This is a genomic window from Microvirga sp. 2MCAF35, from assembly GCF_052115545.1.
In the GTDB taxonomy this organism is placed as follows: Bacteria; Pseudomonadota; Alphaproteobacteria; order Rhizobiales; family Beijerinckiaceae; genus Microvirga.
Genome location: NZ_JBFRGW010000002.1, coordinates 1 through 112,130, shown reverse-complemented (window position 1 = coordinate 112,130; position 112,130 = coordinate 1). Strand labels below are relative to the sequence as shown.

The following is a 112,130-nucleotide window of genomic DNA, read 5'->3' as shown; positions in this document are numbered from 1 at the left end:
TCCGCCGCCACAGGTGCCGCCAGCCCCGATGCCCTTCTCTTTAGGGAAGGCATGAGCCGGGTGGCCGCGGCCGTCCACGTGGTCACGACCGACGGCGCGGCCGGACGCGCGGGGTTCACGGCCACGGCCGTCACGACCGTGACGGACAGTCCGCCGTCGCTCCTGGTCTGCGTCAACACCGCCTCGCGCTCGGCTCAGGCGTTGCTGGCCAACAAAGTTTTCTGCGTGAATACCCTGAGCGCCGAGGATCAGGCCCTTGCGGATCTCTTCGCGGGACGCACCGGCCTCCAGGGGCAGGAACGGTTCACCGTCGGGGAATGGGAACAGCTCGACACAGGCTCGCCTGCGCTGACGACGAGCCTCGTCTCCTTCGATTGCCGGATCGCCGAAGCCCGGATCGTCGCGACCCATCACGTCATCATCGGCGAGGTCGTCCGCATCCGGCTGGGCGAACGCAAGTCCACTCTGATCTATCAGGGACGGCACTACCATAAGCGCTGAAACCTGTGGACAAACGGAAAGGCCTCCTCACCCGCCGTCGCCGGCACATGAGGAGGCCTCCCGGTCCTGAAGGCCAACAGGATAGCCTTCGACAGGGCAATGTTCGAAGCGCCCGAGGGTTTCAGCTTGGCCGTGCGATGTCCGGGCAAAGAAAAAGCCCTTCACGGGGGCAGTGAAGGGCTTTGAGGGTCTCGAAGACCTGGGGGCACATGGCCTTCGTAGGAGAGTAATGCCTTGCCGATGGCTTGGTTCCGCGCCCGGCGGAGGAAATCCGTCCCGGCCGGGCTTGGAACCTTCCCTCACAGCCATCCCTTGAAGCCCAGGAAGAATTTCAAGGAGATCCGATGTTCAAGCTGATCAGAAACATTTTCATCCTCCGTCAGGCCTGGAAGATGGTGAAGCGCCGGCGCTGACGCGGGAGGGGCGTTACTTGCCTCTCGCCGGTCCCGGGGCGTAGGGGCTCCAGCCCGTGACCTGCACGAAGCCGTCGCGCGCGGCCACGACCATGTGCCTGCGGTGCTTGTGGACGAGGGTGCCGGGCCGGTAGCGGTGCGGTTCCTCCCATCCGGTGGCCTCCCACACGTAGACGTAGCGGGACTCGATCTGGGCGAAAGCCTCGATGGACCCGAAGGCGCGGACGGTGCGCATGACGTCCCGGACGGTTCCCGCCCAATGGATCGTCCGCTGCGCCTGCGTGATCCGCGGCCAATAGGTCCCGGGCCCCTGCGGACGCGCCGCTTCCCAGAGCCGCGGGAGGTCGTCGGCGAGCTGCAGGGAAATCTCCTTGGCGGCGATCTGGCACTTGGCGAGGAGCGTATCGTGCGTCTCCGTCTGGCTTAAGGAGAACCGCGTCTGGGCCACGATGGCACCCGTGTCGAAGGAGGGCTCCAGCCGATGGGCCGTCATGCCCCAATCCGGATGGCCGTCCAGGATCGCCTGGAAGAGCGGGTAGGGGCCGCGTCCCATCGGGAGCGGGGACGGATGGAAATTGACCGCGAAGGGCAGGTGCCGCTCCCAGCCGGTGACCAGCCAGGGATAGCCCGCCACCACCAGGGCCTCGCAGCCCATGGCCTTCAGCCCGGCCAGATCCGCCGGAAGGATCCGCGACAGCTGGATCGGCAGCCTTAAGGCGCGGGCGCGGGCGACCGTTACGTCGTTGAAGTCGTAGATGCCGTCGCAGGGCCGGCTGAAGAGTTTGACCGGCTCCCAGCCGCGGGCGAGCAGCGTCTCGAAAACATCTCCGAGAAAATCGATTCCGGCGAAGGCAAAGCGCATTCCCGGTGATCTCCCTGTCCGGTGTCCCGCTCACACGTGATTTCAGGCAATCAACGCAACATCGCATGAATGTGCAACCCCATCGGCTTGCGGGAACCCGGAGTTACACTCAAGATTTAGCCTTGAGCATAAGGCAGGGAACCGCCTGTGCCATCGGGCGGATACCTGTCGGACGGGCTCGCTGGAGCTTGAGAGAAGGAGTTCGCATGGTCTCCAAGGACTTCATCCGCCAGATGGAAGGCTACGGGCTGACGACCGCCAAGATCCTCTACCGTATGCCGGATCACCCGACCTTCCTGCAGACCTACATCTGGCAGGAATACGATCTGGCTCCCCGTTTCCCCGTCCTCATCGACTTTCTCGATTTCTGGAAGCGCGAACTCGCGGGTCCCCTGCATTCGGTCACGGTCAGCCATGCCCGTCTGATCAGGCCGGCGGAATTCCGGGCGGTCCAGGGCGAGATCAACATTCATTGAGCCCTCAAACCCTTGGCCCCGGACCTTAAGTCAGGTAGAGAGGCGCCCTGAGCATCCCCGAACCTGTCAGGGCTCCTTGTTTTCCAACGCGCGCACTTCCCAAATCCTGCTCGCCCTTGCCTCACAGCCCGGCGAGCGTCTCACCGTGCGCCAGATCATGACGGTGCTTCAGGACAGGGCCTTCGCTCTTCTCATCGTCCTCCTCGGCCTGCCGAATTGCCTGCCCATGCCGCCGCCGATCCCGCTGGTCTGCGGCCTGCTCCTGGCCCTCGTCGCCATCCAGATCACCTTCGGCCGGGAGGCGCCCTGGCTGCCGCGCCAGCTCATGAACCGGTCCGTGGCCCGGACCGACGTGGAACGGGCCGTCAACCGGGCGATCCCGGTCTTCCGCCGGCTGGAGCGCATCTCGCGTCCACGCATGACGGTCCTCGACACGCCCCTCTCCATGCGGCTGATGGGCGCGGTCATCCTGATACTGGCCCTGGGACTTCTCTTCGCGCCCCCGTTCGTCGGGCAGATCCCCCTGGGGCTCGCCGTGTGCCTCGTAGGGCTGGGCCTCGTCGAGCGCGACGGCCTGGTGATCATCGGCGGCATGATCATCGGCTCCATCGGCATGACCTTGAGCCTCGGCTTCATCTACGCGATTTTCGCCGGGATCGAGACGCTGTTCTAAATCTCCGTGCGGTGGTCCGTTCGGGCGCTCAAATCAGCTTCAGGCCTTTCAGGCTGGCATGTCCCTCGCGGCCGACGATGATGTGGTCGTGGACGGTGATTCCCAAAGGCTTGGCGACATCGATGATCTCGCGGGTCATCTTGATGTCGGCCGAGGAAGGGGTCGGATCGCCGGAAGGGTGGTTGTGGACGAGAATGAGGGCGGAGGCCGAGAGTTCGAGCGCCCGCTTGACCACCTCACGGGGATAGACCGGCGTATGGTCGATGGTGCCCGATTGCTGCACCTCGTCGGCGATGAGGGCGTTGCGCTTGTCGAGGAAGAGAAGCCGGAACTGCTCCTTGTCCATGAAGGCCATCGCAGTGCGGCAATAATCGATCACGGAGGTCCAGGAGGACAGGACCGGCCGCTTCGCCACCTCGCCCTTGGCGAGGCGCCGTGCGGAGGCCTCGACGATCTTGAGATCGGTCACCACGCTCTCGCCGATCCCGTCCACCTCCATGAGCCGGGCCGGGGAGGCCGCCAGCACCTCGGCGAAGGTGCCGAAGCGCTTCATGAGTTCCTTGGCGATGGGCTTCACGTCCCGGCGCGGGATCGAGCGAAACAGCACGAGTTCCAGCAATTCGTAATCCGGCAGCGGGTCGCCGCCCGTTTCCATGAAGCGGGCGCGCAGCCGATCGCGATGGCCGTGATAATGGGGAGTCTCGTCGCCGCTCATGGCCGCCCGTCGCTGTTGCCTCGCGGCGCTCCGTCAAAAGGGGCGGAGCGCCGATGTTACTTTGTAGGCTTGAAGCGGCGGGTAAAGCTAGAGTCAAGCAGTGGTATAAGGCGGCTTGTCCAGGCCCTTCGGCGAGAAGGTGAAGACCTCGACGCCGGTTTCGGTCACGCCGACCGTATGCTCGAACTGGGCCGACAGGGAGCGGTCGCGGGTCACGGCGGTCCAGCCGTCGGAGAGAACTTTCACCTGCGGCCTGCCGAGATTGATCATGGGCTCGATGGTGAAGAGCATGCCGGGTTTCAGCTCCACGTTGTAGGCCGGCTCCACGTAATGGAGGATCGTCGGCGAGTCGTGGAACACGCGGCCGAGACCGTGGCCGCAGAAATCCCGCACCACCGAGCAGCGCTCGGCTTCGGCATAGGACTGGATGGCCGCCCCGATGTCGTTGGTTGTAGCCCCAGGCTTGACCGCCGCGATGCCGCGCATCAGGCATTCGTAGGTGATCTCGCAGAGGCGCTGGGCCCGGCGCGGCACCTCGCCCACATAATACATCCGGCTCGAATCGCCGTGCCACCCGTCGAGGATCAGGGTCACGTCGATGTTCATGATGTCCCCGTCTCGCAGGGGCTTGTCGTTCGGGATGCCGTGGCAGACCACGTGGTTGATCGAGGTGCAGATCGTCTTGGTGTAGCCGCGATAGTTCAGGCAGGCCGGATAGGCGCCATGGTCGCGGATGAACTCGAAGGCGAGCTTGTCCAGATATTCGGTCGTGACGCCGGGCTGCACATGGTCGGTCAGCATGTCGAGGCATTCGGCCGTCATGCGGCAAACCCGCCGCATGGCCTCGAAGTCCTCCGGCCCGTGGAGCGGGATCTCGGCGGAGCGCTTGCGCTCGACAACGTCGGTTTCGGTCATTTTCGTTCCTTGAATTCTTGTCCGGAATGTAAGGATCGCCGCGCGTGACGCAAGTTAAAGCATCGGATGGATCCACCCGATGCTTCCTTTATGAATAAGAGCATCGTGCGGAAAACCGGGACCCACTTTTCCGCACGATGCTCTAAAGACCTGCGGTCGCGCTTGCGATTGGCGCGCGAGGGTGTCATGAGCAACCCTGTTCATTTCCATTCGACGGCCGTGGATTCCCGCTTAATGAATGATTCTCGCCCCTTCGGCGATTTTGCGCCTTCAGGACTCGCCCGCTGGGTGATCGACCGCACGCGCGGGCTGCCCGAGGGATGGGCCGGCCGCCGGGTGGCCCTGATGCTGCGCCGCCTGGCGATGAAGACCCTGAAGGGGCTGCCGCTCGACCTGGAGACCTTCGGCCTGCGCATGCGTCTCTATCCGTACAAGAACGTGTGCGAGCGGCGCATCCTGTTCACGCCGCAATACTTCGATCTGGACGAGATCAAGATCTTGACGTCCCGAATCGTGGACGGCTTCACCTTCATCGACATCGGCTCGAATGTCGGCTGGTACGCCCTCTGCGTCGCCCAGGAAGCGAGCGCCGTTCCGGTGCGGATCCTGGCCGTGGAGCCGCAGCCGGAGATCTTCGACCGCCTGATCTACAACATCCGCCAGAACCCCTCCTGCACCATCAAGGCCGTGGACTGCGCGGTGGCGGACAAGACCGGCGAGCTGACCCTCTTCCTCGATCCCCTCAACCGGGGCGAGGCGAGCCTGAAGATCGTCAATTCCAGCCAGACCGATGCGATCCGCGTCCCGGCGGTGACGATGCTGGACCTCCTGAACCGCGAGGGGCTGACCCACGTCGATGCGATCAAGCTCGACGTGGAAGGGGCCGAGGATCTGGTGCTCGATCCCTTCTTTCGGGACGCGCCCGCCTCCCTCTACCCCTCGCTGCTCATCGTCGCCAACGTGCCGGATCGCTGGCAGATCGACGTGGTGAAGCTCCTGAAGAGCAAGGGTTACCGCCAGATCCTCACGAACAAGATGAATCTGGCCTTCGAGCGGGGTTGAGATACCTGACGCAATGTCAGCATCCACCTCAGCCCTCATCCTGAGGGCCGCCGGAGGCGGCGTCTCAAAGTCCCGGACGATGTCCGGGCACGAGGGCGTCTCCCGTGCTCTCTGGATGATCCTTCGAGACGCCCGCTGCGCAGGCTCCTTAGGATGAGGTGGGAGATCTGCAAACCAGCATCTGACGCTCACCGCGGCGTCACGATCTCCACGGGCCGGTCGATGGTCACTTCCTCGGGCGTGATGCGGCAGACATAGGCATAGGATTCCACACCTGCCGCAAGGGCGTGGCGGAAGGCCTTGTCGTAGGCCGGGTCGATGTCGCGGGCCACGTCGAAACGCTCGGCATCCATCTGGATGACATAGACGAGGGCGGCTCTCGCGCCCGTGGCCACCATGTCGGCAAGCTCGTAGAGGTGCTTGGCGCTGCGGGCCGCGACGCAGTCCGGGAACTCGGCGAAGCCCGCCTCCCGCATCATGTGGCAGTTCTTGACTTCGAGATAGCAGGGTGGCTCCCCGGTCTTCTCCAGTAGGAAGTCGACCCGGCTGTTCCGCCCGTATTTCACCTCCGGCCTGACCCGCTCGTAGCCCGCGAAGGGGGCCAGGCGCTCCTCCGTCAGGGCTTCCGCGACCAGGAGATTGGGCCGGGAGGTGTTGATGCCGATGAGCTGGAGGGGACCGCCGCCGGCCGCAATCTCCACGAACTCCCAGTTGTACTTGAGCTTGCGGTTCGGGTTCGTCGCTCGGGAGAGATAGACCCGGCTGCCGGGCTCCTTGAGGCCCATCATCGCGCCGGGATTGGCGCAATGGGCCGTGACCACCTCGCCACTGTCGAGCTCGATATCCGCCAGAAATCGCTTGTATCGCTCGATGAGACGGCCCTCGAGCAGGGCTTCCTGAAAACGCATCAAAATCCAACACTTGAACGAAGGCTTCCTGGTAGCAGGGGAGGTGGCCGGGGTTCAACCATTGCCGACGTCGCGTCGATGATCGGGTTCTCAAACTCCACTCGCCTCATCCTGAGGAGGTCGCGAAGCGGCCGTCTCGAAGGAGGTTCCAGAGCCCACTGAATTCTCCTTCGAGACTCAGACTGCGTCTGCTCCTCAGGATGAGGATGAAGGGATGGGATTGAAGACGTGGATGGCCCGTACAGGCCCGGCCATGACGTCGGACGGTGACATCCCCGGTGAGCGAAGCGAGGGGATGACAGCGAGTGAACTCTTGCTTCTGCTTGAGAATTGCCGCTTCTGACGCTAAACGCCCCCAAAAGGATCGCTGCGCATGGCCGTTTCCGTTACAGCCGCCCTTCTCGTCATCGGTGATGAGATCCTCACGGGGCGCACCAAGGACAAGAATATCGGCTACATCGCCGAGTATCTGACCGGGATCGGTATCGACCTGCGCGAGGTGCGCGTCGTACCCGACGTGGAGGAGGAGATCGTCGCGGCGGTCAATGCCCTGCGCGGCCGCTACACCTATCTTTTCACCACCGGGGGCATCGGCCCGACCCATGACGACATCACGGCGGATTCCGTCGCCAAGGCCTTCGATGTCGGGGTCGGGCAGGATCCTCGGGCCGTCGCCATGCTGCAGGAGCGCTACCAGCCGCACGAACTGAACGAAGCCCGCCTGCGCATGGCCCGGATCCCCGAGGGCGCCGATCTCATCGAGAACCCGATCTCCAAGGCGCCCGGCTTCCGGATCGGCAATGTCTTCGTCATGGCGGGCGTGCCCTCCATCATGCAGGCCATGCTCGACATCATCGCTCCGTCGCTCCAGACCGGCGCCCGCATGATCATCGAGACCATCGAGGCCGAGGGGCTGGCCGAGGGCATCTACGCCGAGGGCCTCGGCCAGATCGCCTCGTCGAACGCGACCGTGTCCATCGGGTCCTATCCGTCGTTCTCGACCAGCGGCTTCCGCAACCAGATCGTCGTGCGGGGCAAGGACCCGGATGCGGTTGCCAAGGCCGCCGCCGCCGTGCGCGAGCTTCTCGGACGCCTCAGGGGCGACCGGGCGCCCTTGTGAGAGTTATTCATTCCACCCGAAAGCCCTAGAAGAGCAGAGCCATGTCCCCGACCTCTCCCAAAGCCTTCCCCGTCTCCTGGGATCAGTTCCACCGCGATTGCCGGGCTCTCGCCTGGCGTCTGGCTGCGGCCGGTCCTTTCGAGGCGATCGTCTGCATCACGCGTGGCGGCCTCGTGCCGGCCGCCATCGTGGCGCGCGAACTCGATGTCCGGCTCATCGAGAGCGTCTGCATCGCGAGCTACCACGACTACAAGAATCAGGGCGACCTGCAGGTGCTGAAGGATATCGCCCCTGCGATCAAGGCCTTAGGCGACGGGACAGGCAAGGGCGTCCTCGTGATCGACGATCTGACCGACACCGGCAAGACCGCCAAAATCGTGCGCGACATGCTTCCCAACGCGCATTTCGCCGCCGTCTACGCCAAGCCCGCCGGGCGTCCCCTAATCGACACCTTCGTGACGGAAGTGAGCCAGGACACCTGGATCTACTTCCCCTGGGACATGGGCTTGGCCTATCAGGCTCCCATCCGCGAAGGCTCGGCCGGTTAACAGGAGCGAGGGGCGCCCGTGGCGGAGTTCGACATCGCGCGGACGCGCAAGAGCCTGTTCGGCGCCCTTCTCGATGCGAGGGACCGGTTCGGCCGGAACAAGGTCGCCCTCGAGGACCTCGAGCGCCAGCCGATCACCTTCGGTCGCCTCGTCCTGGGCTCGCTCGTCCTCGGGCGCAAGCTGGCGGGCCTGACGGGTGAGCGCGAGACGATCGGCGTGCTGCTCCCGAACGTCCAGGCCATCGCCGTCACCCTGTTCGGGCTCAATGCCTTCGGGCGGGTGCCCGCCTTCCTGAACTTCACGGCGGGATCCAAGAACCTGAAGGCTGCCTGCGAGCTGGCCGGGATAAAGACCATTGTCACCTCCCGCCGCTTCGTCGAGCAGGGCAAGCTCGACGACCTCGTCGCGACCTTGGGAGAGGGGCGGCGGATCCTGTGGCTCGAGGATGTTCGCGCCAAGCTGACGAGTTTCGACAAGCTGCGCGGGATGGTCGATTCCTGGATGGCGCGGCGCGTTCACGGCGGAGCCAAGGTCGAGCCCGACGACCCGGCCGTCGTGCTGTTCACGTCCGGTTCGGAAGGGGTGCCGAAGGGCGTGGTGCTGTCGAACGCCAACCTGGTCGCCAATGCCTATCAGGTCAAAGCGCTCGCGGGCGACGTGCTGCGCCCGGACGACGTGTTCTTCAATCCCCTGCCTATCTTCCATTCCTTCGGACTGACCGCGGGGCTGCTGACGGCGGTTCTCAACGGCATGAAGTCGGTGCTTTATCCGAGCCCGCTCCACTACCGGCAGATCCCGAAGCTCGTGGCCGGCACGCGCGCCACGATCATGCTCGCGACCGACACCTTTCTGCAGGGCTATGCCCGCGCGGCGGGGGAGAACGACTTGGCAAGCGTCCGCTACGTCATCGCCGGTGCCGAGCGGGTGAAGGACGAGACGCGCAGGCTCTGGGGCAAGTATGGGACGGTGATCCTGGAAGGCTATGGCGCGACCGAATGCTCGCCGGTCATCGCCGTGAGCCTGCCCGATCGCAACAGGCCCGGATCGGTCGGGCCGATCCTGCCGGCGATCGAATGGCGCCTCGATCCGGTCGAGGGAATCCACGAGGGCGGGCGCCTGAATGTGCGCGGCCCGAACGTGATGAAGGGCTATCTCGATCCCGCGGCTCCGGGCGGCATCCGTCCTCCCGTCGACGGCTGGCACGATACCGGCGATATCGTCACGGTCGATGACGGGATCGTCACCATCCGGGGACGGGCCAAGCGTTTCGCCAAGATCGGCGGCGAGATGATCTCGCTGGCCGCCATCGAGGCCACCGTTCAGGGTCTCTGGCCCGACAACAGCCATGTGGTCGTGGCCATTCCGGATCCGCGCAAGGGCGAACAGATCGTCCTCATCACCGACAAGCCGGATGCGGACCGGGATGTGTTGCTGGCCCACGCCAAAGCCCAAGGCTTTCCGGAGCTCTGGATGCCCCGCTCCATTCTCGTCTCGGGCATTCCGGTGCTGGGTTCGGGCAAGACCGATTACGCGGCCGCTGTCGAGCTGGCGCGGCGTCTACAGCCGATGCTCTAAGATTTTGCTTTTCGCATCTTTGCACGCAAAACCGGTTCCCACTTTTGCGTTCGATGCTGTAGGTCGGCACGATTTGCCCGCATAAAAAATCCTCGAACCATGCCCGTAACCGGGCCCCGCCTTTCCACGTTGTCATGCGGGAAATGTGCTCCCGCCGGGTGCGTCCGCATGAAGGGTTCGAGTATGAGACGAGTGGCTCTTGTTCTGATTGCGTTGTCCTTCGCTTCGAGCGCCCTGGCTCAAAATCGGCCCTTCACGCCCAGCATGACGTGCGATCAGGCCCGCGGGCTCGTGTATTCTCGCGGCGCCGTCGTTCTCGGCACGGGCACCTATACTTACGACCGTTACGTGCGCGACCGCAGCTTCTGCGAAATCAACGAGACGACCGATCCGCGTTACGTCCCGACGCGGGATACGCCGCAATGCTTTGTCGGGTATGTCTGCCGCGACTCCGATTATTTCCGCGATGATTGAGGCGAAACGGCCTGCCGAACGGGCAGGGGGAGAACCCGCCATATCTGCTTCCGGATCGGGCGTTCTGATGAATGCGTCGGAATGCTGAACGACCTTTGGTAACGTGCCCTTTGGGCAACGTTTGTCCGCTGTTGAAATAATGGCACACTGACGGACATAATTATTGGCTCTGTCCAAATTTGCTTATCTTTTCAGCAGATTGCGCCATGTATGTGCGAACTGCGCGGCTGCCCCCGTTGCGCCAAGCCGACGCTTGATTATGGTCACGGTTGTATATGAGTCCTGGACTCAGGAATTTTTGGAGACAACCATGAAGCTCGCTAAGAGCCTCTTCCTCGGATCGGTCGCGGGTCTCGCGGCTGCCGCAGGGGCACAGGCCGCCGACCTTCCCGCGAAGAAGGCCGCTGCTGTCGAATACGTTCGCGTCTGCTCCACCTACGGTGCAGGCTTCTTCTACATCCCCGGCACCGAAACCTGCCTCCGCGTCGGCGGCCGTGTTCGCGGCGAGTTCCTGTACCTGGAACCGAACAACCGCGCCGACGATGCCATCGGCTTCCGCGCTCGCGGCCGTATCCAGCTCGATGCCCGCACCGCCACCGCCTACGGTCTGCTCCGCAGCTTCGTACGCTTCGAGATGACCCGCGACACCGGCGCCTACGGCTTCAGCTCGACCTCGCCCAACGTCGACCAGGCCTTCATCCAGTTCGGCGGCCTCACCGCCGGTCGTACGATCTCGTTCTTCATGAACAGCGACCTGCCGAACGAGAACTGGGGCACGCTCCGCTTCTATGACGCTCCGACGGTCAACGCATTCGCCTACACCTTCTCCTTCGGCAACGGCTTCTCGGCCACGCTGGCGATCGAAGAGGGCAGCTTCGTCGGGACGACGTTTGGCAACCGCCTCAATGCTGCCGGTGAGGTTGTGCCGAACACCGTATTCACCGAAGCCGGGCAGACGATGCCCGACGTTATCGGTAACCTGAAATATGCCGGCACCTGGGGCTCGGTCCAGCTCGGCGGCGCTCTGCACCAGCTGCGCAGCGACAACGTGGTCACCTCTCTCGGTGGCTTCAACGACTACCCGGACACAAAGCTCGGCTGGGCCGTCACGGGTCAGGGCTACGTCAACCTGCCCGCACTCGCCGAAGGCGATGCCCTGTGGCTCGCCGCAACCTATGCGGACGGCGCTCTCGGCTACCTGGGCTTCGATCCGAACGTCACGTCCGGAGCGAGCACCCGCGATGTCGTCGACGCTTATGTCGGCGCTAACGGCGACATCAACACCGGCCGTGGCTGGTCGATCGCCGGTGGTCTGAACCACTACTGGACTCCGACCGTCCGCCAGAGCGTGTTCGGCTCGTATGCGCGTGTCGACTACAGCAACGATCTGGTTCCAGGCTTCCTTCCGGGCACCCTCGTCAACGCATCGACGTTCGACTTCACCGAATGGCGCGCCGGTACGAACCTCATCTGGTCGCCGGTTTCGGGTCTCGATATCGGTGTCGAGGTTCTCTATTCCAACCTCGATCCGCGTGGTCCGAATGCTGGCCAAGACAGCGATACCTGGGAAGGCCGCCTGCGCGTTCAGCGCGATTTCTAAGCGGCTTGTCCTGATCGGATGAAAGAACCCCGGTGGCGACACCGGGGTTTTTCTTTTGATATGCCGCGCATCGGAGGTGGAGCTGACACGCTTTCCCTTGAGCCCTCCAAGCAACGTTGCCGTATCGGCAATGCCGCCTATAAGGTTCCGTGTCATCGGCAAGAACGAGGATCGGGGTTAGCGATGTCGAAATCCTTCAGAAACCTGGCGTTTGTTGCGTTTGTTGCGGTGGGCGTGTCCGGATGTGTAGGCACGGCCGGCGTTTCCACGTGGCAGTATCAATCGGGACCGGGTTATGAAACGGAGCGCGTGTACGACGGCAGCATTCAGGCGGACACAAGCCGGGGTTTGACGCGTGAGGCGTGCACGACCGTATCGAGACGGCAGATCGGCCCGGCCGGAAACGTGGCCGGAAGGGATGTGACAGACTGCAATTCCGATTAGCCGAACGATCCTCTCTCGACGGAACGAAGGCCCACCTTGACCGTTGGCATGGGGTCTAGCTAACGTCAGGAGAGCATCATCATGAACAACATCATCTGGCTCATCGGCGCGATCGTGGTCGTTCTCGCGATCTTGTCGTTCCTCGGATTGCGATAAGGCACTGTACCCAGGAGCGCCTTGGCTCTTGGGTCCAAACGATGTTCGTTACCAGCCCGCGCATCGTCTGATACGGATCGTCCGTCTCGCGCGATGCACTGGCCGAAATCCATGAACCTGCAAGGCCGCTTCTCTCTCGAAGCGCCTTGCAGTTCTTGCTATCGCTCGGGCCAATTCTCTTGGAATGAATCGCGAAAGTGAAAGCCACTTTGGGTCCGGTGCTTTAGCGCAGCGAGCTATTCCATCAGCACCATGATGACCGATGCGACATTCACGACCGCCAATGCGCCGAGCAATGCCGGAAGCAGAGGAATCCCAAGCCGCCGAGGGGCTCGATCTCTGGCAATATCAGTGCGGGAAGTGAGATGATAGCCGTTGAAGGCCATGGCTCATCCTCTTCGTAATATGACCTAAGGTAAATCGCAGGGCACTTTGCTCCTGAAGCGCGCCACGCGAGGTGTGCTGCCGCACGATGCGCTACAGCATCGAATGAATCCCCAAAGTGCAAATCCCTATAGGGTCCGATGATCGAGGCCCTAATGCCGCGTGGCGGTCTTCTGGATCTGGAGAAGCTGGCCTTCGACGGCGCGCATCCGGGTCATCAGGCGGTCGAGCTCGGAAAGAAGGAATTTCTCGTCCTCTTTGGCCTTCTGGACGAGATCGGGGGAGGAGCCGTGACGGACGCGCTGGATGGCATCTGCAAGCTGCCGATCCAGAAGTCGCATGTGTTGCTCCAGATCCAAGAACTCTTGATGAAGCTTGGTCTCCTTGAGCACAATCGGGATCTCACGTGCAGACGGTCGGTTCTGAGCCTAAGCTACAGCCTGGAGGCAGGTTCCTCCAAGGCAAAAACGAACCCCTGGCAAATTTCTTAACGGCCAAGCTGAAACGGAGCGCGAAGTTCACCGTTCTGTGATCAGGGCTGCTCCCGATGGCGTACCACCGGGGAGTTGGGTTATTGTATTCGGTCCCTCGAACACAGAGTTTCGAGGCGCGTCTGGCAGAACAGGTGTTTGCGTCGCGTCTTGCTTTTCACCGCGACCACCCGCTTTGCGTTTCCGGGCCGGTCTTTCCTTCTATCGCCGAGCCTCGCGCGTCGTCGCACCCGCGGAGTGCTCCAAGAACAGCCGCCGGATTACAGAGGAGATCGCCGGATGGGACAGAAAATCGAGCCTAATCGTGTCGCCTTGATCGTCGAGGACGACTTCGAGGTCAGAGGCTTGGCGGCAGCGCTCCTTGAAGAAACCGACCTGAAGGTTGTCGAGGCGTCCAGTGCGGAAGAGGCCCTGGACTATCTGCGGCTGCATTCGGACGAGGTGGCTTTCCTGTTCGCCGATGTGCGCCTCCCATGCCTCATGGATGGCCTGGACCTCGTTCGCACGGTGCGCCTGAAATGGCCATGGGTGCGGACCGTCCTGACCTCCGGGCGGCCTCTCGACCAGCGTGAGGCCGATGTTCCGCGGGATGTGCGCTTCATGCAGAAGCCCTGGAGAGCGCTGGATGTCCTGATGGAAGCCGAGAAGGCGGCAGTCGCATCCCGGCGGAACTGATGCTGCTGCGATCAGACGTGTTCTGCCTTCCATCGTGCCGGGAGCGTGGAACCTTGGCGCTTGCCAGGAATTTGCGTCAGCAGTTTGAAAGGATTGACTGATGCCGCACACGTCCATCGCCACAGGCAGCTTCCCGTCCCGCAAGGAGGCCAATCAGGCCGTTCAGCGTCTGGTGTCGGGAGGTTTCGCCCGCAACAGCATCGCCGTCCACGAGCGTGAGGACGACGATGGATACGACCTGGAAATTCATACCCGTCGGGAGAACCTCAGGCGCGCCGAACGCCTGATCCACGATTCCGCGCCTTTGTACGTGGTGCGGGAGAAGGCTTCCGACGTCGTTCATACCGCCAGGTCATACCCGCTGGTCCTGCTTGGAGCCGGGATCCTGACGGGGTTCCTGATCTACAATCTCATCCCGCGCGAGACGTCATCCGGTCACCGGAACCGCCGCAGGGGCTGATGCCGATTTTGCACATCGAACGATGCTCTCGTTGAAAGAGGAAGCATCGGATCCGATCCCAAATGTGCAAGTCCGCTTTTGGATCCGATGCTTTAGAGTTCTTCGTCGTCTTCGGGATAGTGAGCCTGTTCCAGACGTTCCAGCAATTGCTGGATGCGATCGGGAGCAGGCTCTTTCAGCATACTCTGATAATTCTGCTGCAATTGCCTTCCAAGATCCTTCAGGAACTCGGATTGACCGGTCGACGTCAGGTTGTCGGAGCCGATGCTCCAGCCCCGATCGCTCCCTTCCGCATAAGGATGGTGCCGCTTTGGCATCCATGCCCTCCATTTCTGCTCGTCTTTGAGCTGTGAACGAGTGAGGCTGCGTAGGGTTTCAGCTAAGTTTATGGAAAAGAATAGTTTTTTCTGAGAAAGTGCCACAAGGGCCCAGATTGGGACAAGCTTCCTCGGCCGTCAGGTGCGGTCCGAGCGTCTTCTACCAAAGGATGCGGCGACCGCCGGTCGCATTGGATTCAGCTGAACACTGCGTCAAAGCTCGACCTTGGCGACAAAGGCGGGCTGGGTTCATGCGTGAAGTTCTCATGGTCTATTTGTGCGGTGTGATCCTGCTGCTGGCAGTGTCTACCACCATCGACGGCGAGGAGGGGGTGGGTCTCGACCACATTCTCATCGCCGGCTTCGGCTGGCCGATCCTGACGCCTATTCTGGCCTTGAGGGCCTGGAGCGGTCGTTAAAGGCGGCGTTTCTTGGAATGCGATCTGGTCCTCAGGCGCATTCCCTTGCATCATCGTTATTGCTAAGTTGAGCCGCAACCGTCTCGAATGAACTCATGTCCAGAGCGATCCTGTCCACCGCGATCCTTTTGTTGTCACTCGGCGTGGTGCACGCCCAGACGAGTTGCTACCCGCGCATCGGCGCCTATAGCGGGCAGTACGAGGGCCAGTGTCCCGGTTCCGGTCTCAAATGGATGGCGGTTGAGAATACGATCGGGGCTTATGGGCGAAACTGCAGCGACGAGCCATGGACGTACAACCGAACGGAGAAGACGTTCTACAATCCCAAGGCCAATGAGAAGTTCGCCATGCAGGATTGTTATGCGGCCAATCGCGATCAGCCTGCGAGCGCTCTGAAGACGAGCTTGGGCAGCGATATGGTTCGACGCTTCCACGAGAGCAAGATCCAGCGTCCCGGGGCCGCTGAGGAACAAGCGTCCGCCCGTCGCTGAGGGCCGCACTCCTCGCTGGGGAGTGCCCCAGACGCAGAGCATCGAACGCAGGAGCGGGAACCGATTTTGTGTGCAAAGATGCGAGAGAGCAAAACCTGGAGCATTGGACGTGAGTTCGAACTGACGTCCAATGCGCGAGAAGCGACCTACACGATCTTGAAGTCCGCATTGGTCATCTTCAGTCCCGTGGCGAGCTTCGCGAAGGCGACCTGCTCGGCCGCGCCCGTGCCGTCGGAATCGTAGTACAGAATGCCGTGACCCTGATCGTAGATTATGCGATCCGTCGCATCGTGAGCGGTTTCGCCTGTCCAGAAAGCCGCCGAGTTCAGGCGCCCGTTCGGGCCGACTGCGGTGAACACGCTGTTCTCGAGCCATACGGTGTCGTTTGCGACCGAGAAACCTCGGATCTCGTCGATATTCGTGGCCCCGTCCGGTGTCGTGTTGAAGACGAACGCGTCCTTACCGGCGCCTCCGCGCAGAATGTCGTTGCCCCAACCGCCATAAAGCTGGTCGTCATTGCCTCCGCCGGACAGGCTGTCATTGCCTGAATCGCCCCACAGACGGTCGTTGCCATTGCCGCCGGAAATCGTGTCGTCCGCTTGCCTGGTTTTGATCCGGTCATTTCCGACGCCGCCCTGGACCACGTCGCTGTGCGCCGTTCCGGAAAGAACGTCGTTTACGTTCATGTACTGGAGCTGGCCGTAGAGAGGAGCTTCCGATCTGCTCACCCCGAGCGGGAGGCTCTTGGCCCAATCGAGCCCTACCGAGTTGAGGACGGAGGCAACGACGGAGTTGCTGTTCAGGTCCCCTCCAGGAAACTGCTGGAAGATATCCGCGCTGTAATGCAGACCGGCCTTGTCGATGTTGCTGGCGTGCTGAACCATCACCTTCCAGACATCGTTCGCATTCCTCGAGCCAAGGTCCAGCGGCGTTCGATGCCGTTCCTGAGGTGTGTCGGACCCTCTTCTGTCAGGAGAAGAGGCCAGGTCGGCACTGGCTATCGTTCCAAGCTCGCCGAAGCCTTCGAGCGAGCCCCTGATCACCTTCTCGGATACGACGCGTCCTGCGGCGTCCGTTTGCGTCTTGACCAGATAGAGATGGAAAAAGCCGCTGTTGATGGCTTGGAACTCGAGGGGCTTGGCTTCGATCGCTATAACCGTCGGCATACGCGGCTCCCAGAACGAATCGCACACCCCCGGCTCACTGCATATGTTCTTTCACCATCAACTATGCTGCAGCCTTTGCTGTTCCATCGGGCCGCATCGTCCACGGCGATGCCATGGCGCCGTTCACGGGCGTCATGATCCGTAAGGATACGTGAATTGACCGATGCCGCAGACAGGGGGAGACTGATGCGTGGCCGACAGCATTGGTTGCTCCCTCTGAAGAACTGAGGCCCCTTCGGGGCCTCTTTTGTTGCCGTATTCTTCGGACGGTCCTCAGGCCCTGAGGCTCTCCAGGAGCTTTTGATACGGCTCCCGCCGCTCGCGGTATTTCAGGAGCAACTCGGCCTCGATATATCGCTTCTGTTCGGCATCGATGTTGCTGTGGCTGAGATTCAGGATGTCCTCGCCGTACTGGAAGTCTATGTTCGTCAGCGTCCGCGTCACCCAGAGGATTTTAAGATCGTTGTCGGTGATCGCGCCTCCGGGTGACTGCCGCTCGGGACGCTGTTTCGTCACCCCCGTCCTGTTGACCACCATGCTTCCCCCTTCAGAAACTGTGAGGAATAATATCGTTCCGGGGCGGTTGCCGGCAACGCGTGCAATCTAAGCTTGCGGAGTAAAGTCCAGGCTCCAAGTCGGTAACCCGGACGGTGAGGGGTGGAATCGTCTGCGAGGTCAACTCCGTCCGATCAGCTCGATACCGGATTCGGGCGCTCAACCCTGGAAAATCTTAACGCGAGCTTTCCGCGCCCAGGCCCTTAGGTAGTACGTAATACCCCTTAGTGAGTAACAGGTGGTGGCCCTCTCTTGATCGGTTCAAGACTTTGAGTCCTGATAGCGAAAGGAGGACTACCCGCTCCATTTTGTCCTAGGGGGGCAATCCATGATCAAGGATGATTTCGACGATGCCGCGGCGCCTCGTGCGCCTGAAGTCGATTCTACGCAGCGCTTCGCAACAAGGTTGCTTTGCGGGAACGCCCTGCTGCAGGCCGGTCTCTCGCAGCTTCTCTCTGGCACCTGCTTCGATGTGACCGGATCGGCATCGAACGAACCCGATCTCTGCGTCGTCGACGGTACTGGAAATTTTCAGCAGACGCTCGAACTCATCCGGGAGACCAAGGCGCAGCATCCTGCGGCGCGAGTGGTGGCGATCTCCCATGAATTCGATGTTCAGGCCGTGCATTCCGCCGTCGCGACCGGGGTCGACAGTTTCTGCCTGGCCACGAGCGCGCGCGACGTTCTGATCAGGACGTTCGAGCTCACCATGCTGGGCGAGAGGATTCTGCCCGGTTCGCTCGTGCGCCAGCTTCTCACGCAGGAATTCTCGTCCGCCAGCGCGGCCGAGATCATTCCGTTGGCCGATCACCGGACGCCGGATCCGAAAGTGTCGAAGCTCTCGCCGCGCGAGACCGTGATCCTGCAGTCCCTGATGGGCGGCGATCCGAACAAGGTCATCGCACGCAAGCTCGACATCACCGAGGCGACGATCAAGGTCCACGTCAAGGCGATCCTGCGCAAGATCGGCGTCGCCAATCGCACCCAGGCGGCCATGTGGGCGACGGGAAATCTCCGCGACGTCGGTTCGACGGCCGGCGAGTTCCGCGAGGTGCGGCGCTTGAGCTGAACACTGGACGCGTCACGCCGCAGCCGCAGCGAGCAGCGAGAGGATTGTTGCCGCGACGTTGATGCTCATGACCACGAAAAGCAGTGCGACCGACACGGGAAAGGGTCGCACGGCCGGTTCGAATGTCGTCCGGTGATGATCGGTAGCCTTCATGGCGTCTTCCTTTCGAGCTTGCTGAATACCTGCAGAATGGCGTGCTTCGCTCGACGGCGCTGTGAAGCATTTCACATGGGAGCATCGGACACGAAAGATGCGCCCGATTTTCAAGACGTCGTGCGACTCGTGACGTCCCGATCCTTATAAAGAAACCGAGCGATCGCCTTCGCGACGTCCCGCGCCCGCTCGATCGGGAGCATGTGCGTCTCGTTCCTGAAGATCCGCAACTGCGCGCCTGGGATGAGCCGTGCCGTCTCCTCGAGCGCGGCCACATCGAAGAACGGGTCGCGCGTCGCACCGACGATAAGGGCCGGCGCCGCGATGCGGGCGAGCCAGGACGGATCGCGGCCGAATTCCTCGCCCGCGACGGCGTTGAGGCCACGCACGATTGTCGCCGGATCGTTCATCGTCTCATGCAGCCGCCTGCGCTCCTGACTGAACCGCCAACGGATGAGCCAGTTGAGCCACGGGCGGCGGAATACCAGGCCGAATTCGTCGAGAAAGCCCTCGAAGTCGCCGGCCCAGGCGCAGGCGATCTGCCGGTCGACGCTGCGGCGTCCCTCCGGCGAGAAGCGATGGGCGCTGACCATCAGGATCAGTTCCTTCACGAGGTCGGGGCGATCCGCAGCCAGACGCGCGGCCACGAAGCCGCCGAAGGAGATGCCCATCACGGTGGCCGGGCCGATCTCCTGCAGGATCCGCGCCACGTCGTCGACGATGGTTCCGACCGTGTAGTCGGCGGGCGGCGACGGCTCGTAGCCCAGAATGTAGACCGGGCGGCCGGAGGGCAGGAGACGGGCGATGCGCCTCGCATCCCGCAACGCCCGCGCCGGGATCGGACGCCTGACGAAAGCCTGTCCGCCGTTGAGCACGACGATGGGGTTGGAGCCTGAACCCGATTGCACATAGGGAATCTTGTTCAGGAAGAGACCTGATTGAAAGTCCTTCATGGTGGCTACGCGAGGTCGAATGCAGCCGCTCCGGGAGCGTTTGATCGTTTGCGAGGAACGGCCGCAAAGGGGATGGACATCTGCCTCACATGCCGATCCCGTCGGGGCGAACGGCAAAACGCGCCAGTCATGGGCTGGAGCGGGAACGAAAGGCAGGAATGGAGCCGACGGACACTGGAAGAGTGGCGGCGGCGGGCGGCCGGGATCCTTTTCCTAACGGGGCTTGGACGTTACGTCAACTGCCGAGTTTGTCCCTTAAAGTCCGGGTTATGAATCTCACCTCATCCTGAGGAGCAGCGAAGCTGCGTCTCGATGGATCTTCCAGTGTTCTCTGGAAACGCCCTCGTGCCCGGACATAGTCCGGGACCTCGAGACGGTCGCAGGGCGACCTCCTCAGGATGAGGGCTCAGGATTGCGCTGATCTCTGCGCGAGCGAATTTGTCGGTGACGTGGATCCGGTTCAGCGTCGAGAACGCGAAACGGAAACGAAAAAGCTGTTTGCCTTAGAAGCCGAGCGAAACGGCCGGAAGATCTTCGAGGGCCGGTCGGGCGAAGAGAAAGCCCTGGAACAGGCTGATGCCCGCATCCCGCAGAGTGGAGAGCTCCGCCTGGGTCTCGACGCCTTCGGCGATGATTGCGATGCCGAGGGCGCGGGCGATCACAAGGATGCCGGCGATGATGGCCTGACGTGCGGACGAATCCGTGATGCCGCGAATGATCTCCATGTCGATCTTGATGAGATCGGTCTGGAAATTGGCGAGGAGGTTCAAGCCCGCATGGCCCGCGCCGAAATCGTCGATGGCCGTGATGAACCCGAGGCGCCTGTACTCCGCGATGATCCGGGCGACGTGCTTCGTGTCCGCCATCCGCTCGTTTTCCGTGAACTCGAACATGATCCGCCTTGTGTCGAAGCCCACGCGGCGAGCCGTCTCGAGGGATGTTCTGATGCAGGCCGAGGGCTCGTAGACCGCATTCGGCATGAAGTTGATGGAAAGCCGCGTCTCCTCGGTTCTCGGGAAGAGGCGGCCCGCCAGTTCGATGGCCTTCACCCGGCAGGCCTGATCGAACTTGTACTGCCGGGCTTCATCGACCTGGCTCAGGATCTGCCATGCCGATTGCCCTTCCGTTCCCCTGACCAGCGCCTCGTAGCCCCAGACGATCTCCCGGTCGAGATCCACGATCGGGTGGAACGCCATGGTGAAGTCGAACGGGAGCGGCTCGCCGTCCCGGCATCCCTGGCAACCCGATTTCATGTCCACTGGCGTTTCCGATCTGACGATTGAAGGATTTCACAGATCAGTATGGGGAAAGATCTTGCGATTGCCCTAATGCATCGTGCGGACCCGGCGGGCCGCGCTAGCGAAAAGTGGACCCGGTTTTCTGCGTCGAACGATGCATCAGCTCAAGAATGGAGCATCGGACCCCAAAGTGGAATCCACTTTTGGGTCCGATGCTCTAACGTGAGGAAAAGCACATCCAGGCCGTAGGTCTTCAGGCAATCTCGCAGTCTGCCACAGTTCTCAACCCCGCATGGGCAGAGCGCGCCGCGGAGCCAGCCGTCTTGCCGGGGAAGACTGACGGTTCATCGTTGACGCAAGACATGCGGGAGGTGCTGCCATGACCAGCGGCCGATTTGCCTTTCCACCCTCCGATGATGCGATCTTTCTGACCGACGGCGGACTCGAAACCACGCTCGTTTTTCTCGAAGGCCTGGATCTTCCCTGCTTTGCAGCCTTTCCGCTTCTGCGCAGCGAGGAGGGGCGAGCCCGGCTCGAACGATATTTCGAGCCCTACATCCGCACCGCCATGGAGCGGGATGTCGGGTTCATCCTGGATACGCCCACATGGCGGGCCAACGCCGATTGGGGCGCGAAGCTGAACGTCTCGCCTGCTGAACTGGCGAACGTGAATGTGGAGGCCGTGCGCTGGGCGGCCTCCCTTCGGGACAGGCTCTCTGACACCAGGGAACGAATCCTGATCAATGGCGCTATCGGCCCGCGCGGGGACGGCTACAGAGTGGATACGCGGATGGCAGCGGAAGAGGCGCAGGCATATCATGCGCCGCAGGTGGAAGCCTTTCGCGAGGGTGGAGCGGACATGGTGAGCGCCGTCACCATGAACTATGCAGAGGAGGCCATCGGCATCGCGCGCGCGGCGGAGGCGCTCGGCATGCAGGCGGTGATTTCGTTCACGGTCGAAACGGATGGCAGGCTCGCCTCCGGCGAGACACTCCGATCCGCCATCGAAAGAACGGATCGCGAGACCGGTCATATTCCGGCCTATTACATGATCAACTGCGCACACCCAACCCATTTCGACCACATCCTGGCTGGGGATGACGAATGGATCCGGCGCATTCGAGGGCTACGCGCCAATGCCTCGGCTAAAAGCCACGCGGAACTCGATGAATCCACCGAGCTCGACCCCGGCGATCCTGTCGATCTCGGGCGTCGTTACCGGGCTCTGCGCCAGCGCATGACGCAGCTTTCCGTGCTCGGAGGATGCTGCGGCACCGATCATCGTCACATCGCGGCGATCTGCGAGGCCTGCATTCCATCATCAGGCCGAGGGGCGTGAAGGTCCGCTTTCGGTCGTATGCCGGTTCCAGGGCCAGCGGCCCTCGATTTCGACTTCGAGCGAGAAGCTGAGGAACGTCCGGATGAGGACGATGCCGCCGAGGATCAGAAGGCTTTGGATCGTCGGCTCGATGGCGACCGTGTTGATGATGTCGGCGGCGACGAGGAATTCGAGGCCGAGCAGAATGGCGCGGCCCACATTCGAGCGATAGAGGGTGAACGCGTCCGCCCCCGGGCGGCCGTTCAGGATCTGCCAGAGCGCGGCGATGCTCGATCCGAGGATCCCGAGGACAATGATGGCGATCCCGCCGACCTCGATGGCACGTGTCGTCAGTTTGAGCGCCGAGAAAAACCAATCGTCCATGAGCGATCCTTAAGCCTCATGGACATAGATTCATAGGACAGCTTGGCCAAGCCTCCAGGGGAGAGAGACGCCTGTTTTCGGTCAACGGCATTCGGCTCCCGGTTCACAGACCTCATTCGATTGGGCATGCGTTGCCAGTTTCTCTCACGCCATCACCGGCCTCGTGCCGGTGATCTCGATCGGAAAGACGTCTCGCTTCACGGAAGCGGGATGGCCGACACAAGGCTGGCCATGACGCAGAGGGGGGCTCGTCCTTCGAGCCGGTCGCTCCGCGGCCTTCTTAGGATGAAGCCTCAACAAGGGTGGGGATCGAACCGGGGTGTCGAAACGATCAGGTAAACCCCGGCTTGCTCGGAAGTCCCATGCGCTTGAACATCATCACGACCGGGCACATGCCGGTGAAGGATGCCTGCGCCAGATGGGCGCCGAGGAGCCCGGTGAGCCAGAGCCAGTTGATGTTCACGGTAACGGCGAGCAGGACGGAAACGATGATGAGCCCGCCGACGGTCAGAAGGAGCGCGCGTTCTAGGGCATCGGATAAGCCCAAAAAGTGGTGTCCACTTTTTGGGCTTATCCGGTGCCTCTTTTGGAAAGCGCATCGTTCGACGCGGAAAACCGGGGCCACTTTTCGCTAGCGCGGCCCGCCGGGTCCGCACGATGCGCGTCATGACCATGCCTCCAACAGAGACACGCCGATTTTACAACAAGCCTGACGGGGACAAAAGAAAAAGGGCCGGCTATCAGCCGACCCTCTTGAACCTTGTGCGTGTCGCTCAATAGGCCGACGACACCCGCGATTCATCCTCGACGTCGAAGAGGCGCTGGCCGCGTAGCACGACCACGGGCGAGCCCACGGGCACGCGGCTGTAGAGGTCGATGATGTCCTGGTTGAACAGGCGGATGCAGCCGCTCGACACGGACTGGCCGATGGACCATGGCTCCGTGGTGCCGTGGAGCCGGTACATGGTGTCGACGCCGTTGTTGTAGAGATACAGGGCGCGCGCGCCGAGCGGGTTGTTCAATCCGCCTTCCATGCCGCCGGCCCAGCGGCCGTTGCGCTCAGGCTCGCGGCGGATCATGGCGGCGGTGGGCGTCCAGCGCGGCCACGTGGCCTTGCGGCCGATCCGTGCGCGGCCGCTCCAGGCGAGCCCTTCCTTGCCGACGCCGATGCCGTAGCGAATGGCGCGGCCGCCCTCACGGACGAGGTAGAGATGACGGGCTTCCGTGTCGACCACGATAGTGCCCGGTTCCTCGCGTCCGTAATAGGCGACCTCGCGGCGCAGGAAGCGCGGATCGACTTCCGAAATGTCGGTGGCGGGCAACGGATGCGGCTCGTCCGGGCGCGGGCCGTACATGGCCACATAGGCGGGATCGATGCGGCGGACGGCTTGCTGCATGGGGCCTTGTGTCGAGACACAGGCCGCCAAGGCCATGGGAAGAAGAACCGCAAGGAAGCGGGTCGCGTTGTTCAACAGTGACGGGCGCGAAGCCAGGGCAGCAAACATCAGTAGGGTGACCTGCAGTTTCTGTTTTTGGTGTGATCTGCCGAGGCTCAAGCGCGACGGCAATACTCATGAAGAGACATAGCCTTGGTGGTGACGACAAGGTGGATCTTGCATGGCGGAAATGTGGCAAGGCCCGGGTGTGGTTTGCAAGACACAGTATTTTGAACGCCTCGATCCATTCGACTCGCCGCGAGTTAACGCTTTGAATAGGTTCGTTAAGTTTTCTGTCTCACCTCAAGCGACGAACGAGTGTTTTCATGCAGCGCATACCCATACGGATGCTCACGATTTGCGGCATCTCCGAACTGCCGGACCAGCGAGACAGGTCCGTGACCCATGTGCTCTCGATCCTGGATCCCGACCATCCCGACCCGGAAGCCTTCGGGGCCTACGATCCGCACCACAGGACGATCCTGCGCTTCCACGACATCATCAATCCGATCCCGGGCATGATCCTTCCCACGCCGCAGGATGTGGAATCGATTCTCCGCTTCGGAGACGACGTGATGGAAGAAGGTGAGGGGCACGTCGAAGGACACCTGCTCGTCCATTGCCATATGGGCGTCTCGCGTTCGACTGCCGCAATGCTCACTCTCATGGCCCAGGCTAATCCCGACGAGAGCGAGGACGTATTGTTCGAGCGACTCGCCGAGATCCGGCCTCAGGCGTGGCCGAACTCCCTCATGGTCGATTTCGCCGATGACCTCCTGGGGCGCAACGGACGGCTCACGGATGCGTTGCGCCGACATTACGGCCGCCAGATTCAGCGCATGCCGAATTATGTGCAGCTGATGCACGATCTCGGACGCGGCCGCGAGGTCGAGATGGCGGCTTGAGGGCTGTTGCGAAAAACGACAGGCCATTACATCCCAAGCCCTCATCCTGAGGAGGTCACTTCAGTGACCGTCTCGAAGGACGAGGGCGTCTCCAGAGAGCACTGGAAGATCCTTCGAGACGCAGCTGCGCTGCTCCTCAGGATGAGGCCGGAGGGTGATGAGCCGGCCTCTCAGGCTGAGGCAAGAGCTTGAAGATTGCTGCTTCAAATGAAACCGCTGCGGAAACTTATCGCGCCGCGACTTTCCCCAAAGCGCCGAACTTCGCATCCGACCTCACCGGAACGGACGCCGCGTCGTCGCTCGCCAATTCTTCGATGATCGGGCAATGGGGACGCGCATCGCCGTGGCAGTTCGTGGCGAGATGCTTTAGGGTCGATGCCATTTCCTGCAGTTCCCTGATCTTGCGTTCGAGCACGCCGACATGTTCCAGCGCGATGGCCTTCACGTCCTTGCTCGCGCGCTCGCGATCCTGCCAGAGCGACACGAGATCCGCGATCTGCTCGACGGAGAAGCCGAGGTCTCGCGAGCGGCGGATGAAGCGCAGGGTGTGCACGTCGTGATCCGAATAGACGCGGTAGCCGGATTCCGTCCGCACGGTCTTCGGGATCAATCCGATGGATTCGTAATAGCGGATCATCTTGGACGATACGCCCGAAGCCGCGGCTGCCTGTCCGATATTCATGCGACACCTTCGACGGTTTGAATGGGGGAAGCCGATTGCGCCGCTGCGATGGGAGCCGTGAAGCCGCGCAGGCGCAGGGCATTGCCGAGAACGAACACGCTCGACAGCGCCATGGCGCCGGCCGCGAAGATCGGCGAGAGCAGGGTACCGTTGACGGGATAGAGCACGCCCGCCGCGACCGGGATCAGCAGGACGTTGTAGGCGAAGGCCCAGAACAGGTTCTGCCGGATGTTGCGGATCGTCGCCTTGGACAGCGCAATGGCGTTCACGACGCCGCGCACATCGCCCGACATGAGCACCACGTCGGCGCTCTCGATGGCGATGTCCGTGCCCGTGCCGATGGCGATGCCGATATCGGCCTGCGCGAGGGCAGGGGCATCGTTGATGCCGTCGCCCACGAAGGCGATCGGGCCGTACGCCTGCGCCAAGCGCTTCACCACCTCGACCTTGCCGTCGGGCAGCACTTCCGCCGCCACCTCGTCGATCCCGATCCTCTTCGCGATGGCCTCGGCGGTCCTGCGGTTGTCGCCGGTGATCATGGCGACCTTCAACCCAAGCGCATGGAGCGCCGCGATGGCCTCCGGCGTCGAAGGCTTGACCGGATCGGCCACCGCCACGATGGCCGCGAGCCTGCCGTCGATGGCCGCATAGAGCGGGCTCTTGCCCTCGGCGCCGAGACGCGCGGCACTATCGGCGAAGCCGGAGACCGGGAGGCCGAGCTTCGTCATGAAGCGGTCCGCCCCCACATCCACCTTCCGCCCCTCGACGAGAGCGGAAACGCCGAAGCCCGGCACGGCCTCGAAGCTATCAGTCGGGGATAGGGTGAGGCCGCGCCGCTCGGCCGCCGCCACGATGGCCTGGGCGATTGGATGCTCGGAGCGGCTCTCGACGGCGGCGACCAGCCCCAGGGCCTCGGTCTCGGAGAATCCGGGAGCCGTCACGAGGTCGGTCAGCTCCGGGCGTCCCTGAGTCAGGGTGCCGGTCTTGTCCAGGGCGACGACGCCGACCTCCTTCAGGCTCTGCAGGGCCTCGCCCTGGCGGAACAGCACCCCGAGTTCCGCCGCCCGGCCGGTGCCGACCATGATCGAGGTCGGGGTCGCCAGACCCATGGCGCAGGGGCAGGCGATGATCAGCACGGCGACCGCGTTCACCAGGGCGAAGGTGAGGGCCGGTTCGGGACCGAAGAGGAGCCAGACCAGGAAGGTGAGGGCGGCGGCGGCCATGACGGCGGGCACGAACCAGGCGGTCACCCGGTCGACGAGGGCCTGGATCGGGAGCTTCGACCCCTGAGCCTGCTCGACCATGCGGATGATCTGGGCCAGCACCGTGTCGGCGCCGATGCGGGTGGCCCGGAAGGTGAAGCTGCCGGTCCGGTTGATGGTACCGCCGACCACCTCCTTGCCGGCCGATTTCTCGACCGGAACAGGCTCGCCGGTGATCATGGATTCATCCACGTAGGAAGATCCTTCCAGCACCATACCATCGACCGGGATCCTCTCGCCGGGGCGGACCTGGACGACATCGCCGGCCTGAACCTGATCGAGGGGCACCTCCAGGGCCTCGCCGTCGCGCACCACGCGGGCGGTCTTGGCCTGCAGGCCCATGAGGCGCTTGATCGCCTCCGACGTGCGTCCCTTGGCCTTCGCTTCGAGGAAACGGCCGATCAGGATCAGGGCCACGATCACGGCCGCGGCCTCGTAATAGACGTTGTCCATGGCGGCGGGCAGAATCCCAGGCAGGAAGGTCGCCACGACCGAATAGGCATAGGCCGCGCTCGTGCCGAGAACGACCAGCGAGTTCATGTCCGGCGATCCACGCAGCAGGGCAGGAACGCCCTTCCGGAAGAAGCGCAGCCCCGGCCCGAACAGGACAAGCGTAGTCAGGGCGAATTGCAGGTACCAGCTGTTGCGATGCCCGAAGGTTCCCATGACCCAGTCATGGATGGCGGGAATGAAGTGGGAGCCCATTTCCAGAGCAAAGACCGGCAGGGTCAGGATTCCTGCGACCAGCACGGCCTGCCTGAGGCCGGTGATCTCGGCCTCGCGAGCCTCCCGCTCCCGGTCCGCCTGACCGTCCTCCCGCCGGATCGGCTTGGCCGCGTAGCCGGTCTGCTCGACGGCGCTGATCAGACGAGCCAGGATGTCCGCACCGCCGAGATAACGGACAGACGCTCGCTCCGTGGCGAGATTGACGGAAGCCTCCACCACGCCGGGAACGCGCCCGAGCGCCTTCTCGACCCGGTTGACGCAGGAGGCGCAAGTCATGCCGTCGATCTTCAGCTCGACATTGCTCTCCGACGGCTCGTAGCCCGCAACACGGATCGCTTCCGCGACCGCCGCAGGATCGGCTCCCGAGGGGGCGAATTCCACATGGGCCCGTTCCGTGGCAAGGTTGACGTTCGCAGCCGTGACGCCCTCCACAGAGCGGATCGCCTTCTCCACGCGGCCCACACAGGAGGCGCAGCTCATCCCATGGATGGATATGTCGATGCTGTCGCTAGGGGCAGGTCTGGCGGCCGTCATGGAAAATCTCCTGATCTTATATGGGAACGAGGTGTAATCCTTCCAATCATGGGAAGGTCAAGCGAGCGTGACACGGGTTTGGGAGGTCTGTCCTGGCGGAACCTCGGCCTCGCTTGGGGAACCATGCCTGAACCTGGGTCATTGATCCGACACGTTTGCCACCTAGGTGGCAGAGGCGACTTCCCGTCTCGTCGAACGACGCGGTAGTTTGACCTTCAGCGAACAATAGAGCCGGTGCCGACCTTTGAAGCATAGCGACAAACAGGGGCCAACCCTTCGGATCCTCACCTATAACGTCCATCGTTGGCTCGGCACGGACAGGAAGATCTCACCGCAGCGGATCGCCGACGTCATTGCGTCCTGCAATCCGGATGTCGTCGCCCTGCAGGAGGTGCGCGTCGGGCGCGTGCGGGCAGGGGAGATCGATCAGGCCGCGGCCGTGGCGGCCAGGCTCGGTATGGATCTGCACTTCCAGCCCACGATCCGCATCCTGGGCGAGCAATACGGCATTGCGGTCCTGACCCGCCATGCCTCGAGGATCGTGAGTTCGGGCCGCCTTCCCACGCAATCGACGAGACCGTCCTTCGAGAAGCGCAGCGCCCTCTGGGTCTCCGTCGAGATCGACGGCCAGACGATCCAGGTGGTCAACGCTCATCTCTCGCTGCGCTCCGGAGAAAGGCGAACCCAGGCGGCGGCTCTTATCGGACCCGATTGGATCGGCCATCCGGATTGCGGCGATCCGGCCGTGCTGCTGGGAGATTTCAACGCGCCGCCGTATTCGCGTTCCTACCGGTTGATCGCGAACCGGATGCAGGACGCCCAGCTGTCCAATTCCTTCGGAGAGCCCCAGCCGACCTTTCACACGCGGGCGCCCGTGCTGCGCCTCGACCATGTGTTCGTGACCAAGTCCATCGAAGTGGTCAATGCCGGTCCGGTGCGCAATCCCATGACCCGCGTTGCGTCGGATCACTTTCCGCTCCTGGCGGAACTGCGTGTGCGCAAGCGACTGGGAACCGCCGTCCAGAGCCGGACGCACGAGGGAGAACTCCTCTAGAGGTTAGAGTTTCGCTCACTCGGCACGAGAAATAATGGAGTAGGCCAGCCACGGTGCCTTGAAGGCATCATCCCGTGACATAGTAATAGCGTCAAGTGTTAGGTTATAAATTTACAAAGCGGCAGGGTGCGGAACTATCATGAAGCTGTACTATACTCCCGGGGCGAGTTCGCTCGCGCCGCGTATCATCGCATTTGAAGCCGGTTTGGACATAGATTACGACAAGGTCGACCTGAAGACGCAGACCACAGCATCGGGACTTGATTTCAGCCGCATCAATCCGAAGGGAGACGTTCCCGCGCTCGCATTGTCGAGTGGCGAGATCCTGGCCGAGGTTCCCGTTATCCTGGAATACCTTGCCGATCAGGTACCGTCGGCCCAGCTTATTCCTGCCCTGGGCTCTCGTGAGCGTTACCGCGTCAAGGAATGGCTCGATTTCACCGGTGCCGAGCTTCATAAGGGGTTCAGCCCGCTGTGGGAGGCGCCCATGCCTCCCGAAGCCCGTCGACTGGCGGTCTGTCGCCTCCATAAACGCATCGCCTATATGGAACAGTGCCTCCAAGGCAGGTCCTATTTGACCGGCGATCAGTTCACCGTTGCCGATGCATATTGTTTCACTGTCCTGAGCTGGGCCCGCTTCCACAGGATCGACCTGACGGACCACGCGACCGTTCTGGAGTACATGCACCGGGTTTCCGATCGGCAGATGGTCAGGCGGGCCCTGCAAGCCGAAGGGCTGTCGATTGCCGCGTGACGTGAATGGTTGCACCGGCGAAAAACCGGTTCCACTTGCTCGCACGATGCGCTAGGCACCCGGTGCCATGCTTCCTGTATCCGTTTTCATCATTGCCAAGAACGAGGCCGACCGCATCGGAGCGACCATCCGGGCCATCCGAGGGCTGACGGACGATATCGTCGTCGTCGATTCCGGTTCGACGGACGGAACCCAGGCCGTGGCCGAGGAACTCGGCGCCCGGGTGATCTTCAACCCATGGCCCGGCTATGGGCTCCAGAAGCGCTTCGCGGAGGATCAGTGCCGGTACGATTGGCTGCTGAACCTCGATGCGGATGAGGAGGTGTCGCCGGAGCTGCTGGCCGAGATCCGCAGGCTGTTCGCGTCCGGCGAGCCCCCCTGTCAGGCATATGGGATCCGCATTGCCGAGACCTATCCCGGCGAACGCGCTCCGCATCCTCTGGCTTACCGGATCGCGCCGGTCCGGCTCTATCACCAGGATTCCGGCCGTTACTCGTCCTCGCTCGTGCATGACAGGGTCGACCTGAAGCCGAAAACGAAGGTCGGCAAACTCAAGGGGCTCGTGCATCATCGGTCCGTGCGGTCCCTCGGCGACCAATTGGCCAAGCTCAACAGCTACGCCGACCAGCAGGCGGTCGACCTCGAGGTAAGGGGGGTCTCGATCCCCACGTGGCGGGTCTATTTTGAGTTCCCAGCCGCGTTCCTGAAGGTCTATTTCGGTCGGTTGCACTTCCTGCGCGGCACCTACGGCTTTCTGATCTCCATGAACTACGCGACGTGGCGTCACTTGCGCCTGGCGAAGCACTACGAGCGCAAGCGCCTGGGTGCCCTTGCAAAATCGGACGCCAGGGCGAAGCGGGTCAAGGCTTAACGGCTCAGAGCGCGGCGATGACCTGGATCTCGAGTGCGTAATCCGGATCGGCCAGCTTGGACTCGACGCAGGCGCGGGCAGGAGCCTGACCGGGAATGATCCAGGCATCCCAAATGGCGTTCATTTCGTCGTAAGAGGCGATGTCGGCCAGCCAGATCGTCGTGTAAAGGAGCCTGGACTTGTCGCTGCCGATCTCCGCAAGGGATTGCTCGATCTGTCCAAGGATATCCCGAGCCTGCTCCGCGACCGAGAGACCCAGGCTCGTCTCAGGAACGTACCCCGAGAAGTAAGCCGTCCCATCGTGCATCACGAGATCGCTGTAACGCGCGGCAACGCCGATCCGCCGAATATCCGTCACGATGCGATTCTCCCTGCGCGCGATCGAAGGTCAGGCTCCTACCACAGCTCTACGCAGAGACGACAGCCGAAGATTGCCGGGCAGGGGACAACGGGAAATGGCGGAGGATCAACCACCATTTCCTGGACGGTGCGTCTGTCCCATTCCGGGAGCCACTTGTTCCATGCACGCCCCTTCCGTTTCGCGAAGCCATCGGGATCGATCAGTTCACACGGTCACCTGGGTGCCGACCTCGACCACGCGCCCGGTTGGGATCTGGAAGAAGTCGGTGGCGTCGCTGGCTGATTTTGCCAGGCTGATGAACAGCTTGTCCTGCCAGAACGGCATGCCGCCATGCACCGAGGGCCGGATCGAGCGGCGCGAGACGAAGAACGACGTTGCCATGATGTCGAACTTGAACCCTTGCTTGCGCAGCAGGGCCAAACCGCGCGGGATGTTCGGAGCTTCCATGTAGCCATAGGTCATGCTCACCCGCCAGAACGAGTCGCCGAGAGGCTCGATTTGGACACGTCCGTCGTTCGCCACGCGCGGTGCGTCCGCAGTCTTTACCGTCAGCACCACATTCTTCTCATGCAGGATCTTGTTGTGCTTGAGGTTGTGCAGCAGGGCCGCGGGTGCGACTTCGGGATCGCTGGTCATGAATACGGCGGTGCCCCTCACCCGATGTGGCTGGCTCTTCTGCAACATGCTGATGAGTTCGCTCATCGGGACGTCCGACTTCCGGGTCTTGTCGAACAGGATCCGGGTTCCGCGTCGCCAGGTCAGCATGATCAGGACCAGGAGCGCGCCAACCAGCAGCGGCATCCAACCGCCCTGCGGGATCTTGAGGGCGTTGGCGGCCAGGAAGATCGTGTCGACCACCAGGAAGGGAGCGATCACGGCGACCGAGGCCCAGAAGGACCACTTCCAGAACCGCCAGACCACGAAGAATGCCATGATGGCGGTCACCACCATCGTGCCCGTGACGGCAAGACCATAGGCATGCGCCAGGGCGCTCGAACTCCTGAACATGACGACGAGGAGCAATACGGCGACCAGGAGCAGGAAGTTGATCTTCGGCACGTAGATCTGGCCCTTCTCCGTCTCGGACGTCCAGCGGATCTCCATTCGTGGCAGGAGCCCCAATTGGATTGCCTGCTGTGTGATGGAGAACGCGCCGGTGATCACCGCCTGGCTAGCGATGATGGTCGCGATGGTTGCCATCCCGACCATGGGGAGAAGAGCCCAGTCCGGATACAGCAGGAAGAATGGGTTCTCGATCTTGGCCGGATCAGCCAGGAGCAGAGCGCCCTGGCCGATATAGTTCAGGGCGAGACACGGCAGGACCAGTCCCAGCCAGGCAGTCTGGATCGGACGCCGCCCGAAATGGCCCATGTCGGCGTAAAGCGCTTCGGCCCCGGTGACGGCCAGGAACACCGCCCCGAGGGCGAACAGCCCTGCCGTGCCGTGGCTGGCGAGAAACACGATGCCATAGGTTGGGCTGATGGCGGCCAGGATGCTCGGGTCGTCAGCGATGTGGACCAGCCCACCGAGGGCCATGAGCACGAACCAGACGGCTGTGATAGGCCCGAACCAAGCCGCGACGCGGGCTGTTCCATGACTCTGCACGGAGAACAGGGCGATCAGGATCACGAGGCTGAGGGGCAGAACGTAGTGCTCGAAGGCAGGGCTGGCGACCGTCAGCCCCTCGACGGCCGAGAGCACCGATATGGCCGGAGTGATGATGGCATCGCCGTAGAACAGGGCTGCCCCGATCATGCCGAGCAGAGTGATCACCAGGACGTTATGACCCATGGCTCTCTGGGCAAGCGCCATCAGGGTCAGCGTGCCGCCTTCGCCGTTGTTGTCGGCCCGCAGGACGAACAGCACGTACTTGATCGTGACGATGAAGATCAGCGCCCACAGGATCAGCGAAACGATGCCGAACACCATCTCGCGGGTGACGGTGCCGCCCGCGGCCGCAGCCGCAAGCGATTCCTTGAGGGCATAAAGCGGGCTCGTGCCGATATCGCCGTAAACGACGCCGAGCGTGCCGAGTGTCAGGATCCAGAAGCCAGACGCATGCGGGGTTCCCGGCTGGGCTTTCGGCTCCGCCGGACGAGGCTGGCTTGAAGCCGTCGCGCTCATTTATCTCTCCACCTCTGGGCCCATGGAGACTGCTCCGGACCGTTCCACTCGCCTGAATATCGTGACATTGCTTGGACCATGCCCCTGAGCCTTCCGGACCTGAGCCTGAACGAAGGCACCCAGGATCGCGAGCGCCGGGTCCTCGTGCTGGAACTCGGCGACGTCCTCGACCCAGTTGAGCGCCAGCCCGCGGACGCAGATCGCGCAGCTCCAGCGGCTGTCGTCGCAGGACAGGCGATGAACCGCCCAGTCCGGCAACTCCCAGCCGATGAGCCAGAATCCGAGATCGACCCAGGCCTCCGCTTCGATCAGACGCCGAACGAGAGCGTTGGGGCCCAGGGTCGATTTGAGCCGGGGACAGGCGTGCTCCAACACGTCTGCCACGAGACCCACCTGCGGCTGAGAGACTGTCTCGATTCGAGACAGGAGGGAGCGGAGTTCCCGCGCCGGATTGTGCTTCTGCCACATGCTGGCTGTCCAAACGGATCACGGCAGTCCCCCGCTCAAGAGCGGCAGCCCAGCCCTGACCTCTGGGCTCAGACATGGCCAGGGTCGCATAAAAAATCGATTGGGAAGTGAAGAGCCCGATATAAACGTCGCATAAATACACCGCCCGGACGGGGCCTAGAGCTGTTTCCCCTTGCGTGGAATGAAGTGTCTTCTTCGTTGGGCTGCGTTTTCGAACGACGAACCGGATTCATTTCGCGGAAAATGTTCTAAACGACGTCCAGCAGCCGGTAGCCGATGCCAGGTTCGGTGAGGATGAAGCGCGGGTCGGACGGGTTCGGCTCGATTTTCTGCCGGAGCTGACCGACATAGACGCGCAGGTACTGGGTGTCGCTCTCGTGAGCCGCGCCCCAGACGGCGATAAGGATCTGCTTGTGCGTGACCACCTTGCCCGCATGACCAGCCAGGAAGGCCAGGAGATCGAACTCTTTCGGACTCAGGTTGACCTCCGCCCCCTGCAAGGTCACGCGGCGCCGGGGAATGTCGACCTCCAATCCGCCCACGCTGACGACCGGCGTCTCGCCCTTGCGCTGCATCCGGTGGCGCAACGCTGTGCGCAGGCGGGCCATCAGCTCGCCCATCCCGAACGGCTTGTTGACGAAATCGTCCGCACCGAGATCGAGGGCCGCGATCTTTTCGGCCTCGCGGTCCCGGGCCGACAGCACGATGATCGGCACGTCGGACCATTCGCGCACCCGGGCGATCACATCCTTGCCGTCCATGTCGGGCAGTCCGAGGTCGAGGACGACCACGTCGGGAGCGTCTCCCGCGATGCGCTTCAAGCCCTCGGCGGCCGTGCCGGCACTGATCGCCTCGTACTCGTTCACCTCGAGGGCTGGCCGGAGGAAGCGATGGATCGCCGGTTCATCGTCGATGACGAGCACCCGCATCGGATGAGTCATGGTCTCTTTTCCTCAAGGGGCAGGCGGATCACGATGCGTGTGCCGTGCCCGTTCGCGACGGGGCTCTCCGCGGCGATGGCTCCGCCATGCGCATTGACGATCCCTTTGGCGATAGCCAATCCCAGCCCGGTACCCTCGCCCCCGTCGCCGTCCTGCTCCCGGCCGCGAGCGAACTTCTCGAAGACCTTCGAGAGCAGAGCCGGAGGGATGCCTGAACCGTCATCCGTGACCGACAACACGACCTCCTCGCCATCCCGGCGAGCCGCCAGCTCCACCTGCGCATCCGGTCCCGCGTAGCGAACGGCATTGCCGACGATGTTGGCCAGGGCCTGATCGAGCAGGGACGGATCGGCCTGAACAAAGGGAAGCTCCGGGTCGACATCGAGCCGGAATGCCTGCGTGGCACCTCGCCGCCTGGCGAGAGCCACCACCCGGTCGAACGCCTCGCGAACATCGACCCAATCACGGCGGAGCTCGAGGGCACCGGCCTCCACCCGGGTCATCGACAGCAGGTTGCGGACCATCCGGTCGAGGTGCTCCGTTTCGTCCTTAACCTGTTCCAGCAGGTCCCGCCGGGCATGCTCCGGCAACTTCGAGCCGTAGTCGATCAGGCTGGTCGCCGCTCCGAGAATGGACGCGAGAGGCGTTCTGAAGTCATGGCTGATCGAGGCCAGCAAGGTGTTGCGCACCCGCTCCGACTCCGCGACCGTGTTGGCCGCCACGATCTCCCGCGTCAGCCGTGCCCGTTCCAGGGCGGCCGCCGTCAGCTCCGCCACCGTCTCGGTCAGGGTGCGGATCTCCGCATCGAGCGCGGCCCCGTCGAGAGCGACGCCCATGACTCCGACGCGGCCATGGGACGAGCGCAAGGGCAGGAAGAGCCAGCGGGCCGACGGCAGCGTGTCCGTCCCGGCGCCTGCCGCCTCGTCCCTCTCGTAGGCCCAGCGGGCCGCCGAGGCCGAAGCCGTGTCGAGTTCGTCCTCTGGAGGCCAGGAGGCGGCAAGCTCAAGGACGTCGCCTTGGGGGAGGAGGATCGTCGCGGGCCGGTTGAGATATCCACTCAGTTCGACGGCGGCCCCCTCGGCAACCGCGCTCGCATTGGGGAAGCTGGAGAGCCGGCGTGTGAACTCGTAGAGCCGCCTCGTCGCCCGGGCCCGGCTGACTGCCGCCGCAGCCTGCTCCCGAGCTCGTCCGGCCAAGGCCGAAGTCAGGACGGCTGCGCCGAGAAAGATGAACAGAGCCAGTAATTCGTGCGGACGCGCCACCGTGAAGGTGTAGACCGGGTCGATGAAGAAGAAGTTGTAGCCGAGGAACGACAGAATGGAGCTGACGACGGCGGGCCAGATCCCGAACCGCACCGCCGCGAACAGCACCGCCACCAGGAAGATCATGGAGACGTTCGGCAGCGAGACGACGGAGGCCATCGTTCGTCCGACCATAATTGCTCCGCCCACGGCGAGGACCGACCACAGGAAGGGTGTCCACGGCTGATCCGGTTTCATCCGCGGCAGGCGGTTCCACCATCGCATCTTTCGAGTCTGGCCGTCCTTGGCCGTCACGACGTGAATGGCGATGTCCTCAGCATGATGAACAAGTTGGTGCGGCAGCGAGCGCCCGAGGAGTTCGGACCACCAGCCGCCCCGGGACCGTCCTACCACAATCTGAGTGACGTTCTCAAACCGAGCGAAGCGCAGAAGCTCCTGGACCATGTCGCCGGCGACCAGCGTCTTGGTCTCGTCGGCGCCGAGCCGAGCCGCGAGCTGGAGCGTTTCATCGGCGCGATGACGCTGCTCGGGTCCGAGGCTCTCGCCCGGGCGTTCGACGGTCGCGGCCAGCCAGGGTGCCCCAATGGCTTCCGCCAGGCGTTTGGCGTGCCGCACGACCGCTGGGGAAATCTGGTCAGCTCCGACGCAGACCAGGATGCGCTCGCCCGCCGCCCACGGCCCCTCGACACCGCCGCCCTGCATTCGCTCGAGCAAGTCGCTGTCGATGCGCTCCGCAGCACGGCGCAGGGCCAGCTCCCGCAACGCCACAAGGTTATTGGGACGAAAGAAGTTATTGACTGCGCGTGCCGCAGTGTCCTGAACATAGACCTTGCCTTCAGCCAGCCGTTTGAGGAGTTCGTCCGGCGGCAGGTCGACGAGAACCAGCTCGTCAGCCGCATCGAAGACCGCATCGGGAACAGTCTCGCGTACGCGCACCCGTGTGATGCGCTGAACGACATCATTCAGGCTTTCGAGATGCTGAATGTTCAACGTCGTCCAGACGTCGATGCCTCCTGCCAGCAATTCCTCGATGTCCTGCCATCGCTTCGGATGGCGGCTGCCCTGGGCATTCGTGTGGGCATATTCATCGACCAGTATTAGTTCAGGATGCCGCATTAAGGCGGCGTCGAGATCGAATTCCTGCACCATCCGGCCACGATAGGGTACGGACAGGCGGGGCAGGACCTCCAAGCCACGGAGGAGTTCCTCTGTTTCCCGGCGCCCGTGGGTTTCAACGAGACCGACAATGACTGCCGTTCCCTCCGCGCTCGCCGTCCGGGCGGCCTGGAGCATGGCATAGGTCTTTCCCACGCCGGGCGCCGCCCCGAGAAAGATCTTGAGGCGGCCGCGGCCCTCCCGGTTGGCAAGGGTGAGCAGCGCATCAGGCGAGGCACGAGGCGTCTCGGTGAGAGCCATGAACGCTTAGGCCTCCGTCGTGTCAGGGTCCGTCACGCCCTCTTTGGGAACCCAGCCCGTCGAGGGCACGGTTGACCTGCAGAACGTTGACACGGGGTTCCCCGAAGATCACCAAGGTCCGACCTTCGGTCCAGGTTTCGATCACTTGCCGGATCTGCTCCTCCGGCAGATTCCGGGACTTGGCGATGCGGGCAACCTGCGCTTGCGCAAAGGCGGGCGAGATGTGCGGGTCGAGGCCGCTGCCGGAGGCGGTGACGGCATCTCCCGAGATCGGCAGCGTGAGGCCCGTTTCGCGCCAAGGTTCCGAGGACGCCTTCAGACGATCGGCCAGCCTCCGGGACGTCGGTCCGAGGTTGGAGCCGGTCGAAGCCGCCGCATTGTAAGGGGCGTCCACCATTTTCGTTGGATCTGCCGGATCGGGGGCGCTGGTGGAAGACGGGCGCGGCCAGAGATAGCGATCGGACGTGAACGCCTGCCCGATGAGATCGGAGCCGACGACACGGTCGTCCTGCAAGATGAGGCTGCCATTGGCCTGCACGGCGAAGAGAGCCTGGCCGATGCCCGTCACAGCGAAGGGATAGGCGAGTCCGGTCAGGGCCGTGAACAGCAGGAGCAGGACAAGTGCGGGACGAAGGTTAGACATGTCAGCCTCCCTCTTTAAGCCCAACCGATCGCCGTAACGGCGAGGTCGATGAACTTGATGCCGATGAAGGGGACGATGAGGCCGCCGAGGCCATAGATCAGGAGATTGCGGCGCAGCAGGGCCGCCCCGCCCAGGGGGCGGTAGCGAATGCCGCGCAGGGCCAGCGGGATCAGCGCGATGATGATGAGGGCGTTGAAGATGACCGCGGACAGGATCGCGCTTTGGGGGGTCGACAGGCCCATGACGTTGAGGGCTCCGAGTTCGGGAATGGCCGCCACGAACAAGGCCGGAATGATCGCGAAGTACTTCGCGACGTCGTTGGCGATGGAGAATGTCGTCAGCGAGCCGCGCGTCATCAGGAGCTGCTTGCCGATGCCGACGATCTCGATGAGCTTGGTCGGATTGGAGTCGAGATCCACCATGTTGCCGGCCTCGCGAGCGGCCTGCGTGCCGGACTGCATGGCAACGCCGACATCGGCTTGAGCCAGGGCAGGCGCGTCGTTCGTACCATCGCCGCACATCGCCACGAGGCGGCCTTCCGTTTGCGCACGGCGAATGTAGTCGAGCTTGTCCTGCGGAGTCGCCTCGGCGATAAAGTCATCGACCCCGGCCTCCGAGGCGATTGCCGCCGCCGTCACGGGGTTGTCGCCGGTCACCATGACGGTGCGGATACCCATGCGCCGCAGCTCGGAGAAGCGCTCCTTGATGTCGGGCTTGACCACGTCCTTGAGGTGGATGACGCCCAGCAGCCGTTGTCCGTCCGCCAGCCCGAGTGGGGTTCCACCCGAGCGGGCGATGCGGTCCACGGCGGCGGCGAAGCCCTGATCCGATACGGTTTGTCCGCTTGAGTCACGCACGAAGCGGAGCACGGCATCGACCGCTCCCTTGCGCAGGGATCGATGGCTGAGGTCGACACCCGAAAGGCGCGTCGTCGCGGAGAACTCGATGAAGCGGGCATCCTCTGGAGGCTGATCCGGAGACCGCCGGCCATACCTCTCCTGGACGAGCGTCACGATGGAGCGGCCCTCCGCCGTCTCGTCGGCAAGGCTCGCCAGGAGGGCGGCTTCCGCCGCATCGCGCTCGGCGACGCCGGACACCGGGATGATCTCGGACGCCATCCGGTTGCCGAAGGTGATCGTGCCCGTCTTGTCGAGGAGCAACGTATCCACGTCGCCTGCCGCCTCCACGGCCCGCCCGGACATGGCGAGCACATTGAACCGGATGAGGCGATCCATGCCGGCAATGCCGATGGCCGAGAGAAGGCCGCCGATCGTCGTCGGGATCAGCGTCACGAGAAGCGCCACCAACACCGGGACCGGTACGTCGGCTCCGGAATAGCGTCCCAATCCGGAAAGCGTCACCACGGCGATCAGGAACACGATGGTCATGCCCGCCAGCAGGACGTTGAGAGCGATCTCGTTCGGCGTCTTCTGCCGCTCGGCGCCTTCCACGAGGGCGATCATCCGGTCGAGGAACGACGAACCCGGGGCGGCCGTGATCCGTACGACCAGCCAGTCCGAAGTCACCGTCGTGCCACCCGTCACGGCGGAACGATCACCGCCCGACTCGCGGATGACGGGAGCGGACTCGCCTGTAATCGCGGCCTCGTTGACTGAGGCGATGCCCTCGATGACCTCGCCGTCGCCCGGGATCAGATCGCCGGCCTCGACGAGCACGAGATCGCCGATGCCGAGGTCGAGCGCTGATACGTCGGCGTGGAGCTCCCTGCGCTCGGGATCGTACAGTCGCTTGGCGACGGTCTGCGTGCGGGCTTGGCGCAGAGTATCGGCCTGCGCCCGGCCGCGCCCCTCCGCCACGGCCTCGGCGAAGTTAGCGAAGATCACCGTGAACCAGAGCCAGGCGGCGATCTGCCCAGTGAAGAACGCCGATGCACCTGTGGCGACGTCACGGATGAAAAGAACCGTTACCAGAAGGGCCACGACCTCCGTCACGAAGATGACCGGGTTGCGGATGAGATCGCTGGGATCGAGCTTCCTGAGGGCGTCAAGGACGGCCTGGCGCAGGATCGCTCCATCGAACATCGAGATGGTTGGTTGGATGTGTTTGCTCATGGAGCACCTGTCAGAAGGTTTTGCCGGCCAGCATCAGCACCTGCTCGGCGATGGGGCCGAGGGCGAGAGCCGGGAAGAACTGGAGACCGCCGAGGATCAGGATCACGCCGGTCAGGAGACCGATGAAGAGTGGTCCATGGGTTGGAAATGTCCCTGTCGACGTTTCCAGCTTGGTCTTCGCCGCCAGCGAGCCTGCAATGGCGAGCATCGGCACGATGTAGGCGAAGCGGCCCAGCAGCATCGCAAGCCCGAGTGTCGTGTTGTACCAGGGCGAATTGGCGGTCAGGCCCGCGAAGGCGGAGCCGTTGTTGCCCGCCGCCGACGAATAGGCGTAGAGAATCTCGGATAAGCCATGTGGGCCGGAATTGAGCAGCCCAGCGAGTCCTTGCGGGATCGCCGCGGCGACGGCCGAGAAACCGAGGATCGCGGTCGGCAGGATCAGGACGGCCAGCATCGCCATCTTGACCTCCTTCGCCTCGATTTTCTTGCCGAGATATTCAGGCGTACGACCGACCATGAGACCCGCGACGAAGACGGTGATGATCGCCATGACGAGGATTCCGTAGAGGCCAGAGCCGACACCGCCCGGCAAAATCTCGCCGAGCTGGATCAGGAACATCGGAACCAGGCCGCCAATGGGCGTGAAGCTCGCATGCATGGCGTTCACGGCACCGCACGAAAGGCCCGTCGTCACGGCGGCCCACAAGGCGGACAGGGCGAGTCCGAAGCGGACTTCCTTGCCTTCCAAGTTGCCGTCGAACGGGTTGATGCCCGCAGCGTGCAGCATCGGCGTCCCGGCGGCTTCCGCCGCATAGGTGATCGCGACACCTGCGACGAGCAGAATGCCCATCACCCAAATGAGGGCCCGGGCCTGTCTGTTGTCGCAGATAAGACGACCGAAGGCGAAGACGACGGCGACCGAGATCACAAGCATCTGCCAGACCTGAACGAAGTTCGTCAGCGCCGACGGGTTCTCGAAGGGATGCGCGGCATTGGCGTTGAAGAAGCCGCCGCCATTGGTGCCGAGCTGCTTGATCGCGACCTGGCTTGCGACGGGCCCAAGAGCGATGGTCTGCTTTGCGCCGTCAAGTGTCGTGGCGTCCACCGAGCCAAGCATCGTCTGGGGCATCCCAAGCGCCACAAGCAGGACGGCCGTGACGAGGGACAGCGGCAGGAGGACGTAAAGGGTCGAGCGTGTCATGTCGGCCCAGAAATTGCCAATCGTACTGGCCTTGGAGCGGGCAAAGCCCCGGACCAGCGCCATCGCCAAGGCAAGCCCCGTCGCGGCGGAGAGAAAATTCTGCACCGTCAGCCCCACCACCTGCGAGAAATGACTCATGGTGGTCTCGCCGCCATAGGACTGCCAGTTTGTGTTCGTGACGAACGAAACGGCCGTGTTGAAGGCTAGATCGGGAGAAAGCGCTCCAAACTCGTGCGGATTGAAGGGCAGGAAGCCTTGCAGCCTCAGGATTGCGTAGAGCAGCAGGAAGCCTGCCGCGTTGAACAGAAGCATCGAAAATGCATAGGCTCGCCAACCCTGTTCACGGGCAGGATCGACTCCCGCCAGAGCGTAGAAGCCACGTTCAACCGGCCTGAGTACAGGCAAGAGGAAGGTGCGCTTGCCCGCATAAACCTTGGCCATAAAGTTGCCGAGCGGCATCGCCGCCAGCAGAGCGGCTGCGAGGATGATGGCGATCTGGAGCCAACCATTGAGGGTCATCGGTCAGGCCCCTAGAACCGTTCCGGCCTGAGCAGCGCCAGGACGAGGTATGCAGCAAGGCCGAGTGCAACGAGGCCGCCAAGAAGAAGATCGAGAGACATCGATCAGCCTCCCTCAAAGTCGCTCGGCCATGCGGGCATAGAGCGCCATCAGCGCGAAGAACCCGAGGCTGGTGAGGAGATAGACAAAATCGGACATGACAGCACCCTGTTGAAGGTGCCGAAGGCTACGTCCGAGCCTCATCAAATCTCGATGGGGAAGTGCAGGCTCGAATATAAAAGCGGTATAAAGGGCGTTGCCGCTAAGGTGGACAGCGATGACCGATGCCCGTGATAGGTGGCGCACCGCTCTTTATGATATTGTCTGATTGAATAGAAACAATGTTGCTAATCAACTCATCTATATTCACCTCTGAAATGGCTCCTTGGCGGCAATTCTCAATGACGCTCATGGGCGCTGCCGCAGTCCTCATGACAGGCTTTGTTGCCTTCAGCTATGTGATTGATCCCTACGACACTGGCCGTTCGCCTCTCTTCACAAAGCCCGGTGTGCGCCCCCAAGGGCCCCGAACGGCCAATGCCAGCCGTGGGCGGGACCAATCATTCAATGCCATGATTGTGGGAAATTCCCACATCCAGCTCATTGCCCCCGAACGTCTGAAGGCTGTGACCGGGCTTGATTTCGTTCAGCTGGCAACACCTGCAACAGGGCCGAAGGAACACCTGACCCTGATCGACTGGTTCCTGCGGCACCGAAGGGAGGCGCCGAAGGCTCTCGTCGTTGGCATCGACGATTTCTGGTGCACATCGGATCCGAAGTTGTCCAACGACAAACCTTTTCCATTTTGGCTCTACAGCGCCCATCTTTTGGAATATGTCGAAGGGCTTGTGCGCTTTGACGTGCTGGAAGAGTTGTCAAAGCGTATCGGCTACCTCTTCAGTACCGCAGCCGAGCAAGCCCGGCCGGACGGCTACTGGGACTACGAGCCTGAATACATAAAGCTGGGCTATACGACGGATCCAGCCATTCGCCAGCGCCTGGAGCAGAAGCCTTATGCCAATGCTGTACGTTACGACCACGATCCCAAACTCTCCGAGAGGCAGTTCCCTGCGGTCGCTAAGCTAAGGGATCTCGCGACCAAGCTGCCTGAAGAAACTGCTCTCGTTCTGGTCATGCCGCCGGTCTACAGGAACGCCCTCCCATCTCATGGAACTGAGCAGGCCTTCCTGCTGAGCGCCTGCAAGGCGGCGGTGATGGAGGTTCAGGAAGACCACGGCAGGACAGCCGTGGTGGATTGGCTCGTCGATCGACCCGAGATCCATGTGCGAGATCTGTTCTTCGACGCATCCCACTATCGGCAGCCCATCGCCAAGGCGATTGAGGCAGATATCGCTGAGGCGCTTCGGCAGGTTCGCTAAAAATACACCTTTCTCCTGCCTCTCTCGCGAAAGCGTGGAAATAGAGGAATTGCTCGAGCCTTTTCCGCCTATTCTGAGTCAGAGGGATTCCACTCTAAGCTCTGATATGACCTGTGGGCTTCCAGACACGGCTTATGAAGCTGCGATGCTCGAAATATGGAAGCTATAGCATCGGACCCAAAAGTGGATTTGCACTTTTGGGATCAATCCGATGCTTTTTCTCTTGGCTGGCGCATCGGATGGAGCGGACCCGCAGGGCCGCGTCAGCGAATACCGGGTCCACTTTTCCGTCCAATGCGCTAGCGGATCAGGATGATGGTCAAAATCACAGAGCTTTGTGCCGAGGTGCACGGGGCCGGCAGGACCTGCAGCCTGACTGGTAAGGAATGGTTTGCCTTCCGGGCGCAGCCTCTTCCTGTGCCTTCTTGTTGGCACGGTCGTTCTCCCTGGATGGGCGCACAGGCGACCCACCTAGAGCGCCAGCCGAACGGGCGCTCTTTCCTTGCGAACTCTTCGCACCAAGAGCTAATCCGAGCGCGTCGCCAAGGTGATCCTTTTGGTAAAGAGTTTGTTCAGGCGGAAGGCGTAGAATCATCGCTGACTTCCCTTTGAGTGGAGGGGATCATGTCACGCGACCGTCAAGCTCAGTGGAGTCATCGACTTGAGCGTCTGCATGCTCTGAGGGACCGCTTTGCGACAGCCCGTCGATACGACCGGGCATACGAAGCCTACCTTGTTATCCAGCATGTCTATGACCGGTGGGCCGGCGAGATGTTCTGCTCGCCACGATAGCTCTCTGACCAATGCGCCGGCCATGTTTCGGAGCGCAGACGCCGGCGAACCACCCAGTGCCGGACCGAGGCTTCGGCGCTGAAGAAACCCGTATCTCACTCGGCGGGCTTAGGCGTCTGACGTCCTCTCAGATATCTATTTGAGGGGGCGCTCAGAGCCTCTCACCAAGCCGCTCAGGTGAGGATTCATTGCGGAAGCGCTCGCGCAGGCGCTCTAGCTCCCGCTGCAAGGCCTCAAGCCCCCGTGATATCCCTCGCACTGTGTCGTCAACACGACGCGAGGCGGTACTCGCATCCGGGCAATCGGGTACACCATCCCGTCTCAAGCGTGGCGATACTCCACCCTGAGGGGTTAGCAGATAGGCGCAGCCGGTATCTGAATCACGCCAAGGGGTTGGGGATTCGAGGCCGAAAGAAGGTGAGCAGATTGCCGATAAGCTGATTGCAACAACGATCAGGCGATAGACCATGATGCTCCTCCACCGCAGGAACGTCAGTAAAAGGATTAAGCAGCCAATATAGGCTATTATGGGCGGGAGAGGCTCACTGTTCATGCTGTGCGGCTTCCCCAAGCGCCGCATTCTTTCGCGTGCCGACAGGTTAGTGGGAGGCCTAAGCGCTGCTCGTGGCGCAATTGCCGCAGGAATGCGGATTTCTGGCTGAGCGGGCACGGTGCGGCGGTTCAGTAGCCAAGCCAGAAGCAATGGTGGGAAAGGGGGCAGAAGGCCGCCATTTCTTATAAGCTTACCAATGGCTTGCGAGCAGATGATGGCGGAGACGGAGGGACAATAACCTCCTATTGCGCCAAGCTGCTGAAAGTAGTAACAAATTCACGCTTCGCGACACAAAACCTGCGTCATCCAATGTGTCGCGGATCTGCCGGAACGTGTCAACAAACTACGTTGCGATCCGCCGAGGTTCCCCTCGTCGCTCCCATCAACGATTCTTCGCACACGCTGCGGCTAGGGGATTTGGTGGGGCCCTACGCCCACCAAATCCCAAGCCTCGCGGCGCTCCGAATAGTTGATGGGTCCCTGCTCCTCGGTGACGTCAGAACGGGCCGCTCGATACGCCCCTCCGGGGCTACGGTCCCGCCCCTGGAGGGGCAGGACCGGGATCGAGCCTATGCGGCCCGCTCCGCCGTCAACCCCGGCTGACGTCGAAGTCAGGAAAGAGATTGCCTCTCCTCGCTGTCGATGTCGCTCCTCAGCCCCGGAGGCCCGCTCTCCTCATCAAGGGCCGTAGGGCCTCCGGGGTGACCGATCGAAGTGAAGCGGAGAGCGGTGGCTTAGCCTACGGCATGGGAATTTGCGCCGATAGCCGATCCTCGGTCATGCTTTTCCCTGGCTAAGGGGAGAGGGTTATGCAGAACGACCGCGATATTCCAACCGGGGATGGGCCCGCACCGGAATGGGAGCCGTATCCGTGTGAGAGATGCGGGAAGATTATCACCTCGGATCAAGTCACAGGGGCCAACTTCCGCATTTGTAAGAACGCCGTCGGCGAGAACGATGTTCGAATCCTTTGTTATGAATGCGCCATGCTGGAAGCGTCGGGACAGTCACGATAAGGCGACTCCAAGCTGGCCGGACCATGCGGCGGCAAAAATCTCGTCAATGCCAACGGCATCGGCGTGCTGGCTCTTCATGAAGCGGCCGGGCATTCCCTCGAGAAGGCGACCGCACCATGTCTCGAATGCGCGGGCTCGTCTCTCTTCGGGGTTTCCGAAATAGGGGGCCCCGTCAAAAAAGGCCGGCCCTAGATCGCGGTCCACAGCAGCAATCATGTCCTCGGAGAGGCGCTCTTCGATCGCGTGCCAGGCCTCATGGCAAGCTGCGATTAGAATCGTAGGAGGGGAAGGCCAGAGGGACAGACAAATCGTTTCACATCTAGGGATATAAATCCCGCTTATTTTGTCGCCCTGATCTATGATCTCCGGCGAAAACACGATCCTTTCAAGCCACGGCGCAATTCTTCGAATAATCGTCACTGCGTGATTGGCTGACTCGTCTGTCAGTGGGTCCGTGTACCCCGGCAGACACTCGACAGACCAAATTTTGAGCGGCGCTTTACAAGTCTCAACCTGATCGAGTGTGAAGATCCGCACACGATCTGTCGCCACCCGCCCTATTCGCTTCGATGCCATGGCAAGAAAAAGGGGGCACTAGCCCCCTTCTCCTTCGCCGCCGGCTTCACCGCTGGTGTCGCCGCCTCCAGTCGCATCGCCGCCGCTTGCGGCCGCATTGTCTGCGTCTTTGCCGTCATCGACGCCGTTGCCGTCGGAGTCGTGGATGCCACCGCCTTCCCCTCCGGAAGATCCGGCGGAGCTGGTGGACCCGGTGCAGCCCGGATCTTCATGCTCGAACCCCGTCCGGCATCCGCCTGACGGTGTGCCGGATCCCGGCGGGAAATACATGGACTGTTTCGCTTTCGGGATCTTCACGTTCGTCCCGACATTATTATCAGCGAGAGAACCTTGAACGGCCGTGAAATCTCCAGCTTCAGCGAGGGCCGGACCGCTCAACGCGGTTGCGACTGCAAAGGCTGCCGCCAGCCGAATGCGCTTGCTATCCATATTCTGTCTCCTGCATCGCCGGGGAGCGGCGCGCCCTTAGAGGCTCGCTGCCGGCGAAATCCAGGTCCAGATGAAATCCCAAGACACGTTTCAGTTGAAAGAAACGCTATAACAATTCCTAGAAGGGGAAATTTATTGTACGCAGGTACTGATTCCTAAAAGCCGGAACCTGAGCAATGTCTAAGATAAAAGTGAAGGCCTTCTATATACCTAGCAGCATAGACCCTACAGCACGATTTTTTAAGATAATGGGATGGCTCGTGGTATTTGCTGCTATCGTCTTTTTAGACGTTCAGCTCAAACTTAAAACAGGGATTGGCCCATTACTTTCATTTTTTGGATTCGGTTTGTTTTTATACAAGGCATTCACGATTTCAACAGACGGAAAAACGTTAGAGAGGGCCGCGATAAAATCTGCCTTGGAAGACGCTGCTTTCGGACCAGTCGAGAGAGTTTCAATCGTCTCCTGTAAATCTGCCATCGGGATTGGTGAAGGCTTCCTTCTTATCCTTGAAAAAGGGAAGATTGCAGCAATTCCCTTTGACGCGATTCGAGACTGTTGGTGGGAACTCCCTGGTTACGAGCAACATACGGTGTATGGAACCGGAGCGGGTGCGATCGCAGCATCGTTTCAGGCAAACGCCGCCAATTCAGTCGCTAGGGCTCATGCCTACAAGAATAGTGGCTTCTTCTTTAAGGTGCAGAGCATCGACTATCCCCTCTGGCAGTTTCACACAACTGACCAAAGGCTCCTGCGCCAATGGGAAGAAATTATCCAACAGGCCTTCGAACGCCATGCATCCTCATCTGCCAAGGACACTGCGGCGTAGTCCACTTGGTTCGGGGGGTCTGATGAAGAAAGCTTTGTTTATGCTGGCAATTCTCACCACGCTGCCAGCTCACGCGACGGATATTTACCGAGGCGAATGGGGTGGCAATTGTCGCCCCGATCTCCAATGCTGGATCACGATCAAGCCCGCTAAGAACGCGACTTACACGGTCACATACACGGCAGCAGATAGGAAGGACGTTCAGAAGGTCATTTGCACCGTAACTGGCACCGTCTCGAAGCAAGGCAAACTTCTCGCAGGTCGCCTGGGAAAAGACGATGTCGAAATTTTCGGGGATCCCAGCACGCTCTTCGTAATTGGGTCAGGTAATTCGCCATGCGGCCTCCCCTTGGCTGTCAACGGACCTTACGTCCCGATAGGAGATTGACGAACTGGCTCGACGACAGGCCGGAGTTGACGCTGGGCCAGGGCGCCATGCTTGTGCACCGCCATGCCCAAGGGGCGTGGCGCAGGCCGAAGGCCGTGTACAAGCGCCCTGGAACGGTGTCACCGAGGAGCAAGGATCCTTGGACTATTCAGAGCGCCATGAGGCTTGGAATTGGGTGGGCGCAGGGCCCCACGCAATTCCTTAGCCGCAGTGCGCGCGGAGAATCGTCCAAGGAGCGACGAGGGAAACTTCGGCCGGGCTCTGATCTCAGCGAATGATCAAAGACCGCGCTCCTCGCCCTCGTGCGCGAGGCCAGCCAGTCAGCTTGCCCGGGGGCGACTGCTCGCCACTCGAATGGACGGCGGTTGCATTGAGGATCCGCCGTCCAGTTTCTCGCCAGCGATATAGACAATGTCTAGGCCGTGAGCGGACCGCGTTTGCGAGGCGGCTCCAGCTATCCTCAGGAATGGTCAGGAAGTAGGCTTGCAGCGCCATATCCTGCGCAATTTTTAAGCGATTGCCGAGAACCGGGCACCATAGAGTGCCCGGTCTACGGAGCCGCCGCCAATGTTCCGCAGAGCGGGCAGCCAATTCGGTGCACCTGACCCAAGCGCCCAGTTCCTCATCGTAGCGCGACCACTCGGACGCCACGCGTCCAGCGGCCCTATCGATAACGTATCGCCTCAGTAAGATAGCGTCAGGGTCGCGCATGGTAGACTCAAAGGGAGAGAGATGGATCAGTATTTTCGAGATCGTTCTGATAATCCGGCTTTTGGTCGATCTCTTGACGTTCATGCTCGGTCAGTTCGTGACGTCCCAACACGCGGAAACGTTCGAGCTCAGGAATGACGTCAGCGATTTCGGACTGTGCTAGCTCCTGGCGTTGCTCATCATCCAAGTAGGATGTGATAAAGGCCCTCAGCTCAGGCGAAAGATGCCCGAGGGCCGCAGGATCGCCGCGGGCTCCCGCTAAAAGATGCTCAGCCTCACGCGTGCCAGCGCGCACTATCCCGAGGCTTTCAACTTGAGCTTCGGCTTGAGCTTTTTCCCGCTCCCAGGCTGCAATTGCTCGGTCGGATGGAGTGCAATTTTCGAGGTGCACGCCTTGACGCTGAGCCTCCAGCCAGACTCGATCCATATCTTTCGGAGGCCATGTCCCGGTTAGAGCGGCTTCGCCATTCCAGGCCTCTTTTGCCTTGAGAACAAAGGCCTGGATTGCCTCATCACTGATCCGTCCGTGAAGAGTCACGTGATCGCCTGTGTCTTGCAGACGCGTCGATCCCGCTTTCACCCAGCAGCCATCGGGGGCGGCAGTGGCGGCATACCCCCTATCCTGCCACCATCGCACCAGTGACGACGCTTCCTCCTCTGACAGGTGCTGCCGTCGAGCTTCCTTGGTTCTTCCGACGGCAGCGGTAACCTCCAGGCGTTCGGTCGGCAGGTCGAAAGCCTCTCCAAGCGCGGCAGCCAAAGATTCAGCTCGGCCACGTGTGCCCCAAGTCCGAACGACGCCCTCACCCTGAGAGACCTCGCACCAGCCACCATCCCGCAAGAGAATGCGCGTTGTAGGGTTCTGTGGGTCAGGGCGCTTGATCATATAAAGATGCTCACGCCAAGGTTCCACATCGAAGTCTCCTGGCAGAACCTCTGAAAGAATTTGACTCTTGTAATCGAGCTTACGGGCGGGTCTCAGACCCTGTTTATGCTTTGTCACAGCCATACCTACCTCCTTCATGCTCACGATTCGATCATGTGACGCTCGACTGCCGGCGACTAGTGCAGCGGCTTGCCGGGTCATCTCTGCGACATCGATCCTGGAAAGGGTTCGGATTGAATCCCGCTCGCGTAAGCGCTGGCGAGGCGATCGATGGCTTCGCTTTGCAGATGAAGTGCTTCGAGAATTGAGGCCAAAAGAGCTTTGATCTCGTCTAGAGGACTCTCGGTCTCCTCGTCCTCGAGGAGCGTCAAAAGCGGCAGGAGCTGCTGAGTCGTCTCCCGTGCTGTCCGCACTTCTCGATAAATCGCTTCGGCGGGATTCGTCGGCTTCGACCGTGGTGTGTCCATTCTTGATGTCCTCCATTTTCGGCAGCCTAAGGCCAGAGATTCGGGCTCTGACGGCTGCGGCAGTGACGTGATCATCCGCCTGCCGAGCGGCACTCGAAAGGGTACGCGTGAGCCCGTGAGCGGCTCCGGAACGATCAATTAAGACCGGGCCCCGGTCTCCCTGGGCAAGCTGTAAATTTAGGGAATGAAGAGCAGCGACGAAGCTGGCAGCGTCATCGCTGCCACGCCAAGCCGCAAGGGCACGAATGCGGACCTCATCAAGAGGCACCGCCGTTCGCTCAGCCTGAGCGCGCTCCCGTGGCGCTGAATGCGCCACGGGACGCCGTCCCGCAAGCAACCCAGCTCTTTCCATGGCTTCCGCGACATCGCTCCTACCCTCATTCCGGAGCGCCTGTGCGGCTGCACGATTGTGCTTCCCCTTGGTGAAAGGTAGCCCGGACTCGTGCTCGACGATGCGGCTCACCTTTTCTCGTCGCGCGTGGTCATGGCGCAGGTCGACGGTTCTGCCGTCCGGACGCACGAGGCTCCAGACCACGTGCCAATGACGACGGCCCTCCTTCACATGCTCGACGCCACAGCGCGGTGCGTTTTCAAGGCCGAATTCCCTTTCATAGTGATTCAGGAAACGACGCATCACTGCCTCAGGATCTGGCGCGTCCGGTGGTGGGTCAACATGAACGTGATGAACAGGGCGGTCCGTCCGCCCGTGGGCAGCGGAGGCAACCAGTTCTTTGATTTGTTCCGGGAGAGCCTCCGAGGCGAGACCACGCGCCTCCATAGGCACCACTCGTTGACCATCCTTACGGCTCAAAAGGTGGCGAGCAAGGGCGGGCCCGCCCTGCCCACGGGTCGCGCCTGCGATCATGTCGCGGCTCCAGCATCCACGCGGGGACGCAGGGCAGAGATAAGAGCTAGAAGTTCGGCCTGAGCCGAACGAAGGCCTCGCAAAACATCCTCAGCCTCATTGTGAGCTGGGTGGCTGCTTTCCCGAAGTGCTTTCGCGAGTTGAACGGTGGCCCCCGTGCACATGCCGACTGCTCCGACCAACCGGGCGACGGCCGCGACGTCCTCGGGTGGAATGACCACAGGACGGCGACGTGGGGACGGCGGCAGCTGGATATCAACATGGGTGGGAAGCGCGCGGGCAATAGCGCTGCGCACCCATCCTGCCGCGCTGATGCCATCACTTGCGGCCGCTACATTGAGTGCAGTTGCAAGTCCATGTGAAAGGCGAACGTACACAGCCGGCATGTGATCCTCCGTTTGCCCGGCACGGCCGGGTGGGGGTTCACGGGGGAGGATTTCCTCCCCCTGACCAGCTTGGGGATGAGCCTCGAAGAGGCGATATCACTATGGCTGGCTTTCTCCAGCGTGCCTGCCGGCGAATTGCCAGACAAGCCATGGCGATATCAGTCGAGCAGGATCAGGCGAGTAGGCGTGCCGCCGTAGCCTCAGCCACGATCTGCGCCTCTCGCGCATTCCGTGCGGTACCTCGGCGAAGCCTCTGATCGCGAATATTCACGACTTCCCAACGCCACTTTCCCCTTCTGTATTTAACACCAAGCCCCAAAACTCGCCGTCCATCGTCAGCTTCAGCGACGTAGTCGCCAGGCTGGCCTGCCCAAGAAGAAATCTGAAGCCTCGAATGAATGTAGATCGTTGCCCCCACAGGTATCTCCCTTTCGAAGTGAAGCGGGACAATTCGTGCTCAATTTATTTTGACGTGTCCAGGACGCGACCTGCTGAGGAGACCGTGGTCTCCGGGACAAGTATTTTGACTTTCGAAGGGCTGAGTCCTTTTCTCGATTCACACCTAAAGGATTGAATCCTTCCGACGGAGTGACCGCGTCAAAAACGAGTTCTTCTCTCAAATATGTGGATAATTTGTTCGCGGACTATCCTGCATTACCAGCGCCCGAACCACCTCAGAAGGTGTCGGCGGCAAGACACCTGGAACAGCGGCAGCTATGGCTTCAATCGCATATCGGATGCGCTCACGCGTGCCTGCGCTTTCGCTAGAGCGGACTCGGTCCGCCGCTTGCATGATCATGAGAGCACGGACAGCCTTCTTACGGGCCTCGGTCACGTCTGCAGATGGTGGCGCAGCTGCTGGTGGCATAGGATCACGACGGAGGAATTCATCATCGCCCGGTTTGTCCTCCGCCCCAGCCTCCAGCGCCCAGGCCTCGACTTCCTCCCAGCCGTAGCCATCGGGATCCACCTCATGCTCGACCTTGGACAGGAACGTGCCCGCAAGGGCGCGGCGGATGAGCCGATTCCAAGTCGGCGACGGAAGTTGCCCGATGCACTCTTCCTCAAGGAGTTGTTGAAGCCCTCCCTCTTCCTCGTCGTCCGCAACCTCGATGCCTAGCTTACTGGCGAGGCTGGGAGAGATGACGCCGAGGCGGGTCCCGGGCATTGCCGCAGCGTACTCGCGCCACAGCTCTCGACACCGCTCGCGCGAGATGCGTTCCAAACCAGGAATTTCCATGGGCATGCCGTCCTCGCCGCATAGCGTAGCCTTGGCGGCGACGGCGAAGGGATGGACCGAAGTCGACCCAGCCTTGCGACCTTCCTTCACCCAGCCGTGTGCAAGCTCGCTCGCGACCTTTGCACAGTAGGCGGCAGCCTTCTCTGCATCGTAGCACTCCTCAGCATCCTGAGCGGACCACGTACCCGACAAGCCATGTTCCGGAAGCCGATCAAGGAAGCGCATCAGGAGCAGTTCGCAGGCCTCTCGTGCGCGATCCGAATCCCGATGATCGAAGAAGACCAAAGTGTGCCCGTGGACCCCCCAGCCTGTGAAGGGAGACCACGGGGTTTCGAGGACGTTCGTGATGCCGAGGACGCCCGCTCGGGCCGCTGGCTTGGTCCAGCCTGACCCTTGACGCGCTTCGCGCCATGCGGCCTGGAATCCCTTTTTCATGTCGGTGAGGAGCTGCTCGCGAAGGCGACGAACGGTTGGGGTGACGAACCACACTGACCCGCCCTTAGTAATGCACGCCTGGACGGCCCTGGTCAGACGCTCCTGAATCTCGACCGCACGCCGTGGGCTACATGTCGGACAGAGAACTGCACTGTCGCATCGATACACACCTGTAACGTAGGCCCGTCCCTCTTCGGAGAGGTGCACGGTCACATTATCAATCTCATATCCGGAAAGGCCGCAGCCACACACAGCCGGGCCACGCGTGCCGTCATCAGGACGGAGGAGAGAGGCAATACCGTGCCTCAGGTTGTAACGCCCCTTCGTGGTCGCGAGGAGATGCGGCCGAGATTCCTCCTCGTCCTCGGCTTGGACGTTATCCGCCTCCCTCGCGGGGGCGGCTGACAGAGAGAGAAACGGGACACCTCTACTACCAAGGGGCGTTCCGCCCGATGGATTCGAGGCGGCAAAGCGTGCCCGCTCAATGTCAAATTTGACAGGCTTGAAAGCCCGGCCTTCCGCACTCCCACGAGGCGAAAAACCAAGGCCATATGCGGCCTCGTCAACAAATTTGGTCTGGAGGGAAAGTGAGGCTATCGACTGGCTCGGAATATGTCCGAGCCCCGCGCTCACCCAGCTTTATAGCTGGGGGAATTGACAACGATTGAGCCGATAAAGATCATGGATCGTCTCTCAAACAGAAGCCGCCCGGAGGGTCCCCCGACCCGATGATGGGCGGCTTCTTCATGCTTGCTGTCGGCGGAATTCGCGTCAACGGCGACGGCGCAGGTACGGACGCAAATCAAGACCCTCGGGAAGCGGAGCACGCGCAATTGTCTGCACCTCAGCCGAGGTCAGAAGATCGTCTCCGTAAGTTTGCGCAGTATCCTCTGCTGCATGCCCCATTTGCCGACGTACGATGCTTTCCGAAAGACCCGCTCCCCTTTCCATCCAGTCACGTGCGTTGTGACGGAGAGAGTGAAAGACCTTCACCAAAGCCTCATGCACACCAGCTTTTTTCATAGCTCGGGCCATTCGCTTAGACGCAGTATCTGATGGACGGACGATGGAAGATTGATGCAAATGCGGAAAAACCCAATCGGTATCTGCCCGGGACTTCATCCAGTCCACGAAGCCTGCCTTCACTAATGTCTCGTGGAGAGCAACAAGCCGCCCACTGTTGGAATTTTTGAGCGGACGGCGGACCTCACGTCCATCAACAATGAGCGGTTCTGACAGGCCAAGTGCCCATGCGTCACCTATTTGACGCAAATCGCGTCCTTGCAAGAACGATAGTTCTGCGATCCTAGCCCCAGTCAGATAACCAAGGAGCGGCAGGAAACGGTCATCCGCCCGTTTTTCTCGGGCGGCCTGAGCAAACCAAGTATTCAACTCTTCAACGGTCAAGGGTTTACGGCGAACGGAACCCTTTGCCGTCTTAGGGACCGTGAGGCGCATGCCCTGAAATGGCGATGTGAAGCCGTGTTCGACTGCAAGCCATCCAAATAGTGTTCTGATCGGACGCGCATATCCTAGGGTAATCGTTGTCTCGGACATACACGGGAGGGGCTGCCGTCTACTGGTGTTCCACTCTGCCGCTGCACGAGCAGACAACGCTCGGACCCTTTCGTCCTTGCTCCAAGTTGCAGGAACACGTGCCAACGTCGATACAAAAGACTGTAAGTCACTCGCCCGATATCTATCGATTGGCTTGTCGCCAACGTGCTCAATGAAGGCCTGAAAACGGCGGGTCAGACCCTCAACATGTCTTTCTCCTACATCATCTTCGCGTTTTCGTGCGAGATATGACTCTATCGTGGATGAGAGGAGCGGTAAGGTCAGGGGAGGTTCTACGGCGTCGCTGGCAGGCCTCGGGACAGCGGACACAAGCCGTTCCACGACACGATCGTGTGCGGCCCGCTCGGCTTCCCATGCGGCACCATCCTGAGTAAGCGCCTGCTCGACGACTTCAAGCCGTTCCCGGGCACTGCGGAATACGCTCTCCCGAGCCTCATGAACCCTTCGGCGGAGATCGTCATGCAGGCGTAAATCGGGATCGGCCTCCTCCGAGAATCGAGGAAGCGCCTTGAAGCGGGCACTGAATTCCTCCTTACGGAGGACAGCCATTTGACTCGCCAGAGCCTCCAGACTTCTTGAAACAACATCACGTTCCACGCACACCTCCATCAGGACTGTCGCGTGCCCGGCCAAAATGCGGGCACGTCGCCGAGCCTCAACGGTTGACAAACGTCCTAGACATAAACGGAACGGCGAATTGCCGAGGGCGTCAACTCGCCGACGGGGTACGTGGATTTGGAAAACGAAGCCGGAAGGCCGCCGCCAAAGGTGTCCCATGTGTCGAATCCTGTGTCGGACACAGGCTCGCCCAGCGGAAATTTTCTTTATATATCAGCGGCTTAGAAATGGCGGAGACGGAGGGATTCGAACCCTCGATACCCTTTTGGGGTATGCTCATTTAGCAAACGAGTGCCTTCAGCCGCTCGGCCACGTCTCCAGGCGAAAAGGCCGGATCTGGGATCCCGCTTCGCAGGTGGCGCAATAGACGCGAAGAGGGTCTTTTCGTCAAGGTCCAAAATTGCCCACGGGCGAGGCTGCGGCTTGGTGCTTCAGGGCAGAGCGACAAGAGCGACCAGCAGGCTGCCGAGTCCGGCAGTCGCACCGACCAGCAGGAGGGCATCCAGGGCAAGAGACCCTAGGTCATGATGAAAAGGGTGCATGATAGACCTCCTTGGCTGAGGCCTTTTCTACCATTCACTTACGCTACGGCATTGTTCTGGATCAAAGACGAGCTTCAAAGGCCCTTAAATACGGGCCGCGTTCTTACCAGAACAGGTTGGACAGGGCGAGACTGGTCAGCCCGATCCCTGAAAGGAAGATGGGAAACCATTTCGGGCATGAACAATGGGCTTCGTCGAGTTCCACTCTGTTCCTCCGGCGGCCGGTAATCGACGCCATGAAAGCGGCTGCGGGCCGAATAGGGAAGAGTGCCGGGTGATGAAATGTTTACCTTTACGACTAAAAGCCGAGCATCCTGACTGCCACAGGGCAAGCTCCACCCCCTGGCTCAGGAGGCAGAATTCATCTCCGCCTGTCCGTAGAGGTTCCGGATTTCCTCGAAGCTGCGGATGGCGGGGCCGGACGGCCGGACGATTACGGCGCTCAACTGCCGGAACTTGTCGTCGGCCCAATCCTCGACGACCACGCTCACGGCCTCCCGAAGCGGCAATGTCGCGACTTTGCATGCCATGTTCATGCCGATCGACCGCTCGTATGGCCGAGTAAGTGCAAGAAGGTCCACTATTTCGTCGAAATCGTGGGGTGCGGTCACGATGCTCTCCAGGGCGAAGTCTCGAACGAGCTTGGGCATTGGCAGCCAATTGTGGCAACCGAATGCCCAAGCTTGATTCGCGTGTGGACGTTCAATGGAAAAGAGCGGCTCGCCTAAGGCGCGGCCCGTCGCGCCGGATACCTGAAGCGCTTCAGCAGTTCGTCGCTATGGCCGACGAGCAGGGCGGCTTCCGACGGGAGTGCGTCTTCGGCCACGGATTCGAAGCCCGAGAAGAGGCCCAGATATGCCGTGTTCGGGAGGCTCATGAGGAGAATCGACTGGCCGGATGCCGGGTCGCAGGCCGCAGCGAGCATCATCTGCTTCGGGCTCCCGAGCTTGACGAACAGTTCCTCGAACCGATCCTGCGTCGGGTCCCGCTCAGCAGGATCGATGGCCTTCTTCGCCCAGAGCATCGCCGACATCCCGGCCTGAGGAACCCAATCTCATGCTCATCCTAGTCCAATGCGCGCCGACAAGCGAGCGGCGGCGCGAAGGCATTCTTCGAGAGTGAGACAAGGATACGATTGCCTATACGGCGGAAGGCTCCTGGGAGGATCCGTTCAATTCAGGCTCTTCCTTTCGGATCCCATGGCAGAAAGGCACGGCTTGGAGCCGTCGCCCGAGTCCTCCGGAAGAATGAGGACGGATACGGCATGGCCATGAGATGCGAGCGTATCGGCTGCGTCGAAGGCCGACCGCTCAGCATCCTGACGCGTCGCGAAGGCTGACTGCTCCCGGTCCGCGTATGTCACCAGCCACTCGTCTTGGAACTTAAAAACGACAAAGCGGTCCGTATGCATCAGCCCCTCCCATGCTTTGCAACCGAGCCCTGGCAGGCTACCCGATTGCGGTCCGTCAGGAACGAGGCGATGGAGGTAGCGGGGAGGACAAAAGGATAGAGGCACGCCTCGATCCTTCGATCGAAACGAGCCTCGGCCCGGCTCTATGTGCTGTTGTCCTTCGAGGAACGGGCGCGGGCGATGCCATCGCCCGCGCCCGTTCTCGCAAAACCGAGTAGCACCGCTCAGGCGGCAGGAAGCTTCCCGTCGGGCGTATATTTGTCGACGGCCTGCGGCAACTCCCTGGACAGGCGCGCGAGAATCTCCTCGCGGGACAGACCGGTCTGCTGGGTCAGGGATGCCAGGACGTCGGGCCCGATAGCCTGTTCAAGCTGCTGGGGCGCGACCTCCCTGTTCGGGCCGGTGCTCACCCAGGAATCGGCAACATCGCCGTGACCATTCTGGCGGAAGCTGTCGATCAGCTCGCCCAATCCGCCGCTCAGAAGACCACCCGGATTCTGTCCGCTCAAGCCCCCCAGCAATCCGCCCAGGCCTCCGAGGCCATCGGAGCCGGCTTGTGGTTGGCCGGGATTGCCCTGCGTGCCAGTCGGGTTGTTGCCTGTCGAACCGCGCAGCATCTCGGCGATCTTGTCCCGATTTTGAAATCCGGCGACTGCAAGAAGCCCCAGAAGGGCGGTCATGGATGGAAAGCCTCGGCTCATGTGTTCCTCCTCGTCCGATGCACGAGAATCCCGGGCGCCCCGAAAGAGTTCCAATCCATCGGACGGCGTGATCGGCAACGACGGGAAACTGACGGCTCAAAGGGCGGCCAAAGGGCCCGATTGACGAACCGTTACCCGCTGAGGAATGTATGCGCCCGCGCTTGGTAGGGTTCTGGAAGGTGAGGTCGATGGCGACGTTCGATGTGGCGGTGATCGGGTTGGGCGCAATGGGAAGCGCCGCGCTCTTCGAGCTCGCCCGACGGGGACAGCGCGTGATCGGCATCGAACAGTTCGAGCCGGGCCACGACAAGGGCTCCTCGCATGGCGAGAGCCGGATCATCAGGCTTTCCTATTTCGAACACCCGTCCTACGTACCGCTGGCTCGCCGGGCATTGGAGAAATGGCGCGAGCTGGAGGCACTCTCCGGCGAGACAATTCTCACCGTCACGGGCGTTCTGGAGGCGGGTTTCCCCGGCTGTGAGGTCGTCGAAGGCTCCCTGGAGGCGTCACGGCTGCACGACCTCGCCCACGAAGTCCTGAGTGCCGACGAGATCAACCGGCGCTTTCCCGCCTTCAAGGTTCCGTCCCATTGGACCGGATTGTATCAGCCGGACGGAGGCTTCCTGCGGCCGGAACTCGCCATCCGGCAGTTCGTCGGATTGGCGCGGCGGCATGGCGCTGAGGTCAGGACCGGGACGCGTTTCGTCGCCATCGAGCCCTTCGGTTCCGGCGTCCGCGTCAGGACCGAAGCCGGCGAGATCGAGGCCGGATCGGTCATCATCGCCGCAGGCGCGTGGATCGGTGATTTCGCGCCCGAGCTGAAGCCGCATCTCAAGCTGACGCGTCAGGTGCTCGGCTGGTTCGAGCCTCTGCGGCCGGCCGCTTACACGCCTGACTGCTGCCCGGTCTTCATCTTCGAGTCCGAGGACGATGCCTGCTACGGCTTCCCGGATTTCGCCGGTACCGGCGTCAAGACGGCCTCCCATCGCAAGGGGGCGTATCTCCCGTCGGCCGACGACTTGGCTCAGGACGGCGGAGCCGAGGACGAGGCGCATATCCGGCGGATGCTGGCTCTGGCCATGCCGGATGCCAACGGGCCGCTTAAGGCCATGCGGACCTGCATCTATACCCGCACGCCGGATGAGGACTTCGTGATCGACCGCTCATCGGCCGATCCGCGAATCGTGCTGGCTTCGCCCTGTTCGGGTCACGGCTTCAAGTTCGCGAGCGTGATCGGGGAAGTGCTGGCCGACCTCGCCCTTGGAAATGTACCGGTGAACGACATCTCTCGTTTCAAGCTCGATCGCTTTGGCGCACAATCCGCCTGAAACGGCGGAGCAGAATCTGGAGGAGCAGCCATGAAGAAGAACTATGTCTGTCACCTGTCCGTCCTGGCCCTTCTGGCGGGAACCGGATTGGCTCGCGCCGAGGACATCACGATTGCCGTGGCAGGTCCGATGACCGGTGCTGTCGCCACCATCGGCGAGCAGCTGAAGAACGGCGCCGAGCTGGCCGCGCAGGCCATCAACCAGAAGGGCGGCGTGAATGGGAAGAACGTCAAGATCGTCGTGTACGACGACGCCTGCGATCCCAAGCAGGCTGTCGCCATCGCCAACCGCATCGTCGCGGAGGGCATCAAGTTCGTCGACGGCCATGCCTGCTCCGGCTCTTCGATCCCGGCCTCCGAGGTCTATGCCGAAGCGGATGTCCTGATGATGAGCCCGGCTTCAAGCAATCCGGCCATGACCGACAAGGCGGCCGAGCAGGGCTGGTCGACCATCATGCGCCTGTATGGACGTGACGACGCGCAGGGCAAGTTCATCGGGCCGTGGATCAAGCAGAATTACGGCACCAAGAAGATCGGGATCTTGCACGACAAGAGCGCTTACGGCAAAGGCCTCGCGGATGTGGTGAAGGCCTCCCTCAACAGCGCCGGCGTCAAGGAAGTGCTCTATGAGGGGATCAACCCCGGTGAAAAGGACTATAAGGCGGTGGTCAATCGCCTCAAGAGCCAGGGTGTCGAGTTCCTCTATTTCGGCGGCTACCACACGGAAGCCGGGCTCATCATGCGCCAGGCCGCCGATCAGGGCTACAAGTTCCAGCTGATGATGGGCGACAGCATCGCGACGCCGGAATTCGGAGCCGTTGCCGGCCCCGCAGCCGACGGGACCCTGTTCACCTTCCCGCCGGACGGCCGCGACAGCGATGCCGCCAAGGGGGCCATGGAGCAGTTCCAGAAGATCGGTTTCGTGCCGGAAGGATTTACCCTGTTCTCCTATGCGACAGTTCAGGCCATTGCCGGCGGGATCGCCAAGGCCGGCAGCGCGGACCCGAAAGCGGTCGCCAAGACCCTGCGCAGCACGAATGTCGACACCGTCCTCGGCCCGGTGACCTTCGACGAAAAGGGCGACATCAAGAATCCGAAATACAACATCAATGTCTGGAAGGGCGGGACGTACAGCAAGCTCACTCAGTGAGGGACGGCTCGCTCGAACAGTACGAAGGCGGCTCCCGACGGAGCCGCCCTTTCGTTTCGGCAATGAAGCTCAATCCTGAGCGGCCGCCTTGTCGGGTTCCTCCATCGGGACAAGGTGCTCGATGGACACCCAGTCGGTGCAGGCCCTGAGGATAGGGGCAAGATACGCACGATTGCCTTCGATTTCGACGACCCGGCAGGAATAGGCCCTCCGGTCTCCCGGGGGGCGATAGACGACGGTCACGCCGGGCCTGATCTCGTCATGACCCGAGGCATGCGACTCGTTGCTGGCTGAAAGCAAGCTGATCTGTCTGTTGTCCTGTTCAAGGGTGGCTTGCTGGCCGGCCCTGTAGCGCTCCAGTGCCTGGATCGCTACCCGGGCCCTGTCGCGGTAACGGTCGCAGACGACCCGCATCAGGGTTCCCTTTTCGCGGCCTGGATACCAAGTCACGCCACCGATCTTGGCCAGCTCCTCTGCAACGATTTCGATTTCTTCCTCAGTCATTGGCTACAATCCCTCATGAGCAGTGGATCTGTGCTCAGGTCTTGTGAAAGCACCCAGGTGACCTGCCTCGTTGAGTGCTGATGCCCCAAAGAATTGTTATTGGTTGCGACGCTTGGCGTTCGGATCGCGCCGTATAAGGAGACGTTCGACTACGCTCTTAATTCCATCATCCGCTTCTGCAGGATGGCGAGTTGCTGGATGTAGGGCTGCCGGCGCTCATAATGGCGTGCCTTGAGCCTTTCGAGCGCGCGAATCTTGAGATTTGCGTCCGGAGAAGTGTTACTGAGTTTCTGGCGTTCCTGTTCGTAATCGAAATCGATGTCGGCCAAGGTCGCGAGAAGGGACTGGAGTAGCGGCTGAACAGTGGGTGGATATATTCTAGGAAGCGATGCCCCGTTATACCTTTCTTCATTTTGAAACTTCGTATCGTTCATGTCGTCCCTCATATTAACTTGCGTTAATAGAGCCTCAGAATACTGAGGTAGGGTTACCCCGTCTGTTGGAAACCCGACAGAACTGCAAGAAATCTTTCTTTCGATCAATTCGCCGTGCTTCTATTCTTGGCGGTAGCCGGGTGTTCATTCCTATAACGCGCGCTCCCTTTGGAGAAGCCGTTCGAAGGTTTGGCGGATCGTGTGATAACATTCGCACGTCGTCTTCTCGAGGCCGCTATGGTCGGTGATTCTGATCGTTCCGCGACCTTGGCTGATCAGCCCCATCCGCTGGAGCGTGCTCGTCACGCTGCTGACCGTCGAGCGCTGAACCCCTAGCATTTCGGCGAGGATTTCATGCGTGAGAGGGATGTCGTCCTTGTCGGTCCTGTCGCGGGTGCTCAAAATCGCACGGCAACAGCGGGCTTCCACACTGTGAACCGCATTGCAGGCGACCGATTGAAGCGTTCGAGCCAGCAGAGCTTCCGTGTAGCGGAATAGCAAGCGGCGCATGTTCTCGCGCTTGTTGATCGCATCGCTCAAGCGAGCCAAGGAAAGACGCGATGCCGTACCGGAAATCTGAGTGACGTAGCGTCCAAAGGATTGGTGGGAGACGAGAGCGCTAACGAAGCCGAAGACGGATTCCCTGCCGAAAATCGCCATCTCGACCGACCCTCCATCCTGCAGAACTGCAACCAGGGAGACAACGGCATCATGGGAGAAGTAGGCATGCCGGATCGGCTCCCCGGTCTGATAGACGACCTTGCCGCGCGGGAGATCGACGATTTCAAGATGAGGCTCCAGCCACAAATAATCGTCTGGCTCCAATGCGGCGAGGAGCTGGTTTCTCCGATGGATCGCGGCCTTCGTACCATTCTTCATGGAAGGTCTCACCGCATTTCGGATCCCCGGATCAGGTAAAATGGAGATCTGTCATGATATTCATATCACAATTTAAAATTGTGCAATATAGAGGCGACCCTTATGAACAGGCGTTTCGCATTCGCTGGTTGGTCCTCCTTGCAGGATAGCGTTTGAGCGGAAGTTCTAAGTGGTGTCGGTGGAACGACGGGCGCTTCGCTTTGTGCCGTTCTCCGATAGGACATGCCTCCAAAGAGTGTGTAGAAGACTCTCGATCTGTTTTGGAGCCTGCCTCTGCGCTCATGTCATGGGGCTATGCGCGTGAACGCGGGGAAAACCGGTTTACCGGTCTCACGGAAGACTCCAGCATGGGCGACAGGGCGATTCCTTGGGAGACTTTCGCATTGAATACGCAATCATCCTCGCATCAGGCACAGGTAGACTTGGCCGACTGGTCTGCTCCGGAGCTTCTCGAAGCATATGCCCGCAAGGTATTGTCTCCAGTCGATGTGACGAAGGCCGTGATTGCGCGCATTGATGCTTACGAGCCGCGGCTCCAGGCGCTCTATGCTTTCGAACCGGAAGCGGCGCTTCGCGATGCTCGCGCCTCGGAGCAGCGCTGGATGAGCGGACAGGCACGGGCGCTCGACGGGGTTCCGGCCACGATCAAGGAGAACATCGCCACGAAGGGAACGCCGGTGCCGCTCGGCACGGCGGCGCGTCCGCTCGTTCCGGCAGCCGAAGACGCGCCGGCGGCGGCGCGCCTGCGCGAGGATGGTGTGGTCATCCTCGCCAAGACCACCATGCCGGATTACGGAATGCTCTCTTCAGGCCTTTCGAGCTTCCATCCGCTCGCGCGCAACCCGTGGGACACCTCGAAGAATCCCGGCGGCAGTTCGGCGGGTGCGGGGGCTGCTGCCGCGGCCGGCTATGGGCCGTTTCATATCGGCACCGATATCGGGGGCTCGATCCGCCTGCCGGCGTCCTGGTGCGGCGTGTTCGGCCTCAAGCCCAGCTTCGGCCGCATTCCCATCGATCCGACCTATTACGGACGCGTGGCGGGGCCGATGACCCGCACCGTGCGCGACGCGGCCCTCATGATGAGAAGCCTCACACGTCCCGACATCCGTGACCCGATGAGCCTGCCGTATCAGGATCTTCCGTGGCTCGATCTCGACATCGACGTGAAGGGGTTGACCATTGGCGTGATGATGCAGGCGGGCATCGGCATGCCTCTCGACCCGGAGGTTCGCGCCGCCGTCGAGAATGCCGCGAAGGTTTTCCAGGAGGCCGGTGCGATCATCGAGGACATGCCGCCGTTCATTACCCGTGAGATGCTCGACGGCCTCGACGATTTCTGGCGCCAGCGGGCTTGGATGGACATGGCTCCCTTGAGCGACGAGGAGCGTGGGAAGATCCTGCCTTACATCCTGCAATGGGCGGAAGGCGGCAAGGACCTGACCGGCGCAGAAGTCTATAGCGGCATGAACCAGATGATGGTGATGCGTCATGCGGCCATCGCCGCCACGCACCGCTTCGACTTCGTCATCTCGCCGGTGGCACCCTGTGTGGCCTACCCGGCGGAACTCGCCTCGCCAATCCACAATCCGGAGGAGCCGTTCGAGCATATCGGCTACACGGTGGCCTTCAACATGTCGGACCAGCCGGCCTCGTCGGTGAACGCCGGCTTCACGAAGGCGGGCCTACCCATCGGCCTCCAGATCATCGGCCGTCGTTTCGACGACGTGGGCGTGCTGCGGCTCTCTCAGGCGTGGGAGACGATGTGCGCGGACAAGCGGCCCTGGCCGAAGCCTTAGCGGAGCACGGCTCTCGCCCACCCGTCAAGGCCGGCCTTGTGCCGGCCATCCCGCTTCTGTGAAGCGCTGCGCTCTTCCAATCGAGATCACCGGCACAAGGCCGGTGATGACGTGGTGGGGTAGGGCCAACGAAGCGACACTAAGGGCGGGGCAGGCGGGTTTCCTCCTCTGAATGCTGCTGGTAAACAGCCGCCATGACGTACAAAGTTGCCGCTCTCTACCAGTTCGTCCCGCTGCAGGATTTCCGCGAGCTGAGGGAACCCCTGCACACGCTCTGCCTGGATCTCGGGATCCGGGGCACGCTGCTCCTTGCCCATGAGGGCGTCAACGGGACGGTCGTGGGAACCGATGCTGCCATCGACAGCCTCATGGCCGAGCTCCGCGGCGGCCCGCTCTTCGAGGGCCGTCTCGACAATCTCGAGCTTAAGTTCTCGACCTCGGCCGAGATGCCGTTCAAGCGGATGAAGGTCCGGCTCAAGAAGGAGATCGTGACGCTCGGCGATCCGCAGACCGATCCGCTGCGCCGGGTCGGGACCTATGTGTCGCCCACCGAGTGGAACAGGCTCCTTGATGAGCCCGGAATCGTGCTGGTCGACACCCGCAACGATTTCGAGGTCGAGATGGGCACCTTCGAGGGAGCGGTCGATCCTCGGATCAAGCGCTTCAGCGAGTTCAGGGATTTCGTGAAGAACGAGCTCGACCCGAAGCAGCACAGGAAGGTCGCCATGTTCTGCACCGGCGGGATTCGGTGCGAAAAGGCCAGTTCCTACATGCTGGCCCAGGGCTTCGAGGAGGTGTTCCACCTCAAGGGCGGTATCCTGAAATACTTGGAGGACGTTCCTGAAGCGGAGAGCCGCTGGAACGGTGGGTGCTTCGTGTTCGACGAGCGCGTCGCGCTCGGCCATGGGCTCGTGGAGCAGCCGGGTGGGGCAGGGCAATCCGATGAGTGATCTCGAGACCCGCATCGAGGCGCTCGAGGTGCGCGCCGCCTATCAGGACCAGGTGATCGAGGACCTGAACCAGACGGTCATCGCCCAGTGGAAGCTGATCGACAGCTTGAGACGGCAGCTCAACGAGCTGCTCGACCGTGTCCAGGAGGTCGAAGACAACACAGGCGGGCCATCCGCGCCCGAACCTCCCCCGCCGCACTACTAAAGCATCGGACGTGAATGCGGACGCACGTCCCATGCTTTAAGTTTTTGGCTTCTCGTATCTGTGCACGCAAACCCGGTTCCCACTTTGCGTCCTATGCTCCAGCCTCATCCAACGAGCGAACGGCGCCGTGTCAGCGGCGCCGTGTTTTGGGATTCTCTTATTCGTAACAAGGAACGAGCCTGAAGCCGCTCCCGCGTCCTTACCGATGCCGGACCAGGCTTGAGTCTTCCGGCTCTGCCACGCTGGTTCTGATCGAGCCGGTCGTGTCCTCGGGCGCCGTCTTGCGCAATAGGTTCACGAAGGCCGTCAGGCTGTTCACCTTCTCCGGTTCGGGAGCGAGGAAGGTGAGGGCGCTGCTGTCGAACGGCTCTTCCTCGATTGTACCGTCGATCATGATCGTCGTCTTGATCCCGCTCTGGATGTCGAAGGAGACGGACCTCACCTTCGTGCGGCTCTGCGGGTCAACCGGCTCGGCGATCACCAGAGATGCAAGCGAGCCCGAGGCGGAAGCCATGATCCGTTTGGCCGGCGCCCGGACGACGGTCACAGGCTGTTGAGAGGGCTTGGTGACGGACGGCTGCGAGGCCTGCTTGTCCTGGGGCTTCTTGTCGGTAGTACCCGAGCGGTCGCCAGCGGACTGGGAAACTGCCATGTATTCCGTCGGGCCGGACAGGATTTTCTCAAGCCGCTTATGCGCCTCGGTGGCTTCCTTTTGCGTTGTCGAGCCGAAAGCCGCCACGAGCGGGTTCTTGGCCCGTTCTGCCTCGGCTTTTGCCTTCGCGGCCTCCGCCGCCCTGGCCGCCGCGATCCGCTTCTTGGCCTCGGCCGTTTGAGCGCGGTTGTTCGTGCTGTAGGAATAGTGCTTCCCGTTGATCTCGTAGCGGATCAGCCGGGCCTCCGCACCACCGGACATCGTCCCGAGCGTGACGATGGACGCACCAAGCAAAATAAGCGTTTTGTTCATCGGCCTATAAGAGCGCGTTGGCTCTTCCCCTTGCTTGGGTAAACTCAATTAAAGATTGCGGCTGAACTGTGGCATGTGGAAAGGATCTTCTTATCTCCTTGGAGGTATGCTTCAGTGATACTGATACTTTTTTAAGTAAATCCTGCAAAGTCGTCAGAATCTACTAGAATGAAACATCTGTCGAAATGACGATTAATTTCATCTACTTTATATCATTGAAGAACGGGCGGAGGGGCAGGTGGACTTGGCCTCAAAGCGGTACATTCCTTAGTTGTCCCTCCCGTGCCATGCTGCCCATGCAAGCTTGGCAGAGAACCCCTGCATTGAATTCATGCCTAAAAGAATATCGCAACATAGTATCGGCAAAGAATCGTCCGTCGAGTGAAGCAACATGTCTAAGATATCAACAGGTTGAGGTTGGGTTGAGGCTTGGAATGAACGCAAGGAGAGAGCCTTTTGCCGAAAAGCAGGTATGCGAACTTCTTCTTTCGTCTAACTTTACTCAGGGTCGGCCATCCCTTGTTACCGACTCTTCCTCAAAGCGCGACAGCCCTCGAACTGGAGTAGGCTCCGATGAAACGCCGTCATTTTCTCGCAACCGCCGGTGCAGGTCTCGCTGCCGGCGCGGTTGCCAAGCCCGCCATCGCTCAGTCGAACCCGGAAATCCGCTGGCGTCTGACGTCGGGCTTCCCGAAGTCGCTCGACACCATCTACGGTGGAGCCGACTTCCTGGCGAAGTACGTGTCGGAAGCGACCGAAGGCAAGTTCCAGATCCAGCCGTTCTCCGCGGGTGAGATCGTCGGCACCTTCCAGGCGGCGGATGCAGTCTCGGCCGGCACGGTCGAAATGGCCCATACGGCCGCCTACTACTATGTCGGCAAGGATCCGACCTTCGCGGCCGCCGCCGCGGTGCCGTTCACACTCAACGCCCGCCAGCTCAATGCCTGGCAGTATCACGGCGGCGGCATCGGCCTCGTCAACGACTTCATGGCGAAGCACAATCTCTATGCTCTGCCGGGCGGCAACACGGGCACGCAGATGGGCGGCTGGTTCCGCAAGGAGATCAAGACCGTTCAGGACCTCCAGGGCCTCAAGATGCGCATCGCCGGCATCGCCGGTCAGGTGATGGCAAAGCTCGGCGTCATCCCGCAGCAGGTGGCGGGCGGCGACATCTATCCGTCGCTGGAACGCGGCACCATCGACGCTGCCGAGTGGATCGGCCCCTACGACGACGAGAAGCTCGGCTTCCAGAAAGTCGCGCCGTACTACTACTATCCGGGCTTCTGGGAGGGCGGCCTGACGCTCCATTTCATGTTCAACAAGGGCAAGTGGGAATCCCTGCCGAAGAACTATCAGGCGATCCTGCAGGCCGGCTGCATGGCCGCCAACATGGACATGCTGGCCAAGTACGATGCCAAGAACCCGGCCGCCCTGCGCAGCCTCGTCGGCGCCGGCGCCCAGCTGCGTCCGTTCTCGCAGGAAATCCTCGACGCTGCCTACAAGGCGACGAACGAGGTCTATGCGGAAATCTCCGCGCAGAATGCGGACTTCAAGAAGCTAATCGACTCGCTCCGCGCCTTCCGCAACGAGGAATATCTCTGGTTCCAAGTCGCCGAATACGCCTTCGACACCTACATGATCCGCGCCCGCACCCGCGGTTAAGTCTAAATCGACGATCATAGTGAAAAACCCGGCGTCTCAAGCGCCGGGTTTTTCTTTGCAGGGCTGGTGTGCCCCAAACGGGAGGCTGAAGGGTTGCATCCGGCCCTTAGAATGATGATCTCATGGCAACCCTTGTCCGGCCTTGAACCGTACCAGAAAGATGATTCATGCCTCCCTTTTCCGTTCTCGATCTCGCGCCCGTTCCCGAAGGCTTCACGCCCTCCGATGCCTTGCGCAACACGCTCGATCTGGCGCAGCACGCTGAAGCCTGGGGCTACAATCGCTACTGGGTCGCCGAGCATCACAACATGGTCGGCATCGCGAGCGCCGCGACGAGCGTCGTGATCGGCCATGTAGCCGGCGGTACGAAGACCATGCGGATCGGCGCTGGCGGCATCATGCTGCCGAACCACTCGCCCCTGGTGATCGCCGAGCAGTTCGGCACTCTCGATGCGCTGTTCCCGGGACGCATCGATCTCGGCGTCGGCCGCGCTCCGGGCACGGACCAGCGCACGCTGCGCGCGCTTCGCCGCGATCCCACGTCGGCCGACACCTTCCCACAGGACGTGCTCGAGTTGCAGGCGCTTCTCGGGCCCGTCCAACCCGATCAGGCGATCCAGGCCGTGCCGGGAGCGGGCTCGAACGTGCCGATCTGGATTCTCGGTTCCAGCCTGTTCGGTGCGCAGCTCGCCGCCATGCTCGGCCTGCCTTACGCCTTCGCGTCCCATTTCGCGCCCGGCGCCCTGATGCAGGCACTGCAGGTCTATCGTGAGCGCTTCCAGCCCTCGGCCCAGCTCGACCGGCCCTACGCTATGGTGGGCGTCAACGTGATCGCCGCCGATACGGACGAGGAGGCGCGCCATCTCTTCACCTCGGCGCAGCAATCCTTCACCAACCTGTTCCGCGGCGCCCGCGGCAAGCTCCAGCCACCCATCGACGACATCGAGAGCTATTGGTCACCGCATGAGAAGGCGCAGGCCATGAACATGCTGTCCTGCTCCTTCGTCGGCTCAGCCAAGACGGTGCGCGAGGGTCTGGAAGGCTTCATCGCCCAGACGGGGGCGGACGAGGTCATGGTCGCGGCTGCGATCTACGACAACTCCAAGCGTCTCCGCTCGTACGAGATCTTGAGCGAGGTGCGCGAGGCGATGAAGCGGGCTGCGTGAACCATCCGCCCCCTGTCATGGCTGGCCTTATCCCGATTGGAAAAGCGCGGCGCTCCACGGTATCGGGATCACCGGCACAAGGTCGATGGCGACGTGCATGTGGACATCAAAGCTGTCACGCCCTAAGCCGCCCCGCCTCGTCCCTTCAAGGTCGGATCGAGCGCGTCGCGTAATCCGTCGCCCAGCAGGTTCAGGCCCAAGACCGACAGCGCGATGGCGACGCCGGGCGCGATGGCCAGGTGAGGGGCCTGGGAGAGATAGGTCTGCGCGTCGCTCAACATGCGGCCCCAGCTCGGATTGGGCGGGCGCACGCCAAGGCCCAGATAACTCAGGCCCGCTTCGGTCAGGATGGCGAGCGCGAGCTGGATCGTCACCTGGACGATCAGCGCACCCGCGATGTTGGGCATCACGTCTTCCCAGGTGATCCGCAGCGGATGCTTGCCGATGGCGCGGGCCGCCGCGATGTAGTCCAGCGTCCAGACCTGCAGCGCGACGCCGCGCGTGACGCGGGCGAAGACGGGAATGTTGAATACAGCAATCGCCAGGATCGCCGCCAGCGGACCCGAACCGACCAATGCGCCGATCATGATGGCCGAGAGCACGGCGGGGAACGCGAAGACCACGTCCGACACGCGCATGGCGATCTCGTCGGCGATGCCCTTCCAGGCGGCGGCCGCGCAGCCGATAGCCGTGCCGATGGCTGCTCCCAGGAGAACCGCCGGCCACGCGATGGCGAGCGAGTTCCAGGCGCCGACCATGAGGAGCGAAGTCACGTCGCGGCCGAAATGATCCGTGCCGAGGAGGCCGAGTTCGCCGGGCGCTTTCAGGCGCATGGCGACGCGCACGCGCGTCGGCACTTCCGGCGTCCAGACGAGCGACACGAGGGCGGTGACGATCAGCAGCGTCGTGAGAATGCCGCCGATGACGAGGGCGGAATTCAGCGGGATGCGGGAACGCTTGCTCATGACCGCCCCCGCAGGCGCGGGTCGAGGATGGCATAGCCGATATCGACGATGAAGTTCACGACGATCACAAGTCCGGAAAAGATCAGCACGATGTCCTTGATCACCACGAGGTCGCGCTGGTTGAGCGCCTGATAGGCGAGCCTCCCGAGGCCCGGCAGGTTGAACACATTCTCGACGAGGATCGCGCCGCCGAAGAAGAACGAGAGCTGCAGTCCCAGGATCGTCGTGACCGGAATGAGCGCATTCGGCACCACGTGACGGCGCAGGGTGCCGCCCTTGTCGACGCCTTTGGCACGGGCGGTGCGCACGAAATCGGCGCCGATCACTTCGAGGGTTGCAGAGCGTGTGACGCGCGTCAGCACGGCGGCCTGGGGCAGGGCGAGCGCCACGGCGGGGAGCAGAAGAGCCTGGAAGGCCGGCCAGATCCCCGCATTCCAGCCAGGGAAGCCGCCGGCCGGAAACCAGCCGAGCCAGGTCGAAAAGAAGAGGATGAACAGCAGGCCGATCCAGAAGTTCGGCACTGCCACACCGAGTTGGCTGAATACGAGCACAGCGCGATCCACGATCCCATCGCGCCTTGCCGCCGCCGCCACGCCGAGCGGCAGCGCGAGCACGGTCGAGATCAGGATTGCGAGCAGGCTCAGCGGCAGCGTCACGTTCATGCGTTCCGCCACGAGTGTCGAAACCGGCATCTTGTAGGTGATCGACTGCCCGAGATCGCCGTGCAGGAGCCCGCCGACCCAATGCAGGTAGCGCACGAGCGCCGGCTGATCGAGCCCGAGTTCTTGTCTCAAGGCAGCGAGCGTGTCCTCCCGGGCCGCCGTGCCGAGCATGATGGCGGCCGGATCACCGGGAAGCACTTCCAGGATGAGAAAGATCGCCAGCGAGACGGCCAGCAGCGTGACGGCCAGCGAGACGAGGCGCGAGATGATGAGACGCGGCATCATTCAGGTACTATCCGTTCCCATTCCCTGGAGGTGAGGGCGGTGGGTGGTCTGATCGAAGATGATCAATTCCGTCATCACCGGCCTTGTCCGGTGATGACGATCCGAAGAGCAAAGAGTCCTTCCAATCGAGATGGCCGGGTCAAGCCCGGCCATGACGTGTGGAGGTTTCTCATGAAGGACGGTGCGCAGACATGCGCGAGTTTACTCCGTCCACGAAACCTCTGTGACGTCGTTCGACGGGATCGGCGAGTTCTCCCACAGACCCTGCACCTTAGCGTTCCAGACGCCGAGCTTCGGCAGCTGGAAAAGGAAGAGGGCGGGGACGTCCTCGGCCAGGATCTTCTGCGCCTGCGCATATTTCGCGTAGCGGGCCTTCTCGTCCGTGGTCTTGGAGGCGTCCGCCACTAGCGTCTTGAACGTGTCGTTCTTGTAGTTGAAGTAATAGTTGTCGCGGGCGAAGATATCGATGTCCAGCGGCTCCGTATGAGCCACGATGGTCATGTCGTAGTCCTTGGCCTTGAACACTTCCTCGATCCACTTCGCCGGGAATTCCGTCGGAATGATCTTCAGGTCGACGCCGACTTCGGACAGCATCGCCGAGAGGAGCTCCGCTGAGCGGCTTGCATAAGCCATCTGGGGCGATTTGATCGTAATGGACAGGCCGTTGCCGTATCCCGCCTCCTGCAGCAGAGCCTTCGCCTTCTCGGGGTCGTAGGGAATGACGCCCGTCATGTCCACGAAGGCCGGATTGTTTGGCGAGAAGAAGCTGCCGATGGGCTGTCCGAAACCCGAATAGGCGCCATCGACCAGCGCCTTGCGGTCCACCGCATGCATCAGCGCGCGGCGCACGCGCACGTCGTCGAAGGGCTTCTTGGCATTGTTCATGCCGGCGACGACCTCGCCCTCCGTGTTTCCGGCGACGGCCTTGAAACGTGAATCCTTCTGGAACTCGGCGAAGAGTTCCGGCGCGCCGAGATTGGGGAAGGCATCCACGTCGCCGGCCTTGAGGGCTGCGACCTGAGCCTGCGCGTCGCTGATGAACCGGAAGGTGACGCTGTCGAGCTTGGTCTTGTCTTTCTGCCAGTAATCCGGGTTGCGCACGAGCTCCACTCGGTCGCCGCGCGTCCAGGATTTGAACTTGAAGGGGCCCGTGCCGACCGGATTGGCAGCATTGTTAGCCGCAGATTCCGGTGCCACGATCACCGCGTCGCCCCAGCCGAGATAGTACAGGAAGTTGCCCGAGGTCTCCTTGAGCTTGATCACCACGGTCGCGGGATCCGGCGTTTCGATGGAGGTGATCGGCGCGAAGATCTGTTTCTGCGCGTTGGTCGATTTCGGATCGCGCGCGCGGTCGAAGGCGAATTTCACATCGGCCGAATCGAAGGTCGAGCCGTCGTGGAACTTCACGCCTTCCTGCAGGTGGAAGGTATAGGTCAGCCCGTCCGGCATGATTTCCCAGCTCTTCGCCAGCAGCGGTTGGACCTTGCCGTTCCGGTCGATCCGCACGAGACCCTCGTAGAGGTTGACCCAGGTCACTTCGCGGATGGCCACGGGAGCGGCTATCGTCGGATCGAGGCCCGGCGGCTCGATGGGCATGCCCACCACGAGGGAGGTCTTGGCGGCAAAGGCCGGGATGACGCTGACGGAGAGGAACAGGGCGGCAGTCAGGAGGCGCTTCGTCATCAGGGCTTGAACTCCATCCAGAGGGAGGTGCGACAGGTCGCGATGGCACCAGCTTACGCAGGCCCGCGCCGGATGGAAGATGCTGATTACGGATTCTTCACTTAACTTAGGCGTCGCTGGGACTTAAGCATCGGGATGAAATGATCTGCCGAACCCCACCGTAGGGGGCCTCGGGCAGCATGAAAGGCTTGAAATGGCTCTTGAGACCGCACGGGTGCCGACCACCAACGGCGCCAGATACCTCCAGCAGCTCTGCAAGCACTGGAGCCACAAGCTCGACGTCCAGCTCTCGGAGAACGAGGGCATCGTCCGCTTCCCGGCCGCCGTCGCGACGATGAAGGCCGATCCCGATGCGTTGACGGTGAGCGTGGAAGCGGAGGACGGCGAGACGCTTCAGAGGATGAAAGGCGTCGTTGCCTCCCATCTCGACCGCTTCGCCTTCAAGGAAGCTCCGCTGCCATTCGAGTGGAAGGCCTGAAGAGATTGCCTCATGTCATTCCCGGCAGCTGAAAGGCCGGGAATGACACGCTGTCGTCATGGCCGGGCTTGTCCCGGCCATCCCGATGGGCGCTATGCTCTAACAAGTCGAGATCACCGACACACGGCCGGTGATGACGTCGGTAGGGGGGCTAAATACACCGCCCGCCGTCGACCTCCAGCACCACGCCGGTGATCATGCTGGCCTCGTCCGAGGCGAGATAGAGCGCCGCGTTGGCGATGTCCTGCGGGGTGGAGAAGCGGCCGAGCGGGATCGAGTTGACGAACAGCTCGCGCTTCTGGGGTGTGTCCTCGCCCATGAAGGTGGCGAGAAGCGGCGTCTCGCCGGCCACTGGCGCAAGCGCGCAGACGCGAATCTTGTTGGGGGCCAGCTCCACGGCCATGGACTTGGTCATGGTGTGCACGGCACCCTTGGTGCTGTTGTACCAGGTGAGACCGGGACGAGGGCGCAGGCCCGCCGTCGAGCCCACATTGATGATCGCGCCGCCGCCTTGCTTCTGCATCAGCGGAACGGCCGCTTTGGCGAAGAGATAGATCGACTTCACGTTGACAGCGAAAACGCGGTCGAACTCGTCTTCCTCGACTTCCAGCATCGGCCGGTTGCGATGGCTGATGCCAGCGTTGTTGACGACGATATCGAGCTTGCCGAAGGACGTGATGGTCTTCTCCACGGCGGCATTCACATCGGCGGCCTTCGATACGTCGGCGGCAAGGCCGATGGCGGAAGTGCCGATCTTCTCCGCAGCAGCCTTGGCCGCTGCTTCATTGATGTCGATGATGGCGACCTTCGCGCCCTCGCGGGCGAAGGTTTCCGCGATGCCCAGACCAAATCCGGATCCGGCGCCGGTGATGAGCGCCACCTTGCCTTCAAGGCGATTCATGTTTCTTCCCTTTCGACATGTGTTTTCCTCCTTGTGAGGAGGGATAGAGGTAGTGAAACGGCAGCCATCCTATGACGTCATGGCCGGCCTTGTGCCGGCCATCCCGCTTCTGTGAAGCGCTGCGCTCTTCCAATCGAGATCACCGGCACAAGGCCGGTGATGACATAGGAGGTGCGAGCCGTCCTCGCTTTATCCATGCGCGATGACGAGCGTCTTGGTCGTCGTGAACTCGACCAGACCCTCGAAGCCCTTCTCACGGCCGTGGCCCGAGCGGCCGAAGCCGCCGAAGGGCAGCTCGATGCCGCCGCCGGCGCCGTAGCAGTTCACGAAGACCTGACCTGCCCGGATGGCACGGGCGACTCGGGTCGAACGCATGGCGTCGCGGGTCCACACGCCTGCGGCAAGGCCGTAGGGCGTGCCGTTGGCAAGCCGGACAGCCTCCGCCTCGTCGTCGAAGGGCGTCGCCACCAGAACCGGACCGAAGACCTCTTCCTGGGACAGGATGCTCTCGTGCGGCACCGGAGCCAGGAAGGCGGGAGCCACGTAATAGCCGCCGGCCGGAGCATCGGACGCCACCGCGCCTTCGCCGATAACGTTCAGCCCCTCGTTGCGGCCGCGCTCCAGATAGCCGAGGACGCGGCGCTGCTGGGCCTGGTTGATCATCGGCCCAAGATCGGGCTCGTGCTCGGGATGCCCGGCGCGGAGCGTCCGGAAACGCTCGGCCACCGCGTCGACCACTTCCTGGAAGATGCCGCGCTGGATCAGCAGGCGGCTGCCGGCCGAGCAGGTCTGGCCGCCGTTCTGGATGATGGCATTGACGAGTGTGGGGAGGGCGCGCTCGAGATCGGCATCGTCGAATACGACCTGGGCCGACTTGCCGCCGAGTTCGAGGGTGACGCCCACATGGTTCCTGGCCGCTGCCGTCTGAACGGCGGTGCCGGTCTCGGGGCTGCCGGTGAAGGACAGGAAATCGATGCCGGGATGGGCGGCGAGCGCCGCGCCCGCCGTGCGGCCGAGACCCGTCACCACGTTGAGGGCACCGTCCGGGAAGCCGACTTCGCGGGCGAGCGCCGAGACGCGCAGGATGGTGACCGAGGCATCCTCCGCGGGTTTCACCACGGTGGCGTTGCCGGCCGCGAGGGCCGCGCCGACAGAACGGCCGAAAATCTGCATCGGGTAGTTCCAAGGCACGATGTGGCCGGTGACCCCGTGCGGCACCCGTTCGACGCCGATGAAATGGGTGCTGAGATAGGGGATCACGTCCCCATGCAGCTTGTCGGCGGCGCTGCCGTAGAACTCGAAGTAGCGGGCGAGCGCGATGGCGTCGGCGCGAGACTGGCGCAGGGGCTTGCCGTTGTCGCGGCTCTCCAGGATGGCAAGCTCGTCCGCGCGGGCCTCGACGGCGGCGGCGAGCTTCATGAGCAGGCGTCCGCGCTCCGTCGCGGTCAGCTTGCCCCAGGAGCCCTCGAAGGCCGCGCGGGCGGCCTTGACGGCCTCGTCGATGTCATGGGCCGTTCCGGCGGCGATGCGGGCGAGGAGCGAGCCGTCGATCGGCGAGAGCACGTCGAGGGTTATTCCGTCGCAAGCCGGGCGCTCCTGACCTCCGATGAGGTTCTGGAACACCATGTTGGGCGCGAGGGTCGTGCTGACCTGATCGTTCACGGTTGTCGTCTCCCTAAATCATCTTGTTCATGCCTGGCACGGCGGCCAGCAGCTGACGCGTATACGCATCCCGCGGATGCGCGAAGAGTTGCGCGGTTTCCGCCATTTCTACAATCCGGCCTTTTTGCATAACTGCCACGCGGTCGCAGATCTGGGCGGCGACCCGCAGATCGTGGGTGATGAAGAGAATGGCAAGACCGAGCTCTTCCTGAAGCCCTCGGAGCAGCTTGAGAATCTCCGCCTGGACCGACACGTCGAGGGCGGAGACGGCTTCGTCCGCCACCAGCACGTCCGGCTTCATGGCGAGCGCCCGGGCGATGCCGATGCGCTGGCGCTGGCCGCCGGAGAACTCGTGCGGATAGCGCTCGATCGCCTGGGCAGGCAGGCCGACCTTCTCCAGGAGGATCCGGGCATCGTCCAGCGCTTTCGCCGGATCTTCCCCTTGCGTGATCGGGCCCTCGGCGATGATGCGCCCGACGGTGCGGCGCGGGTTGAGGGAGGCGAAGGGGTCCTGGAACACCATCTGGATCCGGCGCCTGTAGGGGCGCAACTCGCGCTGGGACAATGCGCCGAAGTTCAGATCCCCAATCTCGATGACCCCGCCGTCGGGCTCGATCAGGCGCAGCACGCAGCGCCCGACGGTCGACTTGCCGGAGCCCGATTCACCGACGAGACCCAGAGTTTCTCCGCGCCGGACATCGAAGCTCACCGCATCGGCGGCCTGGACCTCGCGGCTCTTGCGAAAGAATCCGCGTCCGCCGTAGGCCTTGGTCAGGTCATTGACCTTCAGGGCAATGGGCTGTCCGGCAAGAGATTTCGGGGCCGGCGGGGTCAGTGAAGGCACCGCTGCCAGGAGGCGCTTCGTGTAGGGGTGTTGGGGCCGCGTCAGCACCTCGTCGGCCGGTCCCTGCTCGACGAGTTCCCCCTGCTGGAGAACGGCGACCCGATCGGCAATCTCCGCCACGACGCCGAAATCGTGGGTGATGAAGAGCACCGCGGTACCCTTCTTGCGGCGCAGGTTGTCGATCAGCTTCAGGACCTGGGCCTGGGTCGTCACATCGAGGGCCGTCGTCGGTTCGTCGGCGATCAGGAGCTTCGGCTCCAGGGCGAGCGCCATGGCGATCATCACCCTCTGGCGCTGGCCGCCCGAGAGCTCGTGCGGATAGGCCTTCGCGATCAGTTCAGGGTTCGGCAGGTTGACCTCCGTGAGGAGGTCGAGGACGCGCTTCTCTCGCTCGGCTGGCTTTAGAAGGCCATGGGCCCGAAAGGTTTCCGCGATCTGGTCGGCGACTCGCATCACCGGATTGAGGGATGTCATCGGCTCCTGAAACACGGTGCCGACCTCCCGGCCGCGCACGTCGCACCAGCCGGTCTCATCGAGGGCGAGGAGATCGCGGTCGCCGAGACGGATCGAACCGGACAGAACCTTGACCCCCGCCGCGAGGAGACCGATGACCGCCATGGCGGTCATGGACTTGCCGGAGCCGGATTCGCCCACGACGCAGAGTGTCTCGCCCGGATTGATGGAAAGCGACAGGTCCTTGATCGCATGCTGCCGGTCGGCCAGGGCAGGGAGGCCGATGGAGAGGTTTTGGATCGACAGCACGGGGGAAGGAGAGCTCAACATCATGCTCCTGCGGAGATTGGACGCTCATCCTTGCGATCTCTGCCGCTTCGTCAATCCATCTTGTTCCGCGTCATGTTGAGAATGGTGCCCGCTCCGCCATATCATCACCCTCAGATGGAGTTCCGACGACGTGCATGATGCCGTTCCCAATCCGGTGAGAGATAGGCTTCAGGCCTGCCTTGGCGCGCAGCGCTCCGCCTTGGCAGAGCACGGGCCTCTCTCGCCCAAGCGGCGGGCCGCGTGTCTTGAGGGACTGGCAGATGCCATCGTCCGCCATGCGGAGGATTTCGCACAGGCCATCGCGGCCGATTTCGGGCATCGCTCCTTTCATGAAACGAAGCTCGCCGATCTCTACCCGGTGGTGGCGGCCCTGCGCCACGCGCGAAAACATTTCCGCACCTGGATGAAGCCGAGGCGCCGACCGATCCAGCTCATGTTCCAGCCGGGGCAGGGGCGGGTGCTTTATCAGCCGCTCGGCATCGTCGGGATCATCAGTCCCTGGAACTACCCGGTCCAGCTTACGCTCTCGCCGCTCGCCGGAGCGCTGGCGGCGGGCAACCGGGTCATGATCAAGCCGTCGGAGATCACGCCGCACACCTCCACCCTGCTGGAGAAGGTGATCGGCGAGGTGTTCGACCGGTCCGAAGTCGCGGTCGTGCAGGGCAGGCCGGATGTGGCGAAGGCGTTCGCGCGCCTGAAGCTCGATCATCTGTTCTTCACTGGTTCCACGGCGGTCGGGCGTCAGGTCATGCAGGCGGCGGCCGACAACCTCGTACCGGTGACGCTGGAGCTGGGAGGAAAATCTCCCGCCCTCGTGGCGGCCGATTATCCGGTCGAGAAGGCGGCCGAGCGGATTGCCCTGGGCAAGCTGTTCAGCGCGGGGCAGACCTGCATCGCGCCCGATTACGTACTCGTGCCGCGCCCATTGACGGCCGCGTTCGTGTCGGCCTTCCGCGATGCGGTGGCGCGGCTCTATCCAACACTTGCTGACAATCCCGATTACACGGCGATCGTCAGCGACCGGCATTACGAGCGCCTTCGTCAGCTCGTGGCGGACGCCCAGTCCCGCGGCGCTCGCGTGCACGAGATCAATCCAGCAGGGGAGACGTTCGATCCATCATGCCGAAAAATGGCGCCCGTGGTCCTGACGGATGTGCCGGATCCTGCGCTCGTCATGAGCGAGGAGATCTTCGGTCCCGTGCTGCCGGTGGTGGCATATGACGATCTCGACGAAGCCTGCCGCTTCATCGCGGCGCGGCCGCATCCGCTGGCGCTCTATCCGTTCAGTCATGACCGCAGGGCTGTTGACCGAATCCTTGAGCTGACCATCTCGGGCGGCGTGACCGTCAATGATACGCTGCTCCATTGCGTGCAGGAGGAGTTGCCCTTCGGCGGGGTGGGTTCGAGCGGCATGGGTGCCTATCACGGCGAGGCTGGTTTCCGGACCTTCAGCCATGCGAGATCCGTCTTCCGGCAGGCCCGCTTCAACGGCGCCGGGATGACGAAGCCGCCTTACGGCAGCCGCATGAACCGTCTGCTGTCTATGCTGCTGCGCTAGCCACGTGAGCCAGCGGCACGGAGATGTCGTAGGCGACGCCGCCTTCCGCGAAGTTGAGGACCATGAGGCCACCGAGCTCGCCCTCGATGCTGCGGCGGATCAGGCGGGAGCCGAAACCCTGGCGTTTGGGCGGCGGCACGGGAGGGCCGCCGCTTTCCGTCCAGCAGATGCGCAGTTGATCCGGATGATCCTCATGCTCGGTGATCGACCAGCTTACTTCGAGAAGCCCCGTATTGGTCGAGAGCGCCCCGTATTTGGCCGCATTCGTCACCAGCTCGTGCAGAACCAATCCGAGATTGATGGCATAGCGTGCCGGGAGCCTGACATCGGGTCCCGTCAGCACGACCCGCTCGTCGCCTTGCTTGCGATAGGGCGCCAGTTCCTGCTCCGCCACGTCACGCAGCTCCGCCTCGCGCCATGACTTGCGGGTCAGCAGGTTGTGCGTCTTCGACAGTGCGAGCAACCGGCCCTCGAAGGCTTCCTTGAACTGGGCCGGAGACTCCGTGGTGCGCAGGGTCTGGGACGCGATGGACTGGACGGTGGTCAGGGTGTTCTTCACCCGGTGATTCAGCTCGTCGAGGAAGAAGCGCTGCTGTTCTTCCGCGTGCTTCTGTTCCGTGATGTCCTGAAAGATGCCGATGAAATAGGCGGGCCTCTTCTGGATGTCGAAAAAGACGCGGCCCTTGGAGTTGATCCAGCGCAGGCTGCCGTTCGGGAGTCGGATCCGGTATTCGTCCTGGTAGTCTCCCTGGTTCTTGACGGCGTCGTACCATTTCTGGATGACGCGATCCAAGTCTTCGGGGTGGAGGATTTCCAGCCAGTACTTGTTGTCCATCGTCTCGGTGTGGCGAGACAGTCCGAGCATCGTTGCTGCCTGGCTGGACCAGCCGCCGACATTCTTGTTGGGGTCGAACCACCAAGTACCCATGTGCCCCGCTTCCAGGGCAAGGCGCGCGCGCTCCTCGCTGGCCTGAAGCGCCTTCTGCCGTTCGGCCACATCGTCCATCAGGTCGTTGAAGGCCCGCGCCAGGATGCCGAACTCCCCGGATTTTCCCGGCAGGGCAATGCGAGCCTGATAATCGCCCTGCCGCCAGGCGCGTATGCCGCCGGTCACGAGTTCGAAGGGCTTGGTGATGAAAGCGCGGCTGAGAAGGGCGGACAGGGACAGGGCCAGGATGAGCGCGGCCGCGATCAGCATGAAGCCGCGTCTCGCCGCCTGGTTGATCAATGCGAAAGCCGCCTTCGTCGACAGGCCCACATTGATGTAGATGTCGTGGGGGGGCATCGCGATCGGGATGTAGCCGATGATGCGGCGGACGCCGTCGACGCTCGTGGTTTCCGCAGTCCCGGGACTTTTCGCCTTCGCCTGACGCATATATTCCGGAGGCAGAAGCTTTCCGATCAGCTGCTCCGGATTGGGGTTCTGGACAAGGACGATGCCCCTCCGATCGGCTACCGTCAGGGAGCCGTCATCCGGGACGGTGCGCTCCTTCAGCTTTTGGCCGAGCCATTGAAGATCGAGCGCCGCCGCCAGGACGCCGACCACGTCGCCCCGGTCGTTCCAGATCGGCAGGGCGAGAGGCAGGACGGGATGGGGGGCGAGGTCCCCTTCCTCGAAGACCGGAGTATATTCGCCGACGACAAGATCCTTTTCTCCCAGGGCTTGGTGGAAATACGAGCGATCGGCATAATAGTGCTGCGTGTCCACGGTCCCTGTTGGGCGGCAGCGGATATGCCCGCTGATGTCCATCGCCACGAAGGACAGCACATAGGGCACCTTCTCCTGGATGGCCTTCATGTAGGAGCTGCACGCTGCCGTGTCGAAGGAGCGGATGGACGGGGATTCGTCCACGGCCAGCAGAAGGCTGTGGATGCCGTCGAAGATCCGCTCGATTTCCGCGTCCACAAGCTGTGCCTGCCGTATGGCGAGGTCGTTCACCTCCGCTTCCCGTGCGCGGCGCAGCGAGACTTCCGTGTAAGTCCAGATGACGATCGCCGGAAGAACCGAGATCACAGCAAGAAGAAGCAGACGCCTCGTCAGTGTCATGCAAACGCTCAGCTTAACGTGGGAAGGGGATCATAAACTGCGGTAACCGTCCACCCCCTCTAGCAAGGGGGACCGGTCTTGCATCTGCGACGAAGAGGTGTCAGGTGAGCGGGAATGGCGCTTCCTCCTCTTCTTCTCCTTCAGGATATCGCTCTCACCTTCGGCGGCACACCGCTGATCGAGAGTGCCGACCTTTCCGTCTCGCCGGGCGAACGGGCCTGCCTCGTCGGCCGCAACGGCTCGGGCAAATCCACCCTGCTCAAAATCGCCGCAGGCCTTATCGAGGCGGACCGCGGCAAGCGCTTCGTGCAGCCCGGGGCGACCGTGCGCTATCTGGCTCAGGAGCCGGATCTTTCGGCCTATCCCACGACGCTCGCCTATGTGGAGGCGGGCCTGGGACCGGGCGACGACCCTTATCGGGCCCGCTACCTGGTGGAGCAACTGGGGCTGACCGGCGAGGAGAAGCCTTCGGACCTCTCCGGCGGCGAGGCCCGTCGCGCGGCCCTGGCCCATGTATTGGCGCCCCAGCCCGACATACTGCTCCTCGACGAGCCGACGAACCATCTCGACCTCCCGGTGATCGAGTGGTTGGAAGGAGAGCTGAAGGGTCTCCGGTCCGCCCTCGTGCTGATCAGCCACGACCGCCGCTTCCTGGAGAGCCTGTCCCAGGCCACCGTCTGGCTCGACCGGGGCAGGACCCGCCGCATGGATCGGAGCTTCGCCTATTTCGAGGAATGGCGCGATCAGGTCCTTGAGCAGGAGGAGGCGGAGCATCACAAGCTGGGCCGCAAGCTCGTGGCCGAAGCCGACTGGCTGCGTTACGGGGTGACCGCCCGGCGCAAGCGCAATGTGCGCCGCCTCGGCAACCTCCAGGCCATGCGCCAGCAGTACCGGGACCGCCAGCGCGCCGTCGGCACGGTCAATATGAGCCTTGCCGAGGCCGAGCAATCCGGCACCCTCGTGGTCGAGGCGGAGGGCATCTCGAAATCCTACGGCGACCGCGCAATCGTGTCCAACCTGTCCTTGCGTGTCCTGCGTGGCGACCGGCTCGGCATCATCGGGCCGAACGGGGCGGGCAAGACGACCCTCATCAACCTGCTCACGGGCGTCCTGGCGCCGGACGAGGGACGGGTGCGGCTCGGCTCAAACTTGCAGATGGTCACCCTCGACCAGCGCCGCGCGAGCCTCGACCCCGACGCCACCGTGGCCGAGACCCTGACGGGCGGGCGCGGCGACACGGTCACGATCGGCGGGCAGACGAAGCACGTCGTCGGCTACATGAAGGACTTCCTGTTCGCGCCCGAGCAGGCCCGAACCCCCGTGGGCGTGCTCTCCGGGGGCGAGCGCAACCGCCTCATGCTGGCCCGGGCCCTGGCCCAGCCCTCCAACCTGCTGGTGCTCGACGAGCCCACCAACGATCTCGATCTCGAAACCCTCGATCTCCTGGAAGAGATGATCCAGGATTATTCCGGCACCGTGATCCTGGTCAGCCACGACCGCGACTTCCTCGACCGGACGGTCAGCTCCGTCCTGGTCTCGGAAGGCGACGGGCGCTGGATCGAGTATGCGGGCGGCTACACGGACATGGTCGCCCAGCGGGGCCGTGGCGTTCAGGCCCGCGTGGTCGAGAAGGAAGCAAAGCCCAGGAATGCCGAGAAATCGGCGGCCGCGTCCGCTTCGACGTCGAAGCGCAAGCTCGGCTTCAACGAGCAACACGACCTGAAAACCCTGCCCAAGCGCATGGAAGAGCTGGAGGCCAAGATCGCCAAGGTCCAGGAGATCATGGCCGATTCCGAACTCTACAGCCGGGACCCGGCCCGCTTCCAGAAGGCCATGGATGCGCTGACGCAGCTCCAGACGGAACTGCACGCGGCAGAGGAACGCTGGCTTGAGCTGGAGATGCTGCGGGAGGAACTGGAGGGGTAGCGTCATGGCCGGGCCTGTCCCGGCTAATTCCGGTCAGAAGAGCGATGCGCCTTTCCGATTGAGATCACCGGCACAAGGCCGGTGATGACATGAAGGGAGAGGCTGACAGAATCCCGGACTTCACTAAAGTGACATCACCCGCTCGCTAGAAGCGGATCGTCATTAGGAGGAACGCGATGGAGTGCTTTTCGAGACGTTGCCTGACTGCGATTCTGACGATGCTCTGCCTCGGGGCTGCGCCTGTGGCTCTCATGGCGGCGGAACCCGACCGGGATGTGTTGGCCGACCGCGTGACGAAGCTGTCGCGTGGGACCCAGTGGAAGCCGGTCTCTGCTGTTCCGATCAACTTCCTGACCCATCACCCGCAGGGCATGGTGAAGATCGGCGACACGCTGTTCGTGTCCTCTGTCGAGATCAAGGAACCGACCAAGCGGTTCCCGCAGCCGGTGGACGGCTACGACCGCGACACGGGCGCCGGTGTCGGCCACCTGTTCAAGATCGACATGAAGGGCAACCTCATCGATGAGATCACCCTCGGCGAGGGCACGATCTATCACCCGGGCGGCATCGACTACGACGGCAAGTACATCTGGGTTCCCGTCGCCGAGTACCGGCCGAACAGCCGCTCCATCATCTACCGGGTCGACCCGGAGACGATGAAGGCCGAGGAGATGTTCCGCTTTGCCGACCATGTGGGCGGCCTGGTGCACAACACCGACGACAAGACCCTGCATGGCGTCAGCTGGGGTTCGCGCCGCTTCTACCGCTGGTCTCTCGACGACAGCGGAAAGCCGACGAATGCGAACGAAAGCCCTGAGAAGCTCAGGACGCTCAACACCTCCCATTACCTCGATTACCAGGACTGCAAATATGCCGGCAAAAGCCGCATGCTGTGCTCCGGCGTGACCGAGATGCGGATCTCGCCGGACGCACCCTTGTTCCGTCTCGGCGGGCTCGACCTCGTCAACCTCGCAGATGGGCGCCCGATCTTCCAGACGCCGGTCCTGCTCTGGTCCGCCTCGGGTATGGACATGACCCACAACCCGGTCTGGATGGAAGCGAGCGATGGCGGAATCCGCGGCTACTTCATGCCCGAGGACGACAAGTCCACGCTCTATATCTACGAGACCGACGTGAAGTAGCATCGGACAAAGCCGATACGCTTACGACGTCATCACCGGCCCAGGCGCCTGGATCGAGCCAGGGAAGGTGGGGCGAAGAGGACAAGACCAAGCTCCCAAGGGCCCGGTTTGCCGTCTAACGCTAAATGCTGACGAAGCCCCGCTTCCCCAAGGCACGGATGTGCAGTAACGGAGGTGGGGCTTAGTTTTGTTTGGGTGGAGCGTTCGAGGGTTCATGTTCGACAAGATCCTGATTGCGAACCGGGGCGAGATTGCGTGCCGGGTCATCAAGACCGCCCGGCGCATGGGCATCAAGACCGTGGCGGTCTATTCCGATGCCGACCGGGATGCCCTGCACGTGGAAATGGCCGACGAGGCCGTCCATATCGGCCCGGCCGCCGCCGCCCAGTCCTATCTTGTGATCGAGAAGATCATCGAGGCCTGCAAGGCGACCGGCGCCCAGGCGGTCCACCCCGGATATGGCTTTCTTTCCGAGCGAGAGGCCTTTCCCAAGGCGCTGGCCGAGGCGGGAATCGTGTTCATCGGCCCGAACCCGGGCGCCATCGCGGCCATGGGCGACAAGATCGAGTCGAAGAAGGCGGCAGCCGCCGCCAAGGTCTCGACTGTGCCGGGCTATCTCGGGGTGATCGAGGGCCCTGAACAGGCGGCGCAGATCGCCAATGAGATCGGCTATCCGGTCATGATCAAGGCCTCGGCCGGCGGTGGCGGCAAGGGTATGCGCATCGCGTACTCCGCCGACGAGGTCGCCGAGGGCTTCGCCCGCGCTAAGTCGGAGGCGGCGTCCTCCTTCGGCGACGACCGGGTCTTCGTCGAGAAATTCATCACGGATCCGCGTCACATCGAGATCCAGGTGCTCGGGGACAAGCACGGCAACGTGATCTATCTCGGCGAGCGCGAATGCTCGATCCAGCGCCGCAATCAGAAGGTCATCGAGGAGGCCCCGTCGCCGCTCCTCGACGAGGCCACCCGCCGCCTCATGGGCGAGCAGGCTGTCGCTCTCGCCAAGGCCGTGGGCTATGATTCCGCCGGAACGGTGGAGTTCGTGGCCGGTCAGGACAAGTCGTTCTACTTCCTCGAAATGAACACCCGCCTGCAGGTGGAGCATCCGGTCACCGAGATGATCACCGGCATCGATCTGGTGGAGGAGATGATCCGCGTCGCCGCCGGCGAGCCCTTGAGGCTGTCGCAGTCCGACGTGAAGCTCAACGGCTGGGCGGTGGAGAGCCGCATTTATGCGGAAGACCCGGTGCGCAACTTCCTGCCCTCCACGGGCCGCCTCGTGACCTACCGCCCGCCGCAGGAAGGCGAGCAGGGCGGTGTCACGGTGCGCAACGACACGGGCGTCTACGAGGGCGGCGAGATCTCGATCTATTACGACCCGATGATAGCCAAGCTCGTCACCCATGCGCCGACCCGCCTCCAGGCCATCGAGGCGCAGGCGACGGCCCTCGATGCCTTCGCCATCGAGGGAATCCGCCACAACATCCCGTTCCTTTCGGCCCTGATGCAGCATCCGCGCTGGCAGTCGGGTAAGCTCTCCACCGGCTTCATCGCCGAGGAATTTCCCCAAGGGTTCAAGGCTCCGGCCCCGGAAGGCGAGGTGGCGCTCAGGATGGCAGCCGTCGGGGCTGCCATCGATCACCTGCTCAACGAGCGCAAGCGCCACATCTCGGGCCAGATGCGGCAGGCATCCAGCGTGCAGTTCGATCGCGAGCGGGTGGTGATGCTGGGCGGGGAGCGGCACGAGGTCGTGATCGAGGACATCGACGGCGGCTTTGCTGTCGTAATCGGCGGTCAGTCCTGGCCCATCGTATCGGGTTGGGTGCCCGGCGAACCGGTCTGGAACGGCGCGGTCGGCGGCGAGCAGATTGCGGTGCAGGTCCGGCCGATCCTCAACGGCGTGGTCCTGTCCCACGCGGGTGCTGCGGCCGAGGTGCGGGTCTACACCAGGCGCGAGGCGGAACTCGCCGCCCTTATGCCGGAGCGCCTGGAGGCCGATACGGGCAAGCAGTTGCTCTGCCCGATGCCGGGTCTGGTGAAGGCGATCAGCGTCAGCGTCGGCCAGGAGATCAAGGCGGGTGAGCCGCTCTGCATCGTCGAGGCCATGAAGATGGAGAACGTCCTGCGCGCCGAGCGCGACGGCACCATCTCCAAGATCCATGCCAAGGAGGGCGACAGCCTCGCGGTCGATGCGGTGATCATGGAATTCGCATAACGCGGTCACATTCGGTCGGTATTCTTCAAGATCGGCCAGCGACTAAATAAGCGGGATACAGCTTTCGGAAAATACAACCTGGACGTCATGGCCGGGCTTGTCCCGGCCATCCCGATAGAGAAAAGCTCGGCCCTTCATGTCATCGGGATCACCGACACAAGGCCGGTGATGACGTGGAGGAGATGGGCAAAATCTCCTGATGACACCGGCAAAGAAGAAGGCCCTGAAGTCCATGCCCCTCTATTTCGCCTATGGGTCCAACATGGACCAAGCCGCCATGCTCCAGCGCTGCCCCGCGTCCAAGCCGGTCGGTATCGGGCGGCTCATGCGGCATCGCTTCATCATCTTCGAGGAAGGCTATGCCTCCGTGATGCGGGATCCGCAGCGCGCCGTGTGGGGCATGGTCTGGGACTTGGCCCTGGCGGACATGCCTGCCCTCGACCGCTACGAGAGCCTCGCGACGGGCCTCTACACCAAGGTCATCCAGCCCATCGTGACGGAGCATGGGCCGCGCCGGGCCGTAGTCTATATCGGACGGAGCGCCACGCCGGGCACCCCGCTGCCGGGCTATATGGAAGGTGTTGTGGAGGCCGCCCGGCTTGCAGGCCTGCCGGAGGATTACATTCGGAGCCTAGGCGGGTGGTTGCCCAGGACCCAACCCGCCGGAACGGTGTCTCAAGTTCCCAAAGTCCGCCCGCTCTGGGGCGCTCCTTCGGGGACGATCCGCAAGACCCGCTGAGCCCGCGTGAAAGCCGACGAAATCCTGCGCACGCTGGATCCGCAGAATGCAGAGCGCATTATCCAGACGCTGGACGAAATGACGGCTGGCGTCATACCGCACTAACGATAGGGCCTGATGACCGCACATCGAACGTCACACGTACTGATCCATGGACTCGTCCAGGGCGTGAGTTTTCGCGCCTGGACCCAGCATCAGGCGCAGTTGCATGGCCTCAAGGGCTGGGTCCGCAACCGGCGGGACGGGACGGTCGAGGCGGTGTTCGCGGGGCCCGAGAACCTCGTCGAGTTGATGCTGAAGGCCTGTCACGAGGGGCCCGCCGGCTCGCGGGTGGATAAGGTCGAGATCCTCGATCAGGGCGATCGCGAAGACGATCTTTCGGGTCGGTTCGAGGTTCGGGGAACGGCCTAACCTTTTGCCGGTGCCCCAGTCTCGACCGGACCGCCCGCATTCTTCCAGGCGGTGAAGCCGCCTTCCACATGAGCGACCGGGTTCAGTCCCATGTCCTGTGCCGTTTTCGTCGACAGTGCAGAGCGCCATCCTGCGGCGCAGAAGAACACGAAGGTCTTGTCCTGGGCGAAAACGGGCTTGTGATAAGGGCTTTCCGGATCGATCCAGAATTCCAGCATGCCACGCGGGCAATGCACCGCGCCGGGAACGCGGCCCTCGCGCTCGAGCTCACGGGGGTCGCGCAGGTCCACGAAGACCACGTCGTCCCGGCCGTGCAAGGCTATGGCCTCGGCGACGGGCAAGGTCCTGATCTTCGCATTGGCTTCGTCGAGCAATGCCTTGTAGCCGCGGGTGATCGTCTGAGACATGAAGGGTCGCTCCCCATTGAGGCTTTGCACAAACTGGGCAAGATGGCGGCGGAGTCAACTGGAGGCGACGGGTGCTGGGTTTCACCAATCTCGATTATGGGGCGCTGGCTTTCTTCCTCATCGCCTGGCTCGGGTATCATGCCGCGCTCGAACTCACGCCTGCCGGGCAGACAAGCCTCAACAGGCTCATGAACCAGTACCGCTACCGCTGGATGGAGCAGATGGTGGTGCGGGAGAACCGGATCGTCGACACCACCATCATGGCCTCGCTCATGAACGGCACCGCGTTCTTCGCTTCGACGTCGCTCATCGCCATCGGCGGCGTGCTGGCTCTCCTGCGCTCGGCCGATTCCGTGCTGCCGCTTTTCGCCGATCTCCCGTTCGGAGAGCCGCCGACGCGGCTCGGTTGGGACGTGAAGGTGATCGGCCTCGCGGTGATCTTCGTCTATGCCTTCTTCAAGTTTGCCTGGTCGTACCGCCTGTTCAACTACATGGCGATCATCGTCGGGGCGGTTCCCGTGCTGAAGGAGAACAACCGCGAGGAGGCGCTGACGGTCGCCCGTCAGGCCGCCGCGATGAATGCGGTGGCGGGCAAGCATTTCAATCGGGGACAACGGGCTTTTTTCTTCTCGCTGGCCTATCTCGGCTGGTTCGTAAGCGCCTATCTCTTCATCGGCGCAACGGCCGGTGTTCTCCTCGTCATGTGGCGACGGCAGTTCCTGTCCGATGCTCATGATGCAGCCTTGAGGTCAACCGATGCCTAAGAACGCGGTACCCGAGGAGTTGGAGGCGACCATGCTGGCCCTGCTCGAAGAACGTGGCCCTGGCAGGACCATCGGCCCGGCCGATGTGGCTCAGGCCATCGGCGGCAATCAGCCGGAAGGCTGGGGGCCCCTGATGCAGCCGGTCCGGAAGGTGGCCGTGCGCCTCATGAAGGAGGGACGCATCGTCATCCTCCGCAAGGGCCGTCCGGTCGATCCCGACGATTTTCGCGGAACCTATCGGTTGGGGCTGCCTTCGGAAGCGGAAACCTGAGGTCCTGGAAAGAGCCTCGACGTCCGCCCTGTCGCATAATAACCGATCAGGCCGACCCATTCCTTGGTTCCAAGATCCAGCCGCCTCAGGCCTTCCGAGATGAAGGAGAAGGGGTGTTGCGTGTTGGATCCACCGCCCGTCCGGAAATCCACCGGATAGGGCGTGACCGGAAAGGCAATCTTCTCGAACACGCCAACGGCACGCGGCATGTGCCAAGCCGATGTCACGAGCAGCCAACGCTCGCCCTCTTTGGGCTTGGCCAGCTCACGGGAAAACACCGCATTTTCGGATGTGGTGCGCGAACGGTCCTCCACCAGCATGCGTGCCGGGTCGATGCCGATGCTCTTGAAATAGGCCGCGATGATGGGGGCTTCCGCGGTCCCGTCCCCGAAGACCGTACCGCCTCCGCCTGAGATCAGGATACGGGCGCCCGGATAGCGGTGGGCGAGCTGAATCGTATCGAGGACACGCTCGGCCGATTCATTGGAGACGATCATGCCCCGCGAGGCGGAATCCGCCGCCTCCACGGAGCCGCCGAGCAGGATGATCCCGACGACCGGCTGCCCGTCATCGCGGAAGGGCGGGAAACGCTCTTCCAGCGGGAGCAGGATATAGCTGGCGATGGGAAGAAGCCCCAAGGCGATGGTGCACAGGGTGAAGACGAGGCTCAGGCCGATGCCGAAACGCCGGAAGCGCTTGAAGAGGGCCAGGATCAATCCAAGAAGAATGAGGCTGATCAGGAGATTGGATGGGGTGGCGAAAAACCACGCGATTTTCGAGACGTAGTAGAACACCCGCCATCCTTTGCCTTCGATGCCTGAAACCTCGTTCTCGGCGGCAGACCGGAAATCCATCTCCGTCATCATCGGCCTTGTGCCGGTGATCCCGCTTCTGAAGAGCGTGACGCGTTACACATCGAGATGGCCGGCACAAGGCCGGCCATGACGTGCAGAGACTATGGAGGCCTTGCGAAACAAAGCTGCCTTACGATCTGTTCGCCTCGGCCTCGTAGCGGGCCTTGGTCTCGGCGTTCGGCGGATACAGGCCGGGGAGGGGAACGCCCTTTTCCACTTCGCGCATGACCCAGAGTTCGTAGCGTTCCTGCTCCACGGCGGCTTTGGCGACCTCTTCCACCATGGCTGCGGGGATCACCACGACCCCGTCGCGGTCGGCCACGATCACGTCATCGGGGAAGATGGCGACGCCGCCGCAGCCGATGGGCTCCTGCCAGCCGACGAAGGTGAGGCCCGCCACGGACGGCGGAGCGGCCACGCCCGCGCACCAGACCGGCAGGTTCGTGCCTTCGACACCGGCCGCATCGCGCACCACGCCGTCCGTGATGAGGGCAGCGACGCCGCGCTTCTGCATGCGGGCCGTGAGAATGTCACCGAAGATGCCGGCATCGGTGACACCCATGGAATCGACGACCGCGATGCAGCCTTCCGGCATGTCCTCGATGGCCGCGCGGGTGGAGCGCGGTGAGGCCCAGGATTCCGGCGTCGCCAGATCCTCGCGGGCCGGGACGAAGCGCAGGGTGAAGGCGCGGCCGACCATCTTCTCGGTGGCATTGAAGGCCGGCATCGGTCCCTTCATCCAGCAGCGGCGGACGCCCTTTTTCAGCAGCACGGTGGTGATCGTGGCGGTGGAGGCGGCGCGCAGGGCGTCGGCGATGGTCTTGTCGAGAGTCATGAGAGGTTCCTGACGTTGGGGTAGTTACTCATAACGGCCACCCGCCCCGAATGCCACCATAAGACCTTGCGATTTCCTGCATCAATGTTTCGTTGTTGTGATGCTAATATCAGGGGTCTGTCCAGGTGCAATGCTGAATGAAACGCTTCCTTGCCATTTTGCTCCTGTGCTTCGCCATCGTTGCCCCGCCGGTCTCGGCAGCGCCGCTGAAACCCGATGAAGCGCGTCATGCTGTGCAAGGCCTCGTCGCGGAGGTTTTGGACGCTTTGGCAAACCGGGATTTCTCGAAGCTCGCATCGTTCATCGGCGGGGAGGGGCTGATCGTGAGCCCCTATGCGATGATCGATAACGGCGACGTGCGCCTGTCTCGCGCCGAGGTCGAGCATTGCGCCACGGATCCTCGGGTGCGCCATTGGGGCGAGAAGGACGGCAGCGGCGATCCCATCGAGGCCGATTGCCGCCGCTACTTCGAAGAGTTCGTATGGAACACGGATTACCGCAAGGCGGACGAGGTGTTCTACAACGAGCCGCGCCAGCGGGGAAACGATATCAACAATAATCATGCCTTCGCGTCCGACAGCATCGTCGTCGAACTGCATGTGCGAGGAAAAGGCGACGCGGCGGAGATGAACTGGAAAAGCCTGCGCCTGATCTTCCGCGGAGGGAACGAAGCCCTGTCCCTGATTGCCATCACCCGGGACGTGTGGACGATCTGAGCGAAGTGTCGCACGTCCGGAATTCCTGGCATTTCTCAAAGACCCTCTTTGAAAGATGAGGTTGACCTGGAACGGGCGCAGGCTCTTATGCCGTCCAAAGGACGAGATTCGCGCCGTCCATGAACAATACGGATGCGGGGTAGGGGATGTCCGAATTCCAGAATCGCGGCCTGTCGGCCTCCGCCTCTCTCGACAGGAGCATCGAGCGCCCCTGGGTCGTCCTCAAACAGACTTTGCTCGTGGCGGCTCTGATCCTGCTGCCCCTTTTCTACACGGTCGTGCCGCCGCTGGAGGATTACCCCAATCACCTGGCGCGGATGCAGGCCCTCGCAGGCATCCCGGGCAACGAGTCCCTGTCCCGGTTCTACGAGGTCGCCTGGGCGCCGATTCCCAATCTCATCATGGATCTGATCGTCCCGCCGCTGGTCCCTGCGCTCGGGGTCTATGCCGCCGGTCGGGTTTTCGTGGCGCTGACCCTCCTCCTCATGCTCCTGGGGCCGATGCTGCTGCACCGCACGCTCGACGGGCGCTGGTCGGCCTGGCCGCTCGTGGGCGGATTGTTCGTCTATAACGGCTTTCTGTTCACGGGCCTGATGAACTACCTGTTCGGCGTGGGGGCGGCGGTGCTGGGCCTCTCCGTCTGGATCAGGCTCTGCGGGAAGCCGGTAATCGTCCGGGCCCTGGCGAGCTTCGTCTTCTGCGCGATTCTGTATGTCTGCCATCTGTCGGCCCTCGGTCTCTACGGTCTCGGCATCGCCAGTTTCGAGTTCTGGCGGCTCTGGACGCAGAAGGCCTGGAAGCCCGCGCCCCTGCTCAGGAGCGCCCTGGCACTCGGCGTGCCGTTCCTGCCTTTCCTCTACTTTCTCATCAGCAGCCCGACCTGGGGGCTCTCGCACGACATCGTCTGGGAATCACAGGGCAAGTTCGAAGCCCTCACGCTTTTCTTTTCGGTCTATTCGGATGTCACCGACATCCCGTTCCTGATCCTGATCGCCATCGCCATCGGGATCGCCGTCAAACGAGGCCTGGTCAGCTTTCATCCGGCCGGCTTGATCGTGGCCGGCGTGCTGACGCTGGCCTTTCTCGCCATGCCGCGCATGGCCTTCGGCTCCTGGATGGCCGACCAGCGGATCGTCGTTGGCATCTTCTTCATGACGCTCGGCTTCATCTCGGTCGATCTGAAGAGGCTCGAGAACCACAATGCCTTCTTCGCGGTCTGTCTTGTCGCAATCGCCTTTCGCGTCGTGGACGTTTCAGCGCATTGGGTAGCCATCTCGCAGCCGCTTCAGGAGCTGAAAAGCTCGCTGCGCCTCATGCCACCGGGGTCGCGCCTGCTCGTCACCCAGGCGGACGATCCGGCCGAGGGGCCTGTGGACGCCGCCTTGTCCCATGCGCCGACGCTTGCGGTGATCGAGCGGTCGGCCCTCGTCTCCCGCCTGTTCGTCGTGCCCGGAAAGCAGATCCTTCACGCACGACCGGAATACGGCGGGCATGTCGACACGGAAGACGGGGATACGCCGCGCATCAGCCAGATCATCGTGGCTGCGGACGAAGATGAAGCTCCAGCCGATGGTCCCCATTATTGGGATCGCTGGACGGAATTCTACGACTATCTGATTGTGCTCGGCACCGATCCGGACGAGACGGCCAATCCCGCGCCCGATCTCCTGAAGATCGTGCACAATGGGCGCGGGTTCCAGCTCTATAAGGTCAGGAAAGATTCCTGAAGCATCGGACGTGAACTCGAACGCACGTTCTATGATCTAAGCCGTCTTGGTAAACAGCTCGCGCCCGATCAGCATGCGGCGGATCTCGCTCGTGCCAGCGCCAATCTCGTAGAGTTTCGCGTCGCGCAGCAGGCGGCCCGTCGGATAATCGTTGATATAGCCGTTGCCGCCGAGGAGCTGGATTGCGTCCAGAGCCATCTTCGTCGCGTTCTCGGCCGCGTAGAGGATGGCGCCGGCCGCGTCCTCGCGAGTGGTCTCACCGCGGTCGCAAGCCTTGGCCACCGCATAGACATAGGCCTTCGCGGCATTCATGGTCACGTACATGTCGGCGACCTTGCCCTGCACGAGCTGGAACTCGCCGATGGCCTGTCCGAATTGCTTGCGTTCGTGGATGTAGGGCAGGACCACGTCCATGCAGGCCTGCATGATGCCCGTTGAGCCCGCAGCCAGCACGGCACGCTCATAATCGAGGCCCGACATGAGCACGTTCACGCCCCGCCCGACCTGACCGAGCACGTTCTCTTCCGGCACATCGCAATCCTCGAACACAAGTTCGCAGGTGTCGGAGCCGCGCATGCCGAGCTTGTCGAGTTTCTGGTGCGTGGAGAAGCCCTTGAACCCTTTCTCGATCAGGAAGGCCGTAATGCCGCGCGGGCCCGCTGCCGGGTCGGTCTTGGCGTAGACCACCAGCGTATCGGCCGTGGGGCCGTTGGTAATCCACATCTTGTTGCCGTTGAGCACGTAGCGGTCGCCCCGTTTCTCGGCGCGGGTGCGCATGGAGACCACGTCGGAGCCGGAGCCGGGCTCGGACATGGCGAGCGCCCCGAGATGCTCACCGGAGATAAGCTTCGGCAGGTAACGACGCTTCTGGTCCTCATTGCCGTTGCGACGGATCTGGTTGACGCAGAGGTTCGAGTGAGCGCCGTAGGACAAACCGACCGACGCGGAGGCGCGGGAAATCTCCTCCATGGCGATCACGTGTTCGAGATAACCGAGCCCCGCTCCGCCATATTCCTCCTCGACCGTGATGCCGTGCAGGCCGAGATCGCCCATCTGGGGCCAGAGATCGCGCGGGAACTGGTTCGTCCGGTCGATCTCCTCGGCGCGGGGCGCGATTTTCTCCTGGGCGAAATCGCGAACGGTTTCGCGGATGGCGTCGGCGGTCTCGCCGAGATCGAAATTGAAGCCCTTGGCGGCATTCTGCAGCATCTGTTCCTCCCGGTTCCATTCGCCCGCCCATGATCGCAGACGGAGACGGATCGCTTTTCTGATTGCCTATTTTGGTCAGCAATGCTGCCCTTATCAAGCGAAGAAGTTGGAGAAGTTTGATCGAAGGGAGGGCAATAAAAAAACTCCCCGACCGGAGCAGGGGAGTTTTAGACTTTGGGATGGCCTTACGATCAGAGAACGAAGTCGCTGAGCTTCAGAATTTCCGGCTTGTTCTTGAGCTGGATTTGAAACTCGGCCGCTGCGTCCTTATCCGTGTTACCGGAGAGAATGCCCGCTTTGGCATCGTAATGAAGCTGTCCAGCCTTGGTGAAATGCTTCTTGCCGGTCAGAAGAGACTTGAAGGCGTTGTTGCCGGCAGCCTTCGTATCAGCATCGATCCCGCTGAGGTCGATCTTATCGACGCCATACTCGAAGTTCACAATGGTATCGCGCTTCTTGCCGAGGCCCACATCAGCCCGGCTGGAGAAGTAGAAGATATCCGCATCCAGGCTGCCGGTGAGAACATCCCGACCTGCGGTCCCGGCAAGGATGTTGGCGCCGCCGGAAGACTCATCATCAGCATTATCCTCAGAAGGAGGAGCGACTACGGACGCGCCCGGATCGGTTCCAGGGGTGGCGTCGGGCTTACGTCCGAGAGCTGCCAGAACGTCCTCCATATGCCAAACGGTGCCGCCAAAATCGATATTCTCGATGTAGCCGTCGGCCGTGAAATAGCTCTTGATCGTCAACTGACCGACGGAGGCAGTCATCCCATTGCGGAAGTATAGGATGAGATTGGCACCTTCCTTGAAGATACAGGCGATTTCTGAAGGTCCGCCCCATCTGATGTGAACGGTGTCATTCCCGCCTGCATCCTCGATAATATCGCCACCCAGATCAGGGCTACCAGCCGGCCGGTAGACGTCGTCGCCGATGCCGCCCAGGAGTGTGTCAGCTCCTAGTCCACCTGTGAGCGTATCGTTTCCGGCTCCGCCAACGATCGTATCATTTCCGGCTCCGCCGATCAGAACGCCGTCCGCATCGGTTTCGGTGACCAGAGTGCCTTCCGGATAGGTAGGAGTAAAAGGCTCGTCTAAAGTAATAATGCAGCCATCCGGTCCGATTTGATTGATTGCGCCTTGGTTCACCCCGGTTACCATGTATCCATAATCTCGGTTCAAGAATGGTTAATATATATCTATATAACGTTTCGTTGACATGAGCAAGTGAGCTAGGACGTTCCTCTCAAAAACAGGGTCCTGACATACGTGGGCTTGGGTCTTATCAGTCAGCAGTAACAAAAATACAGCACGATTCCTCACGTGCTGAGGGGGGCGGAATCGTCACCGATCCTTCCGTTTCCTTACTCGCCGATGCTGGCGGTCTGGACCGGGTCCATGTTGCGGCAGACACCCTGTGCACTCAGGCGGCTATGATCGCGCGGATCGCAGGCGCTCTGGACGAACATGCGCCATTGGTTTTCCGTGCCGTAGAACGTGTTGCGGTCGACGTCGCCCCTTACGCCGGGAACGCGGCCCGTGGTCGTGAACTGCCAGAAGGTCCAGCGGCGGTTGTTATAGCGCACATGCGGCTCGGCGGCCGTGCTGCGGATCCAGTAGGGATAATCGTTGAACTCGCCTTCCAGAATTTCCTTATGGAAGGTGATGTCCGTGTAGATGATCGGGCGCTTGCCGGTATGGGCTTCCATCTCGCGCAGCATCACGTCGATCATGGCGAGCGCCTGCTCGCGCGGAACTTTCCGGGGGCAGTTCACCGACTGCCCGTTCCATTCCACGTCGAGCACCGGGGGGAGGGCGTCCGGGTCCTTGGGCACGTTGCTCTTGAACCAGGCTGCCTGCTCGTGCGCCGGGCGGCACCAGTAGACGAAGTGGTAGGCTCCGCGCGGCACGCCCGCCCGCTTGGCCTCCTGCCAGTTCTCATGGAACTTGCTGTCGATGTGGTCGCCGCCCTCGGTCGCCTTGATGAAGGCGAACTGGGTGCCGGCCTGACGCAGGGAGGCCCAATCGACCTCGCCCTGCCATTTGGAGATGTCGACCCCGTGGATCGGAAGCTGATGGGCCGATGCGACGCCTTCGTGAGGCCTGACATCGCCCTTCGTCGGATAGCGGCTCGACGAGGGCATAATGGCGCATGAGGCGAGACCCAAGGCGATTGCAGCGAGCGCGCTGAACCGGGCAGCCTGCACGAAAGTCGTCAGGCCGGAACACTTGGAGCGGCTGGGGGAGCGGCGGCGAGTCTTCATCGGTTCAACTGTATTGTACGCAAAACGGGATCGCACCAGAGATGCCCGAAGAGCGTTAACAGGCCCTTACGAGCGCGGTGCGAAGCGAGACTACAGACGAAACCAGAGCGTTGCGATACCCAAAAAGGAGAAGAAGCCGACGATATCCGTGATGCTCGTGACGAAAGGGCCTGACGAAACGGCGGGGTCGACGCCGAACCGGTTGAGGGTCAAGGGAACGAAGATGCCCCCGAGCGCCGCGAAGACCAGGACCGAGATGAGCGCAAGGCCGATCACGAGGCCGATCTGAGGCGACTGGAACCACACGCTCGCGACCGTTCCCAGGATGACGGCGAAGATCAGCCCGTTAAGGATGCCGACCGCGGCCTCGCGTCGGATGATGCGCCAGGCATTGGCGCGGCCGAGTTCGCGGGTGGCGAGCGCCCGGACAGCCACCGTCATGGTCTGGGTGCCGGCATTGCCGCCCATGGAGGCGACGATGGGCATCAGGATGGCGAGCGCCACCATCCGTTCGAGGGATTCCTCGAAGACGCGGATCACGCCCGCGGCCAGGAAGGCGGTGCACATATTGGCGAAGAGCCAGGGGAATCGGCTTCTCTGGGTATAGAAGACGGTGTCCGACAGCTCTTCGTCGGACTTCACGCCGCCGAGCTGCTTGATGTCGGCGTCGGCCTCCTCCTCGAGCACGTCCACGATGTCGTCGACCAGGATGACGCCGACGAGGCGGCCCGCTTCGTCCACCACGGCCGCGGACACGAGGTTGTAGCGCTCGAACAGGCGCGCCACTTCCTCCTGGTGTTCGGTCGCCTTCACCCGGTCGGGCTCGTCGTCCATGATTTCCTGGATCGTGACCGGACGCTTCGAGCGCAGGAGCCTGTCCAGCGCCACGGCTCCCAGCAGATGGCCTGCCGGATCGATGACGAAGATCTCGTAGAAGGTTTCCGGCAGGTCCACCGTCTCGCGCATGAAGTCGATCGTCTGCCCGATCGTCCAGAATGGCGGCACGGCGATGAACTCGGTCTGCATGCGCCGTCCGGCGCTATCCTCAGGGTAATCGAGGGAGCGCTGGAGCGCGACGCGCTCGATGGCCGGAAGCTGCTCGAGGACCTCCGCCTTCTCGTCTTCGGGAAGGCTCTCGAGGATCGTGACGGCGTCGTCGGAATCGAGGTCGCGGACACCCTCGGCGACGGTCGAGGTTTCGAGTTCCTCGAGAATCTCCTCGCGGACCGCCTCGTCCACCTCGGTCAGGGCGGCAAAGTCGAAGGACCGGCCGAGGAGTTCGATGAGGCGGGGGCGCTGATCGGGTTCGAGCGCTTCGAGCAGGTCGCCGAGCTCGGATTCGTGGAAGCCTTCGACGAGCTCTTGCAGGCGCTCGACTTCGGAAGCCTCGATGGCATCGGCGGCGGCGGCCAGGAATTCCGGATTGAGCTCGCCCTCCTCGTCCCTGAAGGAGAGGGTCTCGGTTTCGGGCTCATCGGGCTTCGGGAGCGGCGTCTTGTCTTCGACTTCCAGCATCAGCCGTCCTCTGAAGGTGGGTTGTCCGCCTTTTAGGTGCGGGGGAGCGCCCACGCAATGCGCCTAAAAGACTTTCTCGAAGAATCGCTTGGCGATCTTTTCTGCGGGATCGATGCGTGCGCCTGAGCGCGTGGCTCGAGCCACTTGCGCCAGCAGCATAGTCAACAAAAAAAGGCCCCCGAAGGGGCCTTTTCGTGTTCGGCACGTGAGTGCCGAGATTGGTGCGGTCAAGAGGACTCGAACCTCCACGGGTCTCCCCGCTACCACCTCAAGGTAGTGCGTCTACCAATTCCGCCATGACCGCGAACTCGGTTCCAGGAGTGGGTTTCTCCTGAAGAGGAGGCCGCTCTAGCAGATCGACTCGGGGGCTGCAACCCCTTCCGCTCCGGATCCGCAAATTGACGTGAGCGAATGCCTCGCCTGCCGGGCGCGGTATAGGCGATGAGCACCTGTGACGACTATATAAGCGGGAGTTCTACGGCGAGCCTGGGATGCCTCCGGCTCCTTCAGGGCCAGAGCAGCTCCGCTCTGCCCCGCCAAGTTTCAAGGTGAATCGGTGTCGAACCTGCGAGACAGCCTGACCGTTCAGTTCCAGCCCGAAAGCGGCTCCCCTCCGGTGGAATGGGCGATCACGGACCACCCCGTCGGCTACGAGGAGGCCGTCGCCTTCATGGAGGCCCGCGCCGAGGCGGTTGCGGCCGGCGAGGCCAGGGAACTGGTGTGGCTCGTGGAGCATCCGCCGCTCTATACGGCCGGGACCTCGGCCAAGGCGGAGGACCTCGTGGACCCGGATCGCTTCCCGGTTCACCAGACGGGCCGGGGAGGGCAATACACCTATCATGGGCCCGGCCAGCGGGTCGCCTATGTGATGCTCGACCTCAAGCGCCGCGCCCCCGATCTCCGCCGCTACGTGACGGCCCTGGAGGCATGGCTCATCGCAACCCTCGATGCCTTCAACATCCGCGGCGAGCGACGGGAGGACCGGGTCGGCGTATGGGTGCGTCGGCCGGACAAGGGAGAGGCCACCGAGGACAAGATCGCCGCCATCGGCATCCGCGTCCGCCGCTGGGCCACGTTCCACGGAATCAGCCTCAACGTGGAGCCCGATCTGTCGCACTTCACCGGGATTGTTCCCTGCGGCGTGACCCAGCACGGGGTCACGAGCCTCGTCGATCTCGGCATCCCGGTCACCATGCCGGAGGTGGATGCGGCCCTGCGCACGGCTTTCGAGGGGATCTTCGGGCCGACCGAGCGGGTCGAGACACCGTTGCTCTTGAGCCACGGCGCGTAGGTTTTTCACAGACGATACGGCAAGGCTTCTCCCCAAGGCCGCTTCATGCTCTAAGCTTGTGCAAACGGCTGATGATTGGCGGAACTTCCATGCAACGTGCCTTACTCGCTTCCCTCGTCGCCCTGGCTGCCTCGGCCTGCGCCTACCGGCCCGAGCCGACGGAACTCGTCAAGATCGTCGATTCGCCGGCGGACGTGCGGGTCTGCGCCCGTTTGGGTGAGGTCAGCCCCGTGACCCCGACGACGCCCGGGACGGCCAGACCCCTCTATATTGGCTTCGGCACGACCCTCGGCAGCACGACCTTCGGCTACGCCACCGAGGACATGCTGCAGGCCACCGTCGCGCTCGGCGGCACGCATCTCTACCTGCAGCAGGTCTCCCATGACTGGTCGCTCGTGCGCGGCATCGCCTATCGCTGCGGCTCGGGCGTCGTGCGCCAGGAAACCGTCATTCGTGCGAAAGGCTGACGCGAGAGGCTGCCGATCCCGGTTGCATCGGCTCCCAGGTTCTAGGTACTGACGTTGACGGCCCTCCGGCTTTCCGCCGTGAAGGAGCCTAGACTAAGATAAGAACGAGGGAGAAAGCCGCCGTGCCCGTCATCTCCACCTCCGCCGATCTGGCATCGGACGCCGCGCGGGCGAATCGTGCGGCCTGGGCCGAACTCGCCGATGAACTCCAGTCCAAACGGCAGGAAATAGCGGAAGGCGGTCCCGCCAAGGCGCGGGAGCGCCACCTCGCCCGCGGCAAGCTCCTGCCGCGAGAGCGCGTGATGCGCCTCCTCGATCCGGGCGCTCCGTTCCTGGAACTCGGCTCGCTCGCCGCCCACGGCATGTACGAGGACGCCATCCACGGCGCCGGGATCATCACCGGCATCGGGCGCGTCGAAGGCCGCGAGGTCATGATCGTCTGCAACGATTCGACGATCAAGGGCGGCACCTATTACCCGATGACGGTGAAGAAGCACCTGCGCGCCCAGGAAGTGGCGCGCGAGAACCGTCTGCCCTGCATCTACCTGGTTGATTCCGGCGGCGCGAACCTGCCCCACCAGACCGACGTCTTCCCGGACCGGGAGCATTTCGGGCGCATCTTCTATAATCAGGCGACCCTGTCCTCGCTCGGGATTCCGCAGATCGCCTGCGTCATGGGCTCGTGCACGGCGGGCGGCGCCTATGTCCCGGCCATGTCCGACGAAACCATCATCGTGCGCCGCCAGGGCACGATCTTTCTCGGCGGCCCGCCCCTGGTGAAGGCGGCAACCGGCGAGGTGGTCTCTGCCGAGGATCTCGGCGGCGCGGACGTTCATGCCCGCCTATCGGGCGTGGCCGACCATTACGCCACGGACGACGTTCATGCGCTCGCCATCGCGCGACGCATCGTCGGCACGCTGAACACGCGCAAGAGCATCGATATCGACATTGCCGAGCCGGTGGAGCCGAAATACGCCATCGACGACCTCGACGCGATCGTGCCCACCGATCTCAAGAAGCAATACGACATCCGCGAGGTGATCGCCCGCTTGGTCGACGGCTCAGAGTTCGACGAGTTCAAACGCCTTTACGGCACGACCCTCGTCACGGGTTTCGCGCGGATCTGGGGCATGCCGGTCGGCATCATCGCCAATAACGGCATCCTATTCTCGGAGAGCGCGCAGAAAGGCGCGCATTTCATCGAGCTGTGCTGCCAGCGGCGCATCCCGCTGCTCTTCCTGCAGAACATCTCCGGCTTCATGGTCGGTCGCCAGTACGAGGCCGGCGGCATCGCCAAGGACGGTGCGAAGCTCGTTACGGCGGTCGCCTGCGCCCAGGTGCCGAAGGTCACTCTGCTGGTCGGCGGCTCGTTCGGCGCCGGCAATTACGGCATGTGCGGCCGCGCCTATTCTCCACGCTTCCTTTTCGCCTGGCCGAACTCGCGCATCTCGGTGATGGGCGGCGAGCAGGCGGCGAGCGTTCTTGCCACCGTGCGGCGCGACAATATCGAGGCCGAGGGCAAGGCGTGGAGCGCGGACGAGGAGGAGAGCTTCAAGGCGCCGATCCGCGACAAGTACGAGAAGGAAGGCTCGCCTTACTATGCCACGGCACGCCTGTGGGACGACGGCATCATCCTGCCGTCCGAGACACGGCGGGTGCTTGCCTTGGCCTTCTCGGCGGCGTTGAACGCTCCGGTTCCGGAGACGAAGTTCGGCGTATTCAGGATGTAATCGAGCGGGCTTCTCGCATCGTGGAACTCTTGCGGCCTGAAGGCGCTTTCAAAGCATGCCGCAGGAAGGTTCCGACCATTATCGTCGTGCCTATGCCGCGCAGATCGCCCGGCTGGCAGAGATCTGTGACGGGCGCATCGAGCAGGCTTTCGCGTCCGTCCCACGGGAAGCGTTCCTGCCGCCGCCTCCCTGGACCATCATCAGCATGGGCGTCGCGACGCGGACATCCGAAATCGCCGATATCTACGAGAACGTCCTCGTCGCCATCGATCTCAAGCGCGGCATCAACAACGGCGAACCGGCCCTTCATGCCGCCTGGATCGATGCCGTCAGCCCGCAGCCGGGCGAGGCGGTGATCCATGTGGGCGCGGGGACGGGCTATTACACCGCCATCCTGTCTCTGCTCGTCCAGCCTGACGGGCGCGTCGAGGCTTTCGAGTACGAGGCCGACCTCGCGGCTCAGGCGGCACGGAACCTGGACGCTTACTCCAACGTCGCCGTCCATTCCGCTTCCGCCTTCGGCCGGACCCTGCCGAACGCCGATGTCGTATACGTCAATGCGGGTGTGCTCGCGCCGGATGTCGAATGGCTTCGTGCTCTCAATCCAGACGGGCGCCTGATCTTCCCGTGGCAGCCGCACAATGGCTGGGGGCCGGCACTCCTGGTGACACGGCGAGCAGGAGGGTTCAGCGTGGAAACGCTGATGAATGTCGGCTTCATCTCCTGCAGCGGAACGACCGAACGAATCTCCATCAGCCGCCTGCCGACCGAAGCCGATCTGGCTGCCGTTCGATCCATCTGGATTCGGAGCGACCGCTCGCCTGATTCCAGCGCCGTCACAATCTATGACGATGTGTGGTTTTCGGCGGAAGAGATAGGGACTTGAAGAAGACCCGTCCGGACGAAAAATGTCTGTCCCTAGGGCTCTAATGCCGTAAGGGAAGGGGAATCCTGTCCCAAAAATGTTGCGGTGGAGCAACACCCTCAAACCTTCAACATCTTGCCTCTGTTGGCCCAAGCTCCGCCGCGATGCCGCCATAAACGGAGCGCTACACCTGATGCCGGCTAAAGTGCTTCAAAACCAAAGCTTTACGTTACGACGCCTGGGGCAGAAAACGGGTTAAGGCTGTTCAGTTGATCCTTCCGAAGGGTCATTGCATCGGTGGCGTAGCACATGGCAGATCACGAGAGTTCCAAAGGACTTGGATCTCCTCGTGAGAACCGGGTGGAAGAAGAGTGCGGACCATGGATGCGCGGTTGATCGACAAGTCGAAGCTGCCGAGCCGTCACGTGACGGAGGGGCCCGCTCGCGCGCCGCATCGCTCCTATCTCTATGCCATGGGTCTGACCAAGGAGCAGATCGCTCAGCCGCTCGTCGGCGTCGCGACCTGCTGGAACGAGGCCGCTCCCTGCAACATCTCCCTCATGCGCCAAGCCCAGGCCGTGAAGAAGGGCGTGGCTGCCGCCAGCGGCACTCCGCGCGAGTTCTGCACCATCACGGTGACCGACGGCATCGCCATGGGCCACCAGGGCATGAAGGCGTCGCTTCCGTCCCGTGAAGTGATCGCGGATTCGGTCGAGCTGACCATGCGCGGCCATTCCTACGATGCGCTCGTCGGCATGGCCGGCTGCGACAAGTCCCTGCCGGGGATGATGATGGCGATGGTGCGCCTCAACGTGCCGTCGATCTTCATCTATGGCGGATCGATTCTGCCGGGTTCCTTCCGCGGTCGTCAGGTGACCGTGCAGGATCTCTTCGAGGCCGTCGGCAAGTACTCGGTCGGCGAGATGTCGGATGAGGATCTCACCGAGCTCGAGCAGGTCGCCTGCCCGTCGGCCGGCGCCTGCGGCGCACAGTTCACTGCCAACACTATGGCGACCGTTTCCGAAGCGATGGGGATAGCACTGCCGTATTCGGCCGGCGCACCGGCGCCATACGAGATCCGCGATCGGTTTTGCGCCGCTGCCGGCGAGCAGATCATGGACCTGATCGCCAGGAACATCCGTCCGCGCGATATCGTGACCCGCAAATCCCTGGAGAACGCCGCGACCGTGGTGGCGGCCTCCGGCGGCTCGACCAACGCGGCCCTGCACCTTCCCGCCATCGCGCATGAGGCGGGAATCAAGTTCGACCTGTTCGACGTCGCGGAAATCTTCAAGCGGACGCCCTACATTGCCGACTTGAAGCCGGGTGGGCGATACGTCGCCAAGGACCTGTTCGAGGTCGGTGGCATTCCGCTGCTCATGAAGACGCTTCTCGACCACGGCTACATGCACGGAGACTGCATGACCGTGACCGGTCGCACCATGGCCGAGAACCTCGCTTCCGTGAAATGGAACGACGATCAGGACGTGGTCTATCCGGCCGACAAGCCGATCACCCTCACGGGAGGTGTCGTCGGCCTGAAGGGCAATCTCGCTCCCGAAGGAGCCATCGTGAAAGTCGCCGGCATGCCGGCTGAAAAGCAGACCTTCCGTGGCCCCGCCCGGTGCTTCGACGGTGAGGAGGCCTGCTTCGAGGCGGTCTCCACGCGCCAGTACAAGGAAGGCGAGGTCCTGGTGATCCGCTACGAAGGGCCCCGCGGCGGTCCCGGCATGCGCGAGATGCTCTCCACCACGGCGGCGCTCTACGGCCAGGGCATGGGAGACAAGGTGGCCCTCATCACCGACGGCCGCTTCTCGGGCGCAACCCGCGGCTTCTGCATCGGACATGTGGGGCCGGAAGCGGCGGTGGGCGGGCCGATCGGGCTGATCGAGGACGGTGACATCATCGCCATCGATGCCATCAAGGGCACGATCGACGTGGAACTCCCAGACGAGGAATTGGCCAAGCGCCGTTCCGAATGGAAGCCGCGGGAGACGAACGCCACCTCCGGCTATCTCTGGAAATATTCGCAAACCGTGGGCCCTGCGCGGGATGGGGCTGTGACCCATCCCGGCGGAGCCGCAGAAAAAGAAACCTATGCGGACGTTTAAACTCATTGCAGCCACGTTGTGGGTCGCTACCCTCGGCGTCGGCGCCGCCTGTGCGCTCGATGCCGCGCCGCGTCCGCAGCCACTCACGCCTGCCCTGGCTCCAGCTCTCGCACCGGGCATCAAGTACGGTTCGGCGCGCGATGCCCTGCGCAGCGGCATGCGCGACTATTATGCCGGCGACAAGATTGGGGCCGTGCATGCGCTCGAATATGCGGCGGGCCAGGGGCATTCGCTCGCGCTTTGGAAGCTCGGGCGCATGTACGCGGACGGCGACGGCGTCGAGCACGACGACCTGAAGGCGTTCGAGTACTTCTCGCAGCTCGCTGACCAGCATGCGGACGAGAGCCCCGATTCTCCCAACGCTTCGGTCGTCTCCAGCGCCTTCGTTGCGCTCGGGGGCTATTTCCTGGATGGCATCAAGGACAGCTATGTCGCGTCCAACCCGGAGCGGGCCGTCGAGATGTTCAGCTACGCGGCGACGTATTTCAGCGACTCCAACGCCCAGTACAACCTCGCCCGTCTCTACCTCGAAGGCACGGGGGTCCGGAAGGACGCCCGTCATGCGGCCCGCTGGTTCAACCTGGCGGCCGAGAAGGGCCACACCGCTTCCCAGGCGCTTCTCGGGCATCTTCTGATGACCGGGCAGGGCGTTCCGCGCCAGCGGTCCAAGGGCCTCATGTGGCTGACCCTCGCGCGCGAAGCCTCCACCGATGCGCCCAAGGACCAGTGGATCGTGTCTCTCTACGACGATGCCTTCGCGGCTGCGGACGAAAGCGATCGCAAGCTCGCGCTGGCCCTGCTGGAGCAGTACATCCAGTCGCGCCGGTAGGGCGGACGAACTTCCTCAACGTCATCACCGGCCTCGTGCCGGTGATCTCGATTGGAGAGGCACGGCGCTTTTCCTTATCGGGATGGCCGGCACAAGGCCGGCCATCCCGACAGAGAGGGTGCAGAGGGACAGGGTGCCTTTACCCGGCGCGAGAGCGAGGCGCTCGACGATCACTCGATATCCAGATCGACCATCACCGGCACGTGGTCGGATGGCTTGTCCCAGCCGCGCACTTCCTTTCGGATCGAGGCCGTCCTGAGCTTGTCCTGCGCCTGGGCCGAGAGCAGCAGGTGGTCGATGCGGATGCCGTTGTTCCGCTGGAAGGCGCCCGCCTGATAATCCCAGAACGAGTAGAGGCCGGGCTGATCGTTGCAGGCGCGCACGGCGTCGAGAAAGCCGAGATTGACCAGTTCTCGGAACTTGGCCCGGCTCTCCGGCTGGAACAGGGCGTCGTTGGTCCAGGCCGACGGATCCATGGCATCCTTGGGCTCGGGGATGACATTGTAGTCGCCGCACAGAACCAAAGGCTCCTCGAGCCGGAGGAGGCTCTTCGCGTGAGCACGGAGCCGGTCCATCCAGGCGAGCTTGTAGTCGAATTTCGGCGTGCCGATGGGATTGCCGTTGGGCAGATAGATGGAGGCCACCCGCACGGTGCCGTGAGAGGTCGAGATCACGCCTTCCAGGTAGCGGGCCTGCTCGTCGCTCTCGTCCCCCGGCAGGCCCCGGCGCAGATCCTCCAGCGGGCGCTTGGACAGAATGGCGACGCCGTTATAAGCCTTCTGGCCATGAGTGGCGACGTTGTAGCCGAGCGCCTCGACCTCCGTGCGGGGAAAGGCCTCATCCACGCATTTCAACTCCTGGAGACAAAGCACGTCCGGATCCGCGCTCTTCATGAAAGTGGCGAGATGGTCCAGCCTCTGCTTGATGGAGTTCACGTTCCAGGTGGCAATGCGCATCGTGTCACTCCCGCTATTTCATCTTAACCGCTTCATCGGATGTTCGTCCTCGGCTGGCAAGGTTGAACTCGTCGCCGTCCCCACGGTTGCGCCCCATGCGGCCATGCCTGCGGGTACCCATTTCCTGTGGCATGTGCTCAATGCGCTGGTGCTAGGCATCCTGAGGAACGCCGCCATCAGAGATTCGTCTTGGAAAGGACTGGTTCTTGTCTCGGATCGAGATTCACGGCTACGCCATCGTGTCTGACAACGACTGTATCGCCGATGCATCCGGGTTGACGCCCGAGGAGCTCCGCAACGAGGCCGATTGGACCTACTTCCAGGCCGAGCTCAACAGATCGGCCGTGACGGTGCTCGGCCGCCTGGGTCATGAAGCCAACCCGAATCCGAAGGGCCGGCTGCGGATGATTCTGTCCTCGTCCTCGCCCGGACTCGAGCGGCGGCCGGACGGCTGGTGGTGGAACCCCGAGGTCCTTGCCTGGGATCAGGCCATTCGAACCGTTCTGCCGGGCGGCGGACGCGTGGCCGTGCCTGGCGGCCGCCGGGTCTTCGACCTCTTCCTCGCCGTCGGGTACGACGCCTTTCACCTGACCCGCGCCGAGGGAACCTTCATTCCTGATGGTGTGCCTCTCTTCTCCGGCTGCCGGGACGGTGCGAGCGCCGAAACGCTCCTGGCGAAACAGGGATTGAAGCCGGATCCCCGGCAGGTCCTCGATCCCGCGGGACCCGTGAGCCTGACAATTTGGCGGAACGGTCGCCAAGACTCGTGAGTTTGCTTGGAGTTGACGTGCAACAGCGACCCGAAGGGAGAAGCCGATGCGTCACCTCACCATTTCGACCGCCTTGCTCGCAGGCTGCCTGATTGCCGGAACCGCATGGGCGCAGGGCTCCTCGGGCGGCTCCAGCGGAGGGGGAGCGGGCGGCGCTTCCGGCGGCGGCTCGTCGGCCTCACCGTCTACAGGCTCTTCGGCGTCACCGAGCAGCGGCACTCAGCCTGGAGGATCGTCCATCCGTCCGCCTTCACAGGGCGCACAGGGGAGTGCCGATCCAGGAAACAGCGCGAGCCGCATGGGCGGCTCGACGGGAAATACAGGCACAGGCAGCCGGGAAACGACCGGAACGATTCCGCCTCCTGGCACCGAAGGCAGCACGGGCGGCTCGGGGCCCCGCACCACGGGAACGGTTGCAGGCGGCAACCGCCTGCAACCGGGTGAGCATTCGACCGTCAATCCCAGCTCTCGCGAGGAGAAGCTCCTCGAGGATGCCGATAAGAGGGTCAAACGCGGAATCTGCCAGGGTTGCTGACGCTCAGGCGGCTTCGTCGAGAGCCGGGTAATCCGTGTAGCCCTCGGTGCCGCCCCCATAGAACGTGGTGCGGTCCGGCTCGTTGACCGGCGCGTTGAGCCGGAAGCGGTCGACGAGGTCCGGGTTGGCGATGAAGAGACGCCCGAACGCCACCAGATCGGCGCGGCCGCTGGAAACGGCCTCAGCCGCCATGTCGCGGCTATAGCCGTTATTGGCGATGTAGGCCCCACGGAAGGAGCGGCGCAGGCCTTCGTAATCCACGCTGACGGCATTCCGGTCGCCCTGGGTGGCACCTTCAATGATGTGGATATAGGCGAGGCCCAGGCCGTCGAGCTTCTCGACCACATGGCTGAACAGGGCCTGCGGGTTCGAATCCTCCGCATCGTTCACCTTGGCCGGAGACAGGCGGATGCCGACGCGTCCCTTGTCCCACACCTTCAACACGGCTTCAGCCGCCTCGATGGTCAGGCGCGCCCGGTTCTCGATGGAGCCGCCATAGGCATCGGTGCGCTTGTTGGAACCGTCCTTCATGAACTGATCGAGCAGATAGCCGTTCGCCGCGTGGATCTCGACGCCGTCGAACCCTGCCTCCTTGGCGTTGCGGGCGGCATTCTCGTAATCCCGCAGAATACCGGGAATTTCCGAGAGTTCGAGCGCGCGCGGCTCGGACACGTCGGCAAATCTCTCCTTGAGGAACGTCTTCGTTTGAGCGCGGATGGGCGAGGGGCCGACGGGCGCGCCGCCGCCGGGCTGGAGTGATGTATGCGAGACACGTCCCACGTGCCAGAGCTGGATGAAGATCCGGCCGCCCGCCTTGTGGACCGCATCGGTCACCTTTCGCCAATGCGCGACCTGCTCGGGCGAATAGATGCCGGGCGTGCGCAAATAGCCTTGGCCCTGGTGGGAGATCTGCGAGCCTTCCGAGATCAGGAGGCCGGCGCTGGCGCGCTGAGCATAATAGGCGGCCGTGATATCGCGAGCCACATCCCCTTCCGCCGCCCGGTTCCGGGTGAGGGGAGCCATGACCAGGCGGTTGGGCAGGGTCAGGTCGCCCAGGGTGAAGGGCTGGAACAATGCATTGGCGTCGGCACTCATCGAAAACCTCGTTTCATCCTGTGGAATTATCTTAAGCACAGGTCGGTACGAGATAATCAGCCCTCCATCCGATGCAATGGAGGGCTGCCATGCAAAAATGCATTGTCTCGGGGGTAGACCCGAAAGCCAGTTTGCGTCTTCCGAGTGATTCCCGGACCTAAGCCGGGCTGCTGGCCCGGTCGAGCTCCGCGATATCCCCAGCGTCGAGGCGGACCTGCGTCGCCTGAACCAGATCCCGCACCTGCTCCACGCTCGTGGCGCTTGCGATCGGGGCCGTGATCCCCGGCCGCGCCATCAGCCAGGCGAGCGCGATCCGGGCCGGCGTGGCATTCTTCCGTGCGGAGACCTCGTCCAAGGCCGCCAGGATGCGCCGGCCGCGATCATCGAGATAGGCCGCCATGCGCCCGCCGCGCACGCTCTTGCCGAAATCGGCTTCCGACCGGTACTTGCCCGTCAGGAACCCGCTGGCGAGGCCGTAATAGGGAATGACGCCGACCTCTTCCTTCCGGCAGAGTGGTTCCAGCTCGGCCTCGTATTCCGCGCGGTCGGACAGATTGTATTTCGGCTGCAGGCTCTCGTAGCGCGGCAGTCCGCGTTCGGCGCTGATCTCAAGCGCCTCCTTCAGCCGGGCGGCCGTGAAGTTCGAGGCTCCGATGGCCCGCACCTTTCCTGCCCGGATCAGCTCGTCATAGGCCTCGAGCGTCTCCTGCTGCGGCGTGTCGAGATCGTCCCGATGGGATTGGTAGAGATCGATATGGTCGGTCTGGAGACGCTGGAGCGACGCTTCCACCGCGGAGCGGATATAGCTCTTCGACAAACCCTTGCGGTCCGGCGCCATCTCGGAGCCGACCTTGGAGGCGACCACGAGCTTGTCGCGATTGCCGCGTGCCTTCATCCATTTGCCGATGATCGTTTCCGACTCACCGCCCACGTGGCCGGGCACCCAGGTGGAATACACATCGGCGGTGTCGATGAAGTTGAGGCCGGCATCGACATAGGCGTCGAGCACCTTGAACGACATCGCCTCATCGGTCGTCCAGCCGAAGACATTGCCGCCGAGGCACAGGGGGGAAACCATCAAGTCCGAGCGGCCGAGCCGACGCTTTTCCATCTTCATCTCCATATTCCGCTGCTGGTGCGGAGCGGATCATGGAGATAGCGCATCGTGAGGAAAAGTGGACCTGCTTTCCCCACGATACGCTGCGGTCGGATGCGAGAGCACCCGTGATCAGGCGGCTGCGCTCAACGTGATTCCGCGCGCTTCCGCGAAGGCGAACAGCTCGGCTTCGCTGCCGACCCGGTGACGTTGGTCGATGGTCCAGCCGGTCTCGTCGCGCACCACGATGTAGCCCCGCGCCTGAAGGCGGGACACCACCGACTGGATGCCGCTCGACTCGGATTTCGTCACGCCGCGCTCCGCGATGAAGCGCTCGATGGCCGCCTGCGCGGCTTGGGCGAGGTCGATGGCATCGGCGCGATTGGCGGGCTTCGCCTTCGCCTTGGCCTGTGCGAGCGCGCGCGCAGGATCCCGACGGACGGACTTCCAGCCGCCGCGGCCGGACGTCTGTCCGCCCGTCGTCTCGGGCTCCTCGACTCGAGGAGCGGCGGGGGTCTCGGTCACGACGATCTTCGGTACGGTCGGTGCGACAGGCTGCGGGGCAGGGCGGAGAGGTGCGATCTGGGAAACACCCTTCACGGCGGGCAGGACGACCTTCTTCGCCGCCTCCTTGGGCTTCTGAACGGGCCTGGGAACTGCAGGCTGTACCCTCTCGCGGAGCGCCTTCTCCTCCCGAGTCCTCTCTTCGCGAGCCTTTTCTTCACGAACTTGGGGTGGCGCTTCTTCATAGGTTTGGCGAGCCGTCACGGGCGCCGTCCGCTTGGCCTCAGCCCCCGCTTTCCAAGACTCCATTTGCCGCTGCTTGGCTTCCGCTTCGGCTTTCTTCGCCTCCGCGTCACGGCGGGCGGCCGCCTCGGCCGAGCGCTTGACCCGGATAACGAGTCGCTGGTCGATGCGTCCTTTTTCGGCGATGGCGGCTCTCGCCGCGCGGATCATGCCCGATTCCGTCTCGGCCACGATCGTCTTCAGATGCTCCGCCATCGATGCTTCGAGAACCTTGATGGCCTGAACGATCACCGCCTGAACGTCGATGGACGGTAGCACTTTCCTCTGGATCGGCGCGGGAGAGGGGGCAGGCATCTCTGCCTGAATGACAGGTGCATCGCGCTCCGGCACTGGAGGCCGAAGCGGCTTGTGCACGACGGCCCTCGCCACCGCGGGCTTCGCGGAATGCACCTGAGGTGCTTTCGGGCGAGCCATTCCGGCAGCAGTGATTTTCGCCAGCTTGGAGAGATCGCGCACGCCGATTAGGCCTAGGTCCTGCATCTTCCAGCGGATCTGGGTCACGGTTCGGCCGAGCTCGGCGGCGATCAGCTTGTCGGTCAGCGGCGGATCGGCCGAAACGAGTTCGCGCAAGCGCGAGACGCTGGCTTCATCCCAGGTCTGGTGAGGCTGGACGAGAGTGCCGATCAGCCGCGCCCTGGCATAGGTTGCCGGCACGGGCCTTCCCAGTTTCGCAGCGGTGACGGGGACGGGAACCTTGGCCTCCCTGTCACGGCGCAGAATCTCGAGTTCTTCTTCAGTCCAGACCCTGTTCATTGCAGGGCTTCTCCTTTTCTCAGCATGTTCTCAGCAAGGCTGGGATCCGGCGAACCTGCATCGCGCAAAGAAGAGCGAATGCGGGAGAGAAGGGAAATTCGCCGGATCGTGCCGGCGACGGATGACCGTTAAGCCGACATGAAGTGGGAGGGCACCTGATGAACGGTGCCGGTGAGTGCGGACCTCGCCGACGGGGACGATGGAGCCGGCCCCGGATCAGGGCGCAGCTCATGCTCATGCATGACGCGGCACCCCTTCACGAAGCGCAGGCTTCGTGACGAGGACCATTGCGGTCGTATAAGAGCGAGCTGCAGGTGCATGGTGATTTCAAATCAAGAATGTTGGGAGGTTTAGTCGGCTTCCGGTCAAATCTCAATGCTTCACATGTCCGTAACGGAAACTTTCCTCGACGACGCCGGAGAGCGTTGCGGGACAACGATTTCGACCAGGTTTCCGATGGCTGCGTAAGGATTGATTAACCATGACGGCGCATTCTCGATCTTGTGAGTCCCGCGGGGATTTTACGCATGCCTGACAGGGGGAAGGCTCATGGCCGAGAGCAGCATCACGAAAACGATCAACGACAGAATCGAAGCCGTAAAGAAGGTGGTGAATCTCATTTCGCAGGCTGGCAGGGGAGACGACCTGCATGACCTGCGCGTGCTTCTGATCAACACCATGAGCCTGCTCAAGCGCGATCCCGGCATCGAGGCGGCGGTGGACGATCTTTATGCTTCTGCGGCTGCGCTGGTCCGCGATGCCTCGTCCGGCTATCCGCCCAATGCAAGATCGCTCCGTCTCCTGGTCTCCGCATCGGATCGCTTCTGCAAGCGCCTTACGTCTGCGGTGGACCGGATTGTTCCTGAACCCGAGACGCGGCTCAAGGGATTGGAAGCGGCCTACGCCGTTCAGCTCGAGCGGTTCTCGATGAATGCCGATCTGGATCCTGTCGGCCAGGTTGCCTAGCGCGAAGCAATCGCGCCCACATCCTTTTCACGTCGTCTACCGGCACGGCCCTGTTTGCGGGCAGCAGGGAGGGCTTTTTGTTGGCTGGGACGATCGATGGTGCATGCGGGACGCGCGGCGATCCGTGCCGCGGGATGTAAGCGACGCGCCCCATCCCGTCTGGAGTGCTTGTTCCGGCTTTTTCTGTTGGCGTGTGCGGGACAAGCCAAAACCCTCTGCGGGTTTTGGCCCTCGGAGGGTTTTGATGTGGTTGCGGGGACAGGATTTGAACCTGTGACCTTCAGGTTATGAGCCTGACGAGCTACCGGGCTGCTCCACCCCGCGCCAAGTGTGGCCTTCGAAGCAGGCTTCGAAGGCGAAGAGCACAAACAC

107 protein-coding genes, 3 tRNA genes and 1 pseudogene (1 of these 111 running past the window's edge) are annotated in these 112,130 nt (G+C 62.6%); 48 read left to right on the top strand and 63 right to left on the bottom strand.

Features of this window, described 5'->3' with window-relative positions:
* A protein-coding gene (locus AB4097_RS01635) for a flavin reductase (protein WP_442036596.1) crosses the window boundary here: on the top strand, positions 1–501 show its 3' portion. The gene continues 27 nt to the left of window position 1, outside the view; 501 of the gene's 528 nt are visible here — the last part of the coding sequence; its start codon lies beyond the left edge, outside the window; the stop codon is at positions 499–501.
* Positions 502–927: 426 nt separating this feature from the next.
* Here the strand turns inward: AB4097_RS01635 and AB4097_RS01630 are convergent, their stop codons facing one another.
* Entirely contained in the window at positions 928–1,776 is an 849-nt protein-coding gene (locus tag AB4097_RS01630; RefSeq protein ID WP_442036594.1) for a methionyl-tRNA formyltransferase, read from the bottom strand.
* A gap of 206 nt (positions 1,777–1,982) precedes the next feature.
* On the opposite strand from AB4097_RS01630, the gene AB4097_RS01625 reads away from it, so the two are divergent.
* Positions 1,983–2,252, top strand: coding sequence for an usg protein (locus tag AB4097_RS01625; RefSeq protein WP_442036592.1), 270 nt, complete (start codon positions 1,983–1,985; stop codon positions 2,250–2,252).
* 76 nt (positions 2,253–2,328) lie between these two features.
* A complete protein-coding gene (locus tag AB4097_RS01620) occupies positions 2,329–2,925 on the top strand; it encodes an exopolysaccharide biosynthesis protein (protein ID WP_442036590.1) in 597 nt (198 codons plus the stop codon).
* Between the two features lie 28 nt (positions 2,926–2,953).
* Here the strand turns inward: AB4097_RS01620 and radC are convergent, their stop codons facing one another.
* Complete coding sequence (radC, locus tag AB4097_RS01615) at positions 2,954–3,640, bottom strand: RadC family protein (protein ID WP_442036588.1); 687 nt, start codon at positions 3,638–3,640, stop codon at positions 2,954–2,956.
* Between the two features lie 93 nt (positions 3,641–3,733).
* Positions 3,734–4,555 carry a type I methionyl aminopeptidase gene (gene map / locus AB4097_RS01610; RefSeq protein WP_442036586.1) on the bottom strand — a complete coding sequence of 274 codons (822 nt, stop codon included), beginning with the start codon at positions 4,553–4,555 and terminating at the stop codon, positions 3,734–3,736.
* 234 nt (positions 4,556–4,789) lie between these two features.
* Here map and AB4097_RS01605 point away from each other — a divergent pair, with 234 nt between their 5' ends.
* The gene (locus AB4097_RS01605) at positions 4,790–5,617 is read left to right on the top strand and encodes an FkbM family methyltransferase (protein ID WP_442036584.1); all 828 of its coding nucleotides are present in this window, start codon (positions 4,790–4,792) and stop codon (positions 5,615–5,617) included.
* Between the two features lie 188 nt (positions 5,618–5,805).
* Here AB4097_RS01605 and sfsA read toward each other — a convergent pair whose 3' ends face one another.
* Positions 5,806–6,525 carry a DNA/RNA nuclease SfsA gene (gene sfsA, locus AB4097_RS01600; protein WP_442036582.1) on the bottom strand — a complete coding sequence of 240 codons (720 nt, stop codon included), beginning with the start codon at positions 6,523–6,525 and terminating at the stop codon, positions 5,806–5,808.
* A 373-nt stretch (positions 6,526–6,898) separates the two neighbouring features.
* Between sfsA and AB4097_RS01595 the strand changes: the two genes are divergently transcribed.
* The 5 genes from AB4097_RS01595 (at position 6,899) to AB4097_RS01575 (ending at position 11,842) form a co-directional block, all read left to right on the top strand.
* Positions 6,899–7,645, top strand: a complete 747-nt coding sequence (locus AB4097_RS01595; RefSeq protein WP_442036580.1) for a competence/damage-inducible protein A — start codon at positions 6,899–6,901, stop codon at positions 7,643–7,645.
* Positions 7,646–7,686: 41 nt separating this feature from the next.
* Positions 7,687–8,193, top strand: a complete 507-nt coding sequence (gene gpt, locus AB4097_RS01590) for a xanthine phosphoribosyltransferase (protein WP_442036578.1) — start codon at positions 7,687–7,689, stop codon at positions 8,191–8,193.
* An 18-nt stretch (positions 8,194–8,211) separates the two neighbouring features.
* Positions 8,212–9,768, top strand: a complete 1,557-nt coding sequence (locus AB4097_RS01585; protein WP_442036576.1) for an AMP-binding protein — start codon at positions 8,212–8,214, stop codon at positions 9,766–9,768.
* A 183-nt stretch (positions 9,769–9,951) separates the two neighbouring features.
* Positions 9,952–10,242, top strand: a complete 291-nt coding sequence (locus tag AB4097_RS01580; RefSeq protein ID WP_442036574.1) for a hypothetical protein — start codon at positions 9,952–9,954, stop codon at positions 10,240–10,242.
* Positions 10,243–10,552: 310 nt separating this feature from the next.
* A complete protein-coding gene (locus tag AB4097_RS01575) occupies positions 10,553–11,842 on the top strand; it encodes a porin (protein ID WP_442036572.1) in 1,290 nt (429 codons plus the stop codon).
* 836 nt (positions 11,843–12,678) lie between these two features.
* Here the strand turns inward: AB4097_RS01575 and AB4097_RS01570 are convergent.
* Together AB4097_RS01570 and AB4097_RS01565 are read right to left on the bottom strand one after the other, a co-directional pair.
* Positions 12,679–12,828: a hypothetical protein gene (locus tag AB4097_RS01570; RefSeq protein ID WP_442036570.1), complete on the bottom strand. Its 150-nt coding sequence runs from the start codon at positions 12,826–12,828 to the stop codon at positions 12,679–12,681.
* Between the two features lie 150 nt (positions 12,829–12,978).
* The gene (locus AB4097_RS01565) at positions 12,979–13,167 is read right to left on the bottom strand and encodes a hypothetical protein (RefSeq protein WP_442036568.1); all 189 of its coding nucleotides are present in this window, start codon (positions 13,165–13,167) and stop codon (positions 12,979–12,981) included.
* A gap of 429 nt (positions 13,168–13,596) precedes the next feature.
* On the opposite strand from AB4097_RS01565, the gene AB4097_RS01560 reads away from it, so the two are divergent.
* A complete protein-coding gene (locus AB4097_RS01560; protein WP_442036566.1) occupies positions 13,597–13,992 on the top strand; it encodes a response regulator in 396 nt (131 codons plus the stop codon).
* 100 nt (positions 13,993–14,092) lie between these two features.
* A complete protein-coding gene (locus AB4097_RS01555; RefSeq protein ID WP_442036564.1) occupies positions 14,093–14,452 on the top strand; it encodes a hypothetical protein in 360 nt (119 codons plus the stop codon).
* Between the two features lie 92 nt (positions 14,453–14,544).
* Here the strand turns inward: AB4097_RS01555 and AB4097_RS01550 are convergent, their stop codons facing one another.
* Complete coding sequence (locus tag AB4097_RS01550; RefSeq protein WP_442036562.1) at positions 14,545–14,874, bottom strand: NepR family anti-sigma factor; 330 nt, start codon at positions 14,872–14,874, stop codon at positions 14,545–14,547.
* Between the two features lie 146 nt (positions 14,875–15,020).
* Between AB4097_RS01550 and AB4097_RS01545 the strand changes: the two genes are divergently transcribed.
* On the top strand, positions 15,021–15,188 hold the full coding sequence (locus AB4097_RS01545) for a hypothetical protein (RefSeq protein WP_442036560.1): 168 nt from the start codon (positions 15,021–15,023) through the stop codon (positions 15,186–15,188).
* 95 nt (positions 15,189–15,283) lie between these two features.
* A complete protein-coding gene (locus AB4097_RS01540; RefSeq protein WP_442036558.1) occupies positions 15,284–15,679 on the top strand; it encodes a hypothetical protein in 396 nt (131 codons plus the stop codon).
* 146 nt (positions 15,680–15,825) lie between these two features.
* Here AB4097_RS01540 and AB4097_RS01535 read toward each other — a convergent pair whose 3' ends face one another.
* Positions 15,826–16,845 carry a hypothetical protein gene (locus AB4097_RS01535; protein WP_442036556.1) on the bottom strand — a complete coding sequence of 340 codons (1,020 nt, stop codon included), beginning with the start codon at positions 16,843–16,845 and terminating at the stop codon, positions 15,826–15,828.
* 273 nt (positions 16,846–17,118) lie between these two features.
* Positions 17,119–17,382, bottom strand: a complete 264-nt coding sequence (locus tag AB4097_RS01530) for a hypothetical protein (protein ID WP_442036554.1) — start codon at positions 17,380–17,382, stop codon at positions 17,119–17,121.
* 346 nt (positions 17,383–17,728) lie between these two features.
* On the opposite strand from AB4097_RS01530, the gene AB4097_RS01525 reads away from it, so the two are divergent.
* Entirely contained in the window at positions 17,729–18,469 is a 741-nt protein-coding gene (locus tag AB4097_RS01525; RefSeq protein ID WP_442036552.1) for a LuxR C-terminal-related transcriptional regulator, read from the top strand.
* Between the two features lie 12 nt (positions 18,470–18,481).
* Here the strand turns inward: AB4097_RS01525 and AB4097_RS01520 are convergent, their stop codons facing one another.
* The 3 genes from AB4097_RS01520 to AB4097_RS01510 form a co-directional block, all read right to left on the bottom strand.
* Positions 18,482–18,622 carry a hypothetical protein gene (locus AB4097_RS01520; RefSeq protein WP_442036550.1) on the bottom strand — a complete coding sequence of 47 codons (141 nt, stop codon included), beginning with the start codon at positions 18,620–18,622 and terminating at the stop codon, positions 18,482–18,484.
* A 110-nt stretch (positions 18,623–18,732) separates the two neighbouring features.
* Positions 18,733–19,575: an alpha/beta fold hydrolase gene (locus tag AB4097_RS01515; protein ID WP_442036548.1), complete on the bottom strand. Its 843-nt coding sequence runs from the start codon at positions 19,573–19,575 to the stop codon at positions 18,733–18,735.
* A 503-nt stretch (positions 19,576–20,078) separates the two neighbouring features.
* Positions 20,079–20,828: an EAL domain-containing protein gene (locus AB4097_RS01510; protein ID WP_442036546.1), complete on the bottom strand. Its 750-nt coding sequence runs from the start codon at positions 20,826–20,828 to the stop codon at positions 20,079–20,081.
* Between the two features lie 364 nt (positions 20,829–21,192).
* Between AB4097_RS01510 and AB4097_RS01505 the strand changes: the two genes are divergently transcribed.
* Positions 21,193–22,152, top strand: a complete 960-nt coding sequence (locus AB4097_RS01505) for a homocysteine S-methyltransferase family protein (protein ID WP_442036544.1) — start codon at positions 21,193–21,195, stop codon at positions 22,150–22,152.
* Here AB4097_RS01505 and AB4097_RS01500 read toward each other — a convergent pair.
* The 3 genes from AB4097_RS01500 to AB4097_RS01490 all read right to left on the bottom strand — a co-directional run bounded on the left by AB4097_RS01500 (position 22,135) and on the right by AB4097_RS01490 (position 24,020).
* Positions 22,135–22,515 carry a DUF1622 domain-containing protein gene (locus AB4097_RS01500; protein WP_442036542.1) on the bottom strand — a complete coding sequence of 127 codons (381 nt, stop codon included), beginning with the start codon at positions 22,513–22,515 and terminating at the stop codon, positions 22,135–22,137. The two genes, AB4097_RS01505 and AB4097_RS01500, sit on opposite strands and share 18 nt — an antisense overlap.
* A 331-nt stretch (positions 22,516–22,846) precedes the next feature.
* A complete protein-coding gene (locus tag AB4097_RS01495) occupies positions 22,847–23,062 on the bottom strand; it encodes a YgaP family membrane protein (protein WP_442036540.1) in 216 nt (71 codons plus the stop codon).
* 226 nt (positions 23,063–23,288) lie between these two features.
* Positions 23,289–24,020 carry a L,D-transpeptidase gene (locus tag AB4097_RS01490; protein WP_442036538.1) on the bottom strand — a complete coding sequence of 244 codons (732 nt, stop codon included), beginning with the start codon at positions 24,018–24,020 and terminating at the stop codon, positions 23,289–23,291.
* 257 nt (positions 24,021–24,277) lie between these two features.
* Between AB4097_RS01490 and AB4097_RS01485 the strand changes: the two genes are divergently transcribed.
* Positions 24,278–24,856 carry a tyrosine phosphatase family protein gene (locus tag AB4097_RS01485; protein WP_442036536.1) on the top strand — a complete coding sequence of 193 codons (579 nt, stop codon included), beginning with the start codon at positions 24,278–24,280 and terminating at the stop codon, positions 24,854–24,856.
* A 226-nt stretch (positions 24,857–25,082) separates the two neighbouring features.
* Here AB4097_RS01485 and cueR read toward each other — a convergent pair whose 3' ends face one another.
* On the bottom strand, positions 25,083–25,538 hold the full coding sequence (cueR, locus tag AB4097_RS01480) for a Cu(I)-responsive transcriptional regulator (protein WP_442036534.1): 456 nt from the start codon (positions 25,536–25,538) through the stop codon (positions 25,083–25,085).
* Entirely contained in the window at positions 25,535–28,060 is a 2,526-nt protein-coding gene (locus tag AB4097_RS01475; RefSeq protein ID WP_442036532.1) for a heavy metal translocating P-type ATPase, read from the bottom strand. Before AB4097_RS01475 ends, cueR begins: the two co-directional genes overlap by 4 nt.
* Positions 28,061–28,304: 244 nt before the next feature.
* Between AB4097_RS01475 and AB4097_RS01470 the strand changes: the two genes are divergently transcribed.
* From AB4097_RS01470 to AB4097_RS01460, 3 genes are all read left to right on the top strand, one after another.
* Positions 28,305–29,114 (top strand): endonuclease/exonuclease/phosphatase family protein, encoded by an 810-nt coding sequence (locus AB4097_RS01470; protein WP_442036530.1) that lies wholly within the window; start codon positions 28,305–28,307, stop codon positions 29,112–29,114.
* A 139-nt stretch (positions 29,115–29,253) separates the two neighbouring features.
* Positions 29,254–29,868, top strand: coding sequence for a glutathione transferase GstA (gene gstA / locus AB4097_RS01465; RefSeq protein WP_442036528.1), 615 nt, complete (start codon positions 29,254–29,256; stop codon positions 29,866–29,868).
* Between the two features lie 67 nt (positions 29,869–29,935).
* A complete protein-coding gene (locus AB4097_RS01460; RefSeq protein ID WP_442036526.1) occupies positions 29,936–30,739 on the top strand; it encodes a glycosyltransferase family 2 protein in 804 nt (267 codons plus the stop codon).
* A 4-nt stretch (positions 30,740–30,743) separates the two neighbouring features.
* On the opposite strand, the gene AB4097_RS01455 is transcribed toward AB4097_RS01460, so the two are convergent.
* From AB4097_RS01455 to AB4097_RS01410, 10 genes are all read right to left on the bottom strand, one after another.
* On the bottom strand, positions 30,744–31,097 hold the full coding sequence (locus AB4097_RS01455; RefSeq protein WP_442036524.1) for a RidA family protein: 354 nt from the start codon (positions 31,095–31,097) through the stop codon (positions 30,744–30,746).
* Between the two features lie 207 nt (positions 31,098–31,304).
* A complete protein-coding gene (locus AB4097_RS01450; RefSeq protein WP_442036522.1) occupies positions 31,305–33,224 on the bottom strand; it encodes a potassium transporter Kup in 1,920 nt (639 codons plus the stop codon).
* Entirely contained in the window at positions 33,225–33,692 is a 468-nt protein-coding gene (locus tag AB4097_RS01445) for a hypothetical protein (RefSeq protein ID WP_442036520.1), read from the bottom strand.
* A 248-nt stretch (positions 33,693–33,940) separates the two neighbouring features.
* The gene (locus tag AB4097_RS01440) at positions 33,941–34,633 is read right to left on the bottom strand and encodes a response regulator (RefSeq protein WP_442036518.1); all 693 of its coding nucleotides are present in this window, start codon (positions 34,631–34,633) and stop codon (positions 33,941–33,943) included.
* Positions 34,630–37,311, bottom strand: coding sequence for a DUF4118 domain-containing protein (locus AB4097_RS01435; RefSeq protein ID WP_442036516.1), 2,682 nt, complete (start codon positions 37,309–37,311; stop codon positions 34,630–34,632). Before AB4097_RS01435 ends, AB4097_RS01440 begins: the two co-directional genes overlap by 4 nt.
* A 22-nt stretch (positions 37,312–37,333) precedes the next feature.
* Positions 37,334–37,954, bottom strand: a complete 621-nt coding sequence (gene kdpC, locus AB4097_RS01430; RefSeq protein ID WP_442036514.1) for a potassium-transporting ATPase subunit KdpC — start codon at positions 37,952–37,954, stop codon at positions 37,334–37,336.
* A gap of 14 nt (positions 37,955–37,968) precedes the next feature.
* Positions 37,969–40,026, bottom strand: a complete 2,058-nt coding sequence (gene kdpB / locus AB4097_RS01425; RefSeq protein ID WP_442036512.1) for a potassium-transporting ATPase subunit KdpB — start codon at positions 40,024–40,026, stop codon at positions 37,969–37,971.
* A 10-nt stretch (positions 40,027–40,036) separates the two neighbouring features.
* On the bottom strand, positions 40,037–41,746 hold the full coding sequence (kdpA, locus tag AB4097_RS01420; RefSeq protein WP_442036510.1) for a potassium-transporting ATPase subunit KdpA: 1,710 nt from the start codon (positions 41,744–41,746) through the stop codon (positions 40,037–40,039).
* 11 nt (positions 41,747–41,757) lie between these two features.
* Positions 41,758–41,847, bottom strand: coding sequence for a K(+)-transporting ATPase subunit F (gene kdpF, locus AB4097_RS01415; protein ID WP_442036508.1), 90 nt, complete (start codon positions 41,845–41,847; stop codon positions 41,758–41,760).
* Positions 41,848–41,860: 13 nt separating this feature from the next.
* Positions 41,861–41,989 carry a hypothetical protein gene (locus tag AB4097_RS01410; protein WP_442036507.1) on the bottom strand — a complete coding sequence of 43 codons (129 nt, stop codon included), beginning with the start codon at positions 41,987–41,989 and terminating at the stop codon, positions 41,861–41,863.
* 137 nt (positions 41,990–42,126) lie between these two features.
* On the opposite strand from AB4097_RS01410, the gene AB4097_RS01405 reads away from it, so the two are divergent.
* Entirely contained in the window at positions 42,127–43,164 is a 1,038-nt protein-coding gene (locus AB4097_RS01405) for a hypothetical protein (protein WP_442036505.1), read from the top strand.
* Positions 43,165–45,516: 2,352 nt separating this feature from the next.
* Here AB4097_RS01405 and AB4097_RS01400 read toward each other — a convergent pair.
* Both AB4097_RS01400 and AB4097_RS01395 read right to left on the bottom strand, forming a co-directional pair.
* A complete protein-coding gene (locus tag AB4097_RS01400; protein WP_442036503.1) occupies positions 45,517–46,077 on the bottom strand; it encodes a hypothetical protein in 561 nt (186 codons plus the stop codon).
* Between the two features lie 42 nt (positions 46,078–46,119).
* Positions 46,120–46,530: a hypothetical protein gene (locus tag AB4097_RS01395; RefSeq protein WP_442036501.1), complete on the bottom strand. Its 411-nt coding sequence runs from the start codon at positions 46,528–46,530 to the stop codon at positions 46,120–46,122.
* A 176-nt stretch (positions 46,531–46,706) separates the two neighbouring features.
* On the opposite strand from AB4097_RS01395, the gene AB4097_RS01390 reads away from it, so the two are divergent.
* On the top strand, positions 46,707–47,360 hold the full coding sequence (locus tag AB4097_RS01390) for a hypothetical protein (protein WP_442036499.1): 654 nt from the start codon (positions 46,707–46,709) through the stop codon (positions 47,358–47,360).
* Between the two features lie 1,106 nt (positions 47,361–48,466).
* On the opposite strand, the gene AB4097_RS01385 is transcribed toward AB4097_RS01390, so the two are convergent.
* The 10 genes and pseudogenes from AB4097_RS01385 to AB4097_RS01340 form a co-directional block, all read right to left on the bottom strand.
* Entirely contained in the window at positions 48,467–49,468 is a 1,002-nt protein-coding gene (locus tag AB4097_RS01385) for a hypothetical protein (protein WP_442036763.1), read from the bottom strand.
* A 74-nt stretch (positions 49,469–49,542) separates the two neighbouring features.
* Positions 49,543–49,812 (bottom strand): hypothetical protein, encoded by a 270-nt coding sequence (locus tag AB4097_RS01380; RefSeq protein ID WP_442036761.1) that lies wholly within the window; start codon positions 49,810–49,812, stop codon positions 49,543–49,545.
* Positions 49,813–50,254: 442 nt separating this feature from the next.
* Positions 50,255–50,590, bottom strand: a pseudogene (locus AB4097_RS01375) (relaxase/mobilization nuclease domain-containing protein); the annotation flags it as partial.
* Between the two features lie 1,089 nt (positions 50,591–51,679).
* Positions 51,680–52,792, bottom strand: coding sequence for a hypothetical protein (locus AB4097_RS01370; protein ID WP_442036497.1), 1,113 nt, complete (start codon positions 52,790–52,792; stop codon positions 51,680–51,682).
* A gap of 717 nt (positions 52,793–53,509) precedes the next feature.
* Positions 53,510–54,913, bottom strand: a complete 1,404-nt coding sequence (locus AB4097_RS01365; protein ID WP_442036495.1) for a tyrosine-type recombinase/integrase — start codon at positions 54,911–54,913, stop codon at positions 53,510–53,512.
* A gap of 249 nt (positions 54,914–55,162) precedes the next feature.
* A tRNA-Ser gene (locus AB4097_RS01360) sits at positions 55,163–55,253 on the bottom strand.
* A gap of 570 nt (positions 55,254–55,823) precedes the next feature.
* Positions 55,824–56,087 carry a hypothetical protein gene (locus tag AB4097_RS01355; RefSeq protein ID WP_442036493.1) on the bottom strand — a complete coding sequence of 88 codons (264 nt, stop codon included), beginning with the start codon at positions 56,085–56,087 and terminating at the stop codon, positions 55,824–55,826.
* A gap of 113 nt (positions 56,088–56,200) precedes the next feature.
* On the bottom strand, positions 56,201–56,500 hold the full coding sequence (locus AB4097_RS01350; RefSeq protein WP_442036491.1) for a hypothetical protein: 300 nt from the start codon (positions 56,498–56,500) through the stop codon (positions 56,201–56,203).
* A gap of 147 nt (positions 56,501–56,647) precedes the next feature.
* A complete protein-coding gene (locus AB4097_RS01345) occupies positions 56,648–56,887 on the bottom strand; it encodes a hypothetical protein (protein WP_442036489.1) in 240 nt (79 codons plus the stop codon).
* A 224-nt stretch (positions 56,888–57,111) separates the two neighbouring features.
* Positions 57,112–57,588, bottom strand: a complete 477-nt coding sequence (locus AB4097_RS01340) for a YidB family protein (protein ID WP_442036487.1) — start codon at positions 57,586–57,588, stop codon at positions 57,112–57,114.
* Between the two features lie 188 nt (positions 57,589–57,776).
* Here AB4097_RS01340 and solA point away from each other — a divergent pair, with 188 nt between their 5' ends.
* Positions 57,777–58,916 carry an N-methyl-L-tryptophan oxidase gene (gene solA / locus AB4097_RS01335; RefSeq protein WP_442036485.1) on the top strand — a complete coding sequence of 380 codons (1,140 nt, stop codon included), beginning with the start codon at positions 57,777–57,779 and terminating at the stop codon, positions 58,914–58,916.
* Positions 58,917–58,946: 30 nt separating this feature from the next.
* Positions 58,947–60,065, top strand: a complete 1,119-nt coding sequence (locus tag AB4097_RS01330; RefSeq protein WP_442036483.1) for a branched-chain amino acid ABC transporter substrate-binding protein — start codon at positions 58,947–58,949, stop codon at positions 60,063–60,065.
* 69 nt (positions 60,066–60,134) lie between these two features.
* Here AB4097_RS01330 and AB4097_RS01325 read toward each other — a convergent pair whose 3' ends face one another.
* The 3 genes from AB4097_RS01325 to AB4097_RS01315 form a co-directional block, all read right to left on the bottom strand.
* Positions 60,135–60,569 (bottom strand): hypothetical protein, encoded by a 435-nt coding sequence (locus tag AB4097_RS01325; RefSeq protein WP_442036481.1) that lies wholly within the window; start codon positions 60,567–60,569, stop codon positions 60,135–60,137.
* Positions 60,570–60,718: 149 nt separating this feature from the next.
* Positions 60,719–61,003: a hypothetical protein gene (locus AB4097_RS01320; RefSeq protein ID WP_442036479.1), complete on the bottom strand. Its 285-nt coding sequence runs from the start codon at positions 61,001–61,003 to the stop codon at positions 60,719–60,721.
* Between the two features lie 150 nt (positions 61,004–61,153).
* Positions 61,154–61,882, bottom strand: coding sequence for a Crp/Fnr family transcriptional regulator (locus AB4097_RS01315; RefSeq protein WP_442036477.1), 729 nt, complete (start codon positions 61,880–61,882; stop codon positions 61,154–61,156).
* Positions 61,883–62,163: 281 nt separating this feature from the next.
* Here AB4097_RS01315 and AB4097_RS01310 point away from each other — a divergent pair, with 281 nt between their 5' ends.
* From AB4097_RS01310 to AB4097_RS01300, 3 genes are all read left to right on the top strand, one after another.
* The gene (locus AB4097_RS01310; protein WP_442036475.1) at positions 62,164–63,678 is read left to right on the top strand and encodes an amidase; all 1,515 of its coding nucleotides are present in this window, start codon (positions 62,164–62,166) and stop codon (positions 63,676–63,678) included.
* A 194-nt stretch (positions 63,679–63,872) separates the two neighbouring features.
* Entirely contained in the window at positions 63,873–64,628 is a 756-nt protein-coding gene (gene trhO, locus AB4097_RS01305) for an oxygen-dependent tRNA uridine(34) hydroxylase TrhO (protein ID WP_442036473.1), read from the top strand.
* Positions 64,621–64,833, top strand: coding sequence for a SlyX family protein (locus AB4097_RS01300; protein ID WP_442036471.1), 213 nt, complete (start codon positions 64,621–64,623; stop codon positions 64,831–64,833). Before trhO ends, AB4097_RS01300 begins: the two co-directional genes overlap by 8 nt.
* Before the next feature lie 199 nt (positions 64,834–65,032).
* On the opposite strand, the gene AB4097_RS01295 is transcribed toward AB4097_RS01300, so the two are convergent.
* Positions 65,033–65,797, bottom strand: coding sequence for a hypothetical protein (locus tag AB4097_RS01295; protein ID WP_442036469.1), 765 nt, complete (start codon positions 65,795–65,797; stop codon positions 65,033–65,035).
* Between the two features lie 573 nt (positions 65,798–66,370).
* Here AB4097_RS01295 and AB4097_RS01290 point away from each other — a divergent pair.
* Together AB4097_RS01290 and AB4097_RS01285 are read left to right on the top strand one after the other, a co-directional pair.
* Positions 66,371–67,459 (top strand): TRAP transporter substrate-binding protein, encoded by a 1,089-nt coding sequence (locus AB4097_RS01290; protein WP_442036467.1) that lies wholly within the window; start codon positions 66,371–66,373, stop codon positions 67,457–67,459.
* Positions 67,460–67,626: 167 nt separating this feature from the next.
* On the top strand, positions 67,627–68,625 hold the full coding sequence (locus AB4097_RS01285) for an LLM class flavin-dependent oxidoreductase (protein ID WP_442036465.1): 999 nt from the start codon (positions 67,627–67,629) through the stop codon (positions 68,623–68,625).
* Between the two features lie 122 nt (positions 68,626–68,747).
* Here the strand turns inward: AB4097_RS01285 and AB4097_RS01280 are convergent, their stop codons facing one another.
* The 3 genes from AB4097_RS01280 to AB4097_RS01270 form a co-directional block, all read right to left on the bottom strand.
* A complete protein-coding gene (locus tag AB4097_RS01280; protein ID WP_442036463.1) occupies positions 68,748–69,590 on the bottom strand; it encodes an ABC transporter permease in 843 nt (280 codons plus the stop codon).
* The gene (locus AB4097_RS01275) at positions 69,587–70,534 is read right to left on the bottom strand and encodes an ABC transporter permease (RefSeq protein ID WP_442036753.1); all 948 of its coding nucleotides are present in this window, start codon (positions 70,532–70,534) and stop codon (positions 69,587–69,589) included. The genes AB4097_RS01280 and AB4097_RS01275 overlap by 4 nt, the downstream gene beginning before the upstream one ends.
* A gap of 204 nt (positions 70,535–70,738) precedes the next feature.
* Complete coding sequence (locus tag AB4097_RS01270; RefSeq protein ID WP_442036461.1) at positions 70,739–72,220, bottom strand: ABC transporter substrate-binding protein; 1,482 nt, start codon at positions 72,218–72,220, stop codon at positions 70,739–70,741.
* A 193-nt stretch (positions 72,221–72,413) separates the two neighbouring features.
* Between AB4097_RS01270 and AB4097_RS01265 the strand changes: the two genes are divergently transcribed.
* Positions 72,414–72,698, top strand: coding sequence for a DUF2218 domain-containing protein (locus AB4097_RS01265; RefSeq protein ID WP_442036459.1), 285 nt, complete (start codon positions 72,414–72,416; stop codon positions 72,696–72,698).
* 151 nt (positions 72,699–72,849) lie between these two features.
* On the opposite strand, the gene AB4097_RS01260 is transcribed toward AB4097_RS01265, so the two are convergent.
* The 3 genes from AB4097_RS01260 to AB4097_RS01250 form a co-directional block, all read right to left on the bottom strand.
* Positions 72,850–73,599: an SDR family oxidoreductase gene (locus AB4097_RS01260; RefSeq protein WP_442036457.1), complete on the bottom strand. Its 750-nt coding sequence runs from the start codon at positions 73,597–73,599 to the stop codon at positions 72,850–72,852.
* Between the two features lie 189 nt (positions 73,600–73,788).
* Positions 73,789–75,261 carry an aldehyde dehydrogenase family protein gene (locus tag AB4097_RS01255; protein WP_442036455.1) on the bottom strand — a complete coding sequence of 491 codons (1,473 nt, stop codon included), beginning with the start codon at positions 75,259–75,261 and terminating at the stop codon, positions 73,789–73,791.
* 13 nt (positions 75,262–75,274) lie between these two features.
* Positions 75,275–76,888 (bottom strand): ABC transporter ATP-binding protein, encoded by a 1,614-nt coding sequence (locus tag AB4097_RS01250; protein WP_442036453.1) that lies wholly within the window; start codon positions 76,886–76,888, stop codon positions 75,275–75,277.
* 130 nt (positions 76,889–77,018) lie between these two features.
* On the opposite strand from AB4097_RS01250, the gene AB4097_RS01245 reads away from it, so the two are divergent.
* A complete protein-coding gene (locus AB4097_RS01245) occupies positions 77,019–78,446 on the top strand; it encodes a coniferyl aldehyde dehydrogenase (protein ID WP_442036451.1) in 1,428 nt (475 codons plus the stop codon).
* Here AB4097_RS01245 and AB4097_RS01240 read toward each other — a convergent pair.
* Positions 78,430–80,493 (bottom strand): sensor histidine kinase, encoded by a 2,064-nt coding sequence (locus tag AB4097_RS01240; RefSeq protein WP_442036449.1) that lies wholly within the window; start codon positions 80,491–80,493, stop codon positions 78,430–78,432. The genes AB4097_RS01245 and AB4097_RS01240 overlap by 17 nt on opposite strands.
* Positions 80,494–80,607: 114 nt before the next feature.
* On the opposite strand from AB4097_RS01240, the gene AB4097_RS01235 reads away from it, so the two are divergent.
* The 5 genes from AB4097_RS01235 to AB4097_RS01215 all read left to right on the top strand — a co-directional run bounded on the left by AB4097_RS01235 (position 80,608) and on the right by AB4097_RS01215 (position 86,926).
* A complete protein-coding gene (locus AB4097_RS01235; protein WP_442036447.1) occupies positions 80,608–82,419 on the top strand; it encodes an ABC-F family ATP-binding cassette domain-containing protein in 1,812 nt (603 codons plus the stop codon).
* A 251-nt stretch (positions 82,420–82,670) separates the two neighbouring features.
* The gene (locus AB4097_RS01230; protein WP_442036445.1) at positions 82,671–83,561 is read left to right on the top strand and encodes a DUF6454 family protein; all 891 of its coding nucleotides are present in this window, start codon (positions 82,671–82,673) and stop codon (positions 83,559–83,561) included.
* A 214-nt stretch (positions 83,562–83,775) separates the two neighbouring features.
* Positions 83,776–85,776 carry an acetyl-CoA carboxylase biotin carboxylase subunit gene (locus AB4097_RS01225; RefSeq protein WP_442036443.1) on the top strand — a complete coding sequence of 667 codons (2,001 nt, stop codon included), beginning with the start codon at positions 83,776–83,778 and terminating at the stop codon, positions 85,774–85,776.
* Between the two features lie 199 nt (positions 85,777–85,975).
* Positions 85,976–86,515, top strand: coding sequence for a gamma-glutamylcyclotransferase family protein (locus AB4097_RS01220; RefSeq protein ID WP_442036441.1), 540 nt, complete (start codon positions 85,976–85,978; stop codon positions 86,513–86,515).
* Between the two features lie 117 nt (positions 86,516–86,632).
* The gene (locus tag AB4097_RS01215) at positions 86,633–86,926 is read left to right on the top strand and encodes an acylphosphatase (protein WP_442036439.1); all 294 of its coding nucleotides are present in this window, start codon (positions 86,633–86,635) and stop codon (positions 86,924–86,926) included.
* On the opposite strand, the gene AB4097_RS01210 is transcribed toward AB4097_RS01215, so the two are convergent.
* Entirely contained in the window at positions 86,923–87,333 is a 411-nt protein-coding gene (locus AB4097_RS01210; RefSeq protein ID WP_442036437.1) for a rhodanese-like domain-containing protein, read from the bottom strand. The two genes, AB4097_RS01215 and AB4097_RS01210, sit on opposite strands and share 4 nt — an antisense overlap.
* Before the next feature lie 71 nt (positions 87,334–87,404).
* Here AB4097_RS01210 and AB4097_RS01205 point away from each other — a divergent pair, with 71 nt between their 5' ends.
* Together AB4097_RS01205 and AB4097_RS01200 are read left to right on the top strand one after the other, a co-directional pair.
* Positions 87,405–88,097 (top strand): DUF599 domain-containing protein, encoded by a 693-nt coding sequence (locus tag AB4097_RS01205; protein ID WP_442036435.1) that lies wholly within the window; start codon positions 87,405–87,407, stop codon positions 88,095–88,097.
* Complete coding sequence (locus AB4097_RS01200) at positions 88,090–88,368, top strand: DUF3253 domain-containing protein (protein WP_442036433.1); 279 nt, start codon at positions 88,090–88,092, stop codon at positions 88,366–88,368. The genes AB4097_RS01205 and AB4097_RS01200 overlap by 8 nt, the downstream gene beginning before the upstream one ends.
* On the opposite strand, the gene AB4097_RS01195 is transcribed toward AB4097_RS01200, so the two are convergent.
* On the bottom strand, positions 88,332–89,222 hold the full coding sequence (locus tag AB4097_RS01195) for a YdcF family protein (protein WP_442036431.1): 891 nt from the start codon (positions 89,220–89,222) through the stop codon (positions 88,332–88,334). The two genes, AB4097_RS01200 and AB4097_RS01195, sit on opposite strands and share 37 nt — an antisense overlap.
* Positions 89,223–89,352: 130 nt before the next feature.
* Positions 89,353–90,057, bottom strand: coding sequence for a ribonuclease activity regulator RraA (locus tag AB4097_RS01190; RefSeq protein WP_442036429.1), 705 nt, complete (start codon positions 90,055–90,057; stop codon positions 89,353–89,355).
* A 137-nt stretch (positions 90,058–90,194) separates the two neighbouring features.
* On the opposite strand from AB4097_RS01190, the gene AB4097_RS01185 reads away from it, so the two are divergent.
* Both AB4097_RS01185 and AB4097_RS01180 read left to right on the top strand, forming a co-directional pair.
* On the top strand, positions 90,195–90,773 hold the full coding sequence (locus tag AB4097_RS01185) for a hypothetical protein (protein ID WP_442036427.1): 579 nt from the start codon (positions 90,195–90,197) through the stop codon (positions 90,771–90,773).
* 146 nt (positions 90,774–90,919) lie between these two features.
* On the top strand, positions 90,920–92,500 hold the full coding sequence (locus tag AB4097_RS01180; protein WP_442036425.1) for a hypothetical protein: 1,581 nt from the start codon (positions 90,920–90,922) through the stop codon (positions 92,498–92,500).
* A gap of 36 nt (positions 92,501–92,536) precedes the next feature.
* On the opposite strand, the gene AB4097_RS01175 is transcribed toward AB4097_RS01180, so the two are convergent.
* The 5 genes from AB4097_RS01175 to AB4097_RS01155 all read right to left on the bottom strand — a co-directional run bounded on the left by AB4097_RS01175 (position 92,537) and on the right by AB4097_RS01155 (position 97,791).
* Positions 92,537–93,709, bottom strand: coding sequence for an isovaleryl-CoA dehydrogenase (locus tag AB4097_RS01175; RefSeq protein ID WP_442036423.1), 1,173 nt, complete (start codon positions 93,707–93,709; stop codon positions 92,537–92,539).
* Between the two features lie 191 nt (positions 93,710–93,900).
* Positions 93,901–94,869: a M10 family metallopeptidase C-terminal domain-containing protein gene (locus AB4097_RS01170; protein ID WP_442036421.1), complete on the bottom strand. Its 969-nt coding sequence runs from the start codon at positions 94,867–94,869 to the stop codon at positions 93,901–93,903.
* Between the two features lie 203 nt (positions 94,870–95,072).
* Positions 95,073–95,972: a glycoside hydrolase family 25 protein gene (locus AB4097_RS01165; protein WP_442036419.1), complete on the bottom strand. Its 900-nt coding sequence runs from the start codon at positions 95,970–95,972 to the stop codon at positions 95,073–95,075.
* Between the two features lie 90 nt (positions 95,973–96,062).
* Entirely contained in the window at positions 96,063–97,487 is a 1,425-nt protein-coding gene (gene mgtE, locus AB4097_RS01160; protein WP_442036417.1) for a magnesium transporter, read from the bottom strand.
* A 219-nt stretch (positions 97,488–97,706) separates the two neighbouring features.
* Positions 97,707–97,791, bottom strand: a tRNA-Leu gene (locus AB4097_RS01155).
* Between the two features lie 252 nt (positions 97,792–98,043).
* Here AB4097_RS01155 and lipB point away from each other — a divergent pair.
* From lipB to AB4097_RS01125, 6 genes are all read left to right on the top strand, one after another.
* The gene (lipB, locus tag AB4097_RS01150; RefSeq protein WP_442036415.1) at positions 98,044–98,778 is read left to right on the top strand and encodes a lipoyl(octanoyl) transferase LipB; all 735 of its coding nucleotides are present in this window, start codon (positions 98,044–98,046) and stop codon (positions 98,776–98,778) included.
* Positions 98,779–98,867: 89 nt separating this feature from the next.
* Positions 98,868–99,245 carry a hypothetical protein gene (locus AB4097_RS01145; RefSeq protein ID WP_442036413.1) on the top strand — a complete coding sequence of 126 codons (378 nt, stop codon included), beginning with the start codon at positions 98,868–98,870 and terminating at the stop codon, positions 99,243–99,245.
* A 122-nt stretch (positions 99,246–99,367) separates the two neighbouring features.
* Positions 99,368–100,975, top strand: a complete 1,608-nt coding sequence (locus AB4097_RS01140; RefSeq protein WP_442036411.1) for a carboxyl transferase domain-containing protein — start codon at positions 99,368–99,370, stop codon at positions 100,973–100,975.
* A gap of 55 nt (positions 100,976–101,030) precedes the next feature.
* Complete coding sequence (locus tag AB4097_RS01135; RefSeq protein ID WP_442036409.1) at positions 101,031–101,861, top strand: protein-L-isoaspartate O-methyltransferase family protein; 831 nt, start codon at positions 101,031–101,033, stop codon at positions 101,859–101,861.
* Positions 101,862–102,220: 359 nt separating this feature from the next.
* The gene (gene ilvD / locus AB4097_RS01130) at positions 102,221–103,951 is read left to right on the top strand and encodes a dihydroxy-acid dehydratase (RefSeq protein WP_442036407.1); all 1,731 of its coding nucleotides are present in this window, start codon (positions 102,221–102,223) and stop codon (positions 103,949–103,951) included.
* The gene (locus AB4097_RS01125; RefSeq protein WP_442036405.1) at positions 103,938–104,780 is read left to right on the top strand and encodes a tetratricopeptide repeat protein; all 843 of its coding nucleotides are present in this window, start codon (positions 103,938–103,940) and stop codon (positions 104,778–104,780) included. Before ilvD ends, AB4097_RS01125 begins: the two co-directional genes overlap by 14 nt.
* A gap of 170 nt (positions 104,781–104,950) precedes the next feature.
* Here AB4097_RS01125 and xth read toward each other — a convergent pair whose 3' ends face one another.
* The gene (gene xth, locus AB4097_RS01120) at positions 104,951–105,736 is read right to left on the bottom strand and encodes an exodeoxyribonuclease III (RefSeq protein ID WP_442036403.1); all 786 of its coding nucleotides are present in this window, start codon (positions 105,734–105,736) and stop codon (positions 104,951–104,953) included.
* A 206-nt stretch (positions 105,737–105,942) separates the two neighbouring features.
* On the opposite strand from xth, the gene AB4097_RS01115 reads away from it, so the two are divergent.
* The gene (locus AB4097_RS01115; protein WP_442036401.1) at positions 105,943–106,506 is read left to right on the top strand and encodes a hypothetical protein; all 564 of its coding nucleotides are present in this window, start codon (positions 105,943–105,945) and stop codon (positions 106,504–106,506) included.
* A gap of 46 nt (positions 106,507–106,552) precedes the next feature.
* Positions 106,553–107,041 (top strand): hypothetical protein, encoded by a 489-nt coding sequence (locus AB4097_RS01110; RefSeq protein WP_442036399.1) that lies wholly within the window; start codon positions 106,553–106,555, stop codon positions 107,039–107,041.
* A 3-nt stretch (positions 107,042–107,044) separates the two neighbouring features.
* Here AB4097_RS01110 and AB4097_RS01105 read toward each other — a convergent pair whose 3' ends face one another.
* The 3 genes from AB4097_RS01105 to AB4097_RS01095 form a co-directional block, all read right to left on the bottom strand.
* Positions 107,045–108,136, bottom strand: coding sequence for an alkene reductase (locus AB4097_RS01105; protein ID WP_442036397.1), 1,092 nt, complete (start codon positions 108,134–108,136; stop codon positions 107,045–107,047).
* Positions 108,137–108,293: 157 nt separating this feature from the next.
* The gene (locus AB4097_RS01100) at positions 108,294–109,247 is read right to left on the bottom strand and encodes an aldo/keto reductase (RefSeq protein WP_442036395.1); all 954 of its coding nucleotides are present in this window, start codon (positions 109,245–109,247) and stop codon (positions 108,294–108,296) included.
* Positions 109,248–109,364: 117 nt separating this feature from the next.
* Positions 109,365–110,792 carry a hypothetical protein gene (locus AB4097_RS01095; RefSeq protein ID WP_442036393.1) on the bottom strand — a complete coding sequence of 476 codons (1,428 nt, stop codon included), beginning with the start codon at positions 110,790–110,792 and terminating at the stop codon, positions 109,365–109,367.
* Between the two features lie 549 nt (positions 110,793–111,341).
* On the opposite strand from AB4097_RS01095, the gene AB4097_RS01090 reads away from it, so the two are divergent.
* The gene (locus AB4097_RS01090; RefSeq protein ID WP_442036391.1) at positions 111,342–111,758 is read left to right on the top strand and encodes a hypothetical protein; all 417 of its coding nucleotides are present in this window, start codon (positions 111,342–111,344) and stop codon (positions 111,756–111,758) included.
* 247 nt (positions 111,759–112,005) lie between these two features.
* Here AB4097_RS01090 and AB4097_RS01085 read toward each other — a convergent pair.
* A tRNA-Met gene (locus AB4097_RS01085) sits at positions 112,006–112,082 on the bottom strand.
* Between the last annotated feature and the right edge of the window lie 48 nt (positions 112,083–112,130).

Bases quoted from the DNA above. Each gene is read 5' to 3' on its own strand.
- AB4097_RS01280 (WP_442036463.1), bottom strand. From the start codon at position 69,590: ATGAGCAAGCGTTCCCGCATCCCGCTGAATTCCGCCCTCGTCATCGGC.
- AB4097_RS01435 (WP_442036516.1), bottom strand. From the start codon at position 37,311: ATGGCTCTCACCGAGACGCCTCGTGCCTCGCCTGATGCGCTGCTCACC.
- AB4097_RS01090 (WP_442036391.1), top strand. From the start codon at position 111,342: ATGGCCGAGAGCAGCATCACGAAAACGATCAACGACAGAATCGAAGCC.
- AB4097_RS01295 (WP_442036469.1), bottom strand. From the start codon at position 65,797: ATGAACAAAACGCTTATTTTGCTTGGTGCGTCCATCGTCACGCTCGGG.
- trhO (WP_442036473.1), top strand. From the start codon at position 63,873: ATGACGTACAAAGTTGCCGCTCTCTACCAGTTCGTCCCGCTGCAGGAT.
- AB4097_RS01220 (WP_442036441.1), top strand. From the start codon at position 85,976: ATGACACCGGCAAAGAAGAAGGCCCTGAAGTCCATGCCCCTCTATTTC.
- AB4097_RS01390 (WP_442036499.1), top strand. From the start codon at position 46,707: ATGTCTAAGATAAAAGTGAAGGCCTTCTATATACCTAGCAGCATAGAC.
- AB4097_RS01325 (WP_442036481.1), bottom strand. From the start codon at position 60,569: ATGACTGAGGAAGAAATCGAAATCGTTGCAGAGGAGCTGGCCAAGATC.
- AB4097_RS01630 (WP_442036594.1), bottom strand. From the start codon at position 1,776: ATGCGCTTTGCCTTCGCCGGAATCGATTTTCTCGGAGATGTTTTCGAG.
- AB4097_RS01290 (WP_442036467.1), top strand. From the start codon at position 66,371: ATGAAACGCCGTCATTTTCTCGCAACCGCCGGTGCAGGTCTCGCTGCC.
- kdpA (WP_442036510.1), bottom strand. From the start codon at position 41,746: ATGACCCTCAATGGTTGGCTCCAGATCGCCATCATCCTCGCAGCCGCT.
- AB4097_RS01180 (WP_442036425.1), top strand. From the start codon at position 90,920: ATGTCCGAATTCCAGAATCGCGGCCTGTCGGCCTCCGCCTCTCTCGAC.
- AB4097_RS01405 (WP_442036505.1), top strand. From the start codon at position 42,127: ATGTTGCTAATCAACTCATCTATATTCACCTCTGAAATGGCTCCTTGG.
- AB4097_RS01275 (WP_442036753.1), bottom strand. From the start codon at position 70,534: ATGCCGCGTCTCATCATCTCGCGCCTCGTCTCGCTGGCCGTCACGCTG.
- mgtE (WP_442036417.1), bottom strand. From the start codon at position 97,487: ATGCTGGAAGTCGAAGACAAGACGCCGCTCCCGAAGCCCGATGAGCCC.
- AB4097_RS01460 (WP_442036526.1), top strand. From the start codon at position 29,936: ATGCTTCCTGTATCCGTTTTCATCATTGCCAAGAACGAGGCCGACCGC.
- AB4097_RS01475 (WP_442036532.1), bottom strand. From the start codon at position 28,060: ATGACGGCCGCCAGACCTGCCCCTAGCGACAGCATCGACATATCCATC.
- AB4097_RS01525 (WP_442036552.1), top strand. From the start codon at position 17,729: ATGATCAAGGATGATTTCGACGATGCCGCGGCGCCTCGTGCGCCTGAA.
- AB4097_RS01605 (WP_442036584.1), top strand. From the start codon at position 4,790: ATGAATGATTCTCGCCCCTTCGGCGATTTTGCGCCTTCAGGACTCGCC.
- AB4097_RS01100 (WP_442036395.1), bottom strand. From the start codon at position 109,247: ATGGAAAAGCGTCGGCTCGGCCGCTCGGACTTGATGGTTTCCCCCCTG.
- AB4097_RS01560 (WP_442036566.1), top strand. From the start codon at position 13,597: ATGGGACAGAAAATCGAGCCTAATCGTGTCGCCTTGATCGTCGAGGAC.
- AB4097_RS01575 (WP_442036572.1), top strand. From the start codon at position 10,553: ATGAAGCTCGCTAAGAGCCTCTTCCTCGGATCGGTCGCGGGTCTCGCG.
- AB4097_RS01395 (WP_442036501.1), bottom strand. From the start codon at position 46,530: ATGGATAGCAAGCGCATTCGGCTGGCGGCAGCCTTTGCAGTCGCAACC.
- AB4097_RS01440 (WP_442036518.1), bottom strand. From the start codon at position 34,633: ATGACTCATCCGATGCGGGTGCTCGTCATCGACGATGAACCGGCGATC.
- AB4097_RS01265 (WP_442036459.1), top strand. From the start codon at position 72,414: ATGGCTCTTGAGACCGCACGGGTGCCGACCACCAACGGCGCCAGATAC.
- AB4097_RS01200 (WP_442036433.1), top strand. From the start codon at position 88,090: ATGCCTAAGAACGCGGTACCCGAGGAGTTGGAGGCGACCATGCTGGCC.
- AB4097_RS01565 (WP_442036568.1), bottom strand. From the start codon at position 13,167: ATGCGACTTCTGGATCGGCAGCTTGCAGATGCCATCCAGCGCGTCCGT.
- AB4097_RS01345 (WP_442036489.1), bottom strand. From the start codon at position 56,887: ATGCATACGGACCGCTTTGTCGTTTTTAAGTTCCAAGACGAGTGGCTG.
- AB4097_RS01485 (WP_442036536.1), top strand. From the start codon at position 24,278: ATGCAGCGCATACCCATACGGATGCTCACGATTTGCGGCATCTCCGAA.
- AB4097_RS01595 (WP_442036580.1), top strand. From the start codon at position 6,899: ATGGCCGTTTCCGTTACAGCCGCCCTTCTCGTCATCGGTGATGAGATC.
- AB4097_RS01350 (WP_442036491.1), bottom strand. From the start codon at position 56,500: ATGCTCTGGGCGAAGAAGGCCATCGATCCTGCTGAGCGGGACCCGACG.
- AB4097_RS01580 (WP_442036574.1), top strand. From the start codon at position 9,952: ATGAGACGAGTGGCTCTTGTTCTGATTGCGTTGTCCTTCGCTTCGAGC.
- AB4097_RS01500 (WP_442036542.1), bottom strand. From the start codon at position 22,515: ATGGACGATTGGTTTTTCTCGGCGCTCAAACTGACGACACGTGCCATC.
- xth (WP_442036403.1), bottom strand. From the start codon at position 105,736: ATGCGCATTGCCACCTGGAACGTGAACTCCATCAAGCAGAGGCTGGAC.
- AB4097_RS01230 (WP_442036445.1), top strand. From the start codon at position 82,671: ATGGCGGCGGAACCCGACCGGGATGTGTTGGCCGACCGCGTGACGAAG.
- AB4097_RS01540 (WP_442036558.1), top strand. From the start codon at position 15,284: ATGTCCAGAGCGATCCTGTCCACCGCGATCCTTTTGTTGTCACTCGGC.
- AB4097_RS01125 (WP_442036405.1), top strand. From the start codon at position 103,938: ATGCGGACGTTTAAACTCATTGCAGCCACGTTGTGGGTCGCTACCCTC.
- AB4097_RS01535 (WP_442036556.1), bottom strand. From the start codon at position 16,845: ATGCCGACGGTTATAGCGATCGAAGCCAAGCCCCTCGAGTTCCAAGCC.
- AB4097_RS01320 (WP_442036479.1), bottom strand. From the start codon at position 61,003: ATGAACGATACGAAGTTTCAAAATGAAGAAAGGTATAACGGGGCATCG.
- AB4097_RS01175 (WP_442036423.1), bottom strand. From the start codon at position 93,709: ATGCTGCAGAATGCCGCCAAGGGCTTCAATTTCGATCTCGGCGAGACC.
- AB4097_RS01110 (WP_442036399.1), top strand. From the start codon at position 106,553: ATGCGTCACCTCACCATTTCGACCGCCTTGCTCGCAGGCTGCCTGATT.
- AB4097_RS01530 (WP_442036554.1), bottom strand. From the start codon at position 17,382: ATGGTGGTCAACAGGACGGGGGTGACGAAACAGCGTCCCGAGCGGCAG.
- AB4097_RS01380 (WP_442036761.1), bottom strand. From the start codon at position 49,812: ATGGACACACCACGGTCGAAGCCGACGAATCCCGCCGAAGCGATTTAT.
- AB4097_RS01135 (WP_442036409.1), top strand. From the start codon at position 101,031: ATGCCGCAGGAAGGTTCCGACCATTATCGTCGTGCCTATGCCGCGCAG.
- AB4097_RS01235 (WP_442036447.1), top strand. From the start codon at position 80,608: ATGGCGCTTCCTCCTCTTCTTCTCCTTCAGGATATCGCTCTCACCTTC.
- AB4097_RS01145 (WP_442036413.1), top strand. From the start codon at position 98,868: ATGCAACGTGCCTTACTCGCTTCCCTCGTCGCCCTGGCTGCCTCGGCC.
- AB4097_RS01285 (WP_442036465.1), top strand. From the start codon at position 67,627: ATGCCTCCCTTTTCCGTTCTCGATCTCGCGCCCGTTCCCGAAGGCTTC.
- ilvD (WP_442036407.1), top strand. From the start codon at position 102,221: ATGGATGCGCGGTTGATCGACAAGTCGAAGCTGCCGAGCCGTCACGTG.
- kdpC (WP_442036514.1), bottom strand. From the start codon at position 37,954: ATGTCTAACCTTCGTCCCGCACTTGTCCTGCTCCTGCTGTTCACGGCC.
- AB4097_RS01340 (WP_442036487.1), bottom strand. From the start codon at position 57,588: ATGAGCCGAGGCTTTCCATCCATGACCGCCCTTCTGGGGCTTCTTGCA.
- AB4097_RS01240 (WP_442036449.1), bottom strand. From the start codon at position 80,493: ATGACACTGACGAGGCGTCTGCTTCTTCTTGCTGTGATCTCGGTTCTT.
- AB4097_RS01545 (WP_442036560.1), top strand. From the start codon at position 15,021: ATGCGTGAAGTTCTCATGGTCTATTTGTGCGGTGTGATCCTGCTGCTG.
- AB4097_RS01170 (WP_442036421.1), bottom strand. From the start codon at position 94,869: ATGGTAACCGGGGTGAACCAAGGCGCAATCAATCAAATCGGACCGGAT.
- AB4097_RS01270 (WP_442036461.1), bottom strand. From the start codon at position 72,220: ATGACGAAGCGCCTCCTGACTGCCGCCCTGTTCCTCTCCGTCAGCGTC.
- AB4097_RS01215 (WP_442036439.1), top strand. From the start codon at position 86,633: ATGACCGCACATCGAACGTCACACGTACTGATCCATGGACTCGTCCAG.
- AB4097_RS01165 (WP_442036419.1), bottom strand. From the start codon at position 95,972: ATGAAGACTCGCCGCCGCTCCCCCAGCCGCTCCAAGTGTTCCGGCCTG.
- AB4097_RS01260 (WP_442036457.1), bottom strand. From the start codon at position 73,599: ATGAATCGCCTTGAAGGCAAGGTGGCGCTCATCACCGGCGCCGGATCC.
- AB4097_RS01625 (WP_442036592.1), top strand. From the start codon at position 1,983: ATGGTCTCCAAGGACTTCATCCGCCAGATGGAAGGCTACGGGCTGACG.
- AB4097_RS01490 (WP_442036538.1), bottom strand. From the start codon at position 24,020: ATGTTTGCTGCCCTGGCTTCGCGCCCGTCACTGTTGAACAACGCGACC.
- AB4097_RS01385 (WP_442036763.1), bottom strand. From the start codon at position 49,468: ATGGCTGTGACAAAGCATAAACAGGGTCTGAGACCCGCCCGTAAGCTC.
- AB4097_RS01300 (WP_442036471.1), top strand. From the start codon at position 64,621: ATGAGTGATCTCGAGACCCGCATCGAGGCGCTCGAGGTGCGCGCCGCC.
- solA (WP_442036485.1), top strand. From the start codon at position 57,777: ATGGCGACGTTCGATGTGGCGGTGATCGGGTTGGGCGCAATGGGAAGC.
- kdpF (WP_442036508.1), bottom strand. From the start codon at position 41,847: ATGTCTCTCGATCTTCTTCTTGGCGGCCTCGTTGCACTCGGCCTTGCT.
- radC (WP_442036588.1), bottom strand. From the start codon at position 3,640: ATGAGCGGCGACGAGACTCCCCATTATCACGGCCATCGCGATCGGCTG.
- AB4097_RS01410 (WP_442036507.1), bottom strand. From the start codon at position 41,989: ATGAGGCTCGGACGTAGCCTTCGGCACCTTCAACAGGGTGCTGTCATG.
- AB4097_RS01095 (WP_442036393.1), bottom strand. From the start codon at position 110,792: ATGAACAGGGTCTGGACTGAAGAAGAACTCGAGATTCTGCGCCGTGAC.
- kdpB (WP_442036512.1), bottom strand. From the start codon at position 40,026: ATGAGCAAACACATCCAACCAACCATCTCGATGTTCGATGGAGCGATC.
- AB4097_RS01195 (WP_442036431.1), bottom strand. From the start codon at position 89,222: ATGGATTTCCGGTCTGCCGCCGAGAACGAGGTTTCAGGCATCGAAGGC.
- AB4097_RS01445 (WP_442036520.1), bottom strand. From the start codon at position 33,692: ATGTGGCAGAAGCACAATCCGGCGCGGGAACTCCGCTCCCTCCTGTCT.
- AB4097_RS01450 (WP_442036522.1), bottom strand. From the start codon at position 33,224: ATGAGCGCGACGGCTTCAAGCCAGCCTCGTCCGGCGGAGCCGAAAGCC.
- AB4097_RS01105 (WP_442036397.1), bottom strand. From the start codon at position 108,136: ATGAGTGCCGACGCCAATGCATTGTTCCAGCCCTTCACCCTGGGCGAC.
- AB4097_RS01570 (WP_442036570.1), bottom strand. From the start codon at position 12,828: ATGGCCTTCAACGGCTATCATCTCACTTCCCGCACTGATATTGCCAGA.
- AB4097_RS01250 (WP_442036453.1), bottom strand. From the start codon at position 76,888: ATGTTGAGCTCTCCTTCCCCCGTGCTGTCGATCCAAAACCTCTCCATC.
- AB4097_RS01555 (WP_442036564.1), top strand. From the start codon at position 14,093: ATGCCGCACACGTCCATCGCCACAGGCAGCTTCCCGTCCCGCAAGGAG.
- sfsA (WP_442036582.1), bottom strand. From the start codon at position 6,525: ATGCGTTTTCAGGAAGCCCTGCTCGAGGGCCGTCTCATCGAGCGATAC.
- AB4097_RS01515 (WP_442036548.1), bottom strand. From the start codon at position 19,575: ATGAAGGACTTTCAATCAGGTCTCTTCCTGAACAAGATTCCCTATGTG.
- gpt (WP_442036578.1), top strand. From the start codon at position 7,687: ATGTCCCCGACCTCTCCCAAAGCCTTCCCCGTCTCCTGGGATCAGTTC.
- AB4097_RS01225 (WP_442036443.1), top strand. From the start codon at position 83,776: ATGTTCGACAAGATCCTGATTGCGAACCGGGGCGAGATTGCGTGCCGG.
- AB4097_RS01315 (WP_442036477.1), bottom strand. From the start codon at position 61,882: ATGAAGAATGGTACGAAGGCCGCGATCCATCGGAGAAACCAGCTCCTC.
- AB4097_RS01520 (WP_442036550.1), bottom strand. From the start codon at position 18,622: ATGAAGGCTACCGATCATCACCGGACGACATTCGAACCGGCCGTGCGA.
- AB4097_RS01190 (WP_442036429.1), bottom strand. From the start codon at position 90,057: ATGACTCTCGACAAGACCATCGCCGACGCCCTGCGCGCCGCCTCCACC.
- AB4097_RS01510 (WP_442036546.1), bottom strand. From the start codon at position 20,828: ATGAAATCGGGTTGCCAGGGATGCCGGGACGGCGAGCCGCTCCCGTTC.
- AB4097_RS01330 (WP_442036483.1), top strand. From the start codon at position 58,947: ATGAAGAAGAACTATGTCTGTCACCTGTCCGTCCTGGCCCTTCTGGCG.
- cueR (WP_442036534.1), bottom strand. From the start codon at position 25,538: ATGAATATCGGACAGGCAGCCGCGGCTTCGGGCGTATCGTCCAAGATG.
- AB4097_RS01310 (WP_442036475.1), top strand. From the start codon at position 62,164: ATGTCATGGGGCTATGCGCGTGAACGCGGGGAAAACCGGTTTACCGGT.
- gstA (WP_442036528.1), top strand. From the start codon at position 29,254: ATGAAGCTGTACTATACTCCCGGGGCGAGTTCGCTCGCGCCGCGTATC.
- AB4097_RS01210 (WP_442036437.1), bottom strand. From the start codon at position 87,333: ATGTCTCAGACGATCACCCGCGGCTACAAGGCATTGCTCGACGAAGCC.
- map (WP_442036586.1), bottom strand. From the start codon at position 4,555: ATGACCGAAACCGACGTTGTCGAGCGCAAGCGCTCCGCCGAGATCCCG.
- AB4097_RS01505 (WP_442036544.1), top strand. From the start codon at position 21,193: ATGACCAGCGGCCGATTTGCCTTTCCACCCTCCGATGATGCGATCTTT.
- AB4097_RS01185 (WP_442036427.1), top strand. From the start codon at position 90,195: ATGAAACGCTTCCTTGCCATTTTGCTCCTGTGCTTCGCCATCGTTGCC.